Origin of the sequence: Ruegeria sp. HKCCE4148 (genome assembly GCF_017872495.1) — a bacterium.
In the GTDB taxonomy this organism is placed as follows: Bacteria; Pseudomonadota; Alphaproteobacteria; order Rhodobacterales; family Rhodobacteraceae; genus Ruegeria.
Window position 1 is genome coordinate 1 of the sequence record NZ_JAEDOS010000002.1, and the last position, 111,926, is coordinate 111,926.

The following is a 111,926-nucleotide window of genomic DNA, read 5'->3' on the forward strand; positions in this document are numbered from 1 at the left end:
GGACAGCTCTACTGGCCTAGCTGAGACTGGTTCGAATTTGTCTGACAGCACCCCGGCACATGTCCGGAGGGCAGTTCGGCGTACCGGTGGTCATCCGTATGGCGACCGGGGCGGGCAAGCAACTCGCGGCCCAGCATTCCCGTAGCCTTGAAGGTTGGTACGCTCATATTCCGGGACTTAAGGTCCTCGCGCCTGCGACGCTGGAAGATGCGCGCGGCATGCTTTGGACCGCTCTGCAGGATCCCGATCCAGTCCTGATCTTCGAAAACGTTATGCTCTACAATCTGAGCGGTCAAATCGACTCGGGCGCAGGCCCTGTCGACATTTCCCGCGCAGCTATTCGCAGGCCGGGCAAAGACCTGACGCTGATTACCTATGGCGGGTCGCTCCACAAGACATTAGAGGCGGCAAATTCGCTTGCCTCAGAAGGGATTGGCGCTGAAGTCATCGACCTGCGCTCGCTACGTCCGCTTGACGACGAAACAATCATGGGATCGGTTGCCCGGACGCGCCGCGCCGTCATTGTTGACGAAGGATGGCGCAGCGGCTCGCTGGCAGCTGAAATCTCGGCCCGGATCACCGAACAGGTCTTTTGGACGCTCGATGCCCCAGTTGGAAGGGTGTGTTCGGAAGAAGTTCCGATCCCTTACCCGAAACATCTGGAAGACGCCTCGATACCGCAGGTTCCGGCGATTGTCGCGGCGGCCAAAAGTGTGATGGGGCAAAGCTGACATGAGTATCTTTCGGATGCCCTCGCTCGGTGCGGACATGGAGGCCGGTACGTTGGTCGAGTGGTTGATTCAGCCAGGGGACGAGGTGCACCGGGGGGATGTCGTCGCCGTGGTAGAGACACAGAAAGGCGCCATAGAAATCGAGAGCTTTGAAGCCGGGGACGTCTCAGAATTACTGGCGCAAGTCGGTCAAACCGTTCCTGTGGGAGAGCCGCTAGCCCGTATAGGAGAGGAGACGCCGGAAGTGTCAGCGGTTTTGCCAGACCCGGCCGACACTGCGCCTCCATACATTCCATCGCTTGGCCCTGATGTGCAAAAGGTCTCGGCCACGCCGCCCAGACCGACGGCAGTTGTGGCAGCCAGCCCGGCGGCCCGCGTTGCAGCACGACATGCTGGCCTGAAGCTGTCTGAACTCCGAGGCAGCGGCCCGGATGGGGCAGTTGTTTTGGCCGATGTCGAGATCTTCGCGAAAAACGCGGCCAGTTCCAAACAAGCCACGGACGGCCTATCCGAAATGCGCAAGGCGGTTGCCGCAGCGATGACGCGCGCAAAGCAGGAAATTCCACATTTCTACGTCTCGCACACGATCGAAACTCAGGGCCTATCTGAATGGCTGGCCGCTCGCAACAAGGACCGGCCCCCGGCAGAACGGATATTGCTCGGCGCGGCCATCGTGAAGGCCGCCGCCCTCGCAGCGCAGGCCGTCAAATCGCTGAACGGTCATATTGTGAATGGAGAATTTGTCCCCTCTAGCGAGATCAATACAGGAGTCGCCATCGCACTCCGTGGCGGCGGGCTGGTCGCCCCAGCGCTCCTCAATGCAGACCGTATGTCCCTTGAGGAGGTCATGGAAGGGATGCGTGATCTGGTGACCCGTGCTCGTTCTGGACGATTGCGTAGTTCAGAACTGACCAGCGGAACGCTCACTATTTCCAGCCTTGGTGAGAGTGGTGCCGACAGCATGACGGGAGTGATTTTCCCTCCTCAGGTCGCCCTCTTGGCGGTCGGTGCCCCACAAATCCGCCCTTGGGTGGATGGGGAGAAAGTTGCCCCCCGTGAGGTCACCAACTTTGTGCTCTCTGCAGACCACCGCGTTTGCGACGGCAGGCAGGCCTCAAAATTCCTTACAGTGTTGGCCGATAAGCTTTCGAGACCGGAGGAACTATGAACGATAGTGAGATTAGACAGGCTTTTCTGGAGGAAATCCACAAAATCGCGCCGGACATAGAACCGGCGGATGTGTCTGATGATGACCATCTGCAAGATGATCTGGAACTCGACTCGATGGATATTCTGAACCTTGTGACGGCCCTGCACGCGCGCTTAGGCGTGTCGATACCTGAGACCGACTATGCCCAGATCGAAACGCCGACCAAGGCGCTTAAGTACTTCGCTTCTAGACACGGGCCATGATTCAAAAAGCCAATTACGTTGAAGGTTTTGTCAGAAGAACTTGGCTTGAGCAGGGCAGGGCGGTTGCGTAGCTTTTGCCCATGACCAAACCTACCTCTTTCAAGTACTTCAAAACCAGTCCCGAAATCATCCGCCTTGCTGTGAAGCTGTACATCCGTTTCCCGCTTTCGCTTCGAAATGTCGAAGACTTACTTCACGAACGCGGGATCGATGTCAGCCATGAAACTGTCCGCTACTGGTGGAATAGGTTCGGTCCGATGTTTGCTGCTGAGATCCGAAGAAAGCGTGTTCAGTAGCTGCGCGCGTTGCCAATACATGTAATTGGCGAACTGACGGGTTTGAAAACCAGCGACTTCCAAGCATTTGATGTTGCAGGTGGTGAATTTGAAAGCATGGCCGCACGAAGAGAGGTAAACGGACCAGAAGATCTGGGACTCTGATCAACAACATTCTGGAACAGCGATAAACGTGAGGGAAAAGTTCGCGCTAAACAACTGTTTTGGATTAAAAAAATTTAGCTCAGATTTTGCTGGTGAATGTTGGGGCGAGGGGCGGCTACGGAGACCCAACAATCAGGTGCGACCCTGATCAGAAGCGTTTCAAAGGGATTTTGAAGGCTGGCAGACGCACGTTTAGTAAACCCACAGCATTCAATAGAAATCGATTTGACACGTCTCCGCGTGTACCTTCCTGCAGAAGACTGATGGGCCGAGTTTTGGTTTCGAGCGCGCGCTGTGGTATGATTTCGTATTCAGATACGGGATTATGGTATGTTCGAAGGATTGAACCCCATTATCGTTTTCCGTATGTCCGAACGTCTGCTGCTGACCGCAATTGTTATCGTCGTGGCATTGGTCGTGCTCGTCGGCTTCTGGAAAACTGTGCAGCGAGTGACGCTGAAGGATGGCGGTTCGCTTGGCATCACGGGTTCAGTGGCGTTGTCTACGCCGGTCTTCGCACTGTTGGCGGTTATTCTCTACGCCTGGGTAAGCTTGTCGCACCCGATTTCCTACAGCGCGCCACCTCCTGCTAGTGAAGCCGTTTCCGGGCAGACCGCCGCTTTGGAAGCAACTGCTCCGGGTCAGTTCACGGGCGCTGTCAACACCCAAACGCATGACATCGCCGCGGCTGGGGTCAGCAGCTACGCGCGCCAGCGTGTCCGCCACCAGATTTGGACGCTCAACTGCCTGGCGGCCTCGACCACCGTACGTCCACCTGCGCAATCTGAACTGACAGAAATCAAGCTGAAGCTCATGCGAGAAGTTTGGGACAGCAATTGGGGTGCCGTGCTTCAGTTCGAAAACTGGGCGCGCAATCCCAACCTGGGCACCAATCCGACACCGGAAGCGATTGAATTCTTTGATGGAAAGCACACCGGATGCTAAAGAAGGTCTTTTTCCTTTGGATTGTCACCGCGGGTTTTTCGACAGCCGAGGTCGTCTACAGCCCGGCAGAAATTCAACGTGTTCGAGAACGTACGGTCCCTTCGATCCAGTCTGTGATGTGGCAGGATATCGTGCCTCGCCTGCCATCCGAGTACAGAGCCCGTGCCAGCGACGTAAAATTGATATTTCCCGAACGCGGTCCGGGCCTGATGTCGTTCTATGCGGCACCTGCGAGGCAGGAGATCCATTTGCCGCTGACATCTTTGCGCTTCTATGACGACATCGCGACGTTGCACGCCTGGTTTGAGTCCCGCTCATGTCCGCAAGAGTACATTCAGACCTACCTGGCGGCGCTGCTTCGAGCCGATGAAAACCTGCCTGCGCCACTCGTCGCGTTTGGGCTGGATCGAGACAAGTTGTTCGCTGACAATTACACCTACGATCTCAGCGGAAAGATCTTTTCGTCAGGTGTGCAGTTTCTTTTGGCACATGAATTGGGGCATATCCTGCTTGATCATCGCACTGGGGTTGAGGGTGCAGAGAGTCAGCGGCAGGAAGCCGAGGCGGACACCTTTGCGCTTGATCATTTCGCGCGGCTGGGCGGCAATCCGATGGGCATCTTCTGGTACTATCAGGCTGCCTGGTGGCACGACCCGGCAAGCGAGAAAGGGCGGCGGGAGAATTCACATCCCGTTTCGGCAGAGCGTATTCGGGCGATGGCCACGAGGCTGATGGATAACCCAGGCGAATTCGCACATGGAGAGGCCGATCCTGCGCGTGAAGCCAATTTAATCTCTCAGCTAGGGATGATGACCGCGGCCTTCGCTGATCTAATAGATGACGACAGTTTCCTGAATTGGATCGCGCCTGCGATGTTCAATGATTTTCCAGTCTCCAACTTGCGCAACTCATGCCCGCATTAGGTGCTTTTTTAGAACTGGTCGGTATGCATAAAATTTCGTGGGGGCTTCGGAGCCAGAATGGTTTTGTCAGAAGAACTTTGCTTGAGCGGGGCAGGGCGGTTGCGTAGCATTTGCCCATGACCAGACCTGTCTCTTTCAAATACTTCAAAACCAGTCCCGAGGTCATCCGCCTTGCGGTGATGCTGTACTTCCGATTTCCGCTCTCGCTTCGGAATGTCGAAGATCTGCTGCATGAGCGAGGCATCGACGTAAGCCACGAAACTGTCCGATATTGGTGGAACAGGTTTGGCCCGATGTTTGCATCAAAGATCCGAAGAAAGCGTGTTCAGCACCTGCGCGCCTTCTCCAAATGGAAGTGGCACGTGGACGAGGTCTTTGTGAAAGTGAATGGCAAGCGGCATTATCTTTGGCGGGCCGTTGATCACGAAGGTGAGGTGCTTGAGGCCGTCGTTACGAAGCGTCGAAACAAAGCCGCAGCACTGAAATTCCTCAAGAAATTGATGAAGCGGCACGGTTGCGCCGAAGAGATCGTCACAGATCGCTTCGCTTCCTACAAGGCTGCGCTCAGAGAAATGGGCGCGCTTGAAAAACAGCAGACGGGCAGGTGGCTCAAAAACCGCGTCGAGAATTCGCACCTGGTTTCGACGACGCGAACGCGCGATGCAGCGTTTCAGGCGCATGCGAAGTCTACAGAAATTCGCCTCCGTCCTTTCCTCTGTCTACAACCACTTCAACCAGGAAAGATCGCTAGCCAGTCGAGACACCTTCAAGCTGACCCGCGCCGCCGCTCTTAGCGAGTGGCGTCAACTTTGTTCCGGATAGGTCCGCGGTTTCCGCAGCAAACTGAGACTGGTTCGAATTCGTCTGACAGCACCGCCACTCATACCTGTCTCACTTCAGTTGTGTTTTCTGATCCGGAATTGTACCGCAATTCCCGCGAGTGTCTTGCCAGAAAAACTTGTCTTGGGACAGACAGGTGCCTTTCGCAGCCTTCGCGAATGATTGAGCAATCGCCATTCAAGTAATTCAAAACCAGTCCAGAGCTGTTAAGAGTGATAATCTGGCCCCGGTGTTGACCAGGTATTTCGATTTGTTCGAAGAGGCTTAATGCTGCCTCGATGAACTGTCAGAGACCGGGTGGCATTCCTCCGACAACATGGATTAGACAGCAAGCGGAGCTATTCCACCTGCGAATGAAGCCAAAATGGGTGCAACGATTGCCAGCCCTGTGCGCAAGATCTCACCCACACCTTCTTTCAACCCGTGCGCAGTTTTCCAGTCTTCGATATCAAAACTCTGTTTGTTCATCTCACCTTTGCTGACCATGAGGCTAAGGTTTTTAATCCTGCTATCCAAAATCAGCGCGACCGGAAGGTAGAAACTCAGCATAAGCAGACAAAAATAAGTTCCGGTAAACAGCGCCGATGCTGTGATGAGCGAACTGTACGCGGCTTTTTCAGTTTCGGAGATCAAAGGCAGAGGCCAATACATCCAGCTCGACGCAAAGAACATTCCAAAGGTCAGAACCAGACTGGACAAGTATAGCTGCTGCCGCATCTGGTTAAGGCTTCTGGCTAGTTCTGCAGCTGTTTCTTCAACACTTTCGTGATCACTGCTCGCCAGGCACAGGATCATACCAACTATCAGTGAACCGACCGCAAGTCCGGCGAGCGCGTTGATGATATCCAACACCCGCATAAACATTGTAAAAACAGGTATCTCTCCGCACGTGCCCAAAATCCATTGATCGTCAGGTTCTAAACACCCTGGCAGCGTTCCAAGTGACAGCGCCGTTTCGAAGACAGCTTTCCCGACCTGGTGGTAAATTCGAGGTGTGGCCGAAGTCATATATTGTTCGATAGTTGGGACCACCGCTAGCGTGAATATGGCAAGTACCGTGGCAATTGCAGCAATTCTTGTTTGTTGCGCCATTGGTTTTGCCAAGTTGCGGACAAGCAGAGCCACTGCCAACACGGCAAGAGACGCAAAAAACCAAGACGCCGCAAGAAACCGAAATCGGCCAACGGCTTCCAGCCACGTAACTTCATCATTCAGGATTTCGAGCGGCACGTTCAAATCTGTTGCAATCAGGTGATGGTGGATCAGCTCATGCAAGCCGAAAATGAAAACCGGCACCAATGCTATTGAAAAATAACGCAGTTCTACACGACTGTTAGACAAGTCCGACCTCTTGCGTTGCTGAAAGTAAAAAAGGAAACCATAGCACATATTGCTGCTGTCGGCACCGATCTCAGACACGATTACCTGAGGGACCTTTGTTTCAGAAACTAAAGGGAAACTTTTTTGCTCGCTTTTCAGCTCGAATTATTTGATTGGCGGTCTTGCCGGAGGAACTTGGATTGAGGCGGGCAGGGTGTCCGCAACCATTTCAATCGGAAAGGATCGTTCTGCAGCCGAGACACTTTCAAGCTGACTCGTGTCCCGCGATCACTTAGTGGCGCGGTCTTCGCGCGACCAAAAATTCAGCCGTTTTGCCCTAATTGAGAGTGGTTCGCGTTCGTCTGGCAGCACCCACGTGACAGCTCCGTCGATAAGCTCATTGATCCTTGTCAAGATTGGCGGGGTCAACGCGTGTTACAGTGTGTGCCAAAGCAATGAGGTGGATATGGAAGACTTAGTTGAAATCGGAAGATCATTCGTTCAGGCCATGCGTGAGCGCAGGGGCCTTGCAAGTGTTGATGAAATGTATGCCGAAAATGCACAGTCGATAGAGGCAGTTGTGCCTCCTGTTCGACAATTTCGCGTTACAAAAGGCCGGGAAGGCATCAAGGGAAAAAGAGAAGATTGGTTGGCATCGCACGAAATACAAGAACTCGATGTGGATGGTCCTTACGTCCACCCACCCAACCGTTTTGGAGTGCGGTTCAGGGCTGAAGTGGTTCAGAAGGCCACAGGTGAGCATATAACCTTGCGTGAGATAGCGGTGTATTCAGTGGCAGAAGGCAAGATCGTTCTCGAAGAGTTCTTCATGATGCCGAAGTAAGAAGAACGATCAGCAATATTGCCTCTGTGTTGATTGAAATAGCGCGTTCAACCCCTGAGCGTTGTGAAGCCTAGTACGGAGGCCAAGGATGCAACACAGAACTTCGACGTATTATCTGGGAGTTAATACGGACGATGCGCGCATTTTGGAATGTGCCGAAGCAGCACTTAACCAGAACGGTCATTTGACGTGTATTTTGGTTGCCGCTTTACCCAACCTACCTTACCTAAAGTATGGCTCAAACAGGTTCGTTGAGGCCGGCCTTCCTTCAAACTGGTTGGATCTTCTGAAGGCTAAAAACGTAGCCTTAAAGTCTCGAGCTGCTGAGGTTGAAGCGCTTCTGGAGCGACAAGGTGTGTCGACAAAAGTAATCGCCTTTATCGGATCTGGATTAGAGTTACAGCACCTTGTGGCACAGCAAGCCAATAGCTCGGATATCGCTTTTCTAGACGCCGAATTGAGAAAAGACCCCGACTTGTTTCATAGGATTGCGTGCGGAGTACTGTTCCATTCACCAATCGCCTTGATGATAAATGGGGATCCGTTTGTCCGGCGCGACTGCATTTTTCTGGCATGGAATGATGGCTTGCCTGCCTCTAGGGCTGCGCATTTAGCTTTACCCTTTCTTCGCGCAACCAGCAAAGTTGTGATTGGGTGTTTTGATTTGCCGCCGCCTGACGACTTAGAAGGTCAAGTGCGCGGAACTGACATTGCTGGATGGCTCAGCCATCATGGGTGCAACGTGACCGTGTCGCAGTTCCCGCGTGGCGGGAATTCAATCGAGCACTGCATTCAAACGCGCGCGCGAGAAATTGGGGCCGACCTGGTTGTGATGGGTGCTTATGGGCATTCCTATATGCGTGAATCAATTTTTGGAGGAACGACGCAAGCAATGTTAGAGCAGACTGGGATGCCAGTGCTTTTCGGGCACTGAAAATACAAGCCGACGACTGAAATTTAGCTGGGCAGCCACAGCTTGCAGTCTTTTTTGTGAAATGCGGGGCAGTTGATGTTCTTTAAGACTTAACCTGCGATTGATGCTGGTCTGCCTGACCTTTTTCACTCAGGAAATCCAACACAATTGACGTGAGTTCGTCCCAATCAGTGAATTCCCGCGCCCCATCTCGTGGATCGATTTTCCGCCCCAGCAAAACAACGTGTCGGAGGATTTCTCTCTCAAAGTACCCATAGTTTTCGGGCCTCACCGCACCCGCAATCAAAGCGGTAGCGTCAGGTTGGAAACCTGTTCGCAACAGCATTTCGGTAAGATAGTCGCGCGCTTCTTCACGACCCGAAGCAAATGCTGCTTTCAGACCAACGGACAGCACAAGAGATTTTCGTTTCTCTAAGGTATCCCTGTGTGAGGAGATAAAAGCCTCGAATGACTCGGGGTGCCGTCGCTCGTGGACAGGAGCCAGAAGAATGACCTTGACCACATCACCCAGTGACACGCGGTCGGACATTTTGTCGGTATTGACCAGATTTGTGTTGAAACCGGCTTCCTTGGCAATTTTACCGACGAACCGCGCGATCTTTGCGGTCTGACCTTCGACTGTAGCGAAGGCTATGAGTACGGTCATTCCGATCCTCCCATAAATCGGCCTGAATAGATCCTAGAATATGAATGAATGGTGCGTGTTTGCCCTTGATCTCAATCAAAAGCGTTTTCCGGATCAATGAGGTGGTGTTGTGGCACATTTTTTCTGCGCTCAGTACGGCGTGAACAAAGACGCTTTGTGATGGCTTAGTTCAGCCACTCAACGCTAAATGGTCTGCTTTGCTATCGCAGAGAAAAGGCCAAAACAGCGAAGCAAATTAAAGTATTGATGACCCAGAAAGCCAATCTTAATCGTCGCCGCGCAGTTTGGTTTCTGAACCGATCAACCATAGTCGAACCTTTCGGACAGAATCCGCTCTGACGAAGCTCCTCGGGCGATCAGGTGTTCTTCGACACTGTCCATCATTGCAGTTGGGCCGCAGAGCACAAACAGCCAGTTCTCAAAATGCTCCGAGGACAAGTTGCGGTCCAAAAGAGGACCGTCGATCAAACCTGTTTCTCCTTGCCAATCCTTTGGGGGTTCGGAAAGAACAAACACCGCGTCCTCTTTGGACAGCTCCTGGCGATAAACAATCTGTTCCTCGGCCCGGTTGCCATAGATGAGCTTTAGATCGTGTTGTGTTCCGTTAAGCCTGACTTGACGCAGAATGCTCAGCATCGGTGCTATCCCGACACCACCTGCGATCAGAACGACGCCTTTCTCAGGCTTGTTTTTAATCGACAAGTTTCCGTGAGGGGCGTCCAGGTATGCGTGGGTCTGCAAAGTGATCTGTCCGAGATTGCGTGTGAAATCCCCAAGCTCTTTTATGACAAATGAAACTTCGGGGCCGTCGGCTGGTGCTGAACTGATTGAAAATGGGTTCTCGTTTAACGAGAAAGCACTGTGGCCGACGTTGAGCCAGGCAAACTGACCTGCTTCGAAGGTTATTCCTTTGTGACCATCGGGCTTGAGGCGCAATTCCCATTGCCTCGGTGTCAGTCGAGACACAGAAGTGACGCGCCACGGGTTTTTCCTCTGACGCAAAGGGCGAACCAGATAGACATATAGAAGAGTTCCCACCGCAACACTGCTCAGTGCCAGCCAGAAATAGGTCAGTGACGGATGTCCGCCGTAGCGTCCGGCATACACCGTATGGTGCAAAAGCAAGCAGGCCAGCACTAAGGCGCCCAGTCCGTGCAAGAAGCGCCATGTCTCGTACTTGTATTCAAGGGATTTGCGCGCAATCGCCGAGACGACCAGTATGAACAGCAAGAAGTAAGCCCCGATACCCGATGCCAGGGTGGAAAGGTCGGTTGTAATCGTCAGTTGATGCGTCACGTCCCAAGGGCGGTGTCCACCAGTGGGTGTACCCTGATACAGAAGCGGATGTATCAAAGCAAAGCCCAATGCGGTGCGCGCCATCAGTTGATGCACTCGCATTGTCACATCCATACCCAAACTGGAAGAAATGAATCTAAACCTTCCAGACAACAGGAATTCCACCAGGATTATTGAAAAAGCAAGCATTCCAAGTCCGGAAGCAAGCTCTTGATGAAAGGACCGCGGGGACCAGCCCAAAAAACCAGAAATACCCAATGGGGCTAGGATCAGCAAAACGTAGACCAGTACCAAGAACGGCCATTTCATACGGATTTGCTCCGCGGTTCTATAAGTGGGCAACTCGAACTCATTAAATTCAAACGGTAGGCGGACCTGTGAATCCGATCAAGACTTCTGAAATTATTCGTTCCTGTGGGGCGACGGGGCTGTCTGTTGGCGGGTTGTTCTTCATTCATCAAGCCCGGTAGGTGCGCTCAATGCTGTCAATGCCAAGAGTGAATGCTTGCGCAAGATCAAGGTCTGAGACGGTGTTTGCTGCCGCAGTGTTGTGCGCGAAATCGAACCAAGGAAAGACGGCGCAGAGGGTTGGCCATCGGTAAATTCTCTTTGAGTTGCGGTCCGGAAGCAAGGACGGGAATGAACTTGGTCAGAGATTGCAAGAGTCTAATTAGATTGGAAAAATTTATTGCGCGAGCGGTACGATGAGTTTCGTGCTGAGGCGTGTTAGAATGCGTACACGCGTCAAGAGAGGTGGTCGAAATGCGCAAGCCGGGCGAGAATGGTGTCGCGCCCTCGAGTACTGTTGACAGAAGGGAAGTGCGGGCTTTCTTAGAGAGCCTCACCGGACCATCGCGTGGTAACGTAAACTGGCTTGCTGACAATGCTCTGACCGTATCTGTTGGTGAAGGCAGAGCGTTAAGCGTTCGCCCCAAAGACGACCTGCCCCCGCATGATAACGATATCGCCACCCTTCAATGGGCAGATGACGGATATGCGATAAACGTGTCAGCGGGACGAAATGTGTGGGTGAACGGGCAAGAAATCTCTTCAACGCTGCTTGTTCATGGCGACATGATCGAGTTCGGCGAAAAAGGTCCGATGTCTCGGTACAGGTTGTGCAATCACTCGTATCCTGTTCGCCATACGGTTGAAGATATCCTCAGTGATGCATACGCCTATACTCGTACTAGCCGGCGACCGTTCGCCAAGAAAATGTCTGGCGCGTTGCGCGACAGCGGGCGTCGGCTTGTGTCCCAGACCACATTTCTGTTCAGGATCACAGTCGTAGCTGCGCTGCTTGTGATCTTAGGCTTTGGGTTCCTGCTTTACCAAAACGACAGACGCTTGGCGGACAGCATCGAACAGGAATCCCGTAAGATCGAAGCGGTTGCAATTATGCTTGCACAGACTCGGGAAGACGCACTCACGCCCAAGGATTTGGCCTCGTTGCGAGAAGCATTCGAAAGCCAAGTTTTGTCGGCTGAGCAGCGATTAGGGACGCTGGAACACAGAGCAGGAGCGCCAACCCGAGTGATCGCAGCTTCGACTCGATCCGTCGCTTTTATTCAGGGCGCTTATGGGTTGCGGCACTTGGAAAGCGGGAAGCTTTTGCGGCATGTATTGGGGCCGAACGGAGAAAAGCTGAAAACCCCTTTAGGCCAGCCTTTGATTGAACCGGGTGCGATGGGCGAACCCGCTGAATTTCAGTTCACCGGCACCGGCTTTCTGTTGGAAGGGGTTCCGTTAATGGCCACCAATCGTCATGTCGCTTTACCTTGGACTTCGGGAGACAGAGAGCAAACTCTGAAAGACGCGGGCCTTAGGGCAGAAATGTTGAGGTTGTTGGCCTATCTGCCGGATCAAGCTGAACCAATAGACGCTCAATTGGAAAGGTTCAGTGAAATGGCAGACTTGGCGATATTGGCAGTTGATCCAGGTAAGGTACACGGCTTGGGGATGCCGTTGGCAGATGCCGCTCCGCAGGCCGGAGAAGAACTGTACTTGCTGGGATACCCAACAGGTTTAAAGGCTTTGATCGCCCAAGCGGGGCCGGGCTTTTTGGAAACGCTTGAGAAAGATGGAACCCTGAATTTCTGGTCCATAGCGTCTCAGCTGTCTGCGCAAAGCAAAATCCAACCCCTCGCCAGCCGGGGGATCGTTGCGCGGACCAGCTCGGGTGCCATCGTCTATGATGCTGAAACCACAACCGGCGGAAGCGGAGGGCCTGCGCTCAATCGGCGAGGAGAGGTCGTTGCCATCAACGCCGCGATCCTGCCTGAGTTTGGGGGTTCGAATATTGGTGTTCCAGTGGCACATCTCAAAGCTTTGCTGAGAGAGGTCGAAAGCCAGTAATCACTCGCTCGTTTGGAAGCGAGAGCTTTGAACAAAGAACACTGTCACCAGCGGAACGATCACTGAGATCAACGCGACTGAGATCAGCAAGTATCCAAGCTGACTGTAGTCTGCGGTAGAGGTGACAGCGCCAGTTTCTGGATTTGTGACAGCGCGAGTGACGATAAATGTTTGGTTGAGGTATTTGGTGCCGAGACTGCTTGCCGACAATGCCATGTTGGTAAACGATGCCATCACTGCAAAGAAAGTCGCCTTTAACTGAACGGGAGCATTGCGCGCGATCCAAGCCAACATCGGGACCATAGCGATCTGTCCGAGTGGAGACTCAACAGCGGTGTCGAGAATGGCAATAAATCTTGCGTCTACAATTCCGCCGGTTCGCTCCGCTGTCCATTCATGAATGCCGTAGTAGAGAGCAAGGTTAGGCAGGGCGAGTATGCCTGCCGCGATTGTCAGCAATATCACTACATGCGCAATCGAGCGGTTCGCCATGAAGGGGCGCAAAACGATTAATCCGAGCAACGCCAGCAGTGACGTTAACAAAGCCAAGATTGCAAGGAACTGTTCATCGAACCCCAGTTCATCGATTTCGAACCAAGTCAGACCAGGCCCAGGGAGAGGCACAGCGCGAAACACAAAAATGATTGTGGCCGTTCCAATCAGAGCCTTGGCCTGAGCCGGTTCCAACTCTTTCAGCAGACGCGACATAAGGTACAGGATCACCGTCAGGGAAACGGCAAAGACTGTTTCTTGCGCAAATTCGAAGTCCGCGGTTCCCAGTACAATGCTGAGAACAACGAATGCGAGGCCGCCGAGTAATATGGACCACTTGACTTCGGTGGCGCCCTCTGGCGCGTGTGTCGGGTGGCCCCGCCGGATGCGCTGCCGCTGTATCAAGCTGTGAAGAACAACGCCGCTCACGGACAACACCGGGATTGCCAGCGCTATCAGGTAAACCTGGCCATAAAGCGCGAGGCGATCGGATTTTTGAAGGTTTTCTGTTCCAGAGAAAATCCAGATGTTCACAGCCGCAACCGCCGCAAACCCGGAAATGATCGCGACTCTGCCCAGAGTTTGCATTGTTGTGTGCTGTGCACGGGTTTCTTCAGGCGTAAACGGTTGGCCGTGCTGGTCAACCGTTGGAACCGCCTCGACCGTCATGGCGTCAGCAACGACATCCTGAATGGCATAGCCCGAGGGTGCCAACAGCAGCGCAACAACATACCAGTCTTCCAGCGGCATCGTGGAGGCCATCTGCGCGGGTGCTACCACGAGCCGATACATGATGAGCAACGATAACGCGATGAGGGACGCGCCAAACAGGATCAGCAGGGATTTCCAGCGCCAAAACAGGTCCACGACATGACCAAGCGGCATTTTAAGAATCCAAGGGATACCCGCCCAAAACGCGAGCCCTGCAACGAATGAGGCGGACAAGTTGAGATAGTCTTTCAGAAAAAAGGCTCCGACGACCGAGGTCAGCCCTGATACACCCGCCGCGAAGTAGACCATCAAAGGCGGCAGATAGGACCATTGCAGCTGCTGAGCCAGATCCACGAAGGTTCTGTGCCACCAGACTGAAAGGCGCAATCCTATGGACGGTCGACTGGTAGTCATATGGCTAGAGAAACCCTGCTCCGAAGAGCATTGTGCTTGTGATGACTCCAAGGATGGGCACGAAAAGTGGAACTTTGAAGTGCTCTTTAGTATCGCTTGGCTTCATCTTCAGCAGGATCAGCGCGATGTTGACAAGCACAAAGACGCCCAGAACGATCTGAGACGTCCGTTCAGCCAGAATACCTATCGGCAACGTTTGGGTTAGCAAAACGATGATCGCCACGACCAGCAAAGTAGCGACAACCGGTGTCTGCGTTGCTTGAGGTACTGTTGCCAGGACTTTCGGCAGGTGATCCCTGTCAGCAAGCCCGTAGATCACCCGTGATGACATGATCATCTGGATTAGTACCCCATTGACCGTCGCCACAATCGCGACTGCAGAAAAGCCTTGTTTGATCACCTCAGGCGCATTTGAAAACACAAGCGCAAGTGGTGCCGAGGACATTGAAAGAATATCAATTGGAACAACAAGCAGAACTGTCATTGAGGTCCCAAGATACAACACGGTCGCCAGAACCAGCGTTAGCAAAATAGCCTTTGGGATGGTGTGTACCGGGTCTTTAACCTCTTCTGCGACATTGGCCATGTCTTCAAAGCCAACAAAGGCAAAGAAGGCGAGAAGCGATGCTGCAAAAATGCCTCTCCACGCGTCAAGTTCAAGCGGGGGAAGCATTGAACTGATCCTGTATCCTTGCGGATCCTGAATGGTCATGCCCCAGCCAATCACAAAGAGAAGACCTGCGATTTCGATGATCGTAATGATTGCTGCAACGAGAACCGACTCCGTTATTCCCCAAAGTGCAATAGCGCCCATGATCAATACTACGCTGATGGTCAGTAAAGGGATGGCTAAGCCGGTCAATGCGTGCAGATAGGATGCTGCGCCAATTGCAACGGCCGACGCGGAGATAACGCCCGAGGCTGCCACCGCAAGTCCAACGAAAACCGCCATCCATTTTTTCTGGAACCCCGCCTCAACATAGGCTGCTTCACCAGCACTCACAGGAAATCGTGTTGCGAGCTCTGCATAAGAAAGCGCGGTTAGTGATACGACGAGCGCGGCTACAACGAATGACAACGCCGCGAAAGGTCCGGCAATGTCTGCTGTTGCACCGACTAAAACGTAAATGCCAGCTCCTACCGTTACGCCAAGGCCATAAAGCGTCAGCAACGGGGTCGTAAGGGCCCGTTTAAGTTTCTGTTCTTTGGGATCAACAGAGTTCATAGGCGCTTTTCACCGACTGGTCTGTTTGTCTGTTGCCAATAATGCCATTCTCCTTACGGTTAGCGATTTGCGGCTCACCTTGTCCCCGCAGTTGAATCCATCGAATTCGATTTGTCTCAACGTTCGGGCGAATTGGGCGCCAATAAAAAATTCGGGGCTCGCCATCACTTTTGCCGAGCCCCGTGGGTGGAACTTCCACTCCTCCAAAATTCCGTTCGCCTCTTTGTTTGGTTTGGGGACAGGTCGGCGAACGTAGACTACGCTAAAACATTCTTATTTCACTATGTGAATCTTGTTGCTGCTTTGATCTATATCAACCAACGCGTCACATCGGGTCTGCAAGGCTGAAAGTGGGCCGCAGTCTGTTGCTCGCGGCCCTGAGGGTACAGCGAACGTGCCCGTCGTACATTGGCTAAGCGTGGCAAGTTGTTTGTGATGTTCTGGAACCTATTACCAGCATTTGGCGGCATCGGTCTCTTCCTGGTTGGAATGCTGTTGATGACGGACGGGTTGAAGGCATTGGCTGGTGCGCGGCTGCGCGATGTTCTGAGCAAGTTCACGTCCACGCCTCTTACGGGTGCGGTGACCGGCGCTGTCACGACAGCTGCAATACAGTCGTCCAGTGCAACCACTGTCGCGGCCGTGGGCTTTGTCGCGTCTGGTTTGCTCACGTTCCCGCAAGCGCTTGGGATCATCTTTGGAGCCAATATCGGAACGACCATGACAGGTTGGCTGGTCGCGCTTTTGGGGTTCAAGCTGGACCTTGGGCAAGCGATGTTGCCTGTTGTTTTTGTTGGCGCATTGTTCGCGCTTTCGGGCAGGAAAGCGGTTTCTAACTTTGGGCTGGCGTTAGCCGGGTTCAGCTTGGTTTTCATAGGAATCGAACAACTCAAGTCCGGCCTGGACGCATTTCGTGGCGTAGTTACGCCTGCTGATTTTCCACCAGATACACTTCTAGGCAGGCTGAAGCTTGTCTTGATTGGTGTCCTGATCACGATGGTGACGCAGTCTTCGAGCGCCGGTGTCGCCACGGCCTTGGCGGCACTGAGCGCTGGTGCTGTGAGCTTCCCTCAAGCGGCGGCGTTGGTCATTGGAATGGATGTGGGTACGACGTTTACGGCCGTTCTGGCTACTTTGGGCGGGGGCACGATGGCCCGCCGAACCGGTTCTGCCCATGTGATCTACAACGTGATGACAGGAGTAATGGCGTTTTTTTTGCTGGGGCCATTTACTTCGGTCTTTGTAAGCGGGGCGGGGGCCCAAAACTCTTTGACCGCGCTTGTGGCATTCCACAGTTTCTTCAACGCCTTGGGGGTGGTTTTGATCCTGCCGTTCGCCAAGCCGTTTGCCAGATTTGTCGAGGCGCTTATACCCGATCGAGGAGCTGAGCTAACAAAATCTTTAGATCCGCTCGTGCTAGGGTTGCCGGAGATAGCGGTGGATGCGGCAAAAGCCTCAGTCGATCAAATTGTGCTGGCCGAAGTGGCGCACCTTCGGTCGTGTATGGGTGTGCGGCTGCCAGGCGAAACCGACTACGGGCGGGACAGCATTGAGACGGCCTTGGCCGAAGCGCGCGCGTATCTAGACAAGATAGAGCTTTCCCGCGAGTCCGATGTCGAGATTTCCAGGATCAAAGGTATGTACCACATACTCGATCATCTGGATCGGTTGCTTTACCGATGTAGCCAAGTTGACAGGATCAGCGAGTTACCAAAAGACCGGCGTTTGAAACGGCTTGCTTTGGTGGTGATTGCGGCAACTGACAGTTACTTGAAAATCGATGACCAAGAGGAATGTGAAAACACGCTGAACCGTGTTCGTCGCTTTCTGCGACGACAGAGGAAACTTCGCAGAGACTTGCTCATTTCCGACGCTGCGACTGACAGTTTGCCGGACGAGGTGGTCTGGGCTCGGTTGGATTCTCTGAGATGGATGCATCGAGTGTCTTATCATCTTTGGCGAATTCGCTGGCATTTGAATGCACTGGAAGGAGCCTCCTTTGGAGGCAAGCGTGGCGAGGTCCATGCCGAGGCTGCGAAGTCGGAGGTCGACGCAGATTAAATCAGGCATGTGCTCCAACGCTATAAAGCTGAAACACCAGCGTTCGTCTTGGCGCATACAACATGAGCGAGGTCAAAGAAGTTTCTTAAGTATGCCATTTAATGGGACCATCATCGGAAGCAGCGAATTGGAGGAGCAAATGCAGTTATTTCACGGGGTATTTTTGACGCTGTTCGTCACCGGCTCTGCACTGGCGCAGGACGTAAGTGTGAGCGACGGAAGCGATTTGTACCGGACGTATTGCTGGCAATGCCACGGTTTCGAAGCGACTGGCGATGGGCCGATGGCCGAAATGCTTGCTATTCAAACACCTGACCTCACCAAGTTGGCGGCCGAAAACGGCGGCGTGTTTCCGATAGATCGCATAGCTCAGCAGATTGACGGTCGCTCGCAATTGCTTGCGCATGGGGGCGAAATGCCAATCTTCGGCGCGGTTTTTGAGACGGACCAACAGATCGCTGTCGCTTTGCCTAATGGCCAACCTATGATGGTGGGCCTGCCGCTGGCGAATTTGCTCGTCTTTCTTGAATCGGTTCAGGCTGAATAGGCTCCGAACGAGCGTGCAGCTACTCGGTATCCGCGGTGCGTCTGATCGACATAAGCGTCAGTGGCGGCCCAAACACTTCAAATGCCACCGTACTGGCCAAGGTAAAGGCCATTATGGATGCCGCCCAATTTGGAAACTGTTCCCCGGCGACCAAAGCCATCCCCACTGCAACCCCTGCCTGCGGCAGTAAAGCGGGGCCACACCAGTAAGCCTGACGGCGTGGTAAGCCTCCTAGTCTTGCGCCACAAAAGCCGCCCACAAGTCGTGCAATGGTTCGTAAAAGCAAGAAAAGGGCTCCGGCCCAGCCCATCAAGCCAAAAGCCTCAATATCCAATGAGGCTCCGGCCAGCAGGAAGAACAGGATCATGAATGGCCATTGAATGTGCTCGATTTCGTGAAAGGCTCGGTCATGGTGGCGGGCAAGGTTCCCGATCACGGCTCCGGCGACCATGCCTGTTACAAGGAACGAAACTTCCAGCCAGAGCGAAAGACCCGCTGTCAGAAAGACGATCCCCACCGCTTCGGCCTGCATTGGTTCACCTGGCTTTAATCGACCGGTCAGGTAAGCGGACGGAATGCCCAACACGCCGCCCAGAACAATTGCGCCCCCGAAATCCCAGATCGCTGTGGTCGTGACGGTGGCCCAACCGTCCGAATGACCGGCCAGAACCAAGGCGATGCTGAAAACGATCAGACCCCAAGCATCATCAATTGCGACAACGCCCTTTAAGGTCTCGGTGAAATTGTTGGATACCCCAGACTGTCTAATTACGTCTGTCATGGCAGCCGGAGCCGTAGCTGTAGCAATTGCCGCCAATACGAACGCCAACCCGAAAGGTACGCCAATTGCGGTCAGTCCAACCGACACAATAATGAGGGTGGCAACCACGATCGAAATGGAAATTGCCAGAATGGCCCGGCCATGTCGAACAAGGTTCTCGCGGGTTAAGGACCCTCCAAGAAGAAACGCAACCATGGTCAAAGCCACGATGGATACCTCATCGAACCACATTGCAACGTCAAGCGGGATCAACCCCATTCCGGCGTTCCCGGCGATCATGCCGAGGAAAAGTAAGGTCGTAACCCGAGGAAGATGCGTGGCCCGACCAAGCTGATCAGCCACCAATCCGGCAAGGAAAAGGACGCCAAGAGTAATCAGAAAACCCGCAATGTTCATTTGAAACCAAGCGTTAAGTTCTTGCTTGATCTACTTTAACTCCAATCCTGCCATCTAGGAACCGATGTCGAAAGGTTAGGAGTGTTCTCTCGCGGCGTAAGCCAGGAAGTATGAAAACAAGGAATATTGATCTGTATTAAGGCGAAAGCTCGCTGCAGGTGGGACAATGGGTCATCAGGGAATGAGGAGGAATTTTCGATGTCGACAAAGAAATCTAACCCTAGGCACCCGGCTTCACTGATGGACGTATTCAAGCAAATGCAGCCGCCCGTTTCTGGCAATCCAGCTTTCGGTGCCCAGATCGAACAGTTTTGGGACGCGCAAGAAAAAATGTTAGAAGAAACAGAAGCCTTTGCGCAGCATTGGTTCGAACGGCGTCACGAGGCGGTCCGGACGGCCCTGCAAGCTGCACGTAAAGTATCTTCCGCCAACCCGTCTGAACCGACAAAAGCCCTTCAGAGCATGACGGAATGGCAACGCCATTCGGTTGAGCGGTTGGTTGCTGATGCTCAGGAATGGTTCGAAACTGTGGCCCGTTGTGCCGCATATGTCGCGGAAACCGAAGCTGAAGCTGTCGAGAAAACCGTTGATGATGTTGCGACCGCAACGAAGAGTGCTGGCAAATCATCGAAGTCTGAACCTGTGTAGGTTTCCTGCTGTCGCAAATTTCAGGCTGACGTCGATGGAGCTGTAGATAGGAGACCAAATGTATAAGAACATCCTGATCCCGGTTGCTCTGGACCAAGAGCACGACACGCGCGCGTCCTTTGAGGCGGCGCGCCAATTGGCCGATGAGGACGCTGTTTTCACTGTGATACACGCCCAGGAACCAATCCCGGCCTATGTAGGGTCTCAGATTCCAAGTGAGGTGCTTGCGAACACGCGGCATGAAATCCTGGAAAACCTACATCAGACGGCCTCTGAGATTCCAGGAGCGAAGACGCGACTCATCTCGGGTCAAGCAGGTAGAGCGATCGTTGATTTCGCGAACGAGAACGATGTGGATTGCATTGTTTTGGCATCGCACAAGCCCGGTTTCGAGGACATATTCCTCGGATCAACCGCAAACAGGGTTGTGCATCATGCGAAATGTTCGGTTCACGTAATTCGCTGATCCAGAGTGGGTTGGGTCACGTCGAAAGAACTTAACTAATGGCGAGCGAGAGGCTGTCGTAGCTTGCGCGTATAAAAAGCTAATCGCCAATCAAGTTTTTGTAACCCGCTCCGAGAAAATCCGTTTTGCAGTGATGCAGTACGGTCTGTCCCCATTGTCGCTTCGAAAAGAAGAAGGTTTGTTGTACGAGCGTGTGGTCTAAGTGAGCCATGGGAATGCACGATGCATGTGAATTCGCTTGATCGTACTACTGTTTCGCGGTGACACAATCCTGGCAAGGTGTGAAAAAGCACTTAGTTGAAGGGGCTTACGCTGGTAAAATTGGTCTGAGAGCGCTTTTCACAGTTTGGCCAGACTAGATTGTACCGGGAATTCCTGTTTGCTAACGTCAAGCACGCGCTGGGGAGGGCGTGGACACCCGAATGTTGGACTATTCGCACAATGTGTGGCTCGTGGCAGCGTCTCTGGCCGTGGCGCTGATGGCTGGGTTTACCGGCCTCTATCTGACTCATGGCGCGTCTCGCCTGGACACGCAGCGGCGCAAACTTGTGGTCGCTCTGGCAGCAGTTATTCTGGGTGGTGGTATCTGGTCGATGCACTTTGTTGCCATGCTGGGCCTGCAACTGCCGATCCTGTTCTACTATGATGCCTTGATCACTCTGATTTCCGCGCTGGTCGCAATCCTAATGGTTGGGCTGGCGCTGTTGTTGCTGCATTTTCGCCCACGCACGCCACAGACGATGATTGGATCAGGGATGATCGTTGGGCTGGGGATTGTGTTGATGCACTATATTGGCATGGCCGGAATGCAGCTGTGTAGTCCTGTATATAATGTTCTGGATGTATTCGTGGCGACACTGGCTTCGGTGATCCTGTCCGTGGCGGCCATCTGGGTCGCTTATGGAAACCGCACACAGCGCAACATATTGCTTGGGACAGTGTGCTTTGGGCTGGCTGTATTTACCATGCATTTCGTAGCAACCGGTCTGACCGACTTTGTCGCAAGCGACAGCGTCGGTGGTGCAGGGCCTGCGTTGGACAATCAGGTTCTGGCGATGGGCGTGACCGTTTCGGTGTTTCTGATATGCGGGGCGTTTCTGTTGACAGGCATCTCGTTTATTGAGCCCACGGAAACACCCAAGCCCGAACCCGCCTCGGAACCGGCCGCATTTCGCGCCGGTGTTCCGTTCGAGCGAGAAGGTCAGACCTTTTTTACAGAACCTGCAACAATCGCAGCCATCAGGGCCGAGGGGCATTATTCTGTTCTCTATATGGGTGCCGAAAAACTGTTTTGCCCTTGGTCGATAACCGAGGCCGAAACGCGACTAAAGCCAGATGGTTTTTTACGCGCTCATCGCAGTTATCTGGTGAACCCCAAACACGTCTCAGGCTTTGAGCGTCACAAGGACAACGGCACATGTTATTTCGACGGTGTCGACGCCCTGATCAAAGTCCCGGTAAGCCGTTCCCGTCTGACGGATATTCGCGAGGCGCTCGGTCTCTGATCGCAGTTCGTGCAGCTTATTCGCATTTCGTGAAACAAGCCGCGCGCTCTGTTGTTCGCTGCTGGAACGGCTGGCTGCATAGCTCTCTCCTTTCCCCAGGTCCCCCAAGGCATATCGCTCGGACCCAGGGAGGAAAAACATGATACCAGCCGGTTTTGAGTATCACCGGCCAGGCGACATCGCCTCGGCCATTGGCATTTTGCAGGAGCACGGAGATGAGGCGCGCGTGATCGCGGGCGGGCACAGCCTGATCCCGATGATGAAGCTGCGCATGGCCGAGATGGGCCATCTTGTCGATTTGCAGGCTATCGACGAACTCAAAGGGGTCAAGATCGGTTCCGACACGGTGTCCTTGGGGGCGATGGTGACGCAGCACGAGATGATTACGCATGACGGTCTGGCCTCGGCAATCCCTTTGATCCGCGAAGCTGCTTTGCAGATCGCCGATCCTCAAGTGCGGTACATGGGCACCGTTGGTGGCAACGTGGCCAATGGGGATCCTGGCAATGACATGCCGGGTTTGATGCAATGCCTGAATGCCACGTTCGAATTGTCGGGGCCTGACGGCAACCGCAGCGTAGCCGCCCGTGATTTTTATGAGGCCGCATATTTCACTGCGCGCGAAGATGAAGAGATCCTGACCCGGATTTCAATACCTGTTCCCGCTGCCGGCGTTGGGCAAGCCTATGAAAAGCAAAAGCGCAAGATTGGCGACTATGCGACGGCCGCTGCCGCGGTGATGTTTGGGCAGGGAACCGCTTCGGTTGCAATGACCAATCTGGCCGACACACCCATTTGGTCCGCAGACGCGAGCACCGCTCTCGCAGGTGGTGACGTCGAGGGCTGCGTTGCCGCTATGCTCGATGCGATCGATCCCGTCGCCGATAATCGAGGACCCGTTGAATTCAAGAAACACGTGGCCGCCGTAATGCTGCGCCGCGCCATCGACCGTGCGCAAAGCCGCGCAGGGTGAGGAGAGAAAGCAATGTCGAAAATGCACGTCAAACTCACCGTGAACGGCAAAGAGGTCGAAGGTCTGGCCGAACCGCGCACGTTGTTGATCCATTTCCTGCGGGAAGATCTGAAAATTACCGGCCCTCATATCGGTTGCGAGACCAGCCATTGTGGGGCCTGCACCGTTGATATCGATGGCAAATCCGTCAAGTCCTGCACCACCTTTGTGGCCCAGGTGAACGGGGCAGATATTACCACCGTTGAAGGGCTGACCAATGATGATGGCAGCTTGGGCGTCTTACAAGAGATGTTCCGCGAACATCACGGGTTGCAATGCGGCTTCTGCACGCCGGGCATGATAACCCGCGCGCATCGTTTGTTGCAGGAAAACCCTAATCCGACCGAGGAAGAAATCCGTTTTGGCATGGCCGGAAACCTGTGCCGCTGCACCGGATATCAGAACATCGTCAAGGCGATCTCAGCTTCGGCTGACATGCTGAACGCTCAGAAGGAGGCCGCGGAATGAACGACCAGACTCTGACCCCCGAAGAACGCGCCGCCAACCTCAAAGGTATGGGCTGCGCCCGCAAACGCGTCGAGGACGTGCGCTTTACCCAAGGCAAGGGCAACTATGTAGATGATATCAAGCTTGACGGCATGCTGTTCGGTGACTTTGTGCGCTCCCCCTACGCACATGCCCGCGTTGTCAGCGTGAACAAAGAGGCAGCCTTGGCGGTACCCGGCGTTGTCGCCGTGCTAACAGCTGAGGATCTTGCACCTCTGGGTTTACACTGGATGCCGACGCTGGCAGGTGACAAGCAGATGGTACTGGCCGATGGCAAAGTGCTGTTCCAGGGCCAGGAAGTTGCTTATGTCGTCGCCGAAGACCGCTACATCGCCGCAGATGCAGCCGAACTGGTCGAGGTCGAATACGAGGAACTGCCCGTTCTGACCGACCCGTTCGAGGCGCTGAAATCCGACGTTGTCCTGCGCGAAGATCTTGAAGGCCAGACAGAAGGCGCGCACGGACCGCGTAAGCATCACAACCATATCTTCACCTGGGAGCAGGGCGACAAAGACGCAACCGAGGCTATTTTGGCCGAGGCTGATGTCGTGGCCGAGGAGATGGTCTATTATCACCGCACGCACCCTTGCCCGCTGGAAACCTGCGGCTGTGTGGCCTCGATGGACAAGGTGACCGGCAAGCTGACGCTTTACGGTACGTTCCAGGCACCCCATGCGATCCGGACGGTTGTGTCGCTGATCTCGGGTCTGGCCGAACACAATATCCGCGTGATCAGTCCTGATATCGGCGGCGGATTCGGCAACAAGGTCGGCGCCTATGCGGGTTACGTCTGCTCGGTCGTGGCGTCCATTGTCACCGGTAAGCCGGTGAAGTGGATCGAGGACCGGATGGAAAACCTGATGTCCACCGCTTTTGCCCGCGACTACTGGATGCAGGGCAAGATCGCCGCCACCAAGGATGGCAAGATCACCGGGTTGTGGTGCCATACCACGGCGGATCACGGCGGGTTTGATGCCTGTGCCGACCCGACCAAGTTCCCGGCTGGGTTCATGAATATCTGCACCGGGTCTTATGACATCCCCACCGCCTATCTGGCCGTGGACGGCGTCTATACCAACAAGGCGCCGGGAGGGGTGGCCTATCGCTGTTCCTTCCGCGTGACCGAGGCTGCTTATTTCATCGAGCGCATGATCGAGGTTCTGGCCATCAAGCTGAACATGGACGCGGCCGAGCTGCGTCGGATCAACTTTATCAAGGCGGATCAGTTCCCGTATCAGTCGGCGCTGGGCTGGGAGTATGACTCGGGCGATTATCATACCGCTTGGGACAAGGCGTTGAAGGCCGTAGACTATGACGGTCTGCGGGCCGAACAGGCGCAGCGGGTCGAGGACTTCAAAGCTGGCAAGACTCGTAAGCTGCTGGGGATTGGCCTGACACATTTCACCGAGATTGTCGGGGCCGGGCCGGTCAAGAATTGCGATATTCTTGGGCTGGGAATGTTTGATAGTTGCGAAATCCGCATACATCCAACGGGTTCAGCCATCGCGCGGCTCGGGACGATCAGTCAGGGTCAAGGCCATGCCACGACTTTTGCCCAGATCATCGCCAGCGAGATCGGCCTGCCCGCCGACGATATCACGCTGGAGGAAGGCGACACGGACACCGCGCCTTATGGTCTTGGGACCTATGGCTCTCGGTCCACGCCTGTGGCTGGGGCGGCGACGGCTATGGCCGCGCGCAAGATCCGCGCGAAGGCGCAGATGATTGCTGCCTATCTGCTTGAGGTGCATGATGACGACGTCGAATGGGATGTGGACCGGTTCGCTGTCAAAGGCGCGCCCGAGCGGTTCAAGACCATGAAAGAAATCGCCTTCGCCGCCTATAATCAGGCCATCCCGGGGTTGGAGCCGGGGCTGGAAGCCGTCAGCTACTACGACCCGCCGAATATGACCTATCCGTTCGGGGCCTATATCTGCGTTATGGAAATTGACGTGGATACCGGCGAATGGGAAGTGCGGAAGTTCTATGCGCTGGACGATTGCGGCACGCGGATCAACCCGATGATCATCGACGGGCAGGTCCATGGTGGTGTAACCGAAGCGCTGGCGATCGCGATGGGCCAGGAAATTGCCTATGATGAGATGGGCAATGTAAAGACAGGCACCCTGATGGACTTCTTCCTGCCAACCGCCTGGGAGACACCGAACTATATCACCGACTATACGGTGACACCGTCCCCGCACCATCCGATTGGTGCAAAAGGAGTGGGTGAAAGCCCGAACGTGGGCGGCGTTCCTTGCTTCTCGAACGCGGTGCATGATGCGTTCCGGCCCTTTGGGTTGGTGCAAAGCCACATGCCGCACGACCACTGGCGGATCTGGAAGATCGCCAATGGTCTTGGGATGCATGGGTGAAATGGTCCGGACCGGCTGGCGCCGGCCCGACCAAAGCGAGGGGGCTCTGCCCCCTCGGACCCCCGAGGTATTTTTGGCCAGATGAAGATTGGATCCTGGTTTTGACTTTGACTGACGTTCAGAACGGATTGGCCGCACAGGGCTATGTTGCCGATGATCGTTTGGCCATGGCCCTGCATCTTGCGCAGACGCTGGGTCGTCCGTTGCTGCTTGAGGGGCCTGCGGGTGTCGGCAAGACCGAGGTTGCCAAGGCTCTTGCGGCTCAACGTGAGACGCGATTGATCCGGTTGCAGTGTTACGAAGGGCTGGACGCCAGTCACGCCATTTATGAGTGGAACTACCAACGTCAGCTTTTGGCCATTCGTGCAAGCGAGGCTGGCGGAGGCACCAGCGAGGCGCAACTGTTCACCGATGATTACTTGCTGAAGCGTCCATTGCTGGAGGCAATCAGCGAAGAAGATCCGCCGGTTCTGCTGATCGACGAAATCGACCGGGCCGATGAAGAGTTTGAAGCCTACTTGCTTGAAATTCTGTCAGACTTTCAGATCACCATCCCCGAACTCGGCACCCTGAAGGCGCGTTCGCGCCCGATTGTAATCCTGACGGCCAACGGGACACGAGATCTGTCCGACGCGCTGCGGCGTCGCTGTCTTTACAGTTTCCTCGACTACCCATCGCGAGAAACTGAAATGGCGATCCTGAATGCGCGCATGCCTGACGTCGAAGGGCGGCTTGCGCGTCAGATCATCGGGGTCGTGCAGGCTTTGCGGAAGGAAGACTTAGAAAAGACACCCGGCATCGCCGAGATGCTGGACTGGGCAGCCGCGCTATCAGGATTGGGTGTCAACGACATGGCGCAGTCTAAGGAAGAGGTTCAGGCAACCCTTGTGTGTCTTCTGAAAACTGCCGCTGACTACGATGCCGCGCCGCCCGAAGTCATGGATCGCCTGATCGGGAAAGTCGCCTGATGCAAGTCACTCGGTTTCCCTCCCGCGCATCTGGTTTGTCGGATCGCATGTCCGGTTTCATCGCACATTTGCGCATGAACGGGATGCGTGTGGGATCTGCTGAGACAGGAGACGCGCTGGCTGCTCTGGCAGCAGTTGACGCAACGAATGTCAGACAGGCTCAGCGGGCGCTTTGTGTATTGCTGGCAGGCGACGCTGACGATTGGCGTCGCTTCGAGGACTTGTTCGATGCCTACTGGTTAAATACAGGCAAGCACCGAACTGGAACTGCCCACACGGCTCATGTGCGGGTTCAATCCGCAAAGCCGATGATTTGGCAGCAGCAAAGCCAAGACGCTCGGGAGGCGGAAACCGGCACGGATCAGGCGCAAGAACCTGATCCTGGCGACGGGGAGGCCTTGGGGAGAGACGGGAGGCTGATCGCAACCCGTACGGCTAACCTGTCGCGTCGGGATTTGCGTGAGCTGATGGATGAAGACGCGTTGAAGCAAGCGGAACAGGCGGCAACCGCCATCGCGCGAGCCATCCGGGACCGTCGCTCGCGCAGACGCAAACTTGCGATGCGCGGCCCGGCTTTGGATATGCGCCGTATTCAACGCGCCAGCCTTGCGAGGGGTGGTGAGCCGATTGATCTTTACCGTCGTGCTCGCCCGCCACGCCCTATGCGGATCGTGGCTTTGTGTGACGTTAGCGGTTCGATGACAGTTTATTCGCGAGTTTTCCTTGCCTTTCTCAAGGGGTTGATTGGCAGCGGAGCCGAAGCGGATGCGTATTTATTTCATACGCATTTGATGCGGGTGACGGATGTACTGCGCGATCACGACACGCTGCGCGCGGCTGGCCGATTGTCGCTGATGGCCGAAGGGTTTGGCAGCGGTACTGACATCTCGGGTAGCCTCGAAAAATTTTTGAATGGATACGGTGCCCGTGCCCTGAACGGGCGGACGGTGGTATTGATCCTTTCGGATGGCTATTGCAGCTCGTCGCCTGCGGCTTTGGGGCATATACTGGCGCGGGTCCGACGCAAGGCACGACGGGTGGTTTGGCTGAATCCGCTTAAAGGATGGAAAGATTACCAGCCCATTGCCGCTGCCATGAAGGCCGCAGAGCCGTACCTGGACGCGCATCTTCCTGCCAACACGCTTGAAGCACTGGCGGCACTAGAACCTGAATTCCGAAAACTGTGAAAGGATAAAACCATGGCAGGTTTCGACATCTTCGACACGATTGAACAGCTGCGCCAGCAGGGGGACGCTTTTTGCGTGGCAACTGTCCTTCGCACCGCCGACGCGACCTCGGCCAAGGCGGGCGGCAAGGCAGTAGTCACGCGAGACGGTCGGATATTGGGACATCTGGGTGGAGCCTGTGTGCAGCGCGTTGTACGGGCATCAGCTCAGGAAGCACTTACAGGTGGCTTTCCGAAAATGATCCGCGTGAAACCCTCGGACAAGGTGGTGGCAATGACAGACCCGGACGGCGTGGAAACCTTCAAGAGCGGTTGCCCTTCGGGTGGAACGGTCGACTTGCTGATTGAGCCGTATCAGCATGCGCCGCGTTTGATCATCTTTGGAGAGTCCCCGATTGCCCATGCCCTCGCAGAGCACGCAGCGCTTATCGGATTGCGTGTTTGCTTGCCCGAAGGTTCTGAGAGTGAAGTGGATTTTACCAGTTTCGATCCGAAAAACTTAAGCGCTTTGGGTGTTGAGCCACGCGATTTCGCAGTGGTCGCTTCGCAGGGAAAAGGTGATGGCGCCGCATTGAAAGCCGCGCTCGAGACACCGGCGCGCCGTGTGTCAATGGTTGCGAGCCACCGAAAGGCTGAGGTGTTGTGCGACAGGTTGGAAGCGCAAGGTTTGAGTTCTGCACAAACCAAGCGGCTCAAGTCGCCTGCCGGTTTGGACATCCATGCGATCGACCCACACGAAATTGCCCTGTCGATCCTTGCTGAAATTATCCTTTGGCGGAACTCAGATAAATCCGAGGAGACTTCGCATGAAGAAAAAATGGCTTAACTGGTTGGCGTCCTTCCGGGCTGCAAAACCGGATTCGACCCCGGAAGAAGCGACCGAGGTGGCACTTCGTGTTTTCCCAAGATGTTGTTGAGAAAAGGATCCTCAGATGGAACTAAATGACGAAATTCGCATCTCTGCGCCCCGAGACGTAGTGTACCGCGCGCTGAATGACCCGGATGTCCTGCGCGAATGCATTCCTGGGTGCGAAGAGCTTATCCAGCATTCACCTGAGCATCTTGAGGCCAAAGTTGTGCTGAAAATCGGCCCCGTTAAGGCGCGATTCAATGGCGAGGTTACGCTGGACAATTCAGAAGCGCCTGATGCGTTCTCGTTGAGTGGAGAAGGGAAGGGAGGAGCCGCGGGTTTCGCAAATGGTGGCGCTGATGTCTCTCTTGTGGCTGATGGGGAAGAAACAGTGCTGTCTTATACCGCCAAGGTCGCAATTGGCGGTAAAATTGCACAACTGGGCAGCAGGTTGATCTCAGGAACTGCCAAAAAACTCTCGGCCAAGTTTTTTGACAGGTTTGGGGAAGTTGTTGCCGATCAATACGTTGGCTAAGCGCAGCGGCCAAACTTAACGAACGTGCTTTGCGTTGCGGCGGTCCTTTCGACTTCCGCAACGCAGTGCGACTTGCGGGTTTAGGGTGAGACGCATTCATTTATAGGGTGAATCTGCTTAAATTTTAGGCCGCCGGGCGTGCATTCGGTTAATATTTGATCGGATGACGCGAAACTAGGCATTCTGCGACGGTGCAAATTGGCGTTTCGGCGCGTCAGCAAGGAAACAGATGGCACCAACAGGTCTTCCAAAGGTGCCTTATTACTCAAGCTGCTGTTATAAAACCCGCGCAAAGTGCGAACCCACCACGCGCCGCTGGTTCAGTTAACCTAAGCACCAAGCTGCTGGGCGCTAAGAGTGTATTAGACAGGTTTCACCATTCCGGGTCCTTCAAGTGCTTGTTCCCAAGAACCACAACGCCGCATTTGGAGGCGGTTCTTCTGAACACGGCCGGTGGAGTGACCGGGGGCGATAGATTTCGGTTTTCAGGCAAAGCTGCAGAAGGCACTACGCTGACGCTGACAACGCAGGCTTGCGAACGTGTCTACAAAGCGCAGCCTGAAGAAATCGGCCAGATTACCAACCACCTGACAGTTCAGTCTGGCGCTCGTGTGAATTGGTTGCCGCAAGAGACGATCCTGTTCAACGATAGCGCGTTGGAGCGTCGGCTGAAGATCGATTTAGCTCCTGAGGCTGAGTTGTTGATGATCGAGCCAATGGTCTTCGGGCGCGCGGCGATGGGAGAGCGGCTCAGCAAAATCCGTCTCAGTGATCGGATCGAGATACACCGCCAAAAAGGTCCGGTTTTTCTGGATGCGATACAGTTTTCAGGCGACTTGAACGCTCATCTGTCCAAGCCGCATATCGCAAACGGCGCTGGGGCAATGGCGTTGATCGTATTTGCCTCGAAGGCTGTTGAAGCTCATTTGGGCCCGGTTCGCGACATGCTGCCGGATACGGCAGGGGCGACACTTATACAAAACGAATTGCTGATTGTTCGCACCCTGGCTGAAAACAGCTTTGCCCTGCGCCGTACCCTGATGCCGGTTTTGCGGCAACTGAACAAAGGCACATTGCCCCGATGCTGGATGCTCTGACATGAACCTGACCCCACGTGAAAAAGACAAGCTGTTGGTCGCCATGGCCGCGGAAGTTGCCCGCAAGAGGCTGGCCCGAGGCGTTAAGCTGAATCACCCCGAAGCCATCGCCCTGATTACGGACGCCGTGGTCGAAGGTGCGCGCGATGGTCGATCGGTCGCTGACATGATGCAAGCCGGGGCTGAAGTCATCAGCCGGGAACACTGTATGGAAGGCGTGCCAGAGATGATCCACGAAGTACAAGTCGAGGCAACGTTTCCCGATGGAACCAAGCTTGTCACTGTTCACAATCCCATTCGTTAATCAAAAAAGGAACGCGTTATGATCCGCATGCTCTTTCCCGCCCTTGTTCTTTCTGGCCCGGCAATAGCCCACACTGGCACGCATATTCACGCACACCCAACCGACTATGCCACGTTGGGCGCTGGGCTGGCTTTGATTGCTTTTGCTCTCATCGCGCTGCTGACCAAGCTGACCAAATGATTCCGGGTGAGGTCATTCCGGCCGACGGCTCACTGACGCTGAACGCCGGGCGCAGCAGCCGCCTTGTTATGGTCGCCAATACAGGTGACAGGCCAGTACAGGTCGGCAGCCATTACCACTTTGCCGAGGCGAACGCTGCCCTGGATTTTGATCGCCATGCAGCTTTGGGGATGCGGCTGGATATTCCTGCGGGGACGGCCGTTCGCTTTGAACCGGGTCAGACCCGCGAAGTGATGCTGGTTCCTTATGACGGACGGCGGCACATTTATGGTTTTAACATGCACATCATGGGGGCTTTGAAAGATGCCGGGCAAGATCAGCCGGAGTGATTATGCCGCTATGTTCGGCCCAACTGTGGGTGATAAGGTTAGGTTGGCCGACACCGACCTGATTATCGAGGTGGAAAGAGATCTGATTGTGGAGCGCGCGACAGCCGCGCGGTTCAGCAAAACGGGTCACCGCGAAGACGTCTATGGCGAAGAAGTCAAGTTTGGCGGCGGTAAAGTAATCCGCGACGGGATGGGGCAGTCTCAGGTCACGCGTGCTCAGGGGGCTGTTGATACGGTGATCACCAACGCTCTGGTCGTTGATCATTCCGGTATCTACAAGGCAGATGTGGGGCTGAAGGACGGGCGGATCGCTAAAATCGGCAAAGCAGGGAACCCCGATACCCAGCCGGGTGTAGACATCATTATCGGCCCAGGGACCGAGGCCATCGCAGGCGAGGGGCGCATCCTGACGGCAGGCGGGTTTGATAGTCATATTCATTTCATTTGCCCCCAGCAGATCGAAGATGCGCTGCATTCCGGCCTGACGACCATGCTTGGTGGTGGCACCGGTCCTGCACATGGCACTCTGGCGACCACCTGTACGCCGGGGCCCTGGCATATCGGCCGGATGTTGCAAGCGGCGGATGCCTTTCCCATGAACCTGGCCTTCGCGGGGAAGGGCAACGCCTCACTGCCAGCGGCGCTGGAGGAACAGGTCAAGGCAGGCGCTTGCGCGATGAAACTGCACGAGGACTGGGGAACAACCCCTGCCGCCATCGACTGCTGCCTTTCGGTTGCGGATGCGATGGACGTGCAGGTGATGATCCATACCGACACGCTGAACGAATCTGGTTTTGTAGAAAATACCGTGGCTGCCATGAAAGGCCGAACGATCCATGCCTTCCATACCGAAGGTGCAGGTGGCGGCCACGCCCCAGACATCATCAAGATCTGCGGCGAGAACCATGTTCTGCCATCCTCGACCAACCCAACACGCCCCTTCACCGTCAATACGGTTGAAGAGCACCTGGACATGCTGATGGTATGCCATCACCTTGACAAATCCATTCCCGAAGACGTGGCCTTTGCCGAAAGCCGTATCCGGCGCGAGACCATTGCGGCCGAGGATATCCTGCACGATATGGGTGCCTTCTCGATCATCGCGTCTGACAGTCAGGCTATGGGCCGCGTGGGCGAGGTGCTGATCCGTACGTGGCAAACCGCCGATAAAATGAAGAAACAACGCGGACGTCTGAGCGAGGAAACCGGAGACAACGACAATCTTCGTGTTCGGCGTTACATTGCAAAGTACACTATCAACCCGGCCATTGCGCATGGACTGAGCCACGAAATCGGCAGCATCGAAGAAGGCAAGCGTGCCGATCTGGTCCTGTGGAACCCAGCCTTTTTCGGAGTGAAGCCCGAGATAGTTTTGCTGGGTGGTACCATTGCTTGCGCTCAAATGGGTGATCCCAACGCTTCGATCCCTACACCGCAACCTGTTTATAGCCGCCCGATGTTTGGCGCCTATGGGAGATCGGTTGAACATTCCGCGATCACATTTGTCTCGCAGGCCGCGCAGGAGGATCGGATCGGTGATACACTGGGATTAGCCAAGCAAACCGTGGCTGTACGGAACACACGGGAGATCGGCAAACAGGACCTTCTGCTGAACAGTGCGACACCTCATGTCGAGGTTGATCCGGAAACCTACGAGGTGCGGGCAGACGGCGAATTATTGACCTGCCAACCCGCTGAAGTGCTGCCAATGGCGCAACGCTATTTTTTGTTTTGACTAAGAATTGTGCTGCGTTGCAGCGCGCGCAACGGAGCCATGAGCAAACATGCACTACTCAATGAGGCCGATATGACAAATATTCAAACCCAAGGGAGGACCAACGATTACGAGGGTCCAAATGGCAGACTCAGCAACTCAGACGCACGCACGGATTTCGCTGCGTGGCTTGATCGCATCCATCGGGTCATCAATCTTTTCAGTTCTAATGAGCTTGGCCGAAGCGCAATCGCGCGTGCGGCAAGTCAACTACTTGCAATCGCTCAGCGACGAAGAACTGAAAAAGCGCGGCCTTACGCGCGAACGGATTGTGCATCAGGTATTTGCGGATTCTATCTGGCTCTGACTGTTTCCGGTGCTGAGGAGGGGATCGCATGACTGCCCTTCTGTGTACCGCGCGTCAGTATTCGGGTCACACGCACAGCGACCCGGCGGACAGCTTGTACCTGACCTATGATGATCGGTTCCTGCGTCGCAAGGTTCTGACATGCGAAAGTGGCGAGCAGATATTGATCGATCTGGCGCAGACAACGTCGTTAGATCACGGAGGCGCGCTGATCCTCGATGACGGGCGCGAGGTGGAAATCCGGGCAGCGCCGGAAGCTTTGCTTCAGGTGACAGCCCCGGACCTGACGCGCATCGCCTGGCACATTGGCAATCGTCATACACCGTGCCAAATCGAGAAAGACCGCCTGTTCATACAGGTCGACCATGTCATCAATGACATGCTTTTGAAAATCGGGGCTACGGTGCAGGAAGTGCACCAACCGTTCACACCCGAAGGTGGCGCTTATGGTCACGGTCGGACTCATGGCCACACCCACTGACACCGATATCCTGACCTTGGCCCAATGGCTGTCCCCTGCTTACCCTGTAGGGGGTTTTGCCTATTCTCATGGCTTGGAGGCAGCGATTGACGAAGGGTGTGTCACGTGCTCACAGGACGCCGAAGAATGGATTTCGGATGTGCTGGAGCACGGCTCGGGGTGGAATGACGCGTTGTTTGTTGTCGCGGCATACAGGGCGCGGACACAAGGTGAACTGGTCAACATCGATGCGACCGCACGGGCCTTCTGCGCGTCATCCGAACGGCTTATGGAGACCGATTTGTTGGGGCAGGCGTTTGGAAATGTGACGCGAGATGTCTGGGAGTTGGATCTACGCCAACTTACGTACCCGGTCAGTGTAGGGCAAGCTGCCTGTCGGCAGAATCTCCCCGTGTCTTTAACGACCAAGATGTTTCTGCAAGCATTCGCCAGCAATCTTGTAGCTTGCGCAACGCGCCTAGTTCCTTTGGGCCAAACTGACGCGCAGCGATTGATCCGCACCCTTACACCATTGTGTGAGAAGATCGCTAGCAGGGCACAAAAGGCTGGCTTGGATCAACTGAGCTCAACAGCGTTTCTGACGGACATCGCATCCATGAAGCACGAAACACAATATTCGAGGATATTCCGAACATGACGAATATGAACGGCCCACTTCGCGTCGGCATTGGCGGCCCGGTAGGAGCTGGAAAAACCACGTTGACCGCTGCACTGTCCGAAGCTCTTCGAGATGTCTGTTCAGTGGGCGTCATAACCAATGATATTTACACACAAGAGGATGCCGAAGCGCTTATGCGTATGCAAGTCCTGCCCAGGGACCGAATCATTGGCGTGGAAACCGGAGGCTGCCCGCACACTGCAATTCGCGAAGACGCCTCGATCAATCTGGCCGCTGTCGCTGAAATGCAGGCGCGTCATCCTGATCTGGACGTTGTGCTGATTGAAAGTGGTGGTGACAATCTGTCCGCGACGTTCAGCCCCGAACTTGCTGACCTTACAATCTATGTAATTGATGTGGCTGCTGGCGAGGAAATACCTAGAAAAGGTGGGCCAGCGATCACCAAGTCGGACATCCTGGTAATCAACAAAACCGATCTGGCACCTCATGTCGGTGCGTCGTTGGAGGTTATGGAACGAGACGCGCAAAAGATGCGCAAAGGAAGACCTTTTCTGTTCTCGTCACTTCGCAATCGAAAAGGGGTTGGCGCAATTGTGGATTTGTTGGAGCAGACAGGAGGTCTGAGAGTGTCAGGGGCTAGTTAGCTGCGTAACAGACGATGCTAAAAGGCCCACCTAATCATCTAATCTGGTAGTAGAATGACAGTTTTCGACTGACGCCGCCAGGTGGGCGCGGGAACGGCGCGGCGGTGCGAACCTGTTGCTTTGCGGCGCGCTCTATATCGGGTGAGCCAGAGCTTTCGACAATATCGACCCACGCCAAAGTGCCATCGGGACTGATTTCAAAAAACACGCGCGCATATCCGCGCGCTGCGACATAGACAATCGGGGCCCGGTTTAAATGAACCAGAACCTCACCGGCATAATTCGTTGAATCCGAGTTTCCTGGGCCGCGCCCACCAGATCGATTGCTGCTTCTGCTTTGTCGAAAGACGTCCACACCTTCTCTTTTGAAGGCAGAGAGCGGCGATTCAATCGTCTGCTCTGGAAAGCGCAGATTGTCGAAATTGTTGAAGCGCTCCAGTGTTCTTGGTTGGGCGGGTTGCGCGTCGCGGTTGGGCGGCCGTGGTCGAAGAGACGAAACCAGCGCTTGTTCGGTTTCGTCTGCTTCCGCTTCGGGGATGGGCAGATCTGCCTCCTCATCCAACGGTTCCTGGGTTGCTTGGGGTGTTACAGGTTCGACGGTTTCACCGTTTTCCGGGTCGACAGGAGATAGCTCGGCTGGCAGCGCAGCAAGCTGTTCTTCTGATACCGGATCTTCGACCGAAGACGGTTCAACCGGAGATGCTGTTTGATCTGGGGGCGCTTCTGGCGTTTCAGTCACGGTGTCAGCCCCTGCGGTTTGCGCAGCTTCACCGGTATCATCCGGGCCCTGTTCCACAGGTTCGGTGACCGCTTCTTCCGGTGCTCTGGGCTGAATGATTGCGGAGTCTCCGGTATCGGGCGCGTAGGTCTGTTTTGGGTCGGGCGACGCGACACGGGCGTCGCTTGTGGGGGCTTCGGCCTCTCTGGGCTCAATTGGCGGTTCTTCCAGAGGGGGTGGTGTCTCTGCCGGTTCGGGTTCGACAGGTTCAAGCCGGGCATCTGCAAACTCTTCAAAACTGTTGCTCAGTTCGACAGTATCGGTACGGCTTTCACCTGCGGCTTGGTTTGACAGGTTTGGCACGGTCAGGCTCAGGCCCGCGAGATGCATCAACAGCGATACCGAGATCGCGAGAATCGCGACAAAGATAGACCGCCTGATCATTCGAGGGCCTGTTCTGTCACAAGAAAAACCGACGGAGCGCCTAACCGGCGCAGGGTGCTGGTGATTTCCATCAATCGGGGCGCAGACGCATTTCTGTCTGGCACGATGCGCACCGGCCCGGTTTCTCGATCGGCCATGAAAGCTTCGGCGTTTGTTGGCCTGCCGCGAAAGCTCAGTGTTCCGTCCTGATGAAGAACAAGCGCATCGGGTGGTTCACGGCCTTCAAGATCTGCAGTGTTCACCAATTCCAGGTCCGGATCCAATGGAGGAGCTATTGTGCCGGCGATCAGAAAAAAGATTAGAATAAGAAAGACAACATTGATCAGCGGGATGGTTGAATCGCGGTTTCGGCTGGTTCGGATGTGGCGGATCATTCTTTTACTCCAACACTCTAACCATGAGACCTTCGCGCCCGCGCAGGCGAACAAGAAGGTCCACAAGGCGTTGTGTGGATGTATCCGGATCAAGGCTGATTAAAACCTGACCGGACTGAATCTGACTGTCCAAGTCGTCAAGCGACGTAACTTGGCCATTCAGCGCGACCCGCTCGGCGCCGAGTTGCACAAAGAAGCGTTCGATTGTCGTTGTTTCGCTTGCTGCGCCCTGGGTTGCACTGCTGAGTTCAATCTCGCTGAACCTCGAGAAAGTCGAGGACAGCATGAAGAACAGCAAAAGCAGAAAGATCACGTCGATCAGGGGCGTCATCGACATCCGCCGCCGGACAAATGGTGCCGTGTTACGCATGTTCTGGTGCAGCCGAAACCGGTGCGGTACCTGCTGCGCTATTGATCGAAGGCCCGGGCACCAGAACCGTGCGCAGGGCTTTGTCCGCAAACACACGCTCGCGCGCTGTGCGGCTTTCGAGCCAAGACAAGACCATGGACGTTGGCATTGCAACGGCCAGCCCCACCGCAGTGGTTATCAAGGCGACCCAGATGCCGCCAGCCAGAACTGAAGGATCCACTGACGACCCTGCGGCCTGCAGGCTCTGAAACGCGCTGATCATACCAAGAACGGTGCCAAATAGTCCCAGTAAGGGGGCAAGCTGCGCCACAGTGTCCAACAGGCGAAAACCGCGCTCAAGCCCGGCAAGCACAAGGCCGGTTTCGGCATCCAGTCTGTCATCGGCTCCGGCTACGCCCGCTGCATCCATCGCCGCGCCGACAATAGGGGCCAGATAACTTTTGCTACCGGCCAGCTTTGCTCGGGCGGCGTGTTGGTCGCCAGCGTCCCATGCGGCAAGTGCTTCGGACAGCACTTTATGTCTCCCGACACCACAGGCCGCAAATTGCCAGAGTTTGTAAAGAGTGACAGCCAGCGTCAGCACGGACATCGCGATCAGGATCGCCACGACCGGCCCGCCAAGTGCGAAAATCTCACGAAGTGCGGTTAAAGGACTCATCCCAAAAGCTCCATGGCTACTCGACTGCTCAGCGACAGGGTCTTTCCGCATACCTGGCTTTCAGCGCCATCGACCAGGCAAGAGTTCGTGCCGTTTATCAAGACCTGCCCAACTTCGGCGCAAGTTCGGTTTGGTAAATCAAACTGGCGTACTCGAGGCCTGTCCGCCGGCAAGTCACGGAAATCGAACAGGGACAAGGTCACAACACCACCTTCGGCATCAAAAACAACGGTTTCAAATACCGCGCCATCAATCGTCAGCCCGGTTTCATTCTTGGCCAAAAAGGTTAGCCTGCATGATCCGGTGACATCCTGGACCGCATTCAGTTCTACGAAGAGTTTGCCATCCTGTTTGGTATCAGATTGCGCTAGCGCGGTAGACGACAGGCTGGCGCAAAACGCTGCCGCTGCTAAAATGCGACTGGAAAACATAAACTTACTCCGTTTTGCTGCGCTCGTTTCAGGGGCGGCACGATCAGTTGACCTATTTGTTTGTCGACCCAGTCATTCGTCAAGTAAAGCCTAACCAAGGGTCGTGGGGTAAAAGGATCGTCAGCGCAAGTTGATGAGTGCTTTCACAAGCTAAGAGATACGGGGCGCAAACAGAATTTCAACTGTGCACGGCAACACCGATCCTGGCCATTTCTGCGCCTCGGAAAAGTAAGACTTTATCGTGCTTGGCAACCCAGAAAGGCCCATCCACTTGCCGTGTCAGAGGTGCGGGAAACGATGGTTTGATGGTGACTTGAACATTAAACTTGCTAAACGCGCATGAAATGGCGCATATTTGTCTATATTTTTTGCACATAAATTAACAAAAAATTATGCTTTTGCAGGGGCGATCATCGAGCACAGTGCGATTTGCACACATCAGGACCCAAAGGGGGAAGGGGCTCGGTTTTGTCGTGGTTAAAGATTGTATTGGTTCTTTGCCTTGTTGTTACCATGCCGTTGCAAGCTGTTGCCAACATTGGAAAAGTTATCAGCGCCAAGCAGGGCGCCCAGCTTGTTCGTGAAGGAAAAACGCAGCCTGTTGTTTCTGGTATGGATGTCGAATCCGGAGATGCGATCACCACAGATCAAACGGGTTTGATCCAGATAGTCTTTGTGGATGACACTAAGATCGCAATTGGTCCCAACGCCCGCATGGTGCTGGATGTGAGCCTGTTGCGCGGCAATCGCAAAGCCAAAAGTTTTGCAGTTCAGGCGCTGGGCGGCAGCTTTCGGTTCATTTCCGGTAAAAGCCGAAAGCGCGCTTATTCAATCACGACACCTTCGGCGACAATGGCAGTGCGCGGAACAACCTTCGACATGTGGGTCGTTTCCGAACAGCAAAGCGCAATGCTTGTGCTTGAGGGGACTGTCAGAATGTGTGGGGTTCAGGGCACCTGCAGATCTTCGGGGCGTCAGTGCAGCATGTACGCAACAAGCGGAAGCGGAGCCGTCGGGCGCCCTGCAAGTCAGGCGCAATACGAACAGGCTTTGCAAAGCGGCTTTCCCTTCATTCAATCTCAGGAAGGTCTGTTGCCCCCGTTACAGGTCAGAGTTGAAGGTTGCGCCGGAGAAGCCGCGCCCATACGTCGTGTCAAGCCAAACAGGGCAGAGCCTCGCGACGCCCCCCCACAACGGCGGGAAAGAACGGACACCGTTGACGCGACTCCTGCGTCAAGCCCGTCAACTTCGGGACAGAGTGAGCCCGAAAGACCAGAGCCTCGCGACGCCCCCCCACAACGGCGGGAAAGAACGGACACCGTTGACGCGACTCCTGCGTCAAGCCCGTCAACTTCGGGACAGAGTGAGCCCGAAAGACCAGAGCCGGAACAAGAAGAGCCTGAAAGAGAGGAACCAGAGCGGGAAGAACCAGAAAGAGAAGAAATCGATCATGAGGAGCCAGAGCGCGAGGAACCGGATCACGAAACGACCGATAGAACGGGATCTGAAGAAGGGTTCTCAACAAACGTTTTTGATTGACGGCGCGTTTTTCCTCTTTCCCGGAGGATGGTGTGAGCGAAAAGACACGTAAAACCAAGAATGGGCGATGGGCCTTTCGTCTTGTTGGGCTGGTCCTGATCCTCTTTGGCTGTTTCATCCGTGCAGTGGATCCTTACCCGGTTCGAATGACTCGCCTGGTTTATTTCGATGTGCTTCAAAGGTTGTCTCCGCGAGAATTCAATCCGGATCTTCCCATACGCGTCGTGGATATCGATGAAGATGCGTTGGCCAATTGGGGACAGTGGCCCTGGCCGCGCACTCTGGTCGCTCAGATGGTGAAGAATCTGGGCGACTACGGTGCTGCAGCCATCGCTTTCGATATGCTTTTCGCCGAGCCTGACAGGTATTCACCATCACGCCTTCTGAACGATCCATCGCTTAAGGGTATTTTGACGGTGGAGCACCATGCCCAGAAGCTGGACAACGATGTGTTACTTGGAATGGAAATTGCATATTGGCCAGTAGTTCTGGGTGCCGCTGCGCGTCTTTCGCAGGAAGGTAAAAACATCACGCCCAAAGCGGGAATTGTCGAATTTGGGGAAAACCCTGCTGAGGGTTTGATTTCAGTTCCTCATTGGACGCCAATCGCGCCTCCGCTGGACCGAACTGCGGCAGGAATTGGTGGCGTCAATGTCTCACCCATTGGTGGAACTGGTATCGTGCGCCGCGTGCCAGTTCTTTGGGACGGGCCGGACGGGCCCATGCCAGGTCTGGCAATCGAATCTCTGAGGGTTGCACTGGGGGAGACCACCATTTTTGCCGAAGGCGCGTCAGACGAAGCAGGCATCATGCTGGCTGTTGAAGTCGGGGGCTACCGGATGCCAACAACCGAGAATGGTGAACTTTGGCTGAAATACCGGCGTGACACACCTGACCTTTATATTTCGGCCAACGACGTCATGGCAGGTTCCACCGATCCGTCTTTGCGGGCCGAAATCGAGGGTAGCATAATACTCGTCGGCACGTCCGCTGCAGGTCTGTTTGATATTCATCAAACGGCGCTTGGCGAAAGTGTCCCAGGTGTTTCAATTCATGCGCAGATGATCGAGCAAGTCTTGACCCAAGAGATGCTGAGCCGGTCTGATGTAACGGCGGCGCAGGAGTTGCTTGCCTTTGCCCTTCTGGGGCTTGTCGTAATTGCTGTCATGTCCATTTTTGGTGCTGTTGCCTCCTTTATTGCTGGTGGCATTGCCGCGGCTGCCGTTCTGACGATCAGTTGGCTGGTCTTTCAGAATCAGTCTGTGTTGTTTGATGCGACTTTCCCATTAATCGGGGGTATGGTGAATTTTGGTCTGTTGGCAGGCTACTTGTTCATTTCGACCGAACGCGAAAAGCGTGAGATCCGAAAGGTGTTTTCGCACTACGTTGCCCCTGAAATTCTCGATGAAATGGAAAGTACGGGCCACCAATTGCAGCTGGGAGGAGAGACCCAGGAAATCACCGTTATGTTCTCGGATATTCGGGGTTTTACGTCTCTGTCCGAAACAGCATCCGCCAGCGAGCTTGTCTCCGTCCTGAACGCGCTGTTTTCCAAAATTGGGGATCAGGTCCTGCGCGAGCGCGGAACGATCGACAAATTTATTGGTGACGCGATCATGGCCTTCTGGAACGCGCCAATCCCTGTTGCAGACCATCCGTGCCGTGCAGCATTCGCGGCGCTCAAGATGCGAAGCGCGTTAGAAGACTTCAATGCGTCCAGCATTATGCGAAACAGGCAACCCATTGCTTTGGCAACAGGAATTGCCACAGGACAGGCCTGCGTTGGGAACATCGGATCAGAAAAGCGCTTCAATTATACTGTTATCGGCGACGTCGTGAATGTCTCAGCAAGGCTTGAACAAAGCTGCCGTGCGGTTGACTATGATATTGTCGTATCAAACGGGGTTTCCCGCGCGGGGCAAGCGGATCTGGCATTGTTGGAGGCAGGGCGTGTTGATCTGAAAGGTAAAGCCAACCCCGAACCTGTGTTTGTTCTTGTGGGGGATCAATCGGTCCTGAAGGCGCGGGCGTTTCAGGATCTTACTTCTCTGCACAGCGAATTGATTTCAGCGATAAAAGGCCGACACCCTCAGGGCAGGATCGAAGAACTATGTCGGCGCTGCGAAGATCTGGCTGAAGACATCGAGCCAGGTCTCCGCCGGTTTTACCGCGCGCTTCTTGGCAGAACGGCTGATTTCAGATCGGACATGCCATCGGGTCAACTCATGTTCACCAGGTACAACCAGCGGGTAGGGGCCGAGTAGACCGCGATGCGATCTTGGTTTCGTTCCCTCACAGACAGTCGTGACTCAATAGAACAGACCTAGCGGGCTAACGTTAAAGCATCCTTGCGCGTTGCGTCTCTTCGGTGACGTGGCCGGTATTGAGAACTGAAAGTCCATGCCGTGCTGAATTTCGCACAATAGGGTGTCTCTTTTCTTGAAATTGGCGTAATACGTTAGCGCAAACTATTTTGCCGCAAGTAAGTAGTGACCCGGCGCAGGCCCGCCTGCGTCACGAAGCTCTACGGTAGGCAAGAAGGGGGGAGAACAGGTGTATCTTGGTCTGGATCTGGGGACGTCCGGTCTCCGTGGTATTGTCGTTGATGAAGGCGGCCATGTGCTGGCCGAGGCCGATGCAAGTGTTGAAACCTCAACACCTCGTTCCGGGTGGTCCGAGCAGGTGCCGGGTGAGTGGATTGAGGCCTGCCAAAAAGTGGTTACCCAATTGCGAAAGGCAAATGCCGCGGCTTTTTCCGCTGTGCGTGCTGTTGGTTTAAGTGGGCACATGCACGGTGCCACACTGATCGACAAAGATGGAAACGCATTACGGCCATGCATTTTGTGGAACGACACGCGATCCGCGCTTGAGGCTGCTGATCTGGACGGTGCCGCGGGGATGCGTGCGATCACAGGTAATATCGTGTTCCCGGGTTTCACCGCGCCTAAACTGGAATGGGTGCGCAGGCATGAGCCCGAGGTCTTCGCAAAAGTCTCCAAAGTGCTGTTACCAAAAGATTATCTTCGTTTGTGGCTGACGGGCGAGTATATCAGCGACGTGTCAGACAGCGCCGGAACCGCCTGGCTGGATGTTGACAGTCGCGAATGGTCCGACACAGCGCTTGAGCAAGGTCACATGCACCGCGATCAGATGCCAGAACTGGTTGAGGGCAGCGCGGTTGGAGGGCAGTTGCGGCCCGAGATATTGCTGAACTGGGAATTGGCCGGGCCTGTAATTGTTGCAGGCGGCGCAGGCGACAATGCCGCGGCAGCCTGTGGAATTGGCAGCATTAACGAGGGGGCGGGTTTTCTGTCATTGGGTACCTCTGGTGTGCTGCTGGTGGCCAAAGAAAGTTATGCACCCGCGCCGGAAACAGCGGTTCATTGCTTTTGTCACGCCGTGCCTGAGCGTTGGATTCAGATGGGCGTCATTCTGTCTGCCACAAACAGCTTGAACTGGCTGTCTCGAAACTTGGGACAGCCCGTTGGGGCGTTGGCGTCGGCGCTACCGGATCAGATCAATGGGCCGTCTGGTACGACCTTTTTGCCTTATTTGTCAGGGGAACGGACGCCGCATAACGACAGCGCCATCCGAGGCGCATTCCTTGGACTGGATATCGCCACGGATCCGAAGGCTCTGACGCAATCCGTGATGGAAGGTGTTGCCTTTGCCATGCGTGATTGCCTTGAGGCGCTCAAGGCCACGGGAACCACGCCAGAAAGCCTGACCGTTGTGGGCGGCGGAGCGCGATCTCGGTTCTGGCTAGAGACACTGGCGACTGTCCTGAATACACGTCTTGTTCTGCCCAAGGGGAGTGAGTTTGGTGCCGCGACCGGCGCAGCGCGTCTGGCGGCCTGCGCATTACGGGGGGCAGACCCGGCGGGCGTCATGACCCCTCCGGAAACGGCTGAAGTCATTGTGCCAAGGACCGAGCTATGCGACGGGTATGAGAATGCCTATCAGCTTTATCGCCAATACTATGCGGCGTTGGCACCGCTTTCCGCGTCGTGATGGCGGGGCAACGCTCAGCAACCATAGAACGGGTTGTGCTGGAAGACGGTGACATGTCCGCCTCATTGCTCAGCTATGGTGCGATCACCCAAGGGTGGTGGTTGGGGCAAACGCCACTGATACTGGGCTATGAGACACCGCAGGACTATCTGACGGACCCATATTACCTGGGTGCAATCGTCGGGCGCTTGGCCAACCGTGTCAGTGGGGCGCAGTTCGATTTGCTGGGTGAAACCATCAGAGTTACGGCGAACGAAGGCAAAAACGCGCTACACGGCGGTCGGGATGGTCTGTCCCATCAGTATTGGAGTGTCGAGAAAACTGCTCTAAATCAGGCGGTTTTGTCGATAACTTCACCTGATGGTGAGGGCGGGTTTCCTGCGGAAGTCCAGTTCGTGATAAAGGTGGAGCTGGCTTATCCGTGTCTGATCTATACGATTACGGCGCATCCGGATCGGCCCACGCCGATCAGCATCGCGCAGCACAATTATTACTCACTTGGTTGCCCGCAGGGCATTCTCGATTGCCGTCTCAAACTACATGCCAAAACCCTTCTTGAATTGAACGCAAACGCCATACCCACCGGCCGCATTCTAAAAGCCGATGCAGAAAGCCTGGATTTCACGCGCGGTCGCGTAATCGGTCAAGAAGCTGGCTTTCTTGACCACTATTTTGTGTTTGAAGATGGACGGGACGTGACCATGCCTGTTGCAGAAGTCGAAACGCCATCGGGTTTAAAGATGAAGGTTTATTCAGATCAACCGGGCGCACAGGTCTATACAGCTGCACATTTGTCTGATCCTTTCAGACCCGGGGCGGCGCTTTGTATTGAGCCCGCCGGATACACCGACGCGGTGAACAATCCGGCCTTTCCTTCTGTGATCTACACGCCGGAAAAACCCTATCGTCAGAAACTTACGCTAGAGATTTTCGAGGATTAAACATGAAAGCTCGGATTTCGGCAGCTTCAATAGGCTTTTGGCTGATGGCATCAGCACTTCAGGCGCAGGACCTTGGACCCGTTCCGAAATTTCTTGAGCCGGACCTGGAACGTGTCGAACTGGGACAGTTGTTGTTTTACGACCCCATTCTTTCGGGGAACAAGAATATCAGTTGCGCCACCTGCCATCATCCGAAACTGGGCACGTCTGATGGGCTTTCACTTGGAATCGGAGAAGGCGGTGTGGGGCTTGGGGCCGAGCGTAAGATCACTCAGGATAACTCTCCCGAACAGCGGATTCCGCGAAACTCGCCGGGCCTGTGGAACCTTGGTGCGTTGGAATTCACAACTTTTTTCCATGATGGTCGGCTGGAGGCTGATCCGTCACAACCTAATGGCGTCAGAACGCCATTAGGGACGGATATGCGGCGCGGCTTTCAATCGGCTCTGGCTGCGCAAGCGATGTTCCCGGTGCTTTCACCTGACGAGATGGCGGGTCACTATTCTGAAAACGAGGTGAGCAAGGCGGTACGGCTTGGCTTGTTGACCCAGGAGGGCGGGGCCTGGGACCTGATCGCTGCACGTGTGGCGGGGATACCGGAATATTCGCAGCGGTTTGAGGACGTCGCGCCCAGAGAAGAGATCACCTTTACCGCCATTGCCAATGTCATAGCGGATTTCATCGCTTTTGAGTGGCGTGCGGACAACAGTCTTTTTGATCGCGCTATGCGGGGCGAGGCGTCTCTGCCCGCGTCAGCACAATTGGGCATGACCCTGTTTTACGGTGAGGCCGGGTGCAGCAGCTGCCATTCCGGATGGTTCCAGACGGATCACAGTTTCCATTCCATCGCCATGCCCCAGATCGGCCCCGGAAAAGCGGCCAGGTTCGAAAACCACGTGCGCGATGACGGGCGGTTGCGCGTCACAGGGGATGCAAGGGATGCGTTTGCTTTTCGCACGCCCTCATTGCGGAACGTGACACTGACCGCGCCCTATGGGCACAGTGGCGCGTATGCTGAGCTTGAGGATGTGGTGCGTCACCATTTGGATCCTGTGGTAGCCTTGCGCAATTATTCGGTCGAGAAAGCCGAACTGCCCGAATTTGATGGCGCGCTGGATGCCCAGGCCATGCAGGACCCCATGCATGTGGAGGCAATTGCCGCCTCAAACACATTGGCCCCAATGAGCCTGAGCGATGATGACATCAACGCCATCCTGAGTTTCCTTGGCACTCTGGAGGACCCGGCAGTTCGCTTGGGGGTGCCCAAGACGGTTCCAAGCGGTTTGCCCGTTGACCAATAGTCAGCGGTCAGCGGCTAAGGCGTATCACCTGATTGGGGTTGGCGGTCTGCCAATCACTTGCCTTGCCATCGGGCCAGATCACCCTGACCTGTAAGCTTTCCGCATCGCCCAGACCAAAGTGGTGAAATCCAGCAATGCCACTGGCATGACCGCCGCCAACTGTGACTTCCCGGGTCTGCACTCCGGCGTCCGTTTTGACCTCGATAAAACTGCCGATGGCCAAGCGGTTGGGTTGTGCTTGACCCACATCCACCATCAACCAGTTGCCATTTTGCGGCTTGTTCTGAAAAACCTCCAGTGATGAACCGCGATTGACGACCACCATGTCCAGCCAGCCATCCCCGTTCAGATCGGCCAAGGCCCCGCCGCGGGACTTTGCCATAGAAGCCACGCCCGCTTGTTCTGCTGTTTCGACAAATTGCCCATTGTCGTTTTGTATCAGTAGGTTGTTTGGATCGGTTTGAGCGGCGTCTGGCATCTGTTCGACATTGCCCTTAGCGACAAAAATATCGTCCCGCCCGTCATTATTAACGTCACCGAATTGGGCGTGCCAGCCGGTTGAAGGACGACCATCACCACCTGTGTGTGGCCTATGTGCTGTCGTCCCCCGATCATAGGTTGCGTCCCGCCATGTTGGCCCCTTAGTCGACGGATCGAATGTCTGGAATTTTTGATCCCCCATCGAGGTCAGGTAGACGTCTGGAAACCCGTCGCCGGTCAAATCGCGCGAGGCGATGCCCATGCCCCAGATCGAATAAGGCAGCCATCCGTCTGCGTGCCCATAAAGCCGTGGGGTGTCCTCCATCGCCCAAAGTTGCTCTTGCCCGTTGCGCACATAGTAGTGGCGGTCGTTGCTGACACGCAGATCCGCACGCCCCGACCGCGCCCAGTCGGAAAACAGAATTGAGAGGGAACAGTGCCCCGGTTCCAGATGAACAGGGGCGCCATATGAGCTGTCATGCGGTCGGTACAGCAAGGTCGGCCCGCATGTCTCAAATGGTCCATCGGGGTTGTTGCGGTCAACGTAGGTGCCAAACGCCAGCGTGGGCAGCGCTTGCCCGCTTTCCCAAGTGGCAGAGAAACCCGTGGTCCAATGATCCTCAGAAGTGAAGTTCAGCGAGTTGAAAAGGTCGAACGCGCAATCCGGCCCGCCGCGCAGCAACAGATCTGAACCCACGCGCAGAACTGCCAGGTCAAGCAACCCGTCGCCATCTACATCCAGCGGATATGCGCCGGTCACACCAGTCAGGGACAAAGCGCTGGGCGTGTCTGCCCGAAACTGAATGTCTTCCTCGGATAAGTTTACAAAAAACTGCGCTGGGTTTGAACCTCCGGCAGCAAAAAGTTCGGGGCGGTCGTCGCCATTACAGTCGAAAACAGCGACCCCACCGCCCACAAAATGTTCCCACCCGCCGTCATAGATATGGGGTTGAACGTCAACGCCAAAAAACTGCGGGGAAGGCGCATCCGCCGCAACGGTTGTTGCTGTGGTCAGCAGGAAAGCCAAACTAGTTCGCATGTGCCGCCAATTCCCTGACTTTCAGAATCGAGACCTGTTCGATTCCATAAGCAGCCGCCCCCTTTGCCCACATTGAATCCCCCCAGTGATTCACTTTGATCGCGGGCAGGGGTGCGTCAACGCTGACGACACCGTTTCTGATACGCGTCATTACGTCTTCCGAGTGCAGATATTCAAAACTGCCCCTTGTGCCGGACAGGATAATGCATTCCGGATCGAACAAATTGATCAGGTTCGAAACCCCCATTCCAAACATTTGACCGGCCCGGGACAGTACGGAAATCGACCGAGCATCGCCGGCATTTGCGGCCGTAAGAATATCTGTAAGTGTGCGAGGATCCGTGGCCTGGCTGGCAATCGTCGCTTCGCGGATCAACGCGTATTCTCCGACATAGGCTTCCAGACATCCGCGCTGTCCGCACTGGCACAGCGCGCCGTCCAGTTGAACTTTCAAATGCCCGAACTCCGCGCCGCATCCGCGCTCGCCGCGATAAAGTTTGCCATCAACGACGATACCCAAACCGATGCCGTGTTCGATGGTCACAACCAGAAATGTTTTCAGCCCTTTTCCCAGCCCAAACAATTGCTCGGCCTTGGCCACCAGATTGGCGTCATTTTCGATAAAGGCGGGGCAGGGCAGCGCCTTGGACAAGAGCGGGCTCAGGTCTACGTTGCGTTCTGTCAAAGAAGACGACCAATGTACAAAGTTCTTTTCTGCGTCGATCAACCCCGCAATGCCGATACAGACGCCGGACAGATCAGACAGCGACCGGTTCGCAGTGCCACAGGCAAGGTCAAGGGCAGTGCGGATCGTTTGTGTGAAGATTTCGGGTGCCATACGCGCCTCATCCAATGGATGGGTATAAGAGGCGATTTCGGTGCCTTCGAAATCCACCAAGATGACCGAGATCTGATGCCGCGCGACCTTTACGCCTGCAATCATGTGACAACCGCCGTGCAGTTTCAAAAGCACACGTGGCCTGCCACGACGTGTGGATTTTGACTGCGACTCCCCTTCAATTTCTTGGATTAGACCGGCGGACAGCAGGTCTGCTGTGGCAGATGTGATTGTTGCAGGGCTGGTTTCAAGCGCCGTGGCGATGTCGATTCGCGAGATGGCTTCGGTTGCGCGAATCTGTTCCAGCACCCGCAACCGGGTGATGTTTCTTTGGTCCGTGGCGTTTGAAGAAGCTTTGCTTTTCAGCATCTTGCCCTCGCGAATCTAATCCCTGTTTCAACCTAGGTGGTTTTTTCTGTTACCGATAGCATAAATATTTTACCGACTGAAATAAATATGCTACTCAGAATTATCGGGGCCACGAATCATGAAGCGATGGCTCAATGAAACCGGGAGGAAATCATGAAAAGAATTCTCAGCGCTTCCGCTGTGGCGGTGTTGATGGGTACGGCCGCCTTTGCTGAACCTGTTGTGGGCGTCAGCTGGTCGAACTTCCAGGAAGAGCGTTGGAAGACCGACGAGGCCGCGATCAAAGCCGCGCTCGAGGCGGGTGGAGCCGAGTACATTTCGTCGGATGCGCAATCGTCCTCGGCCAAGCAGTTGTCGGACATTGAAAGTCTGATTGCTCAGGGCGTTGATGCACTGATCATTCTGGCGCAAGACTCTCAGGCCATTGGTCCGGCGGTTCAGGCAGCCGCTGACGAGGGCATTCCAGTTATCGCGTATGACCGCCTGATCGAAGATGACCGGGCGTTTTATCTGACCTTTGACAACGTAGAAGTTGGCCGGATGCAAGCGCGCGCTGTATTCGACGCGATGCCCAAGGGTAATTACGTGATGATCAAGGGTTCGCCCACCGACCCGAACGCGGATTTCCTGCGTGGTGGTCAGCAAGAGATCATCCAGGGCGCCGTTGACAGTGGTGACATCGTGATTGTGGGTGAGGCTTATACCGACGGCTGGCTGCCTGCGAACGCGCAGCGCAACATGGAGCAGATCCTGACAGCGAACGAAAACAACGTTGATGCCGTGGTCGCCTCGAATGACGGTACTGCTGGTGGCGTTGTTGCTGCTCTGACCGCGCAAGGCATGGACGGTATTCCGGTCTCGGGCCAGGATGGTGACCACGCGGCGCTGAACCGTGTTGCCAAGGGCACGCAGACCGTCTCGGTTTGGAAAGACGCACGTGAGCTGGGCAAAGCTGCCGGTGAAATCGCGGTTGCGTTGAGCAGCGGAACAAGCCCTGCGGATGTCGAAGGCGCGATCAGCTGGACCTCGCCCGGTGGCACCGAGATGAACTCGGTCTTCCTGGCGCCTGTGCCGATCACCAAGGACAACCTGACCGTTGTGGTCGACGCGGGCTGGATCCCGCTGGAAGACCTTTGCCAGGGCGTCGAAAACGGCCCTGCGCCCTGTAACTAAACCAAGTTCCAAATCACAACGTCTCTGGCCCGCAAGGGTGGGCCAGAGATCATAGCTGAACATGAAAGATCGGATATGACCGAAACTTCGTCTCAGCCGGTACCCCAAAAAGCAAAGGCCAACCTGTTCCAGCAGCTGGAACTGGATATGCGGCTATTGGGCATGATCGGCGCCTTCATCATCCTGTGCATCGGCTTCAACATCGTTACGGATGGCCGTTTTCTGACACCCAGAAACCTGTTCAACCTGTCGATCCAGACCGTTTCGGTTGCGATCATGGCTTGTGGCATGGTGTTCATTATCGTCATGCGCCATATTGACCTGTCGGTTGGGGCGCTTCTGGCGACCACATCTGCGGTCATGGCGATGACTCAGACCGAGCTATTGCCCAACGTATTGGGAATGGGTTTGAACCACCCGGCGACCTGGGCGATCACTTTGGTCGTGGGTCTTGTGGTGGGCACATTGATCGGCGCCTTCCATGGTTGGATGGTGGGCTACCTGACCATTCCGGCCTTTATCGTGACGCTTGGCGGTTTTCTGGTCTGGCGCAACGTTGCCTGGTACATGACCGATGGCCAGACAATCGGCCCGCTGGACAGCACCTTCCTGATGTTCGGGGGGACAAACGGCACGTTGGGAACTACCGTCAGCCTTTTGTTCGGCCTTGCCGCCACTGCTATTGCAATCTGGGCGTTGTGGAGCGGCCGCCGGTCCAAAGCCGCCCACGGGTTCCCTGTGAAACCTGTTTGGGCTGAGACAACTCTGGCTGGAATCATTGGCATCGCCATCATGGGCTATGTCCTGATCGTCAACAGCTATGCAATCCCGACCCGCCGTCTGGAACGGATGTTCGAAGCGCGGGGTGAGACCATGCCCGAGGGGCTGATTGTTGGCTACGGCATTCCGATCTCGGTTCTGATCCTGATCCTGGTGGCCGTGACATTGACCGTTGTAGCCCGCAAAACCCGCTTTGGCCGTTACATCTTTGCCACTGGCGGCAACCCGGATGCGGCAGAGTTGTCCGGTATCAACACGCGCATGATGACCGTCAAAATCTTTGCTCTGATGGGATTCTTGTGTGCGTTGTCAGCGGTTGTGGCCTCGGCCCGTCTGGCCAACCACTCGAACGATATTGGCACGCTGGATGAACTGCGCGTGATTGCTGCTGCGGTGATCGGTGGAACCGCTCTGTCGGGTGGTATTGGTACGATCTACGGCGCAATCCTTGGTGCTTTGATCATGCAGGCGCTGCAATCGGGCATGGCCATGGTCGGCGTGGATGCGCCGTTCCAGAACATCGTCGTCGGCACTGTCCTGGTTTTGGCTGTCTATATCGACATCGTCTATCGCAAACGTCTGGGGGCGAAATGATGCAAGCTCAAGAAACACAGAACCAAGCTTCGGGCCGTGGTTCCGGCCAGCCTCCGCTTGTGGAAATGCGCGATATCTCGATTTCTTTCGGGGGCATCAAGGCGGTAGACCACGTCTCAGTTGATCTGTACCCGGGCGAAGTTGTGGGCCTACTGGGGCACAATGGGGCCGGTAAGTCCACTCTGATCAAGGTGCTTTCGGGCGCCTATCAGATGGACCATGGTGAAATCCTGATTGATGGCAAGAAGGTTGAGATCAACAACCCGCGTGACGCGCGCGCCAACAATATCGAGACGATCTATCAGACGCTGGCGCTGGCAGACAATCTGGATGCAAGCTCGAACCTGTTTTTGGGGCGCGAGATGGTCACCCCCTTTGGTCTGGTCAACGATGCTGCGATGGAGGCTGAGTGCCGCAAGATTATGGCGCAGCTGAACCCGAACTTTCAGAAGTTCAACGACCCGGTTTCGGCCCTGTCGGGTGGTCAGCGGCAATCGGTGGCCATTGCGCGCGCGGTGTATTTCAACGCACGCATCCTGATCATGGACGAGCCTACGGCCGCGCTGGGTCCGCATGAAACGCAAATGGTGGCGGACCTGATCCAACAGCTAAAGGCGCAAGGCATCGGGATTTTCCTGATCGACCACGATGTGCACGCGGTGATGGAGCTGTGCGACCGGGCCTCGGTCATGAAGAACGGGCAATTGGTTGGTACCGTGGACATCCCTGATGTCACCGATGACGACCTGTTGTCGATGATCATTCTGGGCAAGAAGCCCGGCGAAAAGACGGAATGAGGTAAGCGAGATGACGAGCGGTTTCTTTCAAGGGATCGAGCAGGTCCAATTCGAGGGCGAGGGCAGTAAGAACCCGCTCGCATTCCGTAACTACAACCGGGACGAGATCGTCACGGGTAAACGCATGGAGGATCACCTGCGTTTTGCCGTGGCGTGGTGGCATTCGTTCGCGTGGGAAGGGGGGGATCCGTTTGGAGGCCCCACTTTCGAGCGCCCCTGGCATCCGCAGGACGACATGGGCCGCGCCAAGATGAAGGCCGATGTGGCCTTTGAGATGTTTGAAATCTTGGGGCAACCTTACTTCTGCTGGCATGATGCGGACATTCGCCCCGAACAGGGAAATTTCGCCGACAATTTGCGGACACTGAACGAGATCACCGACTATATCGGTGAAAAGATGCAGGTGTCGGGCACCAAGCTGCTGTGGGGCACGGCCAATATGTTCAGCCATCGCCGCTGGATGGGTGGTGCCAGCACCAACCCTGATCCCGATGTCTATGCTTTTGCCGCAGCCACGGTGAAATCCTGTCTGGACGCCACCCACAAGCTGGGCGGCGAGAACTATGTGCTTTGGGGCGGGCGTGAAGGGTATGAGACGCTGCTCAACACCGACATGAAGGCTGAACTGGATCATATGGGCCGTTTCCTGAACATGGTGGTCGAGTACAAGCACAAGATCGGGTTCAAAGGCGCGATCCTTGTTGAGCCCAAACCTCAGGAGCCGTCAAAGCACCAGTATGATTTTGACGCTGCCACCTGCATCGGGTTCCTGCGCAAGTACGGTCTGGAGGATGAGGTCAAACTGAACCTCGAGCAGGGGCACGCGATCCTTGCGGGGCATAGCTTTGAGCACGAGATCGCCGTGGCCACAGCCGAAGGGATGCTGGGGTCCATCGATATGAACCGGAACGATTATCAATCGGGTTGGGACACGGATCAGTTTCCTAACAACACGCCCGAAGTCGCGCTGGCCTATTACCACATTCTAAAATCAGGCGGGTTTACCTCGGGCGGCACCAATTTCGACGCCAAGCTGCGCAGACAATCCATCGACGCCGAAGATCTGATTGCCGCGCATGTGGGCGGGATGGACATCTGCGCTCGGGGCCTGAAAGCTGCGGCTGCAATGCTTGAAGATGGCGGTTTGGAACAGGCGCTGGCTGACCGCTACGCAGGCTGGAAGACGCCCGAGGCACAGGCGATGCTGAGTTCCGGTTTGGACGAGATTGCTGCGCGGGTTTTGGCCGAGGGGATCAATCCGCAGCCGCGATCGGGTCGTCAGGAAATGCTGGAAAACTACGTCAACCGATTTGTCTGAGGGCTAGGGTCCGGGAGAGGGCGGTTGGCTCCGCCCTTTGCGGATCAGTCGTCCTGAACGACCTGCTGATGGACTTCGATCACATTGCCTTCGGGGTCGTGAAAGAACACCTGATGCCATTCTTTCGCAAACGTTGTGCCATAGTCTGAATAGGGGATGCCGCGTTCGTCCAGCAGCTTCAGGAAGGCGGGTAGATCATCGGTGCGAAAGGCGATGTGGCCGCGCTCGACTGGGTTGATCACCCGCCCGTTCTTGAAGGCCACGTCAAAGGCGCGCTGGGCCAAATGCATCTGCATGTTGCCTTCGGTCGCAAAGCGGATTTTGCCGTCATAGCCGCTGTCTTTGTCAGCTTCGGTGCGCGGGAAATTATCCTGCGGGATATCATCCAGCCCCAGCACGTTAGTGTAAAAATCATGCATACGATCAACATCATCAGCCACGAAGTTGATGTGGTGGAATTCCAGTTTCATGCTCTGCCTCACCTCGGACAATTGGTGTTTCGGCAGTTCTAACACGTCCTCATGGGGCTGTAGATGGCAAAACGGGATAGCGGGTTGTGTCGGGTGTTCATCCGCGACCATAAAGATCGGAACGAAACCGTTGACCCGTGGCGGCGATCTGTGATGCTGGCGAGATAACACACCGACCACCACAGGTTAGAATGTCCAACCAATCTCAAACCGAAGCCGTATTCCTGAGCGGCAGTCTGATGCGGCATGTCACCCGCATGTCGTTGACGACAAGCATCGGGCTGATGGCAATTTTTGCCGTCGACTTTGTGGACATGGTCTTCATTTCGATGCTGGGCAACGACGCGCTGGCGGCGGCGGTGGGCTATGCGGGAACGCTGCTGTTCTTCACCAATGCGATCAATATCGGCCTTTCGATTTCTGCTGGGGCACTGGTCGCGCGCGAACTAGGGGCGGGGCGCGCCGAGCAAGCCCGGCACTATGCCTCCAGTGTGGCGGTGCTGGGTTTGATCGTCGGGTTGGTCGTACCCGTTCTGGTCTTGTTGAACCTTAGCCATCTGTTGTCATTGCTTGGCGCAGAAGGTGAGGTTCTTAGGCTGGCAATGCGCTATGTCTCGATCATCCTGCCGACAATGTGCGTCATGTCGATTGCCATGGCGGCCATGGCCGTGCTGCGCGCTCGTGGCGATGCACGACGGTCGATGATGGCAACGATCTATGGCGGAGTGGTGAATGCCGTTCTAGACCCGATCCTGATCTTTGCTGTGGGGCTGGGGCTGGATGGGGCCGCGATTGCCTCGGTTCTGGCGCGGCTGTGCATGCTGGCGGCGGCGCTATGGCCCGCGTTGCGGGTTCATCAGGGCTTTGCACGCCCGTCTTTGAAGCAGGTGGCACAGGACTTGCGCCCTGTGCGGGCCATCGCGATTCCTGCCGTTCTGACAAATGTAGCTACGCCCATTGGGAATGCCATCGTTGTGCGGGAAATTGCGCAATACGGAACGGACGCGGTGGCGGGTATGGCCGTCATAGGGCGGCTGCTGCCAGTGGCCTTTTCGGTCATCTTTGCCTTGTCGGGGGCAATAGGGCCAATCATCGGGCAGAATTTCGGAGCTGAGAAATTCGATCGGGTGCGCACGGCCTTTCTGGCCGGAATCAAATTCACGGGGCTTTATGTTCTGGGTATGGCTGCGATTCTGTTTCTCTTGCGGGCGCCGATTGCGGATTTGTTTGCGGCCGAAGGTGAAACTCGGGTTCTCATTTATTTGTTCTGCGGACCTCTGGCGCTGGCATCGTTTTTCAACGGTGTGATTTTTGTTTCGAATGCCAGCTTTAACAATCTTGGGCATCCAGTCTATTCAACTTGGATCAATTGGGGGCGTCACACGGTAGGAACCTGGGTTTTCGCAACCATCGGATCAAATCTCGCGGGGGCGTCCGGTGTTCTGTTGGGACAAGCTTTTGGCGGCGTCATTTTCGCCTTAATCAGCTGGGTCATGGTTGAGCGCGTGGTTGGCCGACTAAGACGTTCGCTCGCGCCCGAACCATTTGTGGATCAGGGCCGGATTCATTCCCTGTTTGGGCGCCGCGGCTGGTAACGCATCGCATCAGTTGCCCTGATTGCGTGCCTCAAGACGTTCCAGATTGACCACGGTCGACAGCATAAGACGGTCATGACTCCAGTCTTGTGTTTGCTGGATCGAAGCCGCCCCAAGCGCCAGAAGGGTGGCGAACGTCAGTGACATGCCAAGAAACACCGCCGGCAAAGGCGTCTCGGCGGGCTGTGCATCGGTCAATGCAATCACGCGCTGACGCAGTACGCGTTTGGCTTTTCCACCGGTCACAAAGGCAACGTTTAAGACGCGCGGATTTCTTGTTGAAAGAGTGCGCGCGCAATAGTCCAGAAGACACGTGGTATATTCGCGCGCATCGATCCTTTTGCGCGCAACAACGGATTGGTCACATGCCAGTTCACGCAAGCGGCCGAATTGGTACTTGAGCATCAGGTATGCCGGATTCCAGAACAGCAGAGGGCGCAGAAGCTCAAAGCCGAGTTCCCATTCCACATCGCCCGCGCGAATGTGCTGAAACTCATGGGCCAGCGCAAAGCGTAGCTCGCGCGGTGTGTCCAGAAGATGGCTGGGCAGAACGACATGACGACGGCGCAGACCACGCACCGCGAACGGCACGGTAATGCGATCAGAGAGGCGGATATCCACCTTTGCCGATTGCCGCCAAAGGAAGCTGGACCTGACCGTTTGTCGGATCATCACTGCGTCCCGTAAAGCTCGAATGGCATATACAGCCGCAGCGACAGCGAACAGGGCGGCGAGTGAGATGAAAACGGGCTGCTGTCCTGACAAAGCAAGATCAACCCATCTTTCACGTGTATTCAGCAGGGCCTCGAACTGCACGGCAGGCATGGCGATATCACCGCGCAGATAAGCGGCAACTGCTATGTCACCAAGGGCGACGGCGCTCCCCGGCCATGCGTGAGCGGCCAAAGACGACACACCCAACGCTAGAAAAGGGCTGATCAGAATACAAATGCACAGAACCTTGAGAGCGCGCAGCTGTGCGACATAGCCATGGCGCAGAGTCGTGCGGGCCAGGGCGACGCGTGCCATCAACCAGATGGCAGCCGACAATGCCAGCACTATGTTGAGTTCGATATATGCGTCGAGAACCGGTCTAACCGCTGTCATTTTGCAGTCTCCTCTCTACCAGCGCTCGAATGTCCTCCAGGTCGGCTTCGCTCAGCCCGGCATCATCGACGAGCCGTGCCACCAGTGTAGCTGGGGTGTCGTCGAACAGAGTGCGGGACAGGTTTTGCAGCGAACGGGCCTGATATCTGTCCTTTTCCAAAAGCGGCGTATAGATCAGGGTTTTTCCTGACTTGCGGCTTTCCACAAAACCTTTTTCATCCAGAATACGCAGGATCGTGGCACCAGACGTATAGGCCAGATTGCGTTCTGAGGGCAGGCGGTCCAGGACATCGCGCACCGAGCCTTCCCCGAGAGCCCAGAGCTCGTTCATGAACTCCAGTTCGACCTCGGTCAGCAGATTAGTCGTCTTTTTCTTTCGCATCGATCTCGGTGTCGTCATGGTTCGTATGCCTGACAGACAAGCATCCTTTCGCTGTTTCGCAAAGCTTAAACTTTCCAGAAGACGAAAATACCCCAGCCGATCGACAGGAAAAGTGGCGTCCAGACAGGTTGTCCGACAATTCCCAGCCAGGCGAGGAAGATATAGGCCGAGCCGAGAAGCGTGATGAACAGCCTGTCGCCCAATGTGGTCGTCAATCCCAGCACACCACGCCGTTCGATCCCATCGCGGTACTTGAACCCTTCGAGCAAGCCAATCAGGGCGATTGCCGAAAAAATACCGACGAACAGGGCCAGAGTTGCTGGCGTCCATGCCATCCAGAAATCGGGCCAAAGGGGATCGGTCCAGGAAAACCCCTTTTCTTCTTGCTGGCCGACATTGCCCCAACCCGCTTGCTGAGCGACAGCCATGGTGGGCAGGAAGGGGAGGGTGAATAGTAGTTTACGCATATCGAACCTCACACTCGGCCCATCGCGAAACCGCGCGCGATGTAGTTGCGGACAAACCAGATGACGATGGCACCGGGTATGATGGTCAGCGTCCCGGCGGCAGCCAGTAGGCCCAGCTCATACCCCGCGCTTGATGCGGTGCGGGTCATCACGGCGGCGATGGGTTTGGCTTCGACTGCAGTCAGGGTTTTCGCCAGCAGCATTTCCACCCATGAGAACATGAAGCAGAAGAAGGCTGCGACGCCGACGCCCGCTTTGATGTTGGGCAGGAAGATCGTCACGAAAAAGCGCGGGAAGGAATAGCCATCGACATAGGCCGTCTCATCCAGTTCTTTCGGGATGCCGCGCATGAAGCCTTCCAGAATCCACACTGCCAATGGCACGTTGAACAATGTGTGTGCCAGTGCAACCGCCAGATGGGTGTCGAACAAGCCGATGGAGGAATAAAGCTGGAAGAACGGCAGCGCGAACACCGCCGCCGGTGCCATCCGGTTGGTCAGCAGCCAGAAGAACAATTGCTTGTCCCCCAGGAACCGATAGCGCGAGAACGCATAAGCCGCAGGTAGTGCCACACAGACCGAAAGCACCGTGTTGATCGTCACATAGAGGATCGAGTTGATATAGCCCCAATACCACGTCGGATCGGTGAAGATGGTGATGTAATTCTCCAGCGTAAAGGTCTGGGGAAACAGGGAAAAGCCCGACAGAATCTCGTTCGTGGTCTTGAAGGACATCGCCACCAGCCAATAGATCGGCAGCATCAGGAACGCGATATAGAGGATCGGGATAAGGGACCGCTTTTTCATTCCGCGTCATCCTTTGTCATCAGTGTGTAGAAGACCCATGAGACCAGCAGCGTGATGGCGAAATAGATCAGGCTCATCGCGGCCGCCGGGCCTAGATCGAACTGTCCGAGCGCGATCTTCACAAGGTCGATCGACAGCAAGGTGGTTGAGTTGCCGGGGCCGCCGCCGGTCAGAACAAAGGGCTCGGTATAGATGTTGAAACTGTCCATGAACCGCAGCAGGATTGCGATGGTCAGAACGGTTTTCATCTTGGGTAACTGGATGTAGCGGAACACCGACCACGGGCTGGCCCCGTCGATCTTGGCGGCTTGATAATAGGCGTCCGGGATTGAAACGAGGCCCGCATAGCACAGCAGCACAACCAGCGAGGTCCAGTGCCAGACATCCATGACGATAACCGTGATCCAGGCGGACAGAGGCTGTTGCGTCATGTCATAGTTGATGCCCAGAACGTCATTGAGAAAATATCCCATCAGTCCGATTTTCGGCAAGGTAAAGATGTTCCACATTGATCCGACCACGTTCCACGGGATCAGCATCGGCAGTGCCATCAGCACCAGACAGACCGGCACCCAGAACCCTTTGCGCGGCATTGAAAGGGCCACGATAATGCCCAAAGGCACTTCGATCAGCAGGATCAGGAAGGTGAACAGGAACTGGCGCCCCAAAGCCGCCTGAAATCGGTCGGAGCGCAGGATTTGTTCGAACCAGCCCAGACCTTCCCAGAAGAACTGATTGTTGCCAAAGGTTTCCTGCACCGAATAGTTGACCACCGTCATCATCGGCACCAGCGCGTTGAACGCGACCAGCGCCAGAACCGGCAGGACAAAGAACCATGCTTTTTGATTTTCGGTTCTCATTGCGCCCGCTCCTGAGTTGCGATCCACCCGTCACGGTAGACGCGGGATTGTTCTGGCTTGAATTGCAGAAAGACATGCGAGCCTGGGTTGGGCGCGTTGTGTTCTGCGACCGCCTTTACCGGCGTGTCTCCGACCATGGCGCTGACCACATAGTGGCGACCGATGTCCGCAACTTTGGTCACATGCGCGGGAACGCCTGTTTCGCCAAAGCTGATGTATTCCGGGCGAATACCCAGATCGGTGCGGCCACCTTCGCCCAAGGTGGGACCTTCCAGCATGACCTCGTGTCCTTCGAAGACCGCGCGGTCACCCTTGGCCTCGCAGGCTAGAACATTCATGCCCGGCGAGCCGATGAAATGGCCGACGAATGTATGTTGGGGCCGCTCGAACAGCTCTACCGGGGTGCCAATTTGTACGACCTCGCCCTCTTGCATGACGACCACTTCGTCCGCGAAAGTCAGCGCTTCGGTTTGGTCGTGGGTCACGTAAATCATGGTGGCCTTGACGCGTTGGTGCAGCTCTTTCAGCTTGGACCGTAGTTTCCATTTCAGATGCGGGTCAATCACGGTCAGCGGTTCATCAAACATCACCGCGTTCACGTCATCACGGACCAGACCGCGCCCCATCGAGATCTTCTGCTTGTTGTCTGGGCTGAGGCCGCTGGCGCGGGTATTCAGCATATCCGTGACGTCCAGCATCTCGGCAATCTCATCGACGCGGCGCTTGATCGTCGCTGCATCTACGCCCCGATTTTTGAGCGGAAAGGCCAGGTTTTCGCCCACGGTCATCGTGTCGTAGATCACCGGGAACTGGAACACCTGTGCGATGTTGCGCTGATCGGGGGGCAGGGCGGTGACGTCCTGGTCATCAAACAGGATCCGACCTTCCGAGGGGGTAAGAAGGCCGGATATGATGTTCAGCAGCGTGGACTTGCCGCAGCCCGACGGCCCGAGCAGAGCGTATGCCCCACCATCGCGCCAGGTCACATCAATTTCTTTCAGCGCATAATCCTCGGGGCCTTTCGGCGCGGGCATGTAGCTGTGTCGCAGGTTTGAAAGCTTGATCTGTGCCATGTCAGGCCACCCTCTTGCCGTCTTGGCTGAAATACCGGCAATGGGCCGGGTTCAGGTAGAAATTGTGATCCTCACCAACCTGATAAGGGTGCACGCCAGCGGCCAGAGAGACCCAGTCATCCGATCCGTGCCGAAAATGCGCACTGGAATCCGAGCCGGACAGTTCTGTCACGATGACGCGGCCTGTCAGTTCGACGTCCGCGTCAGTCGTACGGAATGGCGTCACTCTGTGCGGGCGCACGGCAACCATGTAATCGCCGTCAGCCATATCAGATACGGCCCAGCCTCCGCCGCCCGCCAGTTGCGCCTGAGCGCCCGAAACTGTGATGCTGGCCACGTTGATCGGCGGGTCCGAGAAGACGCGCGCGGCGGCGATGTTTTCAGGGTTGCGGTAAATGTCTGCGGTCGGTCCGAATTGAGTCACGCGACCATCTTCCATCAAGGCCGTGTAGCCGCCCAACAAAAGGGCCTCTTCGGGTTCCGAGGTGGCGTAAACCACCACTGCGCCGCGTCCAGCGAACAGGTCCGGCAGCTGTTCGCGCAGTTCCTCGCGCAGTTTGTAATCCAGGTTCGCCAGCGGTTCATCCAGGAAGACCGCACGACTTTCTTTCGCGATGGCCCGAGCCAGCGCAGTACGTTGCTGTTGGCCTCCCGACAGCTCATGCGGGCGGCGGTGCAGCATGGGGCGTAATTGAAGCAGATCGGCGGCCTCTTCCACGCGGCCCTCGATTTCGGACTTTACCATGCCAGCCACGCGCAAGGGCGAGGCGATGTTGTCAAAAACGGTCATGTGGGGGTAGTTCACGAAGAATTGGTGCACCAGGCTGATCTGTCGCTTTTGCGTGTTCAGTCGAGTCACGTCCTGCCCATCCATAAGGACCTTGCCCGAGGCGATCGGGTCCAGCCCGGCCATCATCTTGATCAGAGAGGTCTTGCCCGATCCGGTCGCCCCTAAAAGAACGTTGAAGTGACCTGTATGAAGCTTCAGGTTTGTGGGCTTGATATGGATGACGTTGCCGACCCTTTTGGTCGCGTCTTGAAGTTCGATCATGTCCGTGAGTTCCGGTCCTTCAGTGCATCGCACTGGCCTTGGGATGGGGATGCCGCATACGGCATCCCCGATTGCTTCGGCTTACTGAGACTGCCAGCGCTTAACCAGCTCGTCATAGTTGACGGTCTGGCCCTGTGGCTTTTCGTTCTCAAGCTTGGCTTTGGGCGAACCTGCTTTTTCCAACCAGAAGGACGCATCCTGCGGCTCGTTCAAGCGGGGGCCACAGCCACCGTAGACACCGGCGCTTTCATCCGCGGCCTGCATGCGGGCCATGGTGATGTCCATCTCTTCGGCCAGACGGTCCATCGCCTCTTGCGGGGTAAAGGCACCTGAGTTCACGTCACCAATCTGCTGCCACCAAATCTGGGCCAGTTTCGGATAGTCTGGAACGTTGATGCCGGTCGGCGACCACGCCACACGGTCAGGCGAGCGATAGAACTCGACCAAACCACCCAGTTTGGGTGCGCGTTCGGTGAACGACTCGTGGTTGACCGAGCTGTCGCGGATGAAGGTCAGACCCACATGGGACTTCTTCACGTCAACAGTTTTGGACGTCACGAACTGAGCGTACAGCCACGCAGCCTGAGCACGATCCGAGGGGGTCGATTTCAGGAAGGTCCACGAACCCACGTCTTGGTATCCAACCTTCTGGCCTTCTTCCCAATAGGGGCCATGCGGGCTGGGCGCCATCCGCCACAGCGGTGTGCCTTCGTCATCCACGGTGTTGTTGCCTTCGGACTTCGGCTTCACCATGTCAGCAGTAAAGGCGGTATACCAGAAGATCTGCTGCGCCACGTTGCCCTGGCTGAGCGCAGGCAGCGACTGGTAGAAGTCATAAGACGCCGCACCCGGAGGCGCATAGGCCCGCAACCACTCATCCCATTTTCGGATCGCATAGACCGCAGCCGGACCATTGGCTGCACCACCGCGCGATACGGATGCGCCAACAGGGTTACAGGTGCCCGCTTCCATGCGGATGCCCCATTCATCGACCGGAACACCGTTCGGCTCGCCAACGTCGCCGGCACCGGCCATCGACAGCCAGGCGTCGGTCATGCGCCAGCCAAGGTCAGGCGCGCGCTTGCCATAGTCCATGTGGCCGTAGATCGTCACACCGTCGACTTCTTTAACGTCATTGGTGAAGAATTCGGCGATATCCTCATAGGCTGACCAGTTGACCGGAACGCCCAGATCATACCCGTACTTTTCTTTGAACGCGGCCTTGTTGGCTTCGTCATCGAACCAGTCCTTGCGGAACCAGTAAAGGTTCGCAAACTGCTGGTCGGGCAACTGATATAGCTTGCCGTCGGGACCGGTGGTGAACTGAATGCCCATGAAGTCATCCAGGTCCAGCGTCGGCGAGGTTGTCGCCGCCCAATCGCCGCCCATCATGTCGGTCAGCGGATAGGCCAGTTGCAGACGCGAATGCGTGCCGATCAGGTCACTGTCGTTGACATAGCCGTCATACAGGTTCCGGCCCGTCTGCATCTGAGTCTGAACAGCCTGAACCACTTCACCTTCACCCAGGATTTGGTGGTTGACCTTGATGCCGGTGATTTCTTCGAACGCCTTGGTCAGAACCTCGGATTCGTAAGAATGGGTCGGGATGCCCTCGGACAGGACATTGATTTCCATGCCAGCATAGGGTTGTGCAGCTTCGATGAACCACTGCATCTCGGCCATCTGTTCGTCTTTCGACAAGGTCGATGGCTGGAATTCGTCGTCGATCCAACGTTGTGCTGCGGCTTCGTCGGCCCAAACGGGACCGTGCCCCGCAATGACGGCAGCCGCCGCCACTGCGGAAAGTAGATGTCTCCGCATCTGTCTCCTCCCAAAGATTATGGTTTCCGGTTGGAACCGGATGCCGGACAGCATCAGCGATTTTTTGCGTACCTGTCAAACTAAATTTTTAGTAATTGACGCCCGGGCATCTTTGGATGGGTGATGTTGAACGCATTTGCTAATTTGTGAATTCGTTGTAAGCTAATGCCGTTATTGCAAAAAATTGCCGGTGAACAACGCCGCGAGTTTAACAGAAAACAACTTGGATCAGCGAGGGTAGATGATGTCCCGAAGCTTGTTGAAATACACCCGAGTTCTGGAAATTGTAGGCGACACGATCAAAGTTCGGGTGCCGGTTGAGGGCGAAGGAAACCCTGCTGTTCGATACAACGACCTCGCCGTCATTGAAACTGTAGATGGCCGAAAAACATTGGCCCAGGCGATCTTCATCGACCGGGATGTTGTGACGCTTCAGGTGTTTTCCGGCACCAAGGGGATTTCGACCGAGGCGACGGCGACCTTTCTTGGTCACCCGATGCAGACACCGTATTCGGCCAATATTCTGGGGCGGGTCTTTGATGGCGCAGGGGTGCCGATAGACGGTGGGCCAGATCTGTCTTCCGAGCCCCGAATCGACATTGGCGGACCGACCGTAAACCCGGCTGAGCGCGCCGTTCCCAACAAAATGATCCGCACCGACGTGCCAATGATCGACGTGTTCAACACATTGGTCGAAAGTCAGAAAATCCCGATTTTTTCAGTTTCGGGTGAGCCATTCAACGCGTTCCTCAGCCGAATCGGCATTCAGGCAGATGCGGACATTGTCGTTTTCGGCGGCTTGGGGCTGATCTTTGACGATTACCACACATTCCGAACTTCGTTCGAGGATGCTGGCGTGTTCTCACGCACTGTGATGTTCGTCAATCAGGCAATGGACCCTTTGGTCGAACGACTGTTGGTCCCTGACATGGCTCTGGCGGTGGCTGAGAAATTTGCGGTGGAAGAGGGCAAGCGCGTTCTCGTTCTGCTGACCGATATGACAGCTTATGCCGACGCGATGAAAGAAGTGGGGATCAGTCAGGAACGCGTGCCGTCCCAGCGGGGCTATATGGGCGATCTCTATTCGCAGCTCGCACGCCGGTACGAAAAGGCGTGCGATTACGCCAAGGGTGGATCGGTCACGGTTCTGACTGTGACAACGATGCCCGGTAATGACGTAACCCACCCGGTCCCCGATAACACCGGCTACATCACTGAAGGCCAGTTCTATCTCCACTCTGGCGTGATTGATCCGTTCGGCAGCCTGTCGCGCCTCAAGCAGAACGTAATCGGCAAGACCACGCGCGAAGATCACGGCCAGATCATGAACACGATGATCCGTTTCTATTCAGAAAGCCGCGATGCCGCGCAAAAGCAGGCGATGGCGTTTGATCTTTCCGACTATGACCATCAATTGCTGAAGTTTGGAGGATTGTTCCGTGCACGGTTCATGAACATCAACGTTTCCATCCCTCTGGAGGAGGCGCTGGACCTGGGCTGGAAGACACTAGCAGAGTGTTTTGCGCCAGAACAATTGTTGATGAAACAGACCCTGATCGACAAGTATTTCCCAAAGGATGCCAATGGCGCGGTTGCAGCTGAATAAATCGTCACTGGCCCGCCAGCAGACGCAGCTGAAAAGCTACGAGCGGTTCCTGCCGTCGCTGGACCTGAAGCGCCAGCAGTTGATGGCCGAACGAGTGAAAGCGCGTGAGGACGTCAAACGCCTTGAGCAAGAGGTGGCGGCCCTAGCGCAGCAGGTGGGTGAAAAGCTTCCCATGCTGGCCCAGCAGGGTATCGATCTGGACGGTCTGGTTGAGCTTAAGGACTACAAGGTCAAAGAGGTCAACGTGGTTGGCGTCAAAATGCCTGACCTTGACCGGATCGAAGTTGTCGTGCGTCCTTATTCCGTGCTTGCCAAACCCCATTGGGTTGATGCCGCCGCGCAGTTGCTACATGACATGATCGAAGCGCGCCTGCGGGTCAAAATCGCCGAGGAGCGCGTGCGCATTTTCGACAAGGCGGTGGCCACGATTACGCAGCGGGTCAACCTGTTCGAAAAGGTTCTGATCCCCCGTGCCAAGGCCAACATCAAGAAGATCCGCATCTATCTGAGTGACGAACAAATGCAGGCGGTCGTGCAGTCAAAAATCTCTAAACGCAAACACGCGCGAGAGGTTTTGACATGAGCGTCGCACGTTTGAAGAAGATGTCTCTGATCGGGCCGGCAGCCCAAAAATCGGACACGCTTGAGGCGCTGCAAGACCTTGGCTGTATGCATGTTCTACCGCTTGTTCCCCCGCCGAATGAACCTGAAAAGATCAGCGAACGTGGTGCAAGAGAAGCGTATAAAGCGTTGCGTTTCCTTGCAGAAGTTCCCGAGCCACGGCGCCAGATCCAGCGAAACCCCGGTTTTGACATGGACGGTTTCGTGAATGAGGTGACTGACCTCATGCAGCGCACTCGGGATACGATGGACCGGCGGGATTTTCTGGCGCATCGTATCGCTCAGGTGCGGCCCTGGGGTGATCTGGACTTCCCGCCAACGGATGTTTTGGCAGGCAATCGGCTGTGGTTCTATCAGTTGCCACTGAAACACCGTGAAGCTCTGTCAGAGGTCAAATTGCCCTGGGCGATTTTGGAAGAAGACCACCGATTTCTTTACGCGGTCCTGATCTCTCCCGACGAGCCCGACGATGACATTCTTCCGATCCCGCGCACGCATGTGGGTTCGTTGCCCATTCACGAGCTTGAGGCGCAACTGGAGGAGGCCGAAATCGCGCTTGAGGCCTTAGAGGCAGAGCGCGTGGCGCAAACCCGCTATCTGACCTTGATGCGCCGGAACCTGTCCGTTGCAGAAAGCGCCGCCGAACTGGCTCATGCAAAGCAGAAAGTACGCGATGAAGAGGCAGTTTTTGCTGTGCAGGGCTGGGTCCCCAAAGACCGTATGGACGCTGTATTGGAATTGGCGAAAGCAAAAGATGCGGCAGTTCTGATCGAAGAACCGGGGCCGGAAGATACCCCGCCCACATTATTGGAACAGCCTGAAAAACGTAGTTCTGCGGTGGACTTGGCGCTGTTTTATCAAGTACCCGGCTATAAGGATTGGGACCCCAGCGTGATCGTCGCAGCCTCGTTCGCGTTCTTCTTCGCAATGATCGTGGCAGATGCTGGATACGGGGTCGTAATCCTGCTGGGCCTTTTGCTGTTCTGGAAGCGTATGGGCGCGACTGCGGGTCAGCGATCGTGGCGTCTTTATGGGCTGACCGTTTCTGGGGCTACAATCCTCTACGGCATCTTGGTCGGCAGTTACTTTGGGGTTTCTCCATCTGCAGGTTCGATCTGGGCAAAGCTCAAGGTGCTGGATTTGAACAATTTCGGCGCAATGATGATGGTGTCGATTGTGGTTGGTGTCTTGCATCTGGTTCTGGCCAACGCATTAGCGGCCCATGCCGCGTGGGGGCAACGCAAGGCGATTGCCAATCTGGGTTGGATTGCTGCCTTGATCGGCGGGTTTGTACTGTGGCTTAGCTATATGAACGGCAAATCGCCTGTGCCGGGGTCGGCGATCCTGATCCTCGGCGTTGCGGCGATTGTCTTGTTTTCCAGTGAGCGGATGATCCAGAAGCCGACAGACTGGATCTGGCGTCTGATCGAGGGCTTGCAAAGCCTAGCAGGGGCGATGGGCGCGTTTGGCGATGTCCTTAGCTATATGCGCCTGTTTGCGCTTGGTCTGGCTTCGGCGTCGCTGGCGATCACGTTCAACGATCTGGCCGTTTCCGTCATGCAGGCGCTGAAAGGGCCGGGCATTCTGTTTGGGCTGCTGATCCTGATCATCGGTCACGTTTTGAACTTCGCGCTCGCCATGATGAGCGGCGTCGTCCACGGCTTACGTCTCAATTACATCGAATTCTTTAAATGGGGTCTGCCGGATGAAGGCATCGTGTTTCGTCCGTTTGCCCGCAAGGAGGTTCAGGAATGAATGAGCTTGTTCTTACACTGGGTTGGCTGGGCATCTATGCGCCTATGGCGTTGGGGGCTGCGGCAAGCGCCATTGGCTGTTCGATTGCGGGGATGGCCAGTATCGGAGCCATGACAGAAACCGAAGGCGGCTACGGGCGTTTCGTCGGCGTTTCGGCCTTTCCGTCCACGATGGTGATCTATGGGATTGTCATCATGTTCACCCTGAACCGCGCCGTGACACCGGAAAACGCAGGCGGATTGTTCGGCATTGGCATTCTGTCGGGCATTGCACTGATGTATTGCGGCATCTGGCAAGGTCGAGCCTGTGCGGCAGCAATCAACGCCACCAAGGAAAAGCCCGAAATTTTTGGCCTCGCGCTCGCACCGGCCGCGATTATCGAAGGCTTTGGTGTTTTTGCCTTTGTGTTCGCCTTGGTCATTAGTGCGGGGATCAGCTGATGGCACAGACCGGAGCAATTTCACATGGCGTTGATGCCCTGATCGACAAGCTGCGCAACGATGGGGTTGCCGCAGGTCAGGCCGAAGCCGAGAAGCTGCGCGAAGACGCCAAGGCCGAGGCCGCGCGCATTCTGGCGGATGCAAAACGCGAAGCCGATGAGTTTAAGAAGAAAGCCCGCACAGAATCCGACAACTACCGTGCAGCGGGTGAAGAAGCGTTGAACACCGCGATGCGGGACGCCGTGTTGACCATGAAAGCCGGTCTGACGGATCGCTTCAAAGAAGACGTTGAACGCCTTGTGACCGAAGAGATGTCCGATCCTGAGCTTATTAGGCAAATGATACTGGAGGTTGTCGGTCGGGCCAGTGAGGGAGCCAATCTGGACGGCAAGGTTCAGGTCATTTTGCCTACCAAGGTCGCCACGCAGGAAGACATCAAGCAAAACGCGGATGACATTCAATCTGGCCAGCTGACGAAGTATGTTCTTGGACTGACGGCGAAGATGCTGCGCGAGAATGTCGAACTGCATGTGGCAGACGATACCCAAGAAGGCATCCGCGTTCGCGCAGAGGACGAGGGAGTCGTTCTGGACCTCACAGACAAGGCGGTGGCTTCATTGCTGATGGAGCATTTGCAGCCGAGATTCCGTGCCGTTCTGGAAGGGGTCATCCGCTGAGATGTCAGAGCAGGACGCCTATATCGCATTGATGTGCAGTCTTCCGGGGTCGGAGCGCTTGTTTGTTGCCAAACAGCCTCCGCTTTCGCGCATCAGGCTCGACCGTCGGTTGACGGCTCTGACAGCGGATGATGCCAAGGTCTTGAATGTTCTTGAGCACACGCTGAGCTGGAGCGCCTATGACATGGATGTCACTGACGTTCAGGCAATCCAGCGCTGTAAACAGGCGTTGATGGACATCCCACAGCCCACCTTACGCAAGCTCTTTGTGGAGCGCATGGAACTCCGCTCGGTTGTTGCAGCACTGCGCCTTAGAAAACGCGGAGAACCCGCGCCTTCAGGCTCGTTCGGCGTCGGACGATGGAGCCGCCACATTCCAGCCTACTGGACCGATCCTACATTTGGGCTGGATACGCCCATGCCGTGGCTGAAAGAGGCGCACCAATTGCTCGAAGACGAAGATCCGCTTGGACTGGAACGTCTGCTTTTGTCGATCAGCCACAAGCAACTCAAACGACATGCAGCCCGCCACATGTTCGATTTTGAGGCGGTCGCGATTTATGTTCTGATCTGGAATATTTTCGACCGCTGGGCGCAAAGCAGCGCCACCGAGGCGGCCAAGCGATTTGAGAAACTGGCGCAACAGGCCATGGCCGATGTCGCCGATATCGATTTTGAGGGAGCAAGCGCATGACAGCCCCAACCTCAGCTAAGCAAACCTCGACTGCACGGGTCGTCTCGGTTCAGGAAGGGCTTGTGCAAATACAAGCCAACCCGGACGCGACCGGTCAGCCAGGCCAATTGGTCAAAAACGAGGTGGTGTTCATCCTGCCATCGCGCCCCAGTCCCGGTGGGCGTCAGGAACGTCTGAAAGCCGAAGTGCTGCGAGTGCGTGGCGATACCGCAGACGTACAGGTCTATGAAAGTACCGACGGCGTGGCTGTTGGCGATCCGGTTGAGCAATCGGGTCAGTTGCTGTCGGTTGAGCTGGGGCCGGGACTATTGGGGCAGGTGTTTGACGGGTTGCAATCGCCTCTGCCCAAAGTGGCCGCCGAATTTGGCACCTTCCTGCCACGCGGTGCAGATGTGGCGCCCTTGGATGAGCTGGCGAAATGGTCCTTTACGCCTTCGGTCAAGGTTGGCGACGCAGTAACTGCTGGGGACAGTATCGGGACAGTGCCCGAGGGACACTTTAGCCACAAGATCATGCTGCCATTCAATTGGTCCGGTACATACAAGGTGGTCTGGGTACAAAAGGGCGCGGCCACGATCCATGACATTGTCGCGCGCCTTGAAGACGAAAACGGGGGCGAGCATACTCTGACCCTGTCGCAGAAATGGCCGGTTCGGCGGCCATTGCCGGAAAACATCCTGAAACGCACGTTGTCTGAGCGACTGTATCCGACCGAGCCTGTTCTGACTTCACAACGTTTGATCGACACGTTCTTCCCGATTGCCCGCGGCGGAACCGCCTGTATTCCCGGGCCGTTCGGGGCAGGCAAGACCGTGCTGCAGAACCTGATCGCACGGAACGCAAAGGTCGATATCGTGATAGTTGTAGCCTGCGGTGAACGTGCGGGTGAGGTGGTGGAAACCATCGAGGAATTCCCGAAGATGACCGATCCGACCACGGGGGGTAGCCTGATGGATCGGACAATTATCATCTGTAATACGTCCTCGATGCCGGTTGCCGCGCGCGAGGCTTCGATCTTCACTGGCATTACGTTGGGCGAATATTACCGGCAGATGGGCTATGACGTATTGCTGATCGCCGACAGCACAAGCCGCTGGGCGCAAGCCATGCGTGAAACCTCGGGCAAGCTTGAGGAAATTCCAGGCGAAGAAGGGTTCCCCGCCTATCTGGAAAGCTCCATCAAAGGGTTGTACGAGCGGGCAGGGGCCCTGAAAACCAACGACGGTGATCTGGGCAGTCTGACGCTGATCGGAACGGTTTCACCTGCGGGCGGTAATTTTGACGAGCCTGTCACGCAATCCACCCTGTCGACGGTCAAGTGCTTCCTCGGCCTGTCGTCCGAGCGTGCCTATAAACGCTTTTACCCGGCGGTTGACCCGATGCTCAGCTGGTCTCGGTACACAGATCAGTTGTCGGATTGGTACGACAAGAATGCCGAACCCGGCTGGACGGGTAAAGTGCGCGACCTGATCGCTCTGATCGAAAAGGGCGAACAGGTTGACCAGATGATGCAGGTCACGGGGGAAGAGGGTGTCACGATCGACGATTTTGTAACACAGCAAAAAGCGCTTTTTGTTGACATGGTCTACTTGCAGCAAGACGCCTTCGACAAGGTCGATGCGACCGTTCCGCTGGAGCGGCAGAAAATGACGTTCAAGCTTATCTATGATGTCACGCAATCCAAAGCGGCCTTCTCGGACAAAGCCGAAGTACGGCAGGTGTTTACGCAGCTGACCGGGTTGATAAAGAACTTCCATTATGCGGCGGAAAACACACCAGAATACAAATCGATTTGGACGCAGATCAAAGATCTATGCCGCGAAAAATTCGGAACTTAGGCAAGGAAATGGTAGCCCGTAGGGGAATCGAACCCCTCTTTCCAGGTTGAAAACCTGGCGTCCTAACCGATAGACGAACGGGCCATTTGGTAGTGGCGCAAGCACAAGTGGTAGCCCGTAGGGGAATCGAACCCCTCTTTCCAGGTTGAAAACCTGGCGTCCTAACCGATAGACGAACGGGCCACGCTGGCTTGTGGAGGGCCTTTTACGGTTTCACCGTGACCCCCGCAAGCGGAAAAATGCAGGGATGTGAAAGTTTTTTGGGCCACTGTCGCAGAGCGCTAATTTGCCTCTGCTGCATCCTCCAGCCTGAGTTGCACCGATTGGCGCCCGCCCCATGTATTCACCTCAAGCCGTCCCGCGAAATGGAAACGCGCGCCACCATGATTTGAAAGCTTCTCACCCATGGGTCCGTCAAAGGCACCAAAGGCAATTGCGTCGAGCCCACCGCCCATGCCATCGGCCAGCGATAGTTTCAGATGTGTTTCCCCGGCTCGTTTAGCAAAGCGCACCTGAAGGTCCGGCAAAGCATAGCGTGGGGCAGGGGCGCTGGCGCCAAATGGTCCCGCCTTTTCAACCTGTTCTATCAGATCAACCGTCGCCGCGCCGGGCATGAGTGCACCGTCCAGCTTCAGGTCGGCCGGGCCGCTCTGACCGGCCCCTTGTTTGGCCAGCAACTCGCTCAGACGCTCCATGGCAGGTTCAAGCTTGTCGCGCATCACCGTCAGACCCGCCGCCATCTTGTGGCCGCCGCCCTTGACCAACAGACCTTCAGCGGTGAGACGCTGGATTGAGGCCCCCAGATCAACGCCCGAGACCGACCGACCCGAGCCTTTGCCTTCATCCCCATCAAAGCCAATCACGATGGCCGGGCGGTTGGTGGTTTCCTTCAGACGCGAGGCTACGATCCCCACCACGCCGGGGTGCCAGCCTTCGCCCGCCGCCCACACCAAGGGCGCGCCCAGGCCACGATACTCGGCCTGTTCCATGGCTGCCGCGCGAACAGCGTTCTCAATATCACGACGTTCTGTGTTCAACGCATCCAAACGCTCGGACAAAGCTTGCGCTTCGTGTGGGGACTCTGTGCTTAGCAATCGCGCGCCCAGATCAGCTTGACCGATCCGTCCGCCTGCGTTCACACGAGGACCCAGCAGAAATCCAAGATGATAACTGTTCGGCGCGGTATCCATGCGCGAAACGTCGGACAGGGCCACAAGACCGGGGCGCTGGCGCAGCGCCATCACCTTCAAACCCTGCCGAACCAAAGCGCGATTGGCATCGATCAAAGGTGCGACGTCGGCCACGGTAGCCAGCGCCACCAGATCCAGCATCGACATCAGGTCCGGCCCCTTCGCTCCTGCTTCGCGCAATTGTCGTCCGGCTTCGACCAGCATCAAGAACACCACACCTGCTGCGCAAAGATACCCCAGATCGCCGCTTTCGTCCTGGCGGTTCGGATTCACGACAGCGACGCAATCGGGCAGGGTTTCGCCCCCAAGGTGGTGATCCAGAACGATCACGTCGGCCCCCTTGGCCGCTGCGATCGGGTCATGGCTGAGTGTTCCGCAGTCAACGCAAATGATCAGATCATGCGCTTCCGCTAAATCCCGCATGGCAGGTGCATTGGGGCCATATCCTTCGTCGATGCGGTCTGGCACATACAGCGTCGCCTGCAAACCCATATGGCGCAGCCAGACCATCAGCAGCGCGGCAGAGCTGCCGCCGTCGACATCGTAATCGGCAAACACAGCGATTTTCTGACGATGTCTAACCGCGTCAAGAAAGCGTGTCGCTGCAACCTCCATGTCTTTCATCGCACGCGGGTCGGGCAGCAATTCCTTGAGCTTTGGGTCAAGGAAACCGCGAGCCTCCATCACCGGCACACCGCGTCGGGCCAGAACCTGGCACACCGCGCGTGGCAGATCAGTCTGCTGTGCCATCATTTCTGAGGCGCGCTCGACTTCGGCGCTGGGGCCAACCCAGCGTCGCCCCGTCAATGATTGTTCGACTCCTAGAAAACTCATCGCTCGCCTCTTATGCGCCAAGGCCGGACCCTTGCGGACCCGGCCTTTTCATTTTTTCAGAAATACTCTCGCCAAAGGCAATGGCGCAAGCCGTCACGCCTTGTCGTGCGGCCAGGTGGGCGTGCGATAGGACATGCGGCGCACCGACCCTGTTTTGGACCGCATCAGCAGGGTTGTGGTTTCAACCCAGCCCGGTTCACGTTTGATGCGCGGCAGCAGTGAACCACCTGTAACACCGGTTGCGGCAAAGATCACATCTGCGGTCACCATCTCATCACGCGCATAAACGCGATCCAGATCCGTGATGCCTGCTTTGGCTGCGCGCCCACGTTCGTCATCGTTGCGGAACAAGAGGCGACCAAAGATCTGACCGCCCATGCATTTCAGCGCGGCGGCAGCCAGAACACCCTCGGGCGCACCACCTTGACCCATATACATGTCGATTCCGGTCACTTCGCTTTCGGCACAGTGCATGACGCCAGCCACATCACCATCGGTGATCAGGCGGATCGAGGCACCGGTCTCGCGCACTTCGGCGATCATGGCTTCATGACGGGGACGTTCCAGAATGCAAACGGTGATGTCGGCCGGTTTGCAGCCCTTGGCCTTTGCCAATGCTTCGACGCGCTCGCGCGGGGACATGTCAAGGTTAACGACGCCCTCAGGCAGGCCGGGACCAACGGCCAGCTTGTCCATATAAACGTCCGGCGCGTGCAGCATCGATCCACGCGGACCCATGGCGATCACGGTCAGCGCGTTGGGCATGTCCTTGGCGGTCAGCGTTGTGCCTTCCAGCGGGTCCAGCGCGATGTCCACACCGGGGCCGGTGCCGGTGCCAACTTCTTCGCCGATATACAGCATGGGCGCTTCATCGCGCTCACCTTCACCGATCACCACGACACCGGCAATGTCCAGCAGGTTCAGCTGTTCGCGCATGGCGTTTACGGCTGCCTGATCGGCAGCTTTCTCATCGCCGCGCCCCACAAGCGACGCTGAGGCCAGTGCAGCCTGTTCCGCCACCCTTGCCAGCCCCAGAGACAGCAGGCGGTCGTTGAAATCGGTCTTGGCAGCACTCATTGTTCAGTATCCCTTGGTCAGTAAAGCCGTTTCTTTCGGCATAGCTTGCGTTTCATGCGGGCTGCAAGATCAAACCTTTTCAATCCGCAGCGCAACAGGCTCACCTGCCACTACATCCGTATTGCGGAAACCGTCCAGCGCCACGTTCAGTGCGGCGCGGGTGGTTTTGTGCGTAACGATTAGAACGGGGGCTGTGCTTTCCGCGTGCGCGTACTGGCGCATCCGGTCGATCGAAACGCCCGCGTCGCCCAGAATAGCCGCAACTTTTGCCAGAGCACCGGGTTTGTCTAACAGGCCAAGCCGCAGGTAATACGGCGCAGGCAGGCCAGTGACCGCGGGCTTGGCAGCCTCGAGCGATGTAGCAGGGCGGCCGAAGGTCGAAATCTGCATCCCGCGCGCCAGATCACAAACATCGCCTAGCACCGCGCTGGCCGTGGGGCCTTCGCCTGCACCGGGACCGCGCAAAACGATCTGCTCGACCGAGTCGCCTTCGATCACCACCATATTGGTGCCACCCTCCAGCTGACCCAGCGGAGAATCGCTGGGTACGAGGCAAGGTTGCATACGTTGCTCTAGCCCGCGTGCGGTGCGCTGCGCGACACCCAGCAATTTGATGCGGAAACCCATGTCGTCGGCCTGATCGATATCATCGAGGCTGATGTGCTGAATGCCTTCAATCTCGATGCCATCGAAATTCGGCTTGGTGCCAAAGGCAATCGAGGCCAGAAGCGCCAGTTTATGTGCAGCGTCGATGCCGCCCACATCCAGATTGGGGTCGGCCTCAAGATAGCCAAGCTCGGCGCATTCATCGAACAGGGCGTTATACCCCTGACGCTGTGATTGCATTCGGGTCAGGATGTAGTTGCAGGTGCCGTTCATCACGCCCATAACACGCGTGATTTCATTCCCGGCCAAACCTTCCGTTAGGGATTTGATTACCGGGATACCACCAGCAACAGCAGCCTCGAAGCGGATGACACGAGCCGCAGCTTCTGCCTGTTCTGCCAGTTCTTGTCCGTGGATGGCAAGCAATGCCTTGTTGGCAGTGACAACATCCTTGCCCGAGGTCAAAGCGGCCTCGACCGACGCCTTGGCGGGTCCGTTTTCGCCGCCCATCAACTCGACAAAAACATCGACATCGTCGCGTTTTGCCAGTGCCACCGGATCGGTTTCCCAGGCATAATCCGACAGGTTTACGCCACGATCCTTGTTGGGATCTCGTGCTGACACGGCCACGATCTCAATCGAGCGGCCCGTACGCGCTTTCAGCAAGTCGGCATGGCGGCGGACAATCTTTACGACACCGACGCCGACCGTTCCCAAGCCCGCAATTCCCAGCCGCAGTGCCTGTGTCATGTCGTATGTCCCTTTCCGCCGGATTCTAACTGTATTCGGACGTTTGTCCGATCAGCGCTGCATTAGCGGGTTCGGGCCAAGGGTGCAATCCGTCACCGGGCGAATGTGGAGGTGAAATGCTGTGCGTTAGTTGGTTTGTGCGTTTTGCAGCGCTTGGGCCTTTTGGGCGAGCGCTTCGCTTCGCTGCGTTAGGTCTTCTTCGACCGTGGCAGCTTGGCTGACCGGATCAATGGCAGGTCCCAGTGTTTCTTGCAGAGGAACAAGGCGCGGGTAGGGAGCTTTTTTCACCGAGGCCGGTTCACTGCCTTCCAACTCGGGGAAATCTGCGCAGCCGGCGCAAAGAAGGATAAACGACAGTATAGGCAGCAGTTTCATAGGGTGCGCTTTTTTGTTTTGTGTGCCGTATTGTGATGCACCTTTTGGGGCTGTCGATCAAGCGGGGTTCTATCTGAACAATTGTTCAGATATCGTAGGTACATGGCACGAACTCAAGGCTCTCACTCGGACATAACCGGCCCGCGCATTCGCAAGGCTGCTCTGAACTTGTTTGCACGACACGGCTATGCCGCCGTTTCGATGCGGCAGATCGCGAAAGAAGTCGGAGTGCAGGCTGGGGCGTTGTACAATTACACGCCGGACAAGCAAAGCTTGTTGTACCGATTGATGCGTGAACACATGCAGGAGTTGTTGTCTGCATTTAGCGAATTGCAGGGCGGCGAAGACGCTCCACAAGCATTGCGCCAGTTCGTCGGGTTTCACATTCGCTTCCACCTGCAACGCCCTGATGAGGTCTTCATAGCCTATATGGAGTTGCGAAATCTCTCGCCAGAAAACTTCGCCGAAATAGAAGACCTTCGTCGACAGTACGAAAACGCGCTGGAAAACATCCTTCACGCGGGGCAGCAGGCCGGTCAGTTTGCAATTCCAGACACTAAGATTGCGACGCTTGCCGTGATTGCCATGTTGAACGGTGTGATGACCTGGTATCGATCTGGCGGTCGATTGTCGCTGGATGAGGTCGAACAGATCTATTGGAACATGGTACACAAGGCGGTGACGGCCTGACAACGTCAAGCCGCCAATAGGTCAGTGTGCGGGGCGAATGAACGTCCCGTTTCGCAGCTCCCGAAACGCTTGTTCCAGTTCGGCCCTTGTGTTCATCACAATTGGACCGTGCCACGCGACTGGTTCATCAATCGGAGCACCAGAGATCAACAAAAACCGAACACCTTCCCGGCCTGCCTGAACGGTGATTTCGTCCCCGGTGCCAAAGCGGACAAGGGTCCGGTCGCCAGACATATCGCGGATGTTGACCTCTTGCCCGGCGACCTCTTTTTCCAACAGCACGCCTGTTGGCTGCGAAGCGTCGGCAAAGGCGGCCTGACCCTGGAACACATACGCGAAGGCTCGGCGATAGGTGTCGATCCGAAAGGTCTTTTTCACACCTGCGGGGATCGAGATGTCCAGGTATTGCGGGTCTGCCGCGATACCATCCACCGGCCCGGTCTTACCCCAGAAGTCTCCAACAATCACACGAACAGTTGTGCCGTCGTCATCGATGATTTCGGGAATGTCTTTGCTTTGAACATCCTGATAGCGAGGGGCGGTCATCTTCTGATCCGAGGGCAGGTTGCCCCACAATTGAAATCCGTGCATCTGCCCCGAGGTGTTTCCGTGCGGCATTTCCTGATGCAGTATACCTGACCCGGCCGTCATCCATTGCACGTCGCCCGCACCCAAGGTGCCGGTGTTGCCCAATGAATCGGAATGCTCGACCGATCCGGCCAGAACATAGGTGATTGTCTCGATCCCGCGATGCGGATGCCAGGGAAACCCGGCCTGATAGTCCTGCGGCCTTTCGTTTCGAAAGTCGTCAAACAGAAGAAAAGGGTCCAGTTCCGACGGGTCTTGAAACCCGAACGCACGATGCAGTTTCACTCCGGCCCCTTCCATCGTGGGAATGGCCTGACGCGTTTCCAATGTAGGTCTGAGCGACATGATAAACTCCGGTTCGTTTGAGCAGCATGTAATCTCTGCGCCTGTGCAGTCAATTTGCGCGAACAAACCGAACCTGTGCGAATTTGCAACTTAACCAACCCCCTGTTGTTTCCCATTCAAAGAAGCTAAATCGTGGGGAACAAATTGGGAGATATTGATGCAGGACGACGTGTTGGCAACGATTCAGGCATCCTCGCCCAGACGCTGGGCCGGGGTAGGGATGCTGACAACGGTCGGGGCGCTGGTGACGTATGTTGCCTTGGCGTCGCCGCCCGAGCCGATGTGGCAAGTGTTTTTGTTTGCTGTGGGTGGCGCATCCCTGTGGCTGGCCTACCGCGTCTGGCATGCGACACAGGATTGCATAGAACTGACTCAATCCGAACTACGCACGGGCTCGGGTCAGATCATCGCAAGAATCGAAGATATTGAGACTGTCGATAGAGGTGTTTTTGCCTTCAAACCGTCAAATGGCTTTCTGGTTCGCATGCGCCACAAGATGTCATACAAATGGGCACCAGGGCTTTGGTGGAGGCTTGGTCGTAGGGTGGGCGTGGGCGGCATGACAGCTGCCGCCGAGGCCAAGTTCATGTCAGAGGCTTTAAACGTTATTATCGCAGACAAAGGGCGTCTTCGCTAAATTGCACGCCACTTCGTTTGTGAATCTCGGCCTGGTAAAGATGAAGTTTTCAAAGGTAATTCCAGTGGCGAAGTCCCAGCCGGGTCTAAATGTCGGAATATACTCGTTTGATGTCTCGACCAGAATGAGCGTGTCCTGATTGGTCATCGGCGGCAGACGGGTTTCGATTTCGTCGATGTTGTTGTTGTCCCACGATTGCTCAAAACCGCGTACAGTGGACCACCGCACATAGTGACGGTCATCGTCTTCGTCGAATAAGATAAGCGACACCCGCATTTTCATCTCAGACCGATTATTGATCATCTTGCCCGCCAAATCGTGAAGCGAGTCGAAATATGTATCGGTTACGGCTTGAGTTTCACGTGAGATTAAATCGCTGATTGTATAAGCGGCCTTAAGATTCGACGCGCTTTGACGAAACCCTTCGAACGCTGTGAAGGTGAACGTGATCGTCCACAACATAAGCGGGAAGATCATAAGCGCTTCAACGGAAAGAATACCGCTTTCATCGTTCTTGAAGCCTTTGATGCGGTTTTTTAAATTACTGAGTGTAGACATGATCTTACAGCGGCTCCTGTACAAATGCTGTCGTCGCGGTGACTGCGTAATGGCCAGTGTCATCGGGAACAACTTTTGCAATTGCGGACGCCTCCAGAATTGGATCGATACGCAAGCAGGCCCGCAAGATCATCAACTCGTTGGATTGCCCACTTTTAAAGTCCAGCACGGGTTTTGGATCTTCCGAGCTGTCAGTGCATGGAACTTTGTCCGAAAGAACGATACCTGTGAACGCATCTTGTTGGATCATCTGCAGTCGCAGGTTCCCAACACAGTCCGTGATGCCAGATACGTCACAAATCCTTGTCTTGATGTCGTCGTGGTTCCAGTTGGTACCAGTGCCCAAACGAATGTCCCTCACGATAAGGTCAACTCCGCGTTCCAACGCCGCGTGACGCATCGTGATTAACGACAGTTCGGCACCCGCGACAAGAAATGCCAAGAAAAACGGAACAAGCATGACAAACTCGATCGTCGCGCTCCCCGTCTCGGACCTACGAAACGGCCCGAGTTTCGACAGCATTCTGCGGATCATTGGGTCAGCCTCAATTTATGGATGGAAGAGGCGATGGATTCGAATGCTTTTTCAAGGTCGAGTCCACTAACATCATAGACGTGGCTGTCCGAGCTTGCGCAGTTTTGGAGCGTTCTGAAGCCCGCACGCGGTGCTTCAAATGCGATGCCATAGACAATAATACCTTGGTCTTTCGCTGCACCACACACATGTTTCGTGTGCTGGTTTTTCGCCGAAGTCTCTACTTTCGAGTAGGCTTTGGAGTACCATTCCGCCCAACCGCTGGATTGCCAGTAGTAATTGTATCTGGCGTTCCAGGCCAATGAGACACGGTTAAACAGCTCGGGATAGGTCAGGCGAACCGCCGTTCCGGTTTCCTTGTTCAATTCCGTCTCAGGCTCGGGGTTTCCGAAGGGATGATCCGCCCAAGCGTTTTGCTGGGGCCAGAAATAGTTCGGTCGGCCCTGGGAGTGATACACGGTATACTCACCAGCATCGGAATTGTACCAAACGTCTGACATACCTTCGCGCAGCGAAGGATTGAGCATGTATTGGTCTGTGTTCTGACCGTCCGTCATTACGATGATAATTTTAAGAACGTTCGAGTCGTAATTAGTGGGACGTACCGAAAACTTGCTAGGAACAATTGTTGACGGTGCATATGCAGGGTCTTGTTCCGTCGAAAGTTGCTGCACAATTGGCCGAGTGCTGGGGTCCAAAAGGGCAGTTCCCCACTTCACTCCGATATCAATCGATGTGTTTCCACCCGGTGTGAGCGATGCGATTTGCCCAAGGAGCTTATCCATATTGTCGGTCACAGGAGTGATTGCGCTGCCTGCGCGAACTGGGCAAACGGGCAGGGCGATTGAACCTTCGGAATAGGTGAAAGGATCGAAATGAGCCGTGCGTTCCAACCTGTCACCTACGTGCAGGTCGGCATCACTGTACTGTTCCGGAATAAAGTTCACGCAATGCGAATAGCTATGCTCCTGCGTAACGTCGGTAAACTTGTCCAGAATTGACGCGCCAGCGTTGACCTGCGTTGCGTATGGTACGATTGAGATAGAAATCTCGCCATTGCCGGATTTGTCGAGCATAAGCTTGACAAACTCGGACGCTGCCTGCTGCAGAACCTTGATCTTGGATTCCCCAGGTGTCGCAGATGCTCGAGACATGGATCCGGAAATATCAAGGACCAGAGAAATTTCCACTGCACCAATCGATTCTTCGGCCGCGCTGGTGGCCCTCATCCCTAGTTCGGTTACTTGTCCGTAACGCAGGTATCGAGTCTCCATGACCGCTTCAGCAGACGCTGTTACCGATCTGGAACCAAACCCTTCGACCACTGTGGTAACGGCATTGAGGTTGCCCAGTCCAGCTTTGTCCATATACGCGTCTACAACGTCTTTGGCAGGAAGTTGCTGGTCAAGGTCAGCCGCGGCCAGGACAGCACGGTCCAAAGTGGATTGCAGGCTCGCGCGGTCGCGTTCATACTTCATGAATTCCATCGACATGCCTGTGACCGCAAGCATGAGAACCATCATAAACAAAACAAAGATAGTGAATGTACCATCTTCTTCTTTGGCAAACTTGCGAATTTCGGAAGCGCGACGCTTGAGTGTCGAACCGTTATTCTGAAGCGAGTATTTAATCATTTTGATGACTCCGCTCCGCACATGGAGTTCGTGCGATATGAAAAGAGATTTGGGTTAAATTTAATTTTCAATCATGGCGTGAATTGGGCGAAAAAGGCTTGGTTTTGGCCTTTTTGCGCGTATTTCGGGTATAAAACTGTGCGCCGTGACCGTTCTGTCGATGAAATGAAAACAATTCATTAACAGTTGAGGCGATTGCCCGACTCACCTCGTTTGGTGACGTATTTGTTAACGAAATGATGAAAAAAAGTGCATTGTTTGATTGCAGCCTGACGCAACTGGTGCGACAAAACGTCATGACGTTACGTCTGGTATCGATACGGAGGAATGTATGACCGGCATCAAAGAACCCAGCTTTCGTGAGAGTGTTGATCTCATGTTCAACAGGGCAGCGTCACTAATGGACCTGCCGCCAGGGCTGGAACAAAAGATCCGGGTGTGCAACGCAACGTATACGGTTCGTTTCGGGGTGCGTCTGCGGGGTGAAATCCACACGTTTACTGGCTATCGCTCAGTCCACTCTGAACATATGGAGCCGGTCAAAGGTGGTATTCGTTACGCCACTGCCGTTAACCAGGACGAAGTTGAGGCGCTCGCTGCGCTGATGACCTACAAGTGCGCGCTTGTCGAAACGCCGTTTGGTGGATCGAAAGGCGGGTTGTGCATCGATCCGCGCCAGTATGAAGAGCATGAACTGGAACAAATCACGCGGCGCTTTGCTTATGAACTTGCGAAGCGTGACCTGATCAACCCGTCGCAAAACGTACCGGCCCCTGACATGGGCACGGGCGAACGTGAAATGGCGTGGATGGCTGATCAATACGCGCGCATGAATACGACTGATATCAATGCACGGGCCTGTGTGACCGGCAAGCCGCTGAATGCAGGCGGTATAGCCGGGCGGGTTGAGGCAACCGGGCGCGGCATTCAATACGCGCTGCGCGAGTTTTTCCGTCATCCCGAAGACATCGCCAAGGCGGGGCTGGAAGGCAGCCTGGACGGTAAGCGCGTTGTTGTGCAGGGGCTTGGCAACGTGGGTTACCACGCGGCGAAGTTCCTCAGCGAAGAAGATGGCTCTCGCATCGTGGGGATCATCGAATGGGATGGCGCGCTGTACAACCCCGACGGTATCGACGTAGAGGCGGTTCGGCAGTGGATCGTCAAACATGGCGGCGTCAAGGACTACCCTGATGCGACCCACTCGGCCGAAGGTGCAAGTGTGTTGGAAGCGGATTGCGACATTCTGGTCCCGGCGGCCTTGGAGGGGGTGATCAACCTGTCCAATGCCGAGCGGATCAAAGCACCGCTGATCATCGAAGCGGCGAACGGTCCAGTGACGGCGGGTGCGGATGAAATCCTGCGAAAAAAGGGCACGGTGATCATCCCGGACATGTATGCCAACGCAGGTGGTGTGACGGTCTCGTACTTCGAATGGGTCAAAAACCTCAGCCATATCCGCTTTGGCCGGATGCAGCGACGCCAGGAAGAAGCGCGCCATGAACTGATCGTCAGTGAATTGGAGCGTTTGGACCGTTATCTGGGCGAGGCCTGGTCGATGTCTCCGGATTTCAAAGCCAAATACCTTAAAGGTGCGGATGAGTTGGAACTTGTCCGGTCGGGCCTGGATGACACTATGCGCATTGCCTATCAATCCATGCGCGAGGTCTGGCACAGCCGTGATGATGTCGAGGATCTTCGGACCGCGGCCTATATCGTCGCAATTGACCGTGTGGCCAGCAGCTATCGGGCCAAGGGGCTATGATAACGGCCGGAGGGGGAGGGCGTTCCACCCCCTCCGCAACGCAAAACCCTGAACACGTTTCCCAAATGGTAATGGCGGGTCTGTCTGTGGGCGGGTAAGCTACGGTCAAACCAATGATTCCGGGAGACCTCAATGTTGCGTATCGCTATCGCTGCTGTTGTGCTTGCCACACCCTTGGCTGCAGCTGAAACCAAGGAACAAAGCTGCAAGTATCAGGCCGACGTCGTTGCCGCGATCCAGCAGGCGCGTCTGGACAGGGTGAAGGAGCGCGACGTTCCGAAGGCTGTGGCTGACAGTGGCCCGACCTGGCCCGAGAATTACAATGCCGCGATCCCACTGATTACGCCTTGGGTCTACGAACAGAAGATGCGAGACGTGCGCAAGAAAGATTTGGGCGCGGCCTGGTTGGAGCTGTGTTTGCAGCAGTAATCCACATTCCCGCATTTCCTTGTGGATAAGCCCGCGCCATCCCCTTGGCGTGGGTTTTCATTTCTGGCAGGTTTGATCTATGTCTTTGCCCCCCGGATTTCTGGATGAGTTGCGCACCCGGCTAAGCCTGTCTCAGGTCGTCGGGCGCAAAGTCATGTGGGATCAGCGTAAATCCAATCAGGGCAAGGGGGATATGTGGGCCCCATGCCCGTTTCACCATGAAAAGACGGCCTCGTTCCACGTCGATGACCAAAAGGGATTCTATTACTGCTTCGGCTGTCACGCGAAAGGCGATGCGATCAGTTTTGTGAAGGAGACCGAGAATGTCTCGTTTATCGAAGCAGTCGAGATACTAGCGCGTGAGGCTGGGATGCCCATGCCCGCACGCGATCCCAAAGCGCAGGAAAGGCAGGACCGCCGGTCGCAACTGGCCGATGTGATGGAGCAGGCGGTGCAGTTCTTCCGCCTGCAGCTCAAGACCGGTGCAGGGGCGACTGCACGCGATTACCTTGCGGGCCGAGGGCTGGATGCCCAGGCGCTGGATCGGTGGGAGATCGGATTTGCCCCGGACGGCTGGCAGGCGCTGTGGGATCATTTGCGCGGTAAGAATGTGGCTGAGGATCTGATCCTTGGGGCGGGGCTGGCCAAGCCGTCGAACAAGGGTAAGAAGCCCTACGACACGTTCCGTAACCGGATCATGTTCCCCATCCGCGATGCGCGTGGACGCTGTATCGCGTTTGGCGGTCGGGCGATGGATCCAAATGACAACGCCAAGTATCTGAACTCTCCCGAGACCGAGTTATTCGACAAAGGGCGCAGTCTCTATAACCATGGTCCTGCGCGGCAGGCGTCCGGCAAGGGGCAGCCGCTGATCGTGGCTGAAGGGTATATGGACGTAATCGCGCTGGCCGAGGCGGGTTTTGGAGCATCAGTTGCCCCTTTGGGCACAGCCATCACCGAGCATCAGCTACAATTGCTCTGGCGTGTTTCCAATGAACCGATCATCGCGCTTGACGGTGACACGGCGGGTCTGCGTGCGGCGATGCGCGCCGTCGATCTGGCCTTGCCGTTGCTCGAGGCAGGAAAATCTCTGCGCTTTGCTTTGATGCCAGAAGGCAAAGACCCCGATGATCTGTTGCGGGCAGAAGGGCCGGGGGCCGTGCAATCGGTGTTGGAAAGCGCCATTCCGATGGTCAAACTGCTGTGGCAGCGCGAAACCGAAGGTAAGATTTTTGACAGCCCCGAGCGCAAGGCGGCACTGGATAAATCCCTGCGGGAAAAGCTCAAGCTGATCCGTGACCCGTCGATCCGATCGCATTACGGGCAAGAGATCAAGGATTTGCGCTGGCAACTTTTCCGTCCCCAGCGCCAACCACAGAACCGACAGTGGCAACCGCGTGGTAAGTGGCAACCGCCGCAATCGGCAACGCCGGGTGCGCGGGCGTCTTTCCTGGCATCGTCCGAGACCGCTGATATTCAACTGCGCGAGGCGGCCATTCTCGCCATTTCTATCCTCAACCCACAGGTCGTTGTCCAGTTCGAGCACCAGCTTGAAGACATGGAATGTCTCAACCCCGAATACGCTGCCCTGCGGGACGCCATTCTGCGCCACGCGATTCATGATCCGGATCATCTGAAAGACCACATTGTGGATTCTTTAGGTCACCAGCCCCTTGAAAACCTGCTGGCCCTTCGCCATGTCGCAGTGATCCCCTGTGTGTACAAACCGGGCGATGTTGAAAAGGCCGAGATGACACTGGCCGAGGAACTCGCAAAGATCAAAGCGCTCCGGGGGTTGGATGCTGAGATAGCCGAAGCGGCGGAGGAATTGTCTGATCTGGCCGATGAGGCGCTGACATATCGGCTGGCGCAAGCCGCTGAAGAGCGCAACCGAACAAGCCGCAGCCAGAACGAAGACAGGGCCGTTTTCGACATTGCCGACAATGGAGCGCGAATCAACCGCGACGAGAAAGACGCGTTCGAGGCAATCATGTCCGGTATCAATTTCGAGCGGAAACGCCGGTAAACTGGTGTTTTCATAAGGCACTGGAAAAGAAAAACGGGTAAACGGGTGGCCGAATCACTTCTAAGCGCTAATGATTCGGTTCAAACGAATCACCCATCCCTGCAGGAGCATTGAATGGCCGCCAAAGACACGACCGAAGATCGCAAATCCGAAGAGCAGGAACAGGAAATCTCGCTGGACATGAGCCAGGCCCAGGTCAAGAAGATGATCGCCGAGGCCCGCGAGAAAGGTTACATCACCTACGACCAGCTCAACCAGGTTCTGCCACCGGATCAGGTCAGCTCGGAACAGATCGAAGACGTAATGTCGATGCTGTCCGAGATGGGCATCAACATCATCGAAGATGAAGAGGCAGAAGAGGAAGAGAACAAGGGCTCGACCGAACTGACCACCACCGAAAGCAACCGTGAGGTTGCGTTGGCCGGGGCCGCCACCGAAAAACTGGATCGGACCGACGATCCCGTTCGCATGTATTTGCGCGAAATGGGATCGGTTGAACTGCTGAGCCGTGAAGGCGAGATTGCCATCGCTAAACGGATCGAAGCCGGCCGCAACACCATGATCGCTGGATTGTGCGAAAGTCCGTTGACGTTCCAGGCGATCACAATCTGGCATGACGAATTGCTGTCCGAAGACATTCTTCTACGCGACGTCATCGATCTGGAAACCACCTTTGGCAACCAGATGGACGAAGACGGCGATGTGGAAGAGCCTGTGGTCGACACGTCCGCTGTGCAGGCGGCCAAGCCTGCGAAAGATACCGGCCCCGAGCTGGATGCTGACGGCAACCCGCTGAACAATGACGACGATGACGACGACGATGATCAGGCCAACATGTCGCTGGCCGCGATGGAAGCGGCGTTGAAGGATCAGGTTCTGACCACGCTCGAACGCATTTCGACCGATTTCTCGATGTTGTCGGAAATGCAGGACAGCCGGATTTCAGCCACCCTGAACGAGGACGGCTCGTTTAGTAAAAAGGACGAAGAAACCTATCAGAAGCTGCGTGCCGAAATCGTTGAACTGGTGAATGGTCTTCACCTGCACAACAACCGGATCGAAGCGCTGATCGACCAGCTCTACGGTATCAACCGTCGAATCATGTCTCTGGACAGCGCGATGGTAAAATTGGCGGATCAGGCACGCATCAACCGTCGTGAGTTCATCGAAGCGTACCGGGGCCGCGAACTGGACCCGAACTGGCTGGCAGAGATGGCTGAAAAGCCGGGCCGTGGCTGGCAAATGTTCATCGAACGCTCGACCGCCAAGGTTGAAGAACTGCGCAACGACATGGCGCAGGTCGGTCAGTATGTTGGTCTCGATATCTCGGAATTCCGCCGCATCGTGCAGCAGGTTCAAAAGGGTGAGAAAGAAGCCCGTCAGGCCAAGAAAGAAATGGTCGAAGCCAACCTGCGTTTGGTGATCTCGATCGCCAAAAAGTACACGAACCGTGGCCTGCAATTCCTTGATCTTATTCAGGAAGGCAACATTGGCCTGATGAAAGCGGTGGACAAGTTCGAATACCGTCGCGGCTACAAGTTCTCGACCTATGCGACTTGGTGGATCCGTCAGGCGATCACGCGGTCTATCGCGGATCAGGCGCGGACGATCCGTATCCCGGTTCACATGATCGAAACGATCAATAAGCTGGTCCGCACGGGACGCCAGATGCTGCACGAAATCGGTCGCGAGCCGACGCCGGAAGAGTTGGCCGAAAAGCTGCAGATGCCGCTTGAGAAGGTTCGCAAGGTGATGAAGATCGCCAAGGAACCGATCTCATTGGAAACTCCGATTGGCGACGAGGAAGACAGCCAGTTGGGCGATTTCATCGAGGACAAGAATGCTGTGCTGCCGCTGGACAGCGCCATTCAAGAAAACCTCAAGGAAACCACGACACGGGTTCTGGCCTCGCTTACGCCGCGTGAGGAACGCGTTCTGCGGATGCGTTTTGGCATCGGTATGAACACCGATCACACCTTGGAAGAAGTGGGTCAGCAATTCAGCGTGACCCGCGAACGGATTCGTCAGATCGAGGCGAAGGCGCTGCGCAAGTTGAAGCACCCCAGCCGATCTCGAAAACTGCGGTCTTTCCTGGATCAGTAAGTCCAAAGGCGCCTCGTCCGAGGCGCCTTTTTTATTCGGTCTTCACGATGGCCTGTTCTCTTATCACATTGGCGGGAAATCACACGGGATGGGCGGCGTCCCTGTCTATATCTGTTTTGTCCACTCACGGGACGGGGGCCGGGGCGAGGCTTTCGGGCTTATGACCCCCGGTCTCACCGCTGAAGGGGATGTTCGACGCGGGTCTTGAAAGCGCTTGGTGGTTGGCCAGTCCAGCGTTTAAAGGCGGTCGAGAAGGCGGCCTGATCTGCGTACCCGAGTGAAAATGAAATCTCTGACAGAGTCATCCGGTTGGTCAGGAAGGTCTGGGCAAGATCACACCTGAGGTCGTCCACGATGTCGCGATAGCTTGTGCCTTCTTCTTTCAGGCGACGGCCAAAGGTTCTAAGGCTCATTCCGAGGTTCGAAGCTATGACCTCGGCCTGTGGGATTGTGCCGGGCAGGGATCGGGTGATTAGCCCTTCGGTCCGAGCACGGATCGAGTGTTCGGGTTTCTTGCGTTCCGCCAGTAGGCGCTCTGCGTATTCCAAAAGATGCTCGCGCAGTTTGGGATCATAAGTCGGAACCGGCAGATCCAGTGCCGAAAGGGGCAAAACAATCTCAATCTTTTCCGATCCAAAGACCACCGGAAAACCTGCAAGTTTTTCAAAGCTTTTGATATGATCCCCAACCTCATGCTGAAACCTTATCTCAATCGGGTTCAGGTTGATCTGAGTCAGGTTCCGCATTCTTGCGAGGGCGGCGAAGATCAGAAATTCGGTGCGCCGGTGATAGCGGGCAAAACCCGCATCTTTCCAATCGGCTTCCAAAGTAGCGAAATTCCCGGCGATACGCAGACTAAGCGCGATGGCCGGGTCGATGATGCCGTGAAAGCGCGAAAGGTTCTCCATCACCTGTTTCAGGTCGCGTGAATACTTGCTGATATAAGCCGTCACGGTCGAGGCGGATGTGACCTCAAGCCCGGTACGGGCCGCAAAGGTAATGTCTTTGGTCGCGTCACATGCGAAGCGGACGAACAGGGCCTCTGTCTGAATACTGCAGGTTTCAACCGGTGGGGCGACATCCTGCGGCCTGAGGCCGGTTCGCTTCAGGACAGCCTTAGACAACTCTCCGTTTCCACTGTGACGATCCAGCGCCTGAATAATGAAATGTAGACGGCCAACATCCACGTCCATCGCGCAACAATACCTTACGATTACAAAACAATAGACAGCATATCATAGAATTTCGAATGACACTTGGGATTTTGACGGTCGCGACATCATGTGATGGCAGAAACGCAAAAGAAACTGGCCAGATCGCACATGGGTTTTGCGGTGTGAACACCCAGATAAGCTGTGTTGCCGGGTCAGCACCTTTAGGGGATGAGGTCAGAGCCTTCGGAGAAATCACCACTCTCTGCTCAGCGCTCCCCGGCACGCCCTCCTTCACAGATGTCGCATTGTTCAGGAGCTACAGATTTGACACCCTGTGAGAATGGCGGTCTCACGAATGTTAACGATATGCCGGAAAGTGCTGTAAGTTCAAAAGTCTACGGTCAAAACTTGATTGTGTTTGATGGCCAGTGCGTGCTGTGTTCGGGTTTCTTCAGATTCATGCTCAGACATGATCGGTCGCGGTGCTTTCTGTTCGCAACTGCCCAATCCCCGCTTGGGCAGAAGCTCTATCAAGAGCTGGACCTGCGCACGCAAGACTTTGAAACCAACTTGGTGATCGTGGATGGAGTGGTCTATCAGCATCTGGATGCGTTTGCCGCAGCTATGCGTCAACATTCCCGGAATGTGGCGGCTGTTGTCACTGTGCCGTTTCTTGCCCAATGCGCTCAAAAACCCTGCGTATCGTCTGATCGCGCGAAACAGGTATAAACTGTTCGGAAAATCCAGCACTTGTCTGGTACCGGGGCCTGACATTTGGGCGCGATTTGTGAGCGATGGTTATTGATGATGAATGACCCGTTCTTGCAGGCATTGGGATCGGTCGAGTATTTACCCGCTGCGGTTCTTCGCCTGCACAGCACAGAAGGATTGTATTCCGGCCAATGTGATATCGAGCCAGGCAGAGGTGTGTTGGCGGCGGTTGCCACCTATCTGGCCGGATTTCCCCCTAGTGGAAAAGATGTTGCGGTCTCGGTTTCGATCCGCGACCGGGGCAAAGCAGTGTCCTGGGAGCGCGACTTTGGCGGGCATCGCACCACTTCGCACCTGACATACGATGAAAACCGGAAATGCGTTCGTGAAGACTTTGGTGCGATTTCGATTTGGTTGCGACCCGCTTGGCAGAACGATGCACTGCACATCGAAATTCATCGCTTGACCATCTTTGGTATTTTGATGCCCGCCTTTGCGTTGCCGCGCTCTCGCACGCGAGAATGGCAGGATGCACAAGGGCGATTCCGGTTTGATGTCTCAGCCCGGGCACCGGGTTTGGGATTGCTGATCCGGTATCGCGGGTGGCTCACGCCGGATCACACAATGCAGGGGGCTGGCTGAATTGGTCGTGAGGGGCACTGTGCAATGCAAGAAGCTGGACTAACCTATCTGGGACACACAATCAGGGAAGATTAACGATGAAAAAGTTATACACATTTGCCGCGTTGGCGACCGTTGCCTTTAGTGTTCCCATGGCCGCCGATGCTGCGCGGAACGGGTATCGTACTGAGCCGATCAACGCCACGGATTTCGAAGTTATACCGCGTGGGGATCAGCGCACAGAAGGCTATTGGTGTGCGGCTGCGGATTATGCGCGCCGGACCTTGGGGTTGGGTTGGCAAGACAGGATCTACGTGTTGCGCGGATACGGGCCCAGTGTCACCACCGGTCGCAGAACGGCAGTTCAGTTTTCGATCAAGCAACCTGAGACCGCCGAGGTGCAACCCAGCAGCTTTATTTCGTTCGGGTTTCAACCTGGCAACAGTGAATCTGTACAAGGTGCAAACTCACGGTGTAACTATCGGCCGTTCTTCAACGACTGATAAACCCACAGGATCGTCACGATGCAGACTGAATTCGTTGTGCACACCCAAGGCCCGGGGCTTTACGAATTCACGTCTGACATCCGGGAATGGGCGGATCAGTGGTCTGCCGATGGCGTTCTGACGCTGTTCGTTCGCCATACTTCGTGTTCCCTGCTGATCCAAGAAAACGCCGACCCCGAGGTTCAAACCGACCTTCAGGCGTTTTTCGAACGACTTGTGCCTGCGTCCGACCATCCGGCAATGTCTTACCTGCGGCACACATATGAAGGACCAGATGACATGCCTGCGCATATCAAGGCTGCACTTATGCCTGTGTCGTTGACGATCCCTGTGTCTCAAGGGCGGATGGTTCTTGGAACCTGGCAGGGGATTTACCTGTTTGAACACCGCACTGCACCTCATCAAAGACGTGTCGCCGCGCATCTGGCCTGACCCTTTATCTAGCGGTTGAAAATTCCGACTACCCAAATCCTAGCGGCTGCCCTATAGTTGTGGATAAGTAAGCCGCAGCGCTTACAAAAAGAGGCCGAACAAGGGACGAGGAGACGGCGGATGCGCTGCCCGTTTTGCGGAAATATCGACACTCAGGTAAAAGACTCACGCCCGGCAGAGGACCACGTGGCTATCCGCCGACGCCGGTTTTGCCCGGCCTGTGGAGGGCGGTTCACAACGTACGAGCGTGTGCAACTGCGAGATCTGGTGGTCATTAAAACCAACGGCAAGCGCGAGGATTTCGACCGCGACAAGCTGGAGCGTTCGATCCGCATCTCGATGCAGAAACGGCCTGTTGATCCGGAACGGATCGATCAGATGATCTCGGGCATCGTGCGTCGGCTGGAAAGCATGGGCGACACTGATATTCCGTCAAACAAGATCGGTGAGATCGTCATGGAAGCTCTGGCGCGGATCGATACCGTCGCCTATGTTCGCTTTGCGAGTGTGTATAAGAATTTCCAGGCGGCCGATGATTTCGAGGAGTTTGTCCACGAACTGCGCCCGCCGCAGCCTCCGACGGACGAGTGAACGAAACAGATAAGCGATTTATGGCGCTGGCCCTGTCATTGGGGCGGCGCGGCCAAGGGACGTGCTGGCCGAACCCAGCTGTGGGCTGTGTCATCGTGCGCGATGGCCGGATCATCGGGCGCGGTTGGACCCAACCGGGGGGGCGTCCGCATGCCGAGACCGAGGCGTTGGCCCAAGCCGGACAGGCCGCGCGTGGCGCTACCGTCTATGTAACATTAGAACCCTGCGCGCATCACGGCAAAACGCCGCCCTGCGCCGAAGCTTTGATTGCAGCCGGCGTCGCCCGCGTTGTGGCCGCCGTGGAAGACAGCGACCCGAGGGTGGCAGGGCAGGGCTTTGCCATGTTGCGCGAGGCTGGAATCGAGGTCGAAACAGGCGTTCTGGCAGAACAGGCGGAGCAGGATCTGGAAGGTTTTTTCTTAAAGACCGAACAGGGACGGCCGTTTGTGACCCTCAAACTGGCCAGCAGTTTTGATGGTCGGATCGCTACCTCAACCGGACACAGTCAATGGATCACCGGACCTAAGGCGCGGCGTGTCGTGCACGCGATGCGCGCCCGCCACGATGCGGTGATGGTAGGGGCAGGGACGGCGCGTGCCGATGATCCCTCGCTGACAGTGCGAGACCTGGGTGTCGCGCATCAGCCGGTGCGCGTGGTGGTGTCGCGTCACATGGACATCTCTTTGATGGGGCAGTTGGCACGCACTGCAGCGAAAACACCGGTATGGCTCTGTCATGCCCATCATCCTGATCCAGAGCGTGCACGCGCTTGGGAGGGTCTTGGCGCAAAACTTATCCCGTGCGCCTTGAAAGATCATCATATTGACGCGCTGGATCTGCTTCAGCAATTGGGGCAGGCCGGCCTGACAAGCGTATTCTGCGAAGGCGGGGCGGCTCTTGCGGCTTCGCTTTTGGCCGAGGATCTGGTGGACGAACTGGTGGGCTTCACCGCTGGGGTGACCATCGGAGCCGACGGGCTTTCGGCCGTTGGATCTCTGGAACTTAAGACACTGGACGAAGCACCAAGGTTCGAGCTGATTGAAACGCAGGTTGTGGGCGGGGATATCCTGCACTGCTGGCGCAAACCCTCGCTGTAGGATTAACGCCACAAATGCGCGTGGGTCGCAAACGCGCCCTGAAGTTTCGACAGCACTCGATTTACCGGCCCAGTGGGCACAGAATTCCCTTGGGCAAGACGCTCTACCGCCACTTCCACCGGACAGGGCTGGCCTGTGACGGGATCGAAGTAGCGGGGATAGTCGATCAGGGTTGCATGTACCAACCCCGTCAACGACGGTCTCGCACCGCGCCGAACTGGAACCGCCCCTAGATCGGTGGTCAGGCCCCAACCGGCATAGAACGGTGCGCCGAGGGTTGTAACCTTTACCCCGCGCAACAAAGCCTCGAACCCCAGAAGCGATGTCATTGTCCAGACTTCTTGGACATGGGGCAGAAGCGAGGCGGGATCTGTGTCAGCGACGACTATGTCGGCCAACGTCGCGGCGTCGATCCTGCCTTCGCGCAGCCCGGCTTCAACATCGGGGTGCGGCTTGTAGATCAGGATTGCGTTTGGATTGGCGTTGCGGGCAGCTTTCAGCAGATCCAAATTGCTGCGCACCGTGCTGGTGCCCAGCAGGACCGAGGCATCATCCTCAACCTGTCCCGGCACTAAAATACGATGCCCTTCGGGCAGGGCGGAGGCGGGCTGGCCCATATTGTATTTGCTCAATCCCTCTGCCAACAACCGCTGTATCAGGCGCTCGGCCCGCAATTCCTGATCCGGGCGCAGAGTTTCACGTCGACTGATCAGGTCTTCTAACTGGCTAGGTTTTGTCGGATCGTAGTAAATGCCGATTTCATCCGTCACCAACGAGAGTGGAGGGACAAGTTCTGCCCCCAAGCCACGCGACCTCAGAAACCCGTCTTCGACCCGCACCGCACCATCGGTGTCGCGTGCCTGATTGGCCCAGACCATATGTGGGCGCTCTGCAGTTTCGGGCTGTGCCGCTGTAAATCGCAGCTTTGCGTGCTGCCCGAATATCTGCTGCAGATGCTTGCGTTTCCACAGCCGCATACCAGAGGCGGTCCATCCGTTCCGGTCCTGCCGCCACGCGCGGGTTTGCGCTTCGAGCGTGTCCAGCACTGTTTCAAGTTCGCATAGTTTATCCCGAAAAGGATCGTACCATGTGGGGTACAGCAGCATAGCTGCAGCGAAAAGCTGAGCGCGGGTCAGGTTGCGTTGGCGGCGCGTAATTGGGTTCTCATCCTGTGTCAGGCCCCAGCCAGCGTAGAATGGCTGACCGAACACACGTGGTTTATGACCGGCCAGGATAGCTTCGAACCCCAGTTGTGAGGACACAGTATAAACGGCAACAGCACCTTCCAGCAGGGGCCAGGGGCTGATCGGGTCGCTGAACATCGAAACGCTGTCTGAAAGCTCCTGATCCGTGAAATGCCCTTGGCGATAACCCGCCTGTGTTTCCGGGTGTGTTTTGATCAGGATACGCGCACCGGGGTTTTCCTCTTGTGCGACAAACAGCATTTCAAGGAACCGCGCCCGGTCCGCGCCGCTGGCTGTAACCGCAGCGTCGCCCACCGTTTGATCGACGACCAGAACATATCCGGGGTCCGGAGGGGTCGAGGCCAGATCAAAGGCGGAATATTTGCTGAGATGCAGTTCTTTGATCCGTTCGATTGCAGCGCGCGCGCGATTCAGCAGGGCGGTGTCGTCCAACGGCTCATTGATCAGAGTCTTTTCAAGGTCCGATGGGGCTGACGCGTCGAAATGCAGCCCCGAGCGATCTATGAATAAGCCCAGGGGGCTCTCTCCCTCGCGTCCCGGGTGCAACGATCTGAGGAATGCATCTTCGATCCGTACAACCGGCGCGTCGTGTTTTTCGGCGACCGTTAGGCCGCGATGTGCAGTTGGGCTGTCGCCCCAAACCCCTACGCAATCACCGCTTTTGGGAATGCCCAAACGAACATCAAAGCCAGCAAGGGACAAGATCCGCTTCAGGCGCTTTTGCGTCAAAAAGCCACCATTATAGACAAACAGCCGGGTACGGCTGTCCCCGGCTGAGCTGTCCTCGTCGGGGATCATGCATCAGTTTCCGGTCAGTGTGGCAACGTTGGCAATAGGTGTCAGGCCGCCCGCGATAAGTGAGATCGATTTGCTCCACTGTGCGTATGGCGCTTCGGTCACATAGATTGTGTCGTCGTCGCGGATCACGAAATCCCGCGCGATGAACAGGCCGTTGGGTGCTGTCAGATTCAGCAGATAAATCATGCGTTGGTCGCCCTTCAGGTCCGCACGGCCGGTGATGCTGCGAGCCACGCTCTCGCGTTCTTTGCGCAGGATGAAGATACCTGTCGGATCCGAGGATAGCGTCAGCAATCCACCTACTTGGGCAAGTGCTTCAAGGGCAGAAAGGTCCTGGCTTTCAAAGGCCACGCGGGACTGGCCGCCTGTAGCGCCAAGCGCGATATAGGACCGGCTGTCTTCTTCCACCAGGATGCGATCGCCACCGCGAAGGGCCACATCAAGCTTGGGATTCCGATACAGGTCTTCGTACCAGACAGTGCCCCTTTGTCCGCCACGGATCAGTGTCACCAATGCAATGTCAGACGCCACCGAGACGCCCCCCGCCTGAGACAACATGCCCAACAAAGAGCGGGTCGGCCGTTGGATCGCGTATATGCCCGGTGCGTTTACTGTGCCGGTCAACGATACAGTGGACCCGTCGCCTGCAGCGCGCCGCACTTCGACCTGTGGATCCGGTGTCTGTTCCTGCAATTTGTTTGTGATCAGAACGCGCAATTGTTCCGGTGTGTTTCCGGCAGCCCGTAAGCGACCTGCATAGGGAACAAAGATGAAGCCTTCGCTATCAACCTGCACCTCTTCCAGCGCCGTTGCCGCGCCAGTTTCGGTGGTCAAAAGGCCGTCATCAACGTTTTCCCAAATGGTCAGGCTCAGAACATCACCGGGGCGAACCGTATCAGCGGTCAAGGTCTGGGCACTGCTGAACGAAGGGGAAAAGCCGAATTGTGGGATCGCGGATGTGGCACGTGTCACTCGATCATCGACCTCGACAACAAACGCGTTGCCACCGTTCTGCACAGCACCTGCCAGGATTTCGGTTTTGTTCGGTCCGGATTTCGGAAGCTGGCACGCGGCCATCAGGCCGATTGCGGCCACAAGGGAAACCCCCCGCATCCAACGCATAGGAGAGATCTTCACTGCCGGTGTCCTCAGTCTTTTTGTACTTGTGCGCAGCCTATCCGGTCAGACGCTCAACTTCCAGTCACAGCACGCCCTTGTCCTTCAACGATTTTCAACTGTGGCGTCCGCGCCGCGTTCTTGTCGAGGATCATCTGATATGGATCATTCGCACTCAGCATCATGTCTACAGCACGCCGCAGAACCTGCCGTCGACCACGACGGGAATAGAAACCGCCTGGCACCTGACTGGTTTCCAGAAGGAACTGTCGATAACACCGATATGCCTCGCTGTCGGGATGTTCAGGCGCTGCAAAAAAGGCAGCAATAGGCTGCTGAGACACGAATTCGGGTTTGTCGTAAACGGACCGTCCGAAAATCCGCAGTGGAATACCACGCCAAAGAACCTGCTGCCCGGCAGTTGAGTTCACGGTCACGGCTGAATTCGCCTCATCCAGAAGCTTGGCCAGTTTTCCGCCGGGGACATAGTGAACCCTTTCTTGAATACTGTGCCTTCTGGCGCATGCCATTGCGTGGCGGCGCAATGGTTCGCGGTGGTTTTCCAAAGGATGCTCCTTGATGACCAGCCTGTGATGTGCAGGCGCGCCCTGCGCAAAGCCCTCGATCACCTGATCCAGAAATTCGCACATGCCAGAATAGTTGGAATGTGCCCGGACCGAGCTGTCATGTCCCAATTGCAGCAGGACCAGGTGGTACGGATGACCACGCCACCTGACACGGGCTGTCGCAATACTGCGGCGAAGTCTGTGAAAAGGCATCAAAATCAGTCGCTTGAAGTAAAGCCTGAACTCAGTTGACACAGGCAGTTCCCGATGTCGCCGGAAGTTGCGATATCGCCCGTTCATGAACATGACGAACCAGTGGTAAAGGGCGCCATAGAAAATGTGCTGCCGCATGTCCCCCCAATGTGATGGTGGCGGGGGTGTTTTGTTGTCCGCGTCTTCCAATGCTAGCCGCATCTGATTTGTGCCCAGCGACATGAGGTGCGAGTTCCCGTTTGATCCGTTCCGCTCATACGTCACCCACCAAGGACGCAGATAGCCTTCCTCAAACACATGAACGATTGCCCCGTGCGCCCTGGCAACATGAACCGCTTGCGCGTGAACTGGCCGTGTATCCCCATAGAGGACTATGTCCGTGATGCCCTTTTCCGCGATGATCCCGGCAAGCGTTTCAGGCCAGGTCTCGGCTGCGTCGAGGAATGGAACATAGCTTGCCTTATCGGCCCAGAACGCTTGGTCACCAGCGTTGAACCCGACGCGCCAGACCTGAGCCCCAGTGGAACGCAGCATTTTTCCCAATGCGGAAAAAAACGGCCCATGTGGTCCCTGAAGAAATAGGAATACGCGATCTTTTGGATCTAAGGGCGTATGCTGCATTTGGACTGCTCGTTTGGCTTTATTGTCGAAACTATGCCCGTTTGGGCAAGGCGCGGCAAGGCAGGGCTTGCTCGCGCGGTCTGATAGGCTTACCTCGGCGGTGAGACTAGGACAGCGTAGAGACTGAGGGTTAACGGAATGTTTACAGGGATCGTTACCGACATGGGCACCGTCACCGAACTGGAGCAGAAGGGAGACCTGCGCGCCCGTATCAAAACAGCCTATGATACGTCCGGTATTGATATCGGGGCTTCAATTGCCAGTGATGGCGTTTGCCTGACAGTGATCGCACTGGGGGATGATTGGTATGATGTTCAGATCAGCGCTGAAACCGTGTCGAAAACCAACCTGGATACGTGGACTGTTGGCAAACGCGTCAATCTTGAACGTGCGCTAAAGGTTGGCGACGAATTGGGTGGCCATATCGTATCCGGTCACGTGGATGGCGTGGCCGAGGTGGTTGCCGTCGAAGACGAAGGCGACAGCACCCGTGTGACTCTGCGCGCGCCCAAAGACTTGGCGCGGTTTATCGCCCCAAAGGGGTCAGTGGCACTGAACGGAACCTCTCTGACGGTCAACGATGTGAAAGACTGCGATTTTGGTATCAACTTCATTCCGCACACCAAAGAGGTGACCACCTGGGGCGACGTTCGTGTTGGCGATCGTGTCAACCTTGAGATCGATACGCTGGCCCGTTACGTCGCGCGTTTGGCCGAGATGTCCTGATACGTCGCGTCGCGCCCGATCTGCGCCGTTTGCAGGCTGGCCTTTGGGGCCTGAGTGGTCTATTCCGCCGTGCAAACATGCCATCTGAAAGGCTGCCCCATGAGCTTTGAAACCCCCGGTCCGGTTGAGGCCCAGCTGCGCGATGCGATCAGCCCGATCGAAGACATCATCGAAGAAGCGCGCGCAGGCCGGATGTATATCCTCGTCGACCACGAAGATCGTGAGAACGAAGGTGATCTGGTCATTGCCGCTGAATTCGCCGATGCCGAGGCAATCAACTTCATGGCGACCCATGGGCGCGGCCTGATCTGTCTACCGATGACAGCGGAACGCGTGGATGCGCTGGGGCTGCCGATGATGGCCGTCAACAACTCGTCCCGGCACGAGACGGCCTTCACCGTATCGATTGAAGCGCGCGAAGGTGTCAGTACCGGAATTTCCGCTGCTGATCGTGCGCTGACCGTGGCTACCGCGATCAATGAGCAGAACACAATGGCGCACATCGCGACGCCTGGCCATATCTTCCCATTGCGGGCCAAGCGGGGTGGGGTGCTGGTGCGTGCGGGCCATACAGAGGCTGCCGTTGATATCTCGCGTCTGGCAGGGTTGAACCCGTCCGGGGTGATCTGCGAGATCATGAAGCCCGACGGCACCATGGCGCGTCTGCCTGATCTGGTTGAATTCGCTCAAGAGCACGACATGAAAATCGGCACGATCAGTGATCTGATCAGCTATCGCTCGCGCAATGACAATCTGGTGGTGGAAACTTCGCGTCAGACCGTCACGTCAGAATATGGCGGCGATTGGGAAATGCGGATATTCACCGATCAGACCCACGGCATCGAACACGTGGTCATGATAAAGGGCGACATCTCGACGCCTGAGCCGGTTTTGACCCGCACGCACGCGCTGCACGAAGCGCCGGATATCCTGGGTCTCGGGCCGAAATCTTCGCGCGAATTGCCGCGTGCGATGGAAAAGATCGCCGAAGAGGGGCGCGGTGTCGTCTGCCTGTTCCGGCAACCACGCAACTCACTTTACGCTATTGACGATGATGGCCCGCGAACCATCAAGCAGACCGGGCTGGGCGCGCAGATCCTGTCCAAAATGGGTATTCAGGACCTGGTGCTGCTGACCGACTCGCCTGAAACCGTGTATCTGGGGCTCGACGCCTTTGGTTTGTCCATCGTGGGCACCCGCTCGATTTTGAAGGAAGACTGATCATGGCTGAACAAGACAAGCATGGCATCCTGCCGACGCCCAGTTTCGACAAGCCGGTGAAGCTGTTGATCGTGGCGGCCCCGTTCTATCGCGCGATTGCCGACAATCTGATCGCCGGTGCCAAGGCCGAGATCGATGCCGCAGGCGGCACCTGCGAGGTTGTTGAAGTTCCGGGCGCGCTGGAGATCCCCACCGCCATCGCCATGGCCGACCGTCAGTGCAATTTCGACGGCTATGTCGCCCTGGGCTGCGTCATTCGTGGTGAGACCACGCATTATGAGACCGTCTGCAACGACTCGAGCCGCGCCATCCAGCTGATGGGTCTGCAGGGCCTGTGTATCGGCAACGGTATTCTGACGGTCGAGAATGATGAACAGGCCGAAGTCCGGGCTAACCCCGAAAAGATGAATAAAGGTGGCGGGGCGGCCGCTGCGGCCTTGCATCTGATCGCACTCAGCCGTAAGTGGGGCTCTTCCAAAAAGGGCGTTGGCTTCAAGCCGCCGTCCGAGTCCATCCTTGTGGCGGGCGACAACAACGGACCCACGACAGCATGACCCAGACAGACGCGCCGAAACCGGCCAACCAGAAACGCCTGATGAAATCCGCCGCCCGGCTTTATGCTGTGCAGGCGCTGTTCCAGATGGAGCAGTCGGGTCAGACAACTGAACAGGTTGTTAACGAGTTTCTGGATCACCGTTTTGGCGCCGTCTATGAGGGCGAAGAAATGCTGGATGGCGATATCAGCGTGTTCCGATCGCTGGTCGACAACGCGGTGAACTATCAGGCGCCGATCGATCAGATGACCGACCGCGCTCTGGTCGCAAAATGGCCGATCTCGCGCATCGATCCGACCCTGCGGGCGCTGTTCCGCGCGGCTGGGGCAGAGCTGACCCAAAGCGACACGCCACCCAAAGTGGTCATCACCGAGTTCGTTGACGTTGCGCGCGCTTTCTTCCCCGAAGGCAAAGAGCCCAAATTCGTCAACGCCGTGTTGGACCATATGGCACGCGAGGCTCAGCCCGAGGCGTTCTGACGCCTTTACCGTCGCCCTCCAAGCGCTAGACTTCTGATATCAGCGCAAGGAGAGATGCGATGCCGAAACTGATCCGTCTGTATATCACTCAAGTCGCTTGGGGTTTTGTTATCTCGGCAGTGTTTGTCGGGGTTCTATTGGCGTTGAACGTGGCGAACTTGCGCAACCTGATCACGGGCTCGGAAATCGGTCTGATCGCGCTGATCATGATCTGGTTCATGAACGGTATCGTCTTTGCCGGGGTACAATTCGCCTACAAGATCATGAGCATGGCCGAAAAGCCCGGTGGTCCACGGCGTGGATCGCCTGTCGTGCATAGCTTCAAGCCTGCACTTGCCAAGCAGGAAGCCCGCGCAGAGCGCTGAAATTCAGGGGAAATTGCGGCGGGACCACCAGTCAACCGTGCGGTGTGATTCCCGAGGACCTGTATGTACAGGTGGGCGCCAGGTAATCAGGCCAGGACCTGAACAGAGCCAGCCCCCTCGGAATTGCTTAAGGCCACCAGAATGCTACCTGTCACAAGAAGGGCAGAACCCGCCACGCGTTTAACTAGGGTGTCTGGCGGGTTCGCACAAGGGGTCAGGCATCAACAGTTTCGTGCAAAGCCACGCGCATCTTGCCAAAGTGTTCGTCCCACCCTTTGTCCAAGGCCAGGATCAGTCCGAAGGCATCAGTACCCTGCGGCAAGCCTTCGTGCCGCAGATCAAGACGCGTTCCACCTGCCACAGGCTCCAAGGTCCATTTCACGGTGCTTACAGCATCGCCCATGGGTTTCACTGTGAACGTGTATTCAAGATACTTGGGAGGTTTAGCGACGCGAACTTCGCCCCAGATCAGCAAGTCTCCACTTGTGGTGCCAAACATCTCAAGCTTTTGACCTTCGACCAACGGCCGTTCCGGTTTGTGAAACCATTCTGCCAAATGGTCAGGGTCCGTAAGATAAGCCCATACGGTTTCCGGTTCGGCCCTGAGGAATATTGATTTCTTCAATACAGAATCGGTCATTTTGATTTCCTTTCAACAGCTTCCTTGAGAGAGTTGAGGCGGTCGTCCCAGAACTGGTCAAAATAGCTGAGCCAATCCAGAACAGGGGCCATCCCCAGTGGTTCAAGTCGATTAATGCGTTCCCGACCGCGCACTTCGACCGAGATCAAGCCACCGTCAGAAAGAACAGTCAGGTGTTTCTTGACCGCAGCTCGGGTCATGTCGAACCGGTCGGTCAATTGCCCGATTGTCATGTCCTGAACTGCAAGCAGTTGCACGATGTCCCTGCGAGTTGGATCAGCCAGCGCACGAAACGCGTTTTGAGTTTGGTTTTCCATAAGCACCCTCAAATGAGATACCATTTGGTATCATATTAATGCAGTACCAAAAGGTATCATGTCAAGTCTGAAGGGGTGCTTTACTTTTGTTCACTAATTGTTCACATTTGAGAAATGGTTTTGGATTTGCAGCCTGGACAAAAACTGGCGCGGGGTGTCGCGCGACACCTTGCGACGCATGGTTTTGTATCTGTTGAGGAATTTGTCCCGGCACGCGGTTTGCGCGTCGATGTGATGGGGTTAGGCCCCAAGGGTGAGCTTTGGGTGATCGAATGCAAATCCAGCCGGGCCGATTATCAGTCAGATTCGAAATGGCAGGGCTATTTGGAGTGGTGTGATCGGTTTTTCTGGGCTGTCGACACTGATTTTCCGGTCGATCTTTTGCCCGCGGAAACCGGTTTGATCATCGCCGACGCATATGACGCAGAAATTGTGCGCATGTCGCCCGAAGACAAATTGGCCCCTGCACGGCGGAAGAAGATGATCCAGAAGTTTGCAACAGATGCGGCACGTCGTCTGCACGCGTTGCGCGATCCGCGGCTTTAGCGTCAGCCTTTGACGGCCAGAGCGGCTTGGACAGCCGCGCGGATTTCATCGGCAATTTCTTCGGCTTCTTCCGGGTCGAAATCCATCGGAATTTCCACACCGTCTGCTTCGATGAACAAGCGTACCATACCCTGATCGGTTGGGCCGATTTGCAGATTCGCCTGAATGTCGCGTTCGGTATTGATGCCCATCTGTGCCTCCGAGACTGAGCATTCCTGCTAGCGCGCACGGGGTTGAGAATCAAGTCACCTTTGCGGTCAGATAAATCATGGATGATGTTACACTCAGAACCTTTCAACCTGACGACGCCGCCTGGCTGGTCGAACAGCACGGTAGGCTCTATGCGCGTGATGAAGGGTTTGACGACAGTTTCGCGCCTTTGGTGGCACGTATCCTTGACGAGTTCATCGCATCCCACGATCCCACCCGCGAAAGAGGCTGGATTGCAGAGCAGGGCAGGCAACGGCTGGGCAGCATTTTTTGTGTAGGTCTGGATCAGCACACGGCAAAACTGCGCTTGTTTCTGCTTGTCCCCGAGGCACGCGGTCATGGGGTGGGCAAGCGGCTGCTGAAAGCCTGCACAGGCTTTGCAAGGAACGCAGGATATCAGGAAATGGTTCTGTGGACCCACGAAAGCCACAGGGCGGCATGTTCGCTTTACAAGGCGTTTGGGTGGGAACTGACAGACAGCAAACCGGTGCATTCCTTTGGGGTCGATCTTGTCGAACAAAGCTGGAAATTTCGGCTTTAATCCTCTTGCATTCCCCCGGCGCGTTCGGTAAATCGCCCCTCACGAGTGCCGCCTTAGCTCAGTTGGTTAGAGCGCTGGATTGTGGATCCAGAGGTCCCCTGTTCAAGCCAGGGAGGCGGTACCACTTCTCTCAAAACAGGTTTGTTTTTCACGCGACTGCACGCGTTGCGCCATTCGAATGGCTTTGAAAGTTGATGCGATGCGCGCGCTGAAGATCAGCGCGCGAGGTTCAGTTTGAAACGCATCTTGGTTTGCCTGGCAGCTGGAAGATGTCGGTTCAAGCGCTTGTTGATCACGCCAAACCCCCAGACGATTACCAGTGTCAGCAAGATGAAATAGAAGGCCAGGATCGGATAGGGAACGAATGGATTGAACGTCTTGTCGGCAAAGTAGCTGGCGTAATACAGCGCGTCTCCGCGTTGTTGCCAGGCTGGGAAGGCCGAGAAGAAAACAAGGGTCGTTGCGTGGAACAGAAAGATCGCCTCGTTCGTGTAAGCCGGCCATGCCAGGCGCAGCATGGTGGGCCAGACGATCCGGCGGAAGCGAGCCCAACCTGTCATGCCATAAGCATCAGCAGCCTCGATATCGCCTTTGGGAATGGATCTGAGCGCACCATAGAAAATCTCGCCCGAATAGGCAGCGGTGTTCAGGAACAGCACGATCAGCGCCCCCAACCAGGCTGAGGTGAAGGCATCAAACATCGGGTAGGATTTCTTCAGCGATAGGAAGAAGAAATAGGCAAAGAAGAACTGGATAAACAAGGGCGAACCGCGGAACAGGAAGATGAACCATTCCGAAGGTTTGCGTAGCCACTTGTTTGTCGAGGCTTTGCCGACGGCCAGGGCGGTGGCCAGAAAGAACCCGGTGGCCAGTGCCATGATCCCGAAATACACATTCCAGATCATACCTGACCCGATCAGTGTAAACTGCTCGCACAGGGTGAAATCGTTCTTGGGCAGCAGACGCTCGCCAATGCCAAGAGAACGGAGGCCATAGTCCTGAATGGTCTGCAAGCAGCTCATGCCGTGGTCTCCTTGCGTAGCAGTTCACCGCCCGAGGTGGCCTGTCCGTGCGACAGCTTGCGCATCAGTTTTTCCAATCCAATCTCGGATACGCGGGTCATACCCAGATAGAAGATGAGCAGGAACAGGAAGTACCACATCCGCCAGTCTCCGTGCGGGTACTGGGTGAATCTGGAGGTTTTGGTGCCACCAAGCTCGCGCGCCCAATAGACGATATCCTCGATCCCCAGCAGGAACAGAAGCGGCGTCGCCTTGATCAGTACCATCCACAGGTTCGACAGGCCGGGCAGGGCATAGACCCACATCTGCGGCACAAGGATGCGCCAGAAAGTCTGACGACGGGTCATGCCATAAGCTTCGGCTGTTTCCAGTTGTGCGTGCGGTACTGCCCGCATGCCGCCAAACAGAACGTTTGCGGCAAAGGCTCCGAAAACGATTGAGAAAGTGATGATTGCCAGAAAGAACCCATAGGTTTCGTGCACCCATTCCGGCGCTGTTCCCAATGGCAGCTTGGCCGCCTGACACACGATGAAGTCATTTCCCTGACGGATCGGGTCGGTCCATTCGGGGCACAGGATTTTATGCCGCGTCCATTCGAACGCCTGATCCAGGGCAATGACAAAAAACAGGAAGAATGCGATGTCGGGGACGCCGCGCACAATGGCGATGTACCCTTTTCCCAGCCAGCTTAGTGGTGGGAAATGCGACCGGGCTGCCATTGCACCCATAAAGCCAAACGCCAACGCAACAGGCGCGGTCACGGCCAGCAATCCCAATACTTTGAGGAAAGATAAGTAGAAGGACCAGTGGACACCGTTGGTCAGGTAACAAGAAAACCAACGGAATGTTCCGAGCGTGTCTGGATCAGCGCAAAAGGAAAACATGTAGCGTCTTTCGAACGTCGTGCCCGCGTTGCTGACGGGCCAGGTTCGGCGCGACAAACGCGCCGAACCGCTTGATACGGATTAGTTTGTAACGACCGAACCGTCAGCGTTGTAGGTCGGCACGCCTTCGCCGAACCACTTGACGATCAGTTCGTTCAGCGAACCGTCTGCTTTCATCGAAGTGATTGCTTCGTCGAACTTGCCACGCAGTTCGCCATCCGATTCACGGATGCCCAGGCCAATACCGCCGCCCAGCGGGACGTCATCGCCTACGAAAACCAGCTCACCGCCCGATTCTTCGACGATCGGCACCAGAAAGTCCTTGTCAGCAAAGACCGCATCGGCTTCACCGTTACGCACGGCTGCGATCGTTTCTTCCGGGGTTGCGAATTCAACCAACGTCGCGCCGGATTCGGCTACGTGACCGGCCTGAATAGTTGCGGTTTGCGCGGCGACGATACCGCCGGCAACATCAACGCCTTCCGCTGCACCGACATAGGCCGAAGCCGCAGGCGGGAAGTAGTTCTGGGTGAAATCGATGACCTCGTCACGTTCGTCGGTGATCGACATGCCGGCGATGATAGTGTCGTAGTTGCCCGACACCAGGTTTGGAATGATCGAATCCCAATCGTTCTTAACCCACTCACACTCCAGGTTTGCGCGTTTGCACAGCTCGTCGCCAACCTCACGCTCGAAACCGTCGATCTCACCGGCGTCGTTGATGAAGTTATACGGAGGGTAGGCGCCCTCGGTGCCCATGCGGACGGTGTCGGCCATGGCGATACCGGCAGTCAGCGCCAGTGCTGCGGTGGACAGAATCAGTTTTTTCATTGGTTACTCCCCAGTTTGGTTCTGTATTTGAAGTTAAGCCGCCTGAGTGGCGGAGAGAAAGCCCCGAAGCCGTTCGGATTCGGGTGACGTAAAGATATCTTCGGGCGTGCCTTCTTCCTCGATCAGACCTTGGTGCAGAAACACCACGTGGCTTGAGATGTCGGCAGCCATTTTCATGTCATGGGTCACGATGATCATGGTACGCCCTTCGGCGGCCAGATCCTTGATCACCTTGATGACCTCTTGTTCAAGCTCGGGGTCCAGTGCCGAGGTCGGTTCGTCAAACAGCAGCGCTTCGGGTTCCATACACAGACCACGCGCAATGGCGGCACGCTGTTGCTGACCGCCGGACAACTGGGCGGGGTAGACGTCGCATTTGTCCCCGATGCCGACCTTTTCCAGATATTTGCGCGCACTGTCTTCCACTTCGGCCCGGTCACGGCCCAGAACGGTCACGGGGGCCTCCATCACGTTTTGCAGGATGGTCATATGCGCCCATAGATTAAACTGCTGAAAAACCATCGACAGGTTTGTGCGAATGCGCATGACTTGTTTGGGGTCGGCAGGGCGACGCGCATGGCCTTCACCGGACCATTTGACAGGTTCGCCCTTGAACAGAATCTCTCCCTGCTGGCTGTCTTCCAAAAGGTTGCAGCAGCGCAGGAGCGTTGATTTTCCCGATCCCGATGAGCCGATCAGCGAAACTACGTCGCCACGATGAGCTGTAATATCCACCCCCTTCAACACCTCGAGATTACCGAAGCTTTTGTGAAGGTTTTTGATTTCGATGACGGGAGCGGTTTCTGTCACGGGCAGTCCAGTGGTTGGTGGTGTTGGTGCGGTACTAGGACCGAAAAAATAGGTCAATGCAATGCGCAAATGACAGAATCAAGACCTCAAACGCCCAAAATGACTAAATGCGTTCGACAATTTGGTCAGCTGTTCGAAAGTAAGGCGTTTGGGGTCGGAGGGTTGGGAACAGCCAGGTAATCCGAAGCCTGAATGTCCACTAGGCCCCTCAGGGACAGTTGTTGCCGATCCGTGTCCTCTAGACCTTCAATGGCTGCGCGCACGGCAAGCGCGATTTGCGCAGCGTTTTGCCCTTGTGCGGTAATGTAGGGCAAAGTTGGGGTTGGCACGGTCCTCGTCACCTCTTGCAGGCGGTCATTCTGGTCGGTGTATTCCTGCAGCAGATGCCATGTCAGCGCATCCAAAGCGGCAAAGTCTGCTTTCCCCTCGGCCACGGCTTGCGCAGAAAGCGCGTGCCCGCCCGTCTCCAAAACTGCGGCGGGGCGCAGGTTCAACTGTGCCAAATGCGTGATTGGGGCCGCCCAACCGGACTGAGACACAGCCTCGTTATAGGCAAAGGTACCTTGTGTCAGATCTGTGAGGTCGCGGGTATCATCCCGACGTTTGACAAAAACCGAGTTGTAATGGCCAGCCGGGCAATCTGGCAGGCCATAATCTGGCGTTCCAACCAATTGCACATGACCATGCAGTCGGGTCCGGTACGGCATTCCGCATGTCTGAGCCAGAATCAGATTCGGATCTTGCCAGACCCCCCACATGTCCTGATCTCTGGTCAGGTGATCTGGGCCATAACCCAGATGATTGCGGATCAAGGTCCAGAACCGGTCATTGGCAGCTTGAAGCGCAGGCATGTCATACATGCCAAGCATTGCGATCACGATTTTGCAGCCCTTTGGCGCGCCAAGGCCGAATCCACGTCGCTTACACCCAACAGGCTGACCACGAGACGCAGCAGAGAGTCTTCTTCGCCAGTGCGATGACCGTCAGCAAGCGCTACGGACCACAGGGCCTGGACCACGGCCAGCCGGTCCTCATAGGCGACAGCCTCTTTGATGGCACGGGTAAAGCGGACCGTGTCGGGGGCTTCTGCTTCCAAATCCTCGGCCTGCGCGCGCAGTGCGGCGCTTTCGAACGGAGACAAGCCATAGCGTTCCGCAGAAATACGGTCGATGCGCGCCATCTCGGAATCGGAATAGTCGTTGTCGGAACGGGCCAGACGCACCAGCAAGGCGGTCAATGCAAGGCGGGCGTCGTCGTCAACAAGCGGGTCGGGTTGAGGCTGCGTGAGCCTGGAAAGAAAGTCGCTGAACATGGGCTAGATATAGCGAGCGCCTAACTCACATCCAAGCGGCTTTGTACGCGTTCGCGTGCGGCCTTGCTGTCATTAAAGCTCAAACCCATGGCGACGCGGGCTTCTTCGACGATCTTCATCTCGCCTTCATCCGTGCTGCCATCGGCCAAAACAACTTCCCACAAAGCATCGAGCGCGGCCAGGCGCTCTTTCAGGTCCGTCGTCTCCCGGATCAGCTTACCAAAAGTGTCGGTTTCGGGCGCAGCGGCATGAAGCTTTTCGCAAGTTGCCCGAACTTTTGCCGCCTCGATCGCATTATGCTGGTAAAGACGGGCTAGAATCTTGTCGATCAGGCTGATCTCCTCCAGTTTGTAATCCCGATCCGCCTGCGCCACACGCACCATGAGCGCGCCCAGGGCAAGCTCGGCATCCGGGTCGGGCAGGTGTTCATGTTGAGGCGGCCTGAGCGCCTGAAAGAATTTTTTCAACATAAAGTCAGGTTATTCCATATTTTGTGGTCCGCCAAGCGAAGGCTACCTGCCATAGGTCTGAATGGTCACAAGATTGCCGATTGATCGCGTGTCCCTCGGAGCCGGTATCCACAGCTTGCAGTGTTCAACCGTAAGGTGAAGAAAACTACTTCGGAAGGCAATACTACCGAATTGGGCGCGGTTAGCCCTGATAGTTCAAAGCGGCCTGCGCCTGCTCGGTCAGCCACGTGATCATCTGACGGTAGGGCACCGGCCCATAGCTGACACGCGCCACGCCCAATTCGGCCAGTTTGGACGTTTCAGGTGTGCCGGGCAGGGCAATGATATTGACGGGCAGGTTGGTCGCCTCGCAAAGCTGGCCAATCATTGTTTCGTCTTTCAGGCCCGGCGCGAAAAATCCACTGGCGCCCGCCGTTTCATAGGCCGCGGCCCGCGCAATGGCATCCTGCAGCATAGCCTGGTCATGCGTGTCAGCCGGTGTCTTGAGGAAGAGATCGGTGCGCGCGTTGACATACGCGGGGATGCCTGCACTTTCACAGGCTTTGCGCATGGCTTCAACACGCTTGGCCTGAACCGCCATGTCATAAAGGCCCTCGCCACCGATGACCTGATCTTCGAAGTTGAACCCGACTACGCCGCATTCCAGCGCACGTTTCACGTTTTCCGCGACCCCCTGCAAAGTTTCCGCATAGGCCCCTTCAAAGTCCAGTGTCACCGGCAGATCGACGGCTGAGACAATGCGGCGGGCATTATCCAAAGCAGCCTCAAGGGGGATGTTCTGCCCGTCACTGAACCCTTGAGCCATGGCAACCGGTGCGCTTCCGGTCGCAATGGCCTGTGCGCCCGCATCCCGAACTGCGCCTGCGCTGCCTGCGTCCCAGATGTTGAAAAGGATGACCGGATCGCCTTTTTTGTGAAGGCTGGTGAAGGTTTTAGCGTTCTGGATCTGATCGGTCATCGGAACTCTCCTGTTGTGGTCTGTGCAACAGTTAGTCAGTTGAAGAGGACTGGAATAGAGTTTTTTCCATCCCACACGTCACTTTGAAGTGACGACACAGGCGCTGTGCAGATCCGTCAAATACCTGTGCCGTCTGATAGGTTGGTCAAAACCGTTAGGCTTGCTCTGACGCGCCAGATACGAATTTCGCGCTGAAATTCGCCTCACCCAAACGCTTCAGCAGGTTCAATTGAGTGTCCAACCAGTCTTTGTGACCTTCTTCTTCCAGAAGGATACGTTCGAACAGAGTACGCGAGCCGACATCCCCGACCTCGGCAGCCTGCAGCGCGGCTTTGGTGTAGAAATCAACGGCCTCGGTTTCATCCTTCAGATCCGCAGCGAACATCTCTTCCAAAGAACCCGCGGCCGCCGGAGTTTTCTGAAACTCAAGTTCAGGAACGCCACCAAGGAACAGAATTCGCTCGATGAAGGCGTCAGAATGCCCAATCTCCTCTTGCATCTCACCGCGCATCTTTTCGGCGAGAATGTCGAGGCCCCAATCTTCTAGCACATGGGCGTGCAGCTGATACTGATGCGCCGCTGTCAGTTCCATATGCAGTGCTTGTTGGAGGTTGGTGATGGTTGTTGCGTTGCTCATCGGAAATCTCCTGAATCTCTGAACTGTATCCAAGGCACGAAGCAGAAACTTCGCATCCTCATACAGTTAAGAGGTCAGCCCCCACAAAACAACGTGGGGGTGACAGACCGACACAGCGGGGGATTACACCAGACGCGAGGTGTCTTTTGCAGCGCGCACAAAATCGCGGAACAGCGGGTGCGGGTCAAAAGGCTTGGACTTCAGTTCCGGGTGGTACTGAACGCCGATGAACCAAGGGTGGTCCGACCATTCCACGATTTCGGGCAAACGACCGTCCGGCGACATGCCTGAAAAGTTCAAACCGGCTTTCTCAAGTTGTTCGCGATACTTGATGTCGACCTCATAGCGGTGACGGTGGCGTTCCTCGATCTGGGTGCTGCCATAGACACCGGCAACCTTGGATCCTTCGGCGAGAACCGCGTTATAAGCGCCCAAGCGCATGGTGCCGCCTTTGTCGTCGCCGACCTTGCGTTCAACCTTGTGGTTGCCCTGCACCCATTCTTTCAGGTGGTAAACAACTGGCTCGAAACGTTTTTTTCCGGCCTCGTGGTCGAACTCCTCTGAACCCGCCTCGGTGATGCCAGCAGCATTCCGTGCCGCTTCGATCACCGCCATCTGCATGCCCAAACAAATGCCCAGATAGGGGACCTTGTGTTCGCGCGCATACTGAGCAGCCTTGATCTTGCCTTCGGTGCCGCGTTCGCCAAATCCGCCGGGTACGAGGATCGCGTGGAAGCCTTCCAGATGCGGTGCTGCGTCTTCTGTGTCGAATACCTCGGCATCGACCCACTCGATTTTCACCTTGACCCGGTTGGCCATGCCACCATGGGTCAGAGCCTCAGCAATCGACTTATAGGCATCCTCGAGCTGAGTGTATTTGCCGACGATGGCAACTTTGACTTCGCCTTCGGCATTGTGGATGCGGTCACTAACGTCTTCCCATTTAGCCAGATCGGGTTTCGGGGCAGGGCTGATCTGGAACGCGTCCAGAACCGCCTGATCCAGACCTTCCCGGTGATAAGCCAGCGGTGCATCATAGATGGTGCTCAGGTCTTGCGCCGCAATCACGCTGTCAGGGCGGACGTTACAGAACAGCGCCAGTTTCTCGCGTTCCTTGGTCGGGATCGGGCCTTCAGAGCGGCAGACCAGAATATCGGGTGCCAGACCAATCGAGCGCAGCTCTTTCACCGAGTGCTGAGTCGGCTTGGTTTTCAACTCACCCGACGCTTTGATGTAGGGCAGCAGTGTCAGGTGCATAAAGATACACTGGCCGCGCGGCTTGTCCTGGCTGAACTGACGGATTGCTTCAAAAAAGGGCAGGCCCTCGATGTCGCCGACGGTGCCGCCGATCTCACAGAGCATGAAATCGACCTCATCTTCGCCAATTGAAATGAAATCCTTGATCTCATTGGTGACGTGAGGGATCACCTGAATTGTTTTGCCCAGGTAATCACCACGGCGCTCTTTCTCGAGCACATTCGAATAAATGCGCCCCGAGCTTACCGAGTCGGTCTTACGGGCCGCCACGCCAGTGAAACGTTCATAATGCCCAAGGTCCAGATCGGTTTCAGCCCCATCGTCAGTGACAAAAACCTCGCCGTGTTCAAAAGGCGACATCGTGCCTGGGTCGACGTTCAGATAGGGGTCAAGCTTGCGCAGGCGAACGGAGTACCCTCGCGCCTGCAACAGCGATCCCAAAGCCGCCGAAGCCAGTCCTTTGCCCAAGGACGAAACCACACCACCAGTGATGAAAATAAAACGCGCCATAGTTTTTCGGCTGCTCCCGTGAGACGTCAAAATCAGCTGCCCGGCGGTTCCGAAAAACCGCTGCATCACGGGACTTCACGTATAAAGGATTCGCGCCAAAAGCGCAAGAGAACCGCAAGATGCTGTTGCAGTCCTCTTTTAGGTTTCTAGGTTTTGTGGATCAGTCCGCTTGCGGGATCAGTGGCGCGTTGTCGCCCTGTGCCGGCGGCAGAAGATCATCTGCCGACGGAATCGCCGGAGTGCTTTCTTCGGTGGAAGCCGGAGCCGGAACGCCCAGGCGATCAATCACTGAGCTGCCCGAGGATTTCTGTGCAGCCAGAATGGTCAGTGTGATCGAGGTCACGATAAAGCAAGCGGCCAGAATCCAGGTCAGCTTGCCCAGCGCGGTTGCCGCTGCGCGGCCCGTCATGGCGCCACCACCACCGCCACCCATGCCAAGGCCACCGCCTTCGGACCGCTGCATCAGAACAACGGCAATCAGGCCCAAGGCCAACAGAAGGTGGATGATGAGAACGACGTTTTCCATGGTGGTCCTGTACAGCGTGGCGTGTATCGCGTGGTACTTATGCAAGTTTGTCCGCGGGGGCAAGTCAGGAGTTGGCATCACGACGTGTGATATACCATATCACGGCAAAGGGACTGGACAGAACGCTGATGAGTGACGCAGGCTGCGGCCCATGCCACATGACGATCACGACCACCCGCACGCCCTGTTACCGCCGGAACCCGCACTGCGCGTCAAAGCGCTTGAAACGATTCTGACCCGCAAAGGGCTGATCGATCCGGCAGCGTTGGACGAAATCATCGACACGTATCAAAACAAGATTGGCCCTCAGAATGGCGCGCGCGTCGTTGCCAAAGCGTGGAGCGACCCGGCTTTCAAGGCGGCCCTGCTGGAAGATGCCACACCTGTTGTGGCGGATCTTGGCTATTACGGTCGACAGGGCGAACACATGGTTGTTGTCGAGAACACGCCAGCCCAACACAACATGGTCGTCTGTACCTTGTGCAGCTGTTACCCATGGCCGTTATTGGGTATCCCGCCCGGCTGGTACAAGTCGGATGCCTACCGCGCCCGCGCCGTGCGCGAACCGCGCAAGGTGCTGGCCGAATTCGACGTCACTTTGCCCGAGGGCACATCTGTGCGGGTCTGGGATTCGACTGCCGAGATTCGCTACCTCGTCCTGCCCATGCGCCCCGAAGGCACAGATGGGATGAGTGAAGACGAACTTGCCTCACTGGTGACACGTGACAGCATGATCGGTACCGGCTTTCCCAGGGTGGCCTCATGACTCGCGTTCACGACATGGGTGGCCGTTTTGGGGAT

117 protein-coding genes, 3 tRNA genes and 2 pseudogenes (1 of these 122 running past the window's edge) are annotated in these 111,926 nt (G+C 56.0%); 71 read left to right on the forward strand and 51 right to left on the reverse strand.

All coding sequences use genetic code 11. From position 1 onward, the window contains the following. Positions 1-59 precede the first annotated feature (59 nt). The 6 genes and pseudogenes from I9187_RS05150 (at position 60) to I9187_RS05175 (ending at position 4,452) form a co-directional block, all read left to right on the forward strand. A complete protein-coding gene (locus tag I9187_RS05150) occupies positions 60-731 on the forward strand; it encodes a transketolase C-terminal domain-containing protein (RefSeq protein ID WP_245223136.1) in 672 nt (223 codons plus the stop codon). Position 732: 1 nt separating this feature from the next. Further along, the gene (locus I9187_RS05155; protein ID WP_209509206.1) at positions 733-1,899 is read left to right on the forward strand and encodes a dihydrolipoamide acetyltransferase family protein; all 1,167 of its coding nucleotides are present in this window, start codon (positions 733-735) and stop codon (positions 1,897-1,899) included. Continuing rightward, entirely contained in the window at positions 1,896-2,144 is a 249-nt protein-coding gene (locus I9187_RS05160) for an acyl carrier protein (RefSeq protein ID WP_171236914.1), read from the forward strand. The genes I9187_RS05155 and I9187_RS05160 overlap by 4 nt, the downstream gene beginning before the upstream one ends. 80 nt (positions 2,145-2,224) lie before the next feature. After that, a pseudogene (locus I9187_RS05165) lies at positions 2,225-2,422 on the forward strand (IS6 family transposase); the annotation flags it as partial. 492 nt (positions 2,423-2,914) lie between these two features. After that, positions 2,915-3,529, forward strand: a complete 615-nt coding sequence (locus tag I9187_RS05170; protein WP_171175022.1) for a hypothetical protein — start codon at positions 2,915-2,917, stop codon at positions 3,527-3,529. Beyond that, positions 3,523-4,452, forward strand: a complete 930-nt coding sequence (locus I9187_RS05175; protein ID WP_171175020.1) for a hypothetical protein — start codon at positions 3,523-3,525, stop codon at positions 4,450-4,452. The genes I9187_RS05170 and I9187_RS05175 overlap by 7 nt, the downstream gene beginning before the upstream one ends. Before the next feature lie 8 nt (positions 4,453-4,460). Here the strand turns inward: I9187_RS05175 and I9187_RS22185 are convergent, their stop codons facing one another. Continuing rightward, positions 4,461-4,709: a hypothetical protein gene (locus tag I9187_RS22185; RefSeq protein WP_348540084.1), complete on the reverse strand. Its 249-nt coding sequence runs from the start codon at positions 4,707-4,709 to the stop codon at positions 4,461-4,463. On the opposite strand from I9187_RS22185, the pseudogene I9187_RS05180 reads away from it, so the two are divergent. Next, positions 4,632-5,274, forward strand: a pseudogene (locus I9187_RS05180) (IS6 family transposase). The gene I9187_RS22185 and the pseudogene I9187_RS05180 sit on opposite strands and share 78 nt — an antisense overlap. A 339-nt stretch (positions 5,275-5,613) precedes the next feature. On the opposite strand, the gene I9187_RS05185 reads toward I9187_RS05180, so the two are convergent. Continuing rightward, the gene (locus I9187_RS05185; RefSeq protein WP_209509207.1) at positions 5,614-6,711 is read right to left on the reverse strand and encodes a hypothetical protein; all 1,098 of its coding nucleotides are present in this window, start codon (positions 6,709-6,711) and stop codon (positions 5,614-5,616) included. 367 nt (positions 6,712-7,078) lie between these two features. Here I9187_RS05185 and I9187_RS05190 point away from each other — a divergent pair, with 367 nt between their 5' ends. Together I9187_RS05190 and I9187_RS05195 are read left to right on the forward strand one after the other, a co-directional pair. After that, positions 7,079-7,456 carry a nuclear transport factor 2 family protein gene (locus tag I9187_RS05190; RefSeq protein WP_171175016.1) on the forward strand — a complete coding sequence of 126 codons (378 nt, stop codon included), beginning with the start codon at positions 7,079-7,081 and terminating at the stop codon, positions 7,454-7,456. 88 nt (positions 7,457-7,544) lie between these two features. Next, positions 7,545-8,390 (forward strand): universal stress protein, encoded by an 846-nt coding sequence (locus I9187_RS05195; RefSeq protein WP_209940103.1) that lies wholly within the window; start codon positions 7,545-7,547, stop codon positions 8,388-8,390. A gap of 82 nt (positions 8,391-8,472) precedes the next feature. Here I9187_RS05195 and I9187_RS05200 read toward each other — a convergent pair whose 3' ends face one another. Next, positions 8,473-9,036, reverse strand: coding sequence for a flavodoxin domain-containing protein (locus I9187_RS05200; protein WP_171175011.1), 564 nt, complete (start codon positions 9,034-9,036; stop codon positions 8,473-8,475). A 300-nt stretch (positions 9,037-9,336) separates the two neighbouring features. Beyond that, positions 9,337-10,641 (reverse strand): ferredoxin reductase family protein, encoded by a 1,305-nt coding sequence (locus tag I9187_RS05205; RefSeq protein ID WP_171727939.1) that lies wholly within the window; start codon positions 10,639-10,641, stop codon positions 9,337-9,339. Positions 10,642-11,094: 453 nt separating this feature from the next. Here I9187_RS05205 and I9187_RS05210 point away from each other — a divergent pair, with 453 nt between their 5' ends. Further along, on the forward strand, positions 11,095-12,687 hold the full coding sequence (locus I9187_RS05210) for a trypsin-like peptidase domain-containing protein (RefSeq protein ID WP_171175001.1): 1,593 nt from the start codon (positions 11,095-11,097) through the stop codon (positions 12,685-12,687). On the opposite strand, the gene I9187_RS05215 is transcribed toward I9187_RS05210, so the two are convergent. Continuing rightward, positions 12,688-14,304: a hypothetical protein gene (locus tag I9187_RS05215; RefSeq protein ID WP_171174999.1), complete on the reverse strand. Its 1,617-nt coding sequence runs from the start codon at positions 14,302-14,304 to the stop codon at positions 12,688-12,690. A 4-nt stretch (positions 14,305-14,308) separates the two neighbouring features. Then, positions 14,309-15,475 (reverse strand): amino acid permease, encoded by a 1,167-nt coding sequence (locus I9187_RS05220; RefSeq protein ID WP_171727937.1) that lies wholly within the window; start codon positions 15,473-15,475, stop codon positions 14,309-14,311. Positions 15,476-15,964: 489 nt separating this feature from the next. Between I9187_RS05220 and I9187_RS05225 the strand changes: the two genes are divergently transcribed. Both I9187_RS05225 and I9187_RS05230 read left to right on the forward strand, forming a co-directional pair. Then, on the forward strand, positions 15,965-17,590 hold the full coding sequence (locus I9187_RS05225; protein ID WP_171174995.1) for a Na/Pi symporter: 1,626 nt from the start codon (positions 15,965-15,967) through the stop codon (positions 17,588-17,590). A gap of 139 nt (positions 17,591-17,729) precedes the next feature. After that, positions 17,730-18,137 (forward strand): c-type cytochrome, encoded by a 408-nt coding sequence (locus I9187_RS05230; protein ID WP_245223137.1) that lies wholly within the window; start codon positions 17,730-17,732, stop codon positions 18,135-18,137. 19 nt (positions 18,138-18,156) lie between these two features. On the opposite strand, the gene I9187_RS05235 is transcribed toward I9187_RS05230, so the two are convergent. Next, positions 18,157-19,314 (reverse strand): cation:proton antiporter, encoded by a 1,158-nt coding sequence (locus tag I9187_RS05235; RefSeq protein ID WP_171174993.1) that lies wholly within the window; start codon positions 19,312-19,314, stop codon positions 18,157-18,159. Between the two features lie 198 nt (positions 19,315-19,512). Between I9187_RS05235 and I9187_RS05240 the strand changes: the two genes are divergently transcribed. From I9187_RS05240 to ureG, 19 genes are all read left to right on the forward strand, one after another. Next, a complete protein-coding gene (locus tag I9187_RS05240; protein WP_171176214.1) occupies positions 19,513-19,962 on the forward strand; it encodes a phasin family protein in 450 nt (149 codons plus the stop codon). A 58-nt stretch (positions 19,963-20,020) separates the two neighbouring features. After that, positions 20,021-20,428: a universal stress protein gene (locus tag I9187_RS05245; RefSeq protein ID WP_171174991.1), complete on the forward strand. Its 408-nt coding sequence runs from the start codon at positions 20,021-20,023 to the stop codon at positions 20,426-20,428. Positions 20,429-20,850: 422 nt separating this feature from the next. Beyond that, entirely contained in the window at positions 20,851-21,933 is a 1,083-nt protein-coding gene (locus I9187_RS05250; RefSeq protein ID WP_209509209.1) for an MHYT domain-containing protein, read from the forward strand. Positions 21,934-22,072: 139 nt separating this feature from the next. After that, the gene (locus tag I9187_RS05255; protein ID WP_171174986.1) at positions 22,073-22,906 is read left to right on the forward strand and encodes a xanthine dehydrogenase family protein subunit M; all 834 of its coding nucleotides are present in this window, start codon (positions 22,073-22,075) and stop codon (positions 22,904-22,906) included. A 12-nt stretch (positions 22,907-22,918) separates the two neighbouring features. Further along, the gene (locus I9187_RS05260) at positions 22,919-23,413 is read left to right on the forward strand and encodes a (2Fe-2S)-binding protein (RefSeq protein ID WP_170355562.1); all 495 of its coding nucleotides are present in this window, start codon (positions 22,919-22,921) and stop codon (positions 23,411-23,413) included. Beyond that, complete coding sequence (locus tag I9187_RS05265) at positions 23,410-25,827, forward strand: aerobic carbon-monoxide dehydrogenase large subunit (RefSeq protein WP_171174984.1); 2,418 nt, start codon at positions 23,410-23,412, stop codon at positions 25,825-25,827. Before I9187_RS05260 ends, I9187_RS05265 begins: the two co-directional genes overlap by 4 nt. A gap of 101 nt (positions 25,828-25,928) precedes the next feature. Beyond that, the gene (locus I9187_RS05270; RefSeq protein ID WP_171174982.1) at positions 25,929-26,795 is read left to right on the forward strand and encodes a MoxR family ATPase; all 867 of its coding nucleotides are present in this window, start codon (positions 25,929-25,931) and stop codon (positions 26,793-26,795) included. Beyond that, positions 26,795-27,982 carry a VWA domain-containing protein gene (locus tag I9187_RS05275; RefSeq protein WP_209509210.1) on the forward strand — a complete coding sequence of 396 codons (1,188 nt, stop codon included), beginning with the start codon at positions 26,795-26,797 and terminating at the stop codon, positions 27,980-27,982. The genes I9187_RS05270 and I9187_RS05275 overlap by 1 nt, the downstream gene beginning before the upstream one ends. Positions 27,983-27,994: 12 nt before the next feature. Continuing rightward, entirely contained in the window at positions 27,995-28,807 is an 813-nt protein-coding gene (locus I9187_RS05280; protein ID WP_171174978.1) for an XdhC family protein, read from the forward strand. A gap of 106 nt (positions 28,808-28,913) precedes the next feature. Continuing rightward, positions 28,914-29,366 carry a carbon monoxide dehydrogenase subunit G gene (locus I9187_RS05285; protein WP_171174976.1) on the forward strand — a complete coding sequence of 151 codons (453 nt, stop codon included), beginning with the start codon at positions 28,914-28,916 and terminating at the stop codon, positions 29,364-29,366. A 398-nt stretch (positions 29,367-29,764) separates the two neighbouring features. Next, positions 29,765-30,463: an urease accessory protein UreD gene (locus tag I9187_RS05290; RefSeq protein WP_245223138.1), complete on the forward strand. Its 699-nt coding sequence runs from the start codon at positions 29,765-29,767 to the stop codon at positions 30,461-30,463. 1 nt (position 30,464) lies between these two features. Then, positions 30,465-30,767, forward strand: a complete 303-nt coding sequence (locus tag I9187_RS05295; RefSeq protein WP_152459090.1) for an urease subunit gamma — start codon at positions 30,465-30,467, stop codon at positions 30,765-30,767. 18 nt (positions 30,768-30,785) lie between these two features. Further along, complete coding sequence (locus tag I9187_RS05300; RefSeq protein WP_171174974.1) at positions 30,786-30,947, forward strand: hypothetical protein; 162 nt, start codon at positions 30,786-30,788, stop codon at positions 30,945-30,947. Further along, the gene (locus I9187_RS05305; protein WP_171174972.1) at positions 30,944-31,276 is read left to right on the forward strand and encodes an urease subunit beta; all 333 of its coding nucleotides are present in this window, start codon (positions 30,944-30,946) and stop codon (positions 31,274-31,276) included. Before I9187_RS05300 ends, I9187_RS05305 begins: the two co-directional genes overlap by 4 nt. Beyond that, positions 31,251-33,011 carry an urease subunit alpha gene (ureC, locus tag I9187_RS05310; protein ID WP_171174962.1) on the forward strand — a complete coding sequence of 587 codons (1,761 nt, stop codon included), beginning with the start codon at positions 31,251-31,253 and terminating at the stop codon, positions 33,009-33,011. Before I9187_RS05305 ends, ureC begins: the two co-directional genes overlap by 26 nt. Before the next feature lie 121 nt (positions 33,012-33,132). Next, complete coding sequence (locus tag I9187_RS05315) at positions 33,133-33,357, forward strand: DUF1127 domain-containing protein (protein WP_171174960.1); 225 nt, start codon at positions 33,133-33,135, stop codon at positions 33,355-33,357. Between the two features lie 28 nt (positions 33,358-33,385). Then, positions 33,386-33,838 (forward strand): urease accessory protein UreE, encoded by a 453-nt coding sequence (locus tag I9187_RS05320; RefSeq protein WP_171174958.1) that lies wholly within the window; start codon positions 33,386-33,388, stop codon positions 33,836-33,838. Then, on the forward strand, positions 33,822-34,475 hold the full coding sequence (locus tag I9187_RS05325; RefSeq protein WP_171174956.1) for an urease accessory protein UreF: 654 nt from the start codon (positions 33,822-33,824) through the stop codon (positions 34,473-34,475). The genes I9187_RS05320 and I9187_RS05325 overlap by 17 nt, the downstream gene beginning before the upstream one ends. Next, positions 34,472-35,101 carry an urease accessory protein UreG gene (gene ureG / locus I9187_RS05330; protein WP_171174955.1) on the forward strand — a complete coding sequence of 210 codons (630 nt, stop codon included), beginning with the start codon at positions 34,472-34,474 and terminating at the stop codon, positions 35,099-35,101. The genes I9187_RS05325 and ureG overlap by 4 nt, the downstream gene beginning before the upstream one ends. Positions 35,102-35,135: 34 nt before the next feature. On the opposite strand, the gene I9187_RS05335 is transcribed toward ureG, so the two are convergent. Genes I9187_RS05335 through I9187_RS05355 form a run of 5 tightly spaced genes read right to left on the reverse strand, consistent with a single transcriptional unit; the run spans position 35,136 to position 38,096 of the window. Beyond that, entirely contained in the window at positions 35,136-36,263 is a 1,128-nt protein-coding gene (locus I9187_RS05335) for an energy transducer TonB (RefSeq protein WP_171174952.1), read from the reverse strand. Then, positions 36,260-36,637 (reverse strand): biopolymer transporter ExbD, encoded by a 378-nt coding sequence (locus I9187_RS05340; RefSeq protein ID WP_171174950.1) that lies wholly within the window; start codon positions 36,635-36,637, stop codon positions 36,260-36,262. The genes I9187_RS05335 and I9187_RS05340 overlap by 4 nt, the downstream gene beginning before the upstream one ends. A 4-nt stretch (positions 36,638-36,641) precedes the next feature. Further along, on the reverse strand, positions 36,642-36,968 hold the full coding sequence (locus tag I9187_RS05345) for a biopolymer transporter ExbD (protein WP_171174948.1): 327 nt from the start codon (positions 36,966-36,968) through the stop codon (positions 36,642-36,644). Between the two features lie 31 nt (positions 36,969-36,999). Next, entirely contained in the window at positions 37,000-37,665 is a 666-nt protein-coding gene (locus tag I9187_RS05350; protein ID WP_171174946.1) for a MotA/TolQ/ExbB proton channel family protein, read from the reverse strand. Next, entirely contained in the window at positions 37,662-38,096 is a 435-nt protein-coding gene (locus I9187_RS05355) for a hypothetical protein (RefSeq protein ID WP_171174944.1), read from the reverse strand. Before I9187_RS05355 ends, I9187_RS05350 begins: the two co-directional genes overlap by 4 nt. Positions 38,097-38,564: 468 nt before the next feature. Between I9187_RS05355 and I9187_RS05360 the strand changes: the two genes are divergently transcribed. From I9187_RS05360 to I9187_RS05380, 5 genes are all read left to right on the forward strand, one after another. Further along, on the forward strand, positions 38,565-39,635 hold the full coding sequence (locus I9187_RS05360; RefSeq protein ID WP_245223139.1) for a FecR domain-containing protein: 1,071 nt from the start codon (positions 38,565-38,567) through the stop codon (positions 39,633-39,635). Positions 39,636-39,667: 32 nt separating this feature from the next. Continuing rightward, positions 39,668-41,899 carry an adenylate/guanylate cyclase domain-containing protein gene (locus tag I9187_RS05365; protein WP_348540073.1) on the forward strand — a complete coding sequence of 744 codons (2,232 nt, stop codon included), beginning with the start codon at positions 39,668-39,670 and terminating at the stop codon, positions 41,897-41,899. Between the two features lie 289 nt (positions 41,900-42,188). Next, a complete protein-coding gene (xylB, locus tag I9187_RS05370; RefSeq protein ID WP_209940104.1) occupies positions 42,189-43,646 on the forward strand; it encodes a xylulokinase in 1,458 nt (485 codons plus the stop codon). After that, a complete protein-coding gene (locus I9187_RS05375) occupies positions 43,646-44,587 on the forward strand; it encodes an aldose epimerase family protein (RefSeq protein WP_216599143.1) in 942 nt (313 codons plus the stop codon). Before xylB ends, I9187_RS05375 begins: the two co-directional genes overlap by 1 nt. 44 nt (positions 44,588-44,631) lie before the next feature. Beyond that, entirely contained in the window at positions 44,632-45,888 is a 1,257-nt protein-coding gene (locus I9187_RS05380; protein WP_245223140.1) for a cytochrome c peroxidase, read from the forward strand. A gap of 7 nt (positions 45,889-45,895) precedes the next feature. Here I9187_RS05380 and I9187_RS05385 read toward each other — a convergent pair whose 3' ends face one another. Both I9187_RS05385 and I9187_RS05390 read right to left on the reverse strand, forming a co-directional pair. After that, positions 45,896-47,407 (reverse strand): CRTAC1 family protein, encoded by a 1,512-nt coding sequence (locus I9187_RS05385; RefSeq protein WP_209940106.1) that lies wholly within the window; start codon positions 47,405-47,407, stop codon positions 45,896-45,898. Then, on the reverse strand, positions 47,397-48,614 hold the full coding sequence (locus I9187_RS05390) for an ROK family transcriptional regulator (RefSeq protein WP_171174933.1): 1,218 nt from the start codon (positions 48,612-48,614) through the stop codon (positions 47,397-47,399). The genes I9187_RS05385 and I9187_RS05390 overlap by 11 nt, the downstream gene beginning before the upstream one ends. Before the next feature lie 153 nt (positions 48,615-48,767). On the opposite strand from I9187_RS05390, the gene xylF reads away from it, so the two are divergent. The 4 genes from xylF (at position 48,768) to xylA (ending at position 53,276) form a co-directional block, all read left to right on the forward strand. Next, positions 48,768-49,787 carry a D-xylose ABC transporter substrate-binding protein gene (gene xylF / locus I9187_RS05395; RefSeq protein WP_171174931.1) on the forward strand — a complete coding sequence of 340 codons (1,020 nt, stop codon included), beginning with the start codon at positions 48,768-48,770 and terminating at the stop codon, positions 49,785-49,787. A gap of 75 nt (positions 49,788-49,862) precedes the next feature. Further along, the gene (locus I9187_RS05400; RefSeq protein WP_171174929.1) at positions 49,863-51,161 is read left to right on the forward strand and encodes a sugar ABC transporter permease; all 1,299 of its coding nucleotides are present in this window, start codon (positions 49,863-49,865) and stop codon (positions 51,159-51,161) included. After that, positions 51,161-51,958: an ATP-binding cassette domain-containing protein gene (locus I9187_RS05405; RefSeq protein ID WP_171174927.1), complete on the forward strand. Its 798-nt coding sequence runs from the start codon at positions 51,161-51,163 to the stop codon at positions 51,956-51,958. The genes I9187_RS05400 and I9187_RS05405 overlap by 1 nt, the downstream gene beginning before the upstream one ends. 10 nt (positions 51,959-51,968) lie before the next feature. Further along, a complete protein-coding gene (xylA, locus tag I9187_RS05410; RefSeq protein WP_209509212.1) occupies positions 51,969-53,276 on the forward strand; it encodes a xylose isomerase in 1,308 nt (435 codons plus the stop codon). 44 nt (positions 53,277-53,320) lie between these two features. Here the strand turns inward: xylA and I9187_RS05415 are convergent, their stop codons facing one another. Then, the gene (locus I9187_RS05415) at positions 53,321-53,746 is read right to left on the reverse strand and encodes a VOC family protein (protein WP_171174923.1); all 426 of its coding nucleotides are present in this window, start codon (positions 53,744-53,746) and stop codon (positions 53,321-53,323) included. Positions 53,747-53,937: 191 nt separating this feature from the next. Here I9187_RS05415 and I9187_RS05420 point away from each other — a divergent pair, with 191 nt between their 5' ends. After that, complete coding sequence (locus I9187_RS05420; RefSeq protein ID WP_245223141.1) at positions 53,938-55,341, forward strand: MATE family efflux transporter; 1,404 nt, start codon at positions 53,938-53,940, stop codon at positions 55,339-55,341. Between the two features lie 9 nt (positions 55,342-55,350). Here the strand turns inward: I9187_RS05420 and I9187_RS05425 are convergent, their stop codons facing one another. From I9187_RS05425 to I9187_RS05460, 8 genes are all read right to left on the reverse strand, one after another. Continuing rightward, entirely contained in the window at positions 55,351-56,448 is a 1,098-nt protein-coding gene (locus I9187_RS05425; RefSeq protein WP_171174921.1) for a M56 family metallopeptidase, read from the reverse strand. Next, positions 56,435-56,830, reverse strand: coding sequence for a BlaI/MecI/CopY family transcriptional regulator (locus I9187_RS05430; protein WP_171174919.1), 396 nt, complete (start codon positions 56,828-56,830; stop codon positions 56,435-56,437). The genes I9187_RS05425 and I9187_RS05430 overlap by 14 nt, the downstream gene beginning before the upstream one ends. Before the next feature lie 65 nt (positions 56,831-56,895). Then, positions 56,896-57,297 carry a DUF2160 domain-containing protein gene (locus I9187_RS05435; RefSeq protein ID WP_171174917.1) on the reverse strand — a complete coding sequence of 134 codons (402 nt, stop codon included), beginning with the start codon at positions 57,295-57,297 and terminating at the stop codon, positions 56,896-56,898. Between the two features lie 8 nt (positions 57,298-57,305). Further along, a complete protein-coding gene (locus I9187_RS05440) occupies positions 57,306-58,103 on the reverse strand; it encodes a carbohydrate ABC transporter permease (protein ID WP_171236423.1) in 798 nt (265 codons plus the stop codon). Continuing rightward, positions 58,100-58,963: a sugar ABC transporter permease gene (locus I9187_RS05445; RefSeq protein WP_171174913.1), complete on the reverse strand. Its 864-nt coding sequence runs from the start codon at positions 58,961-58,963 to the stop codon at positions 58,100-58,102. Before I9187_RS05445 ends, I9187_RS05440 begins: the two co-directional genes overlap by 4 nt. After that, a complete protein-coding gene (locus tag I9187_RS05450; RefSeq protein WP_171174911.1) occupies positions 58,960-60,036 on the reverse strand; it encodes an ABC transporter ATP-binding protein in 1,077 nt (358 codons plus the stop codon). The genes I9187_RS05445 and I9187_RS05450 overlap by 4 nt, the downstream gene beginning before the upstream one ends. A gap of 1 nt (position 60,037) precedes the next feature. Beyond that, positions 60,038-61,087: an ABC transporter ATP-binding protein gene (locus I9187_RS05455; protein ID WP_171174909.1), complete on the reverse strand. Its 1,050-nt coding sequence runs from the start codon at positions 61,085-61,087 to the stop codon at positions 60,038-60,040. A gap of 81 nt (positions 61,088-61,168) precedes the next feature. Next, positions 61,169-62,908, reverse strand: coding sequence for an ABC transporter substrate-binding protein (locus tag I9187_RS05460; protein ID WP_171174907.1), 1,740 nt, complete (start codon positions 62,906-62,908; stop codon positions 61,169-61,171). A 244-nt stretch (positions 62,909-63,152) separates the two neighbouring features. On the opposite strand from I9187_RS05460, the gene I9187_RS05465 reads away from it, so the two are divergent. Genes I9187_RS05465 through I9187_RS05495 form a run of 7 tightly spaced genes read left to right on the forward strand, consistent with a single transcriptional unit; the run spans position 63,153 to position 70,539 of the window. Continuing rightward, complete coding sequence (locus tag I9187_RS05465) at positions 63,153-64,514, forward strand: V-type ATP synthase subunit B (RefSeq protein ID WP_171174905.1); 1,362 nt, start codon at positions 63,153-63,155, stop codon at positions 64,512-64,514. Beyond that, positions 64,492-65,097, forward strand: coding sequence for a V-type ATP synthase subunit D (locus I9187_RS05470; protein ID WP_171174903.1), 606 nt, complete (start codon positions 64,492-64,494; stop codon positions 65,095-65,097). The genes I9187_RS05465 and I9187_RS05470 overlap by 23 nt, the downstream gene beginning before the upstream one ends. Beyond that, positions 65,094-66,890 carry a V-type ATPase 116kDa subunit family protein gene (locus I9187_RS05475; RefSeq protein ID WP_171174901.1) on the forward strand — a complete coding sequence of 599 codons (1,797 nt, stop codon included), beginning with the start codon at positions 65,094-65,096 and terminating at the stop codon, positions 66,888-66,890. The genes I9187_RS05470 and I9187_RS05475 overlap by 4 nt, the downstream gene beginning before the upstream one ends. Next, positions 66,887-67,330: an ATP synthase subunit C gene (locus I9187_RS05480; RefSeq protein WP_171089197.1), complete on the forward strand. Its 444-nt coding sequence runs from the start codon at positions 66,887-66,889 to the stop codon at positions 67,328-67,330. The genes I9187_RS05475 and I9187_RS05480 overlap by 4 nt, the downstream gene beginning before the upstream one ends. Then, positions 67,330-68,007 carry a hypothetical protein gene (locus I9187_RS05485; protein WP_171174899.1) on the forward strand — a complete coding sequence of 226 codons (678 nt, stop codon included), beginning with the start codon at positions 67,330-67,332 and terminating at the stop codon, positions 68,005-68,007. The genes I9187_RS05480 and I9187_RS05485 overlap by 1 nt, the downstream gene beginning before the upstream one ends. Further along, positions 67,979-68,701: a hypothetical protein gene (locus I9187_RS05490; protein ID WP_171174897.1), complete on the forward strand. Its 723-nt coding sequence runs from the start codon at positions 67,979-67,981 to the stop codon at positions 68,699-68,701. The genes I9187_RS05485 and I9187_RS05490 overlap by 29 nt, the downstream gene beginning before the upstream one ends. After that, a complete protein-coding gene (locus tag I9187_RS05495) occupies positions 68,698-70,539 on the forward strand; it encodes a V-type ATP synthase subunit A (protein ID WP_171174895.1) in 1,842 nt (613 codons plus the stop codon). The genes I9187_RS05490 and I9187_RS05495 overlap by 4 nt, the downstream gene beginning before the upstream one ends. Before the next feature lie 9 nt (positions 70,540-70,548). Here the strand turns inward: I9187_RS05495 and I9187_RS05500 are convergent. The 6 genes from I9187_RS05500 to I9187_RS05525 all read right to left on the reverse strand — a co-directional run bounded on the left by I9187_RS05500 (position 70,549) and on the right by I9187_RS05525 (position 75,371). Continuing rightward, positions 70,549-70,623, reverse strand: a tRNA-Glu gene (locus I9187_RS05500). Between the two features lie 24 nt (positions 70,624-70,647). Continuing rightward, positions 70,648-70,722 (reverse strand) — tRNA-Glu (locus I9187_RS05505). A 98-nt stretch (positions 70,723-70,820) separates the two neighbouring features. Continuing rightward, on the reverse strand, positions 70,821-72,563 hold the full coding sequence (recJ, locus tag I9187_RS05510; protein ID WP_171174893.1) for a single-stranded-DNA-specific exonuclease RecJ: 1,743 nt from the start codon (positions 72,561-72,563) through the stop codon (positions 70,821-70,823). 93 nt (positions 72,564-72,656) lie between these two features. Then, positions 72,657-73,640 (reverse strand): class II fructose-bisphosphatase, encoded by a 984-nt coding sequence (gene glpX / locus I9187_RS05515; protein WP_171174891.1) that lies wholly within the window; start codon positions 73,638-73,640, stop codon positions 72,657-72,659. A gap of 69 nt (positions 73,641-73,709) precedes the next feature. Next, the gene (locus I9187_RS05520; RefSeq protein ID WP_171174889.1) at positions 73,710-74,996 is read right to left on the reverse strand and encodes a homoserine dehydrogenase; all 1,287 of its coding nucleotides are present in this window, start codon (positions 74,994-74,996) and stop codon (positions 73,710-73,712) included. 126 nt (positions 74,997-75,122) lie between these two features. Continuing rightward, positions 75,123-75,371: a hypothetical protein gene (locus I9187_RS05525; RefSeq protein ID WP_171174887.1), complete on the reverse strand. Its 249-nt coding sequence runs from the start codon at positions 75,369-75,371 to the stop codon at positions 75,123-75,125. A 102-nt stretch (positions 75,372-75,473) separates the two neighbouring features. Between I9187_RS05525 and I9187_RS05530 the strand changes: the two genes are divergently transcribed. Then, positions 75,474-76,061, forward strand: a complete 588-nt coding sequence (locus tag I9187_RS05530) for a TetR/AcrR family transcriptional regulator (RefSeq protein ID WP_171174885.1) — start codon at positions 75,474-75,476, stop codon at positions 76,059-76,061. A gap of 21 nt (positions 76,062-76,082) precedes the next feature. Here I9187_RS05530 and I9187_RS05535 read toward each other — a convergent pair whose 3' ends face one another. After that, complete coding sequence (locus tag I9187_RS05535; RefSeq protein WP_209940107.1) at positions 76,083-76,994, reverse strand: pirin family protein; 912 nt, start codon at positions 76,992-76,994, stop codon at positions 76,083-76,085. Between the two features lie 157 nt (positions 76,995-77,151). Between I9187_RS05535 and I9187_RS05540 the strand changes: the two genes are divergently transcribed. Continuing rightward, the gene (locus I9187_RS05540) at positions 77,152-77,631 is read left to right on the forward strand and encodes a hypothetical protein (protein ID WP_171174881.1); all 480 of its coding nucleotides are present in this window, start codon (positions 77,152-77,154) and stop codon (positions 77,629-77,631) included. Here the strand turns inward: I9187_RS05540 and I9187_RS05545 are convergent. The 3 genes from I9187_RS05545 to I9187_RS05555 are packed head-to-tail and all read right to left on the reverse strand — an operon-like array spanning position 77,593 to position 80,358. After that, positions 77,593-78,189 carry a hypothetical protein gene (locus tag I9187_RS05545; RefSeq protein ID WP_171174880.1) on the reverse strand — a complete coding sequence of 199 codons (597 nt, stop codon included), beginning with the start codon at positions 78,187-78,189 and terminating at the stop codon, positions 77,593-77,595. The genes I9187_RS05540 and I9187_RS05545 overlap by 39 nt on opposite strands. 4 nt (positions 78,190-78,193) lie before the next feature. Continuing rightward, positions 78,194-78,724: a TadE family protein gene (locus I9187_RS05550; protein ID WP_171174877.1), complete on the reverse strand. Its 531-nt coding sequence runs from the start codon at positions 78,722-78,724 to the stop codon at positions 78,194-78,196. Beyond that, the gene (locus tag I9187_RS05555; protein ID WP_209509214.1) at positions 78,721-80,358 is read right to left on the reverse strand and encodes a TadE/TadG family type IV pilus assembly protein; all 1,638 of its coding nucleotides are present in this window, start codon (positions 80,356-80,358) and stop codon (positions 78,721-78,723) included. The genes I9187_RS05550 and I9187_RS05555 overlap by 4 nt, the downstream gene beginning before the upstream one ends. A 331-nt stretch (positions 80,359-80,689) precedes the next feature. Between I9187_RS05555 and I9187_RS05560 the strand changes: the two genes are divergently transcribed. From I9187_RS05560 to rpoD, 4 genes are all read left to right on the forward strand, one after another. Further along, a complete protein-coding gene (locus I9187_RS05560; RefSeq protein WP_171174873.1) occupies positions 80,690-82,120 on the forward strand; it encodes a Glu/Leu/Phe/Val dehydrogenase in 1,431 nt (476 codons plus the stop codon). A 132-nt stretch (positions 82,121-82,252) separates the two neighbouring features. After that, complete coding sequence (locus tag I9187_RS05565) at positions 82,253-82,549, forward strand: hypothetical protein (RefSeq protein ID WP_171174871.1); 297 nt, start codon at positions 82,253-82,255, stop codon at positions 82,547-82,549. Positions 82,550-82,628: 79 nt separating this feature from the next. Continuing rightward, positions 82,629-84,575 (forward strand): DNA primase, encoded by a 1,947-nt coding sequence (gene dnaG / locus I9187_RS05570; protein ID WP_171174870.1) that lies wholly within the window; start codon positions 82,629-82,631, stop codon positions 84,573-84,575. A gap of 114 nt (positions 84,576-84,689) precedes the next feature. Continuing rightward, positions 84,690-86,678 carry an RNA polymerase sigma factor RpoD gene (rpoD, locus tag I9187_RS05575; protein ID WP_171174868.1) on the forward strand — a complete coding sequence of 663 codons (1,989 nt, stop codon included), beginning with the start codon at positions 84,690-84,692 and terminating at the stop codon, positions 86,676-86,678. 173 nt (positions 86,679-86,851) lie between these two features. Here rpoD and I9187_RS05580 read toward each other — a convergent pair whose 3' ends face one another. Next, positions 86,852-87,871, reverse strand: coding sequence for an AraC family transcriptional regulator (locus I9187_RS05580; protein WP_171174866.1), 1,020 nt, complete (start codon positions 87,869-87,871; stop codon positions 86,852-86,854). Between the two features lie 420 nt (positions 87,872-88,291). On the opposite strand from I9187_RS05580, the gene I9187_RS21880 reads away from it, so the two are divergent. The 7 genes from I9187_RS21880 (at position 88,292) to ribD (ending at position 91,790) form a co-directional block, all read left to right on the forward strand. Beyond that, the gene (locus I9187_RS21880; RefSeq protein ID WP_245223142.1) at positions 88,292-88,561 is read left to right on the forward strand and encodes a DCC1-like thiol-disulfide oxidoreductase family protein; all 270 of its coding nucleotides are present in this window, start codon (positions 88,292-88,294) and stop codon (positions 88,559-88,561) included. Continuing rightward, entirely contained in the window at positions 88,506-88,637 is a 132-nt protein-coding gene (locus tag I9187_RS22075; protein ID WP_253282750.1) for a hypothetical protein, read from the forward strand. The genes I9187_RS21880 and I9187_RS22075 overlap by 56 nt, the downstream gene beginning before the upstream one ends. Before the next feature lie 2 nt (positions 88,638-88,639). After that, positions 88,640-89,185, forward strand: coding sequence for a DUF4166 domain-containing protein (locus I9187_RS05590; protein ID WP_171174864.1), 546 nt, complete (start codon positions 88,640-88,642; stop codon positions 89,183-89,185). A gap of 77 nt (positions 89,186-89,262) precedes the next feature. Continuing rightward, on the forward strand, positions 89,263-89,667 hold the full coding sequence (locus I9187_RS05595) for a hypothetical protein (RefSeq protein ID WP_171174862.1): 405 nt from the start codon (positions 89,263-89,265) through the stop codon (positions 89,665-89,667). Positions 89,668-89,688: 21 nt separating this feature from the next. Beyond that, the gene (locus I9187_RS05600; RefSeq protein WP_171727535.1) at positions 89,689-90,102 is read left to right on the forward strand and encodes a secondary thiamine-phosphate synthase enzyme YjbQ; all 414 of its coding nucleotides are present in this window, start codon (positions 89,689-89,691) and stop codon (positions 90,100-90,102) included. 120 nt (positions 90,103-90,222) lie between these two features. After that, on the forward strand, positions 90,223-90,693 hold the full coding sequence (gene nrdR / locus I9187_RS05605; protein WP_050602693.1) for a transcriptional regulator NrdR: 471 nt from the start codon (positions 90,223-90,225) through the stop codon (positions 90,691-90,693). Next, positions 90,690-91,790: a bifunctional diaminohydroxyphosphoribosylaminopyrimidine deaminase/5-amino-6-(5-phosphoribosylamino)uracil reductase RibD gene (gene ribD / locus I9187_RS05610; RefSeq protein WP_171174858.1), complete on the forward strand. Its 1,101-nt coding sequence runs from the start codon at positions 90,690-90,692 to the stop codon at positions 91,788-91,790. The genes nrdR and ribD overlap by 4 nt, the downstream gene beginning before the upstream one ends. Positions 91,791-91,792: 2 nt before the next feature. Here the strand turns inward: ribD and I9187_RS05615 are convergent, their stop codons facing one another. The 3 genes from I9187_RS05615 to I9187_RS05625 are packed head-to-tail and all read right to left on the reverse strand — an operon-like array spanning position 91,793 to position 96,309. Beyond that, positions 91,793-93,793 carry a capsular polysaccharide biosynthesis protein gene (locus tag I9187_RS05615; protein WP_209509215.1) on the reverse strand — a complete coding sequence of 667 codons (2,001 nt, stop codon included), beginning with the start codon at positions 93,791-93,793 and terminating at the stop codon, positions 91,793-91,795. 3 nt (positions 93,794-93,796) lie between these two features. Continuing rightward, positions 93,797-94,930, reverse strand: a complete 1,134-nt coding sequence (locus tag I9187_RS05620; protein WP_348540074.1) for a polysaccharide biosynthesis/export family protein — start codon at positions 94,928-94,930, stop codon at positions 93,797-93,799. A gap of 53 nt (positions 94,931-94,983) precedes the next feature. Further along, positions 94,984-96,309 carry a capsular biosynthesis protein gene (locus I9187_RS05625; RefSeq protein WP_171174854.1) on the reverse strand — a complete coding sequence of 442 codons (1,326 nt, stop codon included), beginning with the start codon at positions 96,307-96,309 and terminating at the stop codon, positions 94,984-94,986. Between the two features lie 138 nt (positions 96,310-96,447). On the opposite strand from I9187_RS05625, the gene I9187_RS05630 reads away from it, so the two are divergent. The 5 genes from I9187_RS05630 (at position 96,448) to I9187_RS05650 (ending at position 99,654) form a co-directional block, all read left to right on the forward strand. Beyond that, positions 96,448-97,035, forward strand: a complete 588-nt coding sequence (locus tag I9187_RS05630) for a riboflavin synthase (protein ID WP_171174852.1) — start codon at positions 96,448-96,450, stop codon at positions 97,033-97,035. A 99-nt stretch (positions 97,036-97,134) separates the two neighbouring features. Then, positions 97,135-98,256 carry a 3,4-dihydroxy-2-butanone-4-phosphate synthase gene (gene ribB / locus I9187_RS05635; RefSeq protein ID WP_171174850.1) on the forward strand — a complete coding sequence of 374 codons (1,122 nt, stop codon included), beginning with the start codon at positions 97,135-97,137 and terminating at the stop codon, positions 98,254-98,256. 2 nt (positions 98,257-98,258) lie between these two features. After that, entirely contained in the window at positions 98,259-98,810 is a 552-nt protein-coding gene (locus I9187_RS05640; protein ID WP_171174848.1) for a 6,7-dimethyl-8-ribityllumazine synthase, read from the forward strand. Beyond that, positions 98,807-99,289: a transcription antitermination factor NusB gene (nusB, locus tag I9187_RS05645; RefSeq protein WP_171174846.1), complete on the forward strand. Its 483-nt coding sequence runs from the start codon at positions 98,807-98,809 to the stop codon at positions 99,287-99,289. Before I9187_RS05640 ends, nusB begins: the two co-directional genes overlap by 4 nt. 59 nt (positions 99,290-99,348) lie before the next feature. Beyond that, positions 99,349-99,654 (forward strand): hypothetical protein, encoded by a 306-nt coding sequence (locus I9187_RS05650; RefSeq protein ID WP_171237349.1) that lies wholly within the window; start codon positions 99,349-99,351, stop codon positions 99,652-99,654. Positions 99,655-99,868: 214 nt separating this feature from the next. On the opposite strand, the gene I9187_RS05655 is transcribed toward I9187_RS05650, so the two are convergent. Then, entirely contained in the window at positions 99,869-100,294 is a 426-nt protein-coding gene (locus I9187_RS05655) for an SRPBCC domain-containing protein (RefSeq protein ID WP_171174841.1), read from the reverse strand. Continuing rightward, entirely contained in the window at positions 100,291-100,611 is a 321-nt protein-coding gene (locus I9187_RS05660; RefSeq protein ID WP_171174839.1) for a metalloregulator ArsR/SmtB family transcription factor, read from the reverse strand. Before I9187_RS05660 ends, I9187_RS05655 begins: the two co-directional genes overlap by 4 nt. A gap of 114 nt (positions 100,612-100,725) precedes the next feature. Between I9187_RS05660 and I9187_RS05665 the strand changes: the two genes are divergently transcribed. After that, positions 100,726-101,157, forward strand: coding sequence for an MmcB family DNA repair protein (locus I9187_RS05665; protein WP_171174837.1), 432 nt, complete (start codon positions 100,726-100,728; stop codon positions 101,155-101,157). Between the two features lie 2 nt (positions 101,158-101,159). Here the strand turns inward: I9187_RS05665 and I9187_RS05670 are convergent, their stop codons facing one another. Beyond that, positions 101,160-101,348, reverse strand: coding sequence for a DUF6324 family protein (locus tag I9187_RS05670; RefSeq protein WP_171089264.1), 189 nt, complete (start codon positions 101,346-101,348; stop codon positions 101,160-101,162). A gap of 77 nt (positions 101,349-101,425) precedes the next feature. Between I9187_RS05670 and I9187_RS05675 the strand changes: the two genes are divergently transcribed. Further along, on the forward strand, positions 101,426-101,908 hold the full coding sequence (locus tag I9187_RS05675; protein WP_171174835.1) for a GNAT family N-acetyltransferase: 483 nt from the start codon (positions 101,426-101,428) through the stop codon (positions 101,906-101,908). 47 nt (positions 101,909-101,955) lie between these two features. Then, positions 101,956-102,032: transfer RNA gene (locus I9187_RS05680), tRNA-His, on the forward strand. A 91-nt stretch (positions 102,033-102,123) separates the two neighbouring features. Here I9187_RS05680 and I9187_RS05685 read toward each other — a convergent pair. The 11 genes from I9187_RS05685 to secG form a co-directional block, all read right to left on the reverse strand. Continuing rightward, positions 102,124-102,930 carry an ABC transporter permease subunit gene (locus I9187_RS05685; protein WP_171174820.1) on the reverse strand — a complete coding sequence of 269 codons (807 nt, stop codon included), beginning with the start codon at positions 102,928-102,930 and terminating at the stop codon, positions 102,124-102,126. Then, complete coding sequence (locus I9187_RS05690) at positions 102,927-103,814, reverse strand: ABC transporter permease subunit (RefSeq protein ID WP_171089270.1); 888 nt, start codon at positions 103,812-103,814, stop codon at positions 102,927-102,929. Before I9187_RS05690 ends, I9187_RS05685 begins: the two co-directional genes overlap by 4 nt. Positions 103,815-103,895: 81 nt before the next feature. Continuing rightward, positions 103,896-104,645, reverse strand: coding sequence for a transporter substrate-binding domain-containing protein (locus I9187_RS05695; RefSeq protein WP_171174818.1), 750 nt, complete (start codon positions 104,643-104,645; stop codon positions 103,896-103,898). A gap of 33 nt (positions 104,646-104,678) precedes the next feature. Continuing rightward, positions 104,679-105,455 carry an ATP-binding cassette domain-containing protein gene (locus I9187_RS05700; protein WP_171174816.1) on the reverse strand — a complete coding sequence of 259 codons (777 nt, stop codon included), beginning with the start codon at positions 105,453-105,455 and terminating at the stop codon, positions 104,679-104,681. Between the two features lie 125 nt (positions 105,456-105,580). Then, on the reverse strand, positions 105,581-106,333 hold the full coding sequence (locus I9187_RS05705; RefSeq protein ID WP_171174814.1) for a PhnD/SsuA/transferrin family substrate-binding protein: 753 nt from the start codon (positions 106,331-106,333) through the stop codon (positions 105,581-105,583). Then, the gene (locus I9187_RS05710; protein WP_171234005.1) at positions 106,330-106,767 is read right to left on the reverse strand and encodes a TerB family tellurite resistance protein; all 438 of its coding nucleotides are present in this window, start codon (positions 106,765-106,767) and stop codon (positions 106,330-106,332) included. Before I9187_RS05710 ends, I9187_RS05705 begins: the two co-directional genes overlap by 4 nt. A 20-nt stretch (positions 106,768-106,787) precedes the next feature. Beyond that, positions 106,788-107,237 (reverse strand): TerB family tellurite resistance protein, encoded by a 450-nt coding sequence (locus tag I9187_RS05715; protein ID WP_171174809.1) that lies wholly within the window; start codon positions 107,235-107,237, stop codon positions 106,788-106,790. Positions 107,238-107,418: 181 nt separating this feature from the next. Then, complete coding sequence (locus I9187_RS05720) at positions 107,419-108,195, reverse strand: isocitrate lyase/phosphoenolpyruvate mutase family protein (RefSeq protein WP_171174807.1); 777 nt, start codon at positions 108,193-108,195, stop codon at positions 107,419-107,421. A gap of 154 nt (positions 108,196-108,349) precedes the next feature. Then, on the reverse strand, positions 108,350-108,832 hold the full coding sequence (locus I9187_RS05725; RefSeq protein ID WP_171174805.1) for a bacterioferritin: 483 nt from the start codon (positions 108,830-108,832) through the stop codon (positions 108,350-108,352). 123 nt (positions 108,833-108,955) lie between these two features. Continuing rightward, positions 108,956-110,599 (reverse strand): CTP synthase, encoded by a 1,644-nt coding sequence (locus I9187_RS05730; protein ID WP_171174802.1) that lies wholly within the window; start codon positions 110,597-110,599, stop codon positions 108,956-108,958. Positions 110,600-110,759: 160 nt separating this feature from the next. Then, the gene (secG, locus tag I9187_RS05735) at positions 110,760-111,125 is read right to left on the reverse strand and encodes a preprotein translocase subunit SecG (protein ID WP_171174800.1); all 366 of its coding nucleotides are present in this window, start codon (positions 111,123-111,125) and stop codon (positions 110,760-110,762) included. A 151-nt stretch (positions 111,126-111,276) separates the two neighbouring features. On the opposite strand from secG, the gene nthA reads away from it, so the two are divergent. Together nthA and nthB are read left to right on the forward strand one after the other, a co-directional pair. Further along, complete coding sequence (nthA, locus tag I9187_RS05740) at positions 111,277-111,891, forward strand: nitrile hydratase subunit alpha (protein ID WP_171174798.1); 615 nt, start codon at positions 111,277-111,279, stop codon at positions 111,889-111,891. Beyond that, on the forward strand, positions 111,888-111,926 hold the 5' end (the start) of the coding sequence (gene nthB / locus I9187_RS05745; protein ID WP_171174796.1) for a nitrile hydratase subunit beta. It continues 639 nt past the right edge of the window; 39 of the gene's 678 nt are visible here — the first part of the coding sequence; the start codon lies at positions 111,888-111,890; the stop codon falls past the right edge of the window. Before nthA ends, nthB begins: the two co-directional genes overlap by 4 nt.

Bases quoted from the DNA above. Each gene is read 5' to 3' on its own strand.
- I9187_RS05340 (WP_171174950.1), bottom strand. From the start codon at position 36,637: ATGATCCGCCACATCCGAACCAGCCGAAACCGCGATTCAACCATCCCG.
- xylA (WP_209509212.1), top strand. From the start codon at position 51,969: ATGACGAGCGGTTTCTTTCAAGGGATCGAGCAGGTCCAATTCGAGGGC.
- I9187_RS05240 (WP_171176214.1), top strand. From the start codon at position 19,513: ATGTCGACAAAGAAATCTAACCCTAGGCACCCGGCTTCACTGATGGAC.
- I9187_RS05155 (WP_209509206.1), top strand. From the start codon at position 733: ATGAGTATCTTTCGGATGCCCTCGCTCGGTGCGGACATGGAGGCCGGT.
- I9187_RS05335 (WP_171174952.1), bottom strand. From the start codon at position 36,263: ATGATCAGGCGGTCTATCTTTGTCGCGATTCTCGCGATCTCGGTATCG.
- I9187_RS05280 (WP_171174978.1), top strand. From the start codon at position 27,995: ATGGCAGGTTTCGACATCTTCGACACGATTGAACAGCTGCGCCAGCAG.
- I9187_RS05730 (WP_171174802.1), bottom strand. From the start codon at position 110,599: ATGGCGCGTTTTATTTTCATCACTGGTGGTGTGGTTTCGTCCTTGGGC.
- I9187_RS05595 (WP_171174862.1), top strand. From the start codon at position 89,263: ATGAAAAAGTTATACACATTTGCCGCGTTGGCGACCGTTGCCTTTAGT.
- I9187_RS05195 (WP_209940103.1), top strand. From the start codon at position 7,545: ATGCAACACAGAACTTCGACGTATTATCTGGGAGTTAATACGGACGAT.
- I9187_RS05600 (WP_171727535.1), top strand. From the start codon at position 89,689: ATGCAGACTGAATTCGTTGTGCACACCCAAGGCCCGGGGCTTTACGAA.
- I9187_RS05205 (WP_171727939.1), bottom strand. From the start codon at position 10,641: ATGAAATGGCCGTTCTTGGTACTGGTCTACGTTTTGCTGATCCTAGCC.
- rpoD (WP_171174868.1), top strand. From the start codon at position 84,690: ATGGCCGCCAAAGACACGACCGAAGATCGCAAATCCGAAGAGCAGGAA.
- I9187_RS05675 (WP_171174835.1), top strand. From the start codon at position 101,426: ATGGATGATGTTACACTCAGAACCTTTCAACCTGACGACGCCGCCTGG.
- I9187_RS05325 (WP_171174956.1), top strand. From the start codon at position 33,822: ATGGCCACACCCACTGACACCGATATCCTGACCTTGGCCCAATGGCTG.
- I9187_RS05260 (WP_170355562.1), top strand. From the start codon at position 22,919: ATGTCGAAAATGCACGTCAAACTCACCGTGAACGGCAAAGAGGTCGAA.
- I9187_RS05665 (WP_171174837.1), top strand. From the start codon at position 100,726: ATGGTTTTGGATTTGCAGCCTGGACAAAAACTGGCGCGGGGTGTCGCG.
- I9187_RS05405 (WP_171174927.1), top strand. From the start codon at position 51,161: ATGCAAGCTCAAGAAACACAGAACCAAGCTTCGGGCCGTGGTTCCGGC.
- I9187_RS05150 (WP_245223136.1), top strand. From the start codon at position 60: ATGTCCGGAGGGCAGTTCGGCGTACCGGTGGTCATCCGTATGGCGACC.
- I9187_RS05190 (WP_171175016.1), top strand. From the start codon at position 7,079: ATGGAAGACTTAGTTGAAATCGGAAGATCATTCGTTCAGGCCATGCGT.
- nrdR (WP_050602693.1), top strand. From the start codon at position 90,223: ATGCGCTGCCCGTTTTGCGGAAATATCGACACTCAGGTAAAAGACTCA.
- I9187_RS05230 (WP_245223137.1), top strand. From the start codon at position 17,730: ATGCAGTTATTTCACGGGGTATTTTTGACGCTGTTCGTCACCGGCTCT.
- xylF (WP_171174931.1), top strand. From the start codon at position 48,768: ATGAAAAGAATTCTCAGCGCTTCCGCTGTGGCGGTGTTGATGGGTACG.
- ureC (WP_171174962.1), top strand. From the start codon at position 31,251: ATGCCGGGCAAGATCAGCCGGAGTGATTATGCCGCTATGTTCGGCCCA.
- I9187_RS05320 (WP_171174958.1), top strand. From the start codon at position 33,386: ATGACTGCCCTTCTGTGTACCGCGCGTCAGTATTCGGGTCACACGCAC.
- I9187_RS05215 (WP_171174999.1), bottom strand. From the start codon at position 14,304: ATGACTACCAGTCGACCGTCCATAGGATTGCGCCTTTCAGTCTGGTGG.
- I9187_RS05470 (WP_171174903.1), top strand. From the start codon at position 64,492: ATGGCGCGGTTGCAGCTGAATAAATCGTCACTGGCCCGCCAGCAGACG.
- I9187_RS05350 (WP_171174946.1), bottom strand. From the start codon at position 37,665: ATGAGTCCTTTAACCGCACTTCGTGAGATTTTCGCACTTGGCGGGCCG.
- I9187_RS05590 (WP_171174864.1), top strand. From the start codon at position 88,640: ATGAATGACCCGTTCTTGCAGGCATTGGGATCGGTCGAGTATTTACCC.
- I9187_RS21880 (WP_245223142.1), top strand. From the start codon at position 88,292: ATGCTCAGACATGATCGGTCGCGGTGCTTTCTGTTCGCAACTGCCCAA.
- I9187_RS05175 (WP_171175020.1), top strand. From the start codon at position 3,523: ATGCTAAAGAAGGTCTTTTTCCTTTGGATTGTCACCGCGGGTTTTTCG.
- dnaG (WP_171174870.1), top strand. From the start codon at position 82,629: ATGTCTTTGCCCCCCGGATTTCTGGATGAGTTGCGCACCCGGCTAAGC.
- I9187_RS05650 (WP_171237349.1), top strand. From the start codon at position 99,349: ATGCCGAAACTGATCCGTCTGTATATCACTCAAGTCGCTTGGGGTTTT.
- I9187_RS05315 (WP_171174960.1), top strand. From the start codon at position 33,133: ATGGCAGACTCAGCAACTCAGACGCACGCACGGATTTCGCTGCGTGGC.
- I9187_RS05660 (WP_171174839.1), bottom strand. From the start codon at position 100,611: ATGGAAAACCAAACTCAAAACGCGTTTCGTGCGCTGGCTGATCCAACT.
- I9187_RS05305 (WP_171174972.1), top strand. From the start codon at position 30,944: ATGATTCCGGGTGAGGTCATTCCGGCCGACGGCTCACTGACGCTGAAC.
- I9187_RS05385 (WP_209940106.1), bottom strand. From the start codon at position 47,407: ATGCGAACTAGTTTGGCTTTCCTGCTGACCACAGCAACAACCGTTGCG.
- I9187_RS05160 (WP_171236914.1), top strand. From the start codon at position 1,896: ATGAACGATAGTGAGATTAGACAGGCTTTTCTGGAGGAAATCCACAAA.
- recJ (WP_171174893.1), bottom strand. From the start codon at position 72,563: ATGAGTTTTCTAGGAGTCGAACAATCATTGACGGGGCGACGCTGGGTT.
- I9187_RS05375 (WP_216599143.1), top strand. From the start codon at position 43,646: ATGGCGGGGCAACGCTCAGCAACCATAGAACGGGTTGTGCTGGAAGAC.
- I9187_RS05435 (WP_171174917.1), bottom strand. From the start codon at position 57,297: ATGCGTAAACTACTATTCACCCTCCCCTTCCTGCCCACCATGGCTGTC.
- I9187_RS05245 (WP_171174991.1), top strand. From the start codon at position 20,021: ATGTATAAGAACATCCTGATCCCGGTTGCTCTGGACCAAGAGCACGAC.
- ribB (WP_171174850.1), top strand. From the start codon at position 97,135: ATGAGCTTTGAAACCCCCGGTCCGGTTGAGGCCCAGCTGCGCGATGCG.
- secG (WP_171174800.1), bottom strand. From the start codon at position 111,125: ATGGAAAACGTCGTTCTCATCATCCACCTTCTGTTGGCCTTGGGCCTG.
- I9187_RS05235 (WP_171174993.1), bottom strand. From the start codon at position 19,314: ATGAACATTGCGGGTTTTCTGATTACTCTTGGCGTCCTTTTCCTTGCC.
- I9187_RS05425 (WP_171174921.1), bottom strand. From the start codon at position 56,448: ATGACAGCGGTTAGACCGGTTCTCGACGCATATATCGAACTCAACATA.
- I9187_RS05265 (WP_171174984.1), top strand. From the start codon at position 23,410: ATGAACGACCAGACTCTGACCCCCGAAGAACGCGCCGCCAACCTCAAA.
- I9187_RS05210 (WP_171175001.1), top strand. From the start codon at position 11,095: ATGCGCAAGCCGGGCGAGAATGGTGTCGCGCCCTCGAGTACTGTTGAC.
- I9187_RS05560 (WP_171174873.1), top strand. From the start codon at position 80,690: ATGACCGGCATCAAAGAACCCAGCTTTCGTGAGAGTGTTGATCTCATG.
- I9187_RS05495 (WP_171174895.1), top strand. From the start codon at position 68,698: ATGACAGCCCCAACCTCAGCTAAGCAAACCTCGACTGCACGGGTCGTC.
- I9187_RS05670 (WP_171089264.1), bottom strand. From the start codon at position 101,348: ATGGGCATCAATACCGAACGCGACATTCAGGCGAATCTGCAAATCGGC.
- I9187_RS05345 (WP_171174948.1), bottom strand. From the start codon at position 36,968: ATGACGCCCCTGATCGACGTGATCTTTCTGCTTTTGCTGTTCTTCATG.
- nthA (WP_171174798.1), top strand. From the start codon at position 111,277: ATGCCACATGACGATCACGACCACCCGCACGCCCTGTTACCGCCGGAA.
- I9187_RS05170 (WP_171175022.1), top strand. From the start codon at position 2,915: ATGTTCGAAGGATTGAACCCCATTATCGTTTTCCGTATGTCCGAACGT.
- I9187_RS05200 (WP_171175011.1), bottom strand. From the start codon at position 9,036: ATGACCGTACTCATAGCCTTCGCTACAGTCGAAGGTCAGACCGCAAAG.
- I9187_RS05225 (WP_171174995.1), top strand. From the start codon at position 15,965: ATGTTCTGGAACCTATTACCAGCATTTGGCGGCATCGGTCTCTTCCTG.
- I9187_RS05475 (WP_171174901.1), top strand. From the start codon at position 65,094: ATGAGCGTCGCACGTTTGAAGAAGATGTCTCTGATCGGGCCGGCAGCC.
- nusB (WP_171174846.1), top strand. From the start codon at position 98,807: ATGACCCAGACAGACGCGCCGAAACCGGCCAACCAGAAACGCCTGATG.
- I9187_RS05255 (WP_171174986.1), top strand. From the start codon at position 22,073: ATGATACCAGCCGGTTTTGAGTATCACCGGCCAGGCGACATCGCCTCG.
- I9187_RS05540 (WP_171174881.1), top strand. From the start codon at position 77,152: ATGCAGGACGACGTGTTGGCAACGATTCAGGCATCCTCGCCCAGACGC.
- ureG (WP_171174955.1), top strand. From the start codon at position 34,472: ATGACGAATATGAACGGCCCACTTCGCGTCGGCATTGGCGGCCCGGTA.
- I9187_RS05250 (WP_209509209.1), top strand. From the start codon at position 20,851: ATGTTGGACTATTCGCACAATGTGTGGCTCGTGGCAGCGTCTCTGGCC.
- I9187_RS05380 (WP_245223140.1), top strand. From the start codon at position 44,632: ATGGCATCAGCACTTCAGGCGCAGGACCTTGGACCCGTTCCGAAATTT.
- I9187_RS05580 (WP_171174866.1), bottom strand. From the start codon at position 87,871: ATGGACGTGGATGTTGGCCGTCTACATTTCATTATTCAGGCGCTGGAT.
- I9187_RS05420 (WP_245223141.1), top strand. From the start codon at position 53,938: ATGTCCAACCAATCTCAAACCGAAGCCGTATTCCTGAGCGGCAGTCTG.
- I9187_RS05545 (WP_171174880.1), bottom strand. From the start codon at position 78,189: ATGTCTACACTCAGTAATTTAAAAAACCGCATCAAAGGCTTCAAGAAC.
- I9187_RS05555 (WP_209509214.1), bottom strand. From the start codon at position 80,358: ATGATTAAATACTCGCTTCAGAATAACGGTTCGACACTCAAGCGTCGC.
- I9187_RS05400 (WP_171174929.1), top strand. From the start codon at position 49,863: ATGACCGAAACTTCGTCTCAGCCGGTACCCCAAAAAGCAAAGGCCAAC.
- I9187_RS05630 (WP_171174852.1), top strand. From the start codon at position 96,448: ATGTTTACAGGGATCGTTACCGACATGGGCACCGTCACCGAACTGGAG.
- I9187_RS05415 (WP_171174923.1), bottom strand. From the start codon at position 53,746: ATGAAACTGGAATTCCACCACATCAACTTCGTGGCTGATGATGTTGAT.
- I9187_RS05430 (WP_171174919.1), bottom strand. From the start codon at position 56,830: ATGCGAAAGAAAAAGACGACTAATCTGCTGACCGAGGTCGAACTGGAG.
- I9187_RS05535 (WP_209940107.1), bottom strand. From the start codon at position 76,994: ATGTCGCTCAGACCTACATTGGAAACGCGTCAGGCCATTCCCACGATG.
- I9187_RS05295 (WP_152459090.1), top strand. From the start codon at position 30,465: ATGAACCTGACCCCACGTGAAAAAGACAAGCTGTTGGTCGCCATGGCC.
- I9187_RS05480 (WP_171089197.1), top strand. From the start codon at position 66,887: ATGAATGAGCTTGTTCTTACACTGGGTTGGCTGGGCATCTATGCGCCT.
- I9187_RS05355 (WP_171174944.1), bottom strand. From the start codon at position 38,096: ATGTTTTCCAGTCGCATTTTAGCAGCGGCAGCGTTTTGCGCCAGCCTG.
- I9187_RS05655 (WP_171174841.1), bottom strand. From the start codon at position 100,294: ATGACCGATTCTGTATTGAAGAAATCAATATTCCTCAGGGCCGAACCG.
- I9187_RS05390 (WP_171174933.1), bottom strand. From the start codon at position 48,614: ATGCTGAAAAGCAAAGCTTCTTCAAACGCCACGGACCAAAGAAACATC.
- I9187_RS05640 (WP_171174848.1), top strand. From the start codon at position 98,259: ATGGCTGAACAAGACAAGCATGGCATCCTGCCGACGCCCAGTTTCGAC.
- I9187_RS05725 (WP_171174805.1), bottom strand. From the start codon at position 108,832: ATGAGCAACGCAACAACCATCACCAACCTCCAACAAGCACTGCATATG.
- I9187_RS05565 (WP_171174871.1), top strand. From the start codon at position 82,253: ATGTTGCGTATCGCTATCGCTGCTGTTGTGCTTGCCACACCCTTGGCT.
- I9187_RS05440 (WP_171236423.1), bottom strand. From the start codon at position 58,103: ATGAAAAAGCGGTCCCTTATCCCGATCCTCTATATCGCGTTCCTGATG.
- I9187_RS05615 (WP_209509215.1), bottom strand. From the start codon at position 93,793: ATGATCCCCGACGAGGACAGCTCAGCCGGGGACAGCCGTACCCGGCTG.
- I9187_RS05460 (WP_171174907.1), bottom strand. From the start codon at position 62,908: ATGCGGAGACATCTACTTTCCGCAGTGGCGGCGGCTGCCGTCATTGCG.
- I9187_RS05715 (WP_171174809.1), bottom strand. From the start codon at position 107,237: ATGTTGAAAAAATTCTTTCAGGCGCTCAGGCCGCCTCAACATGAACAC.
- I9187_RS05520 (WP_171174889.1), bottom strand. From the start codon at position 74,996: ATGACACAGGCACTGCGGCTGGGAATTGCGGGCTTGGGAACGGTCGGC.
- I9187_RS05455 (WP_171174909.1), bottom strand. From the start codon at position 61,087: ATGATCGAACTTCAAGACGCGACCAAAAGGGTCGGCAACGTCATCCAT.
- I9187_RS05690 (WP_171089270.1), bottom strand. From the start codon at position 103,814: ATGTTTTCCTTTTGCGCTGATCCAGACACGCTCGGAACATTCCGTTGG.
- I9187_RS05625 (WP_171174854.1), bottom strand. From the start codon at position 96,309: ATGCAGCATACGCCCTTAGATCCAAAAGATCGCGTATTCCTATTTCTT.
- I9187_RS05465 (WP_171174905.1), top strand. From the start codon at position 63,153: ATGTCCCGAAGCTTGTTGAAATACACCCGAGTTCTGGAAATTGTAGGC.
- I9187_RS05530 (WP_171174885.1), top strand. From the start codon at position 75,474: ATGGCACGAACTCAAGGCTCTCACTCGGACATAACCGGCCCGCGCATT.
- I9187_RS05445 (WP_171174913.1), bottom strand. From the start codon at position 58,963: ATGAGAACCGAAAATCAAAAAGCATGGTTCTTTGTCCTGCCGGTTCTG.
- I9187_RS05695 (WP_171174818.1), bottom strand. From the start codon at position 104,645: ATGAAAAAACTGATTCTGTCCACCGCAGCACTGGCGCTGACTGCCGGT.
- I9187_RS05550 (WP_171174877.1), bottom strand. From the start codon at position 78,724: ATGATCCGCAGAATGCTGTCGAAACTCGGGCCGTTTCGTAGGTCCGAG.
- I9187_RS05485 (WP_171174899.1), top strand. From the start codon at position 67,330: ATGGCACAGACCGGAGCAATTTCACATGGCGTTGATGCCCTGATCGAC.
- I9187_RS05275 (WP_209509210.1), top strand. From the start codon at position 26,795: ATGCAAGTCACTCGGTTTCCCTCCCGCGCATCTGGTTTGTCGGATCGC.
- I9187_RS05450 (WP_171174911.1), bottom strand. From the start codon at position 60,036: ATGGCACAGATCAAGCTTTCAAACCTGCGACACAGCTACATGCCCGCG.
- I9187_RS05685 (WP_171174820.1), bottom strand. From the start codon at position 102,930: ATGAGCTGCTTGCAGACCATTCAGGACTATGGCCTCCGTTCTCTTGGC.
- I9187_RS05525 (WP_171174887.1), bottom strand. From the start codon at position 75,371: ATGAAACTGCTGCCTATACTGTCGTTTATCCTTCTTTGCGCCGGCTGC.
- glpX (WP_171174891.1), bottom strand. From the start codon at position 73,640: ATGAGTGCTGCCAAGACCGATTTCAACGACCGCCTGCTGTCTCTGGGG.
- I9187_RS05300 (WP_171174974.1), top strand. From the start codon at position 30,786: ATGATCCGCATGCTCTTTCCCGCCCTTGTTCTTTCTGGCCCGGCAATA.
- I9187_RS05720 (WP_171174807.1), bottom strand. From the start codon at position 108,195: ATGACCGATCAGATCCAGAACGCTAAAACCTTCACCAGCCTTCACAAA.
- I9187_RS05710 (WP_171234005.1), bottom strand. From the start codon at position 106,767: ATGTTCAGCGACTTTCTTTCCAGGCTCACGCAGCCTCAACCCGACCCG.
- I9187_RS05285 (WP_171174976.1), top strand. From the start codon at position 28,914: ATGGAACTAAATGACGAAATTCGCATCTCTGCGCCCCGAGACGTAGTG.